102 protein-coding genes, 1 riboswitch and 1 other annotated feature (2 of these 104 running past the window's edge) are annotated in these 115,343 nt (G+C 47.9%); of the genes, 5 read left to right on the plus strand and 97 right to left on the minus strand.

Annotated elements, in window-relative coordinates; translation table 11 throughout:
• Together MRBLPE1_RS00600 and MRBLPE1_RS00605 are read right to left on the minus strand one after the other, a co-directional pair.
• Positions 1-344 carry the 5' end (the start) of a FecCD family ABC transporter permease gene (locus tag MRBLPE1_RS00600; protein WP_364140223.1) on the minus strand. It extends 658 nt beyond the left edge of the window, so the window shows 344 of its 1,002 coding nt (coding positions 1-344); its start codon is at positions 342-344; its stop codon lies beyond the left edge, outside the window.
• A gap of 40 nt (positions 345-384) precedes the next feature.
• Positions 385-1,383 (minus strand): ABC transporter substrate-binding protein, encoded by a 999-nt coding sequence (locus tag MRBLPE1_RS00605; RefSeq protein WP_364140226.1) that lies wholly within the window; start codon positions 1,381-1,383, stop codon positions 385-387.
• Positions 1,384-1,527: 144 nt separating this feature from the next.
• A riboswitch (cobalamin riboswitch) is annotated at positions 1,528-1,678 on the minus strand.
• A gap of 198 nt (positions 1,679-1,876) precedes the next feature.
• Between MRBLPE1_RS00605 and MRBLPE1_RS00610 the strand changes: the two genes are divergently transcribed.
• Positions 1,877-2,320: a FixH family protein gene (locus tag MRBLPE1_RS00610; RefSeq protein WP_364140229.1), complete on the plus strand. Its 444-nt coding sequence runs from the start codon at positions 1,877-1,879 to the stop codon at positions 2,318-2,320.
• Positions 2,321-2,323: 3 nt separating this feature from the next.
• Here MRBLPE1_RS00610 and MRBLPE1_RS00615 read toward each other — a convergent pair whose 3' ends face one another.
• The 24 genes from MRBLPE1_RS00615 to lepB form a co-directional block, all read right to left on the minus strand.
• Positions 2,324-3,010: a sulfite exporter TauE/SafE family protein gene (locus MRBLPE1_RS00615; protein ID WP_364140232.1), complete on the minus strand. Its 687-nt coding sequence runs from the start codon at positions 3,008-3,010 to the stop codon at positions 2,324-2,326.
• Positions 3,007-5,277, minus strand: coding sequence for a heavy metal translocating P-type ATPase (locus MRBLPE1_RS00620; protein ID WP_364140234.1), 2,271 nt, complete (start codon positions 5,275-5,277; stop codon positions 3,007-3,009). Before MRBLPE1_RS00620 ends, MRBLPE1_RS00615 begins: the two co-directional genes overlap by 4 nt.
• A 95-nt stretch (positions 5,278-5,372) precedes the next feature.
• Positions 5,373-7,244, minus strand: coding sequence for an arginine--tRNA ligase (locus tag MRBLPE1_RS00625; protein ID WP_364140236.1), 1,872 nt, complete (start codon positions 7,242-7,244; stop codon positions 5,373-5,375).
• Between the two features lie 69 nt (positions 7,245-7,313).
• Positions 7,314-7,549: a binding site (T-box leader), on the minus strand.
• A gap of 437 nt (positions 7,550-7,986) precedes the next feature.
• Complete coding sequence (locus MRBLPE1_RS00630) at positions 7,987-9,198, minus strand: Ger(x)C family spore germination protein (RefSeq protein WP_364140238.1); 1,212 nt, start codon at positions 9,196-9,198, stop codon at positions 7,987-7,989.
• Entirely contained in the window at positions 9,195-10,877 is a 1,683-nt protein-coding gene (locus MRBLPE1_RS00635) for a spore germination protein (protein WP_364140241.1), read from the minus strand. Before MRBLPE1_RS00635 ends, MRBLPE1_RS00630 begins: the two co-directional genes overlap by 4 nt.
• Complete coding sequence (locus MRBLPE1_RS00640) at positions 10,855-11,961, minus strand: GerAB/ArcD/ProY family transporter (RefSeq protein WP_364140243.1); 1,107 nt, start codon at positions 11,959-11,961, stop codon at positions 10,855-10,857. The genes MRBLPE1_RS00635 and MRBLPE1_RS00640 overlap by 23 nt, the downstream gene beginning before the upstream one ends.
• Before the next feature lie 210 nt (positions 11,962-12,171).
• Entirely contained in the window at positions 12,172-12,918 is a 747-nt protein-coding gene (map, locus tag MRBLPE1_RS00645) for a type I methionyl aminopeptidase (protein ID WP_364144400.1), read from the minus strand.
• A gap of 161 nt (positions 12,919-13,079) precedes the next feature.
• A complete protein-coding gene (locus tag MRBLPE1_RS00650) occupies positions 13,080-13,307 on the minus strand; it encodes a hypothetical protein (RefSeq protein ID WP_364140246.1) in 228 nt (75 codons plus the stop codon).
• Positions 13,308-13,464: 157 nt separating this feature from the next.
• Positions 13,465-13,776, minus strand: coding sequence for a rhodanese-like domain-containing protein (locus tag MRBLPE1_RS00655; RefSeq protein ID WP_364140248.1), 312 nt, complete (start codon positions 13,774-13,776; stop codon positions 13,465-13,467).
• An 86-nt stretch (positions 13,777-13,862) separates the two neighbouring features.
• Positions 13,863-16,748 carry a VWA domain-containing protein gene (locus tag MRBLPE1_RS00660; RefSeq protein WP_364140250.1) on the minus strand — a complete coding sequence of 962 codons (2,886 nt, stop codon included), beginning with the start codon at positions 16,746-16,748 and terminating at the stop codon, positions 13,863-13,865.
• Positions 16,732-18,729: a vWA domain-containing protein gene (locus tag MRBLPE1_RS00665; RefSeq protein ID WP_364140253.1), complete on the minus strand. Its 1,998-nt coding sequence runs from the start codon at positions 18,727-18,729 to the stop codon at positions 16,732-16,734. Before MRBLPE1_RS00665 ends, MRBLPE1_RS00660 begins: the two co-directional genes overlap by 17 nt.
• A gap of 43 nt (positions 18,730-18,772) precedes the next feature.
• Entirely contained in the window at positions 18,773-19,777 is a 1,005-nt protein-coding gene (locus MRBLPE1_RS00670; protein WP_364140256.1) for a DUF58 domain-containing protein, read from the minus strand.
• Positions 19,774-20,763, minus strand: a complete 990-nt coding sequence (locus MRBLPE1_RS00675) for an AAA family ATPase (RefSeq protein WP_364140258.1) — start codon at positions 20,761-20,763, stop codon at positions 19,774-19,776. The genes MRBLPE1_RS00670 and MRBLPE1_RS00675 overlap by 4 nt, the downstream gene beginning before the upstream one ends.
• Before the next feature lie 15 nt (positions 20,764-20,778).
• Positions 20,779-22,578 carry a hypothetical protein gene (locus tag MRBLPE1_RS00680; RefSeq protein ID WP_364140260.1) on the minus strand — a complete coding sequence of 600 codons (1,800 nt, stop codon included), beginning with the start codon at positions 22,576-22,578 and terminating at the stop codon, positions 20,779-20,781.
• A gap of 144 nt (positions 22,579-22,722) precedes the next feature.
• Positions 22,723-23,625, minus strand: a complete 903-nt coding sequence (locus tag MRBLPE1_RS00685) for an ABC transporter permease (RefSeq protein WP_364140263.1) — start codon at positions 23,623-23,625, stop codon at positions 22,723-22,725.
• Positions 23,622-24,554: an ABC transporter ATP-binding protein gene (locus MRBLPE1_RS00690; RefSeq protein WP_364144403.1), complete on the minus strand. Its 933-nt coding sequence runs from the start codon at positions 24,552-24,554 to the stop codon at positions 23,622-23,624. The genes MRBLPE1_RS00685 and MRBLPE1_RS00690 overlap by 4 nt, the downstream gene beginning before the upstream one ends.
• Before the next feature lie 94 nt (positions 24,555-24,648).
• Positions 24,649-27,018 (minus strand): DUF7408 domain-containing protein, encoded by a 2,370-nt coding sequence (locus MRBLPE1_RS00695; RefSeq protein WP_364140266.1) that lies wholly within the window; start codon positions 27,016-27,018, stop codon positions 24,649-24,651.
• Positions 27,019-27,197: 179 nt separating this feature from the next.
• The gene (locus tag MRBLPE1_RS00700; RefSeq protein WP_364140269.1) at positions 27,198-27,509 is read right to left on the minus strand and encodes a YbjQ family protein; all 312 of its coding nucleotides are present in this window, start codon (positions 27,507-27,509) and stop codon (positions 27,198-27,200) included.
• Between the two features lie 80 nt (positions 27,510-27,589).
• Positions 27,590-27,928 carry a DUF3889 domain-containing protein gene (locus MRBLPE1_RS00705; RefSeq protein ID WP_364140272.1) on the minus strand — a complete coding sequence of 113 codons (339 nt, stop codon included), beginning with the start codon at positions 27,926-27,928 and terminating at the stop codon, positions 27,590-27,592.
• A gap of 176 nt (positions 27,929-28,104) precedes the next feature.
• On the minus strand, positions 28,105-31,134 hold the full coding sequence (locus MRBLPE1_RS00710; protein WP_364140275.1) for an efflux RND transporter permease subunit: 3,030 nt from the start codon (positions 31,132-31,134) through the stop codon (positions 28,105-28,107).
• Positions 31,135-31,158: 24 nt separating this feature from the next.
• A complete protein-coding gene (locus tag MRBLPE1_RS00715; protein WP_364140277.1) occupies positions 31,159-31,848 on the minus strand; it encodes a response regulator transcription factor in 690 nt (229 codons plus the stop codon).
• Complete coding sequence (locus MRBLPE1_RS00720) at positions 31,826-33,304, minus strand: sensor histidine kinase (protein WP_364140279.1); 1,479 nt, start codon at positions 33,302-33,304, stop codon at positions 31,826-31,828. Before MRBLPE1_RS00720 ends, MRBLPE1_RS00715 begins: the two co-directional genes overlap by 23 nt.
• A 168-nt stretch (positions 33,305-33,472) precedes the next feature.
• Positions 33,473-34,393, minus strand: coding sequence for a DUF4184 family protein (locus MRBLPE1_RS00725; protein ID WP_364140281.1), 921 nt, complete (start codon positions 34,391-34,393; stop codon positions 33,473-33,475).
• 20 nt (positions 34,394-34,413) lie between these two features.
• Positions 34,414-34,956: a signal peptidase I gene (gene lepB, locus MRBLPE1_RS00730; RefSeq protein ID WP_364140283.1), complete on the minus strand. Its 543-nt coding sequence runs from the start codon at positions 34,954-34,956 to the stop codon at positions 34,414-34,416.
• Between the two features lie 165 nt (positions 34,957-35,121).
• Between lepB and MRBLPE1_RS00735 the strand changes: the two genes are divergently transcribed.
• Positions 35,122-36,333, plus strand: coding sequence for an MFS transporter (locus MRBLPE1_RS00735; protein ID WP_364140285.1), 1,212 nt, complete (start codon positions 35,122-35,124; stop codon positions 36,331-36,333).
• Positions 36,330-36,932, plus strand: a complete 603-nt coding sequence (locus MRBLPE1_RS00740; protein WP_364140288.1) for an HAD-IA family hydrolase — start codon at positions 36,330-36,332, stop codon at positions 36,930-36,932. Before MRBLPE1_RS00735 ends, MRBLPE1_RS00740 begins: the two co-directional genes overlap by 4 nt.
• Here MRBLPE1_RS00740 and MRBLPE1_RS00745 read toward each other — a convergent pair.
• Both MRBLPE1_RS00745 and MRBLPE1_RS00750 read right to left on the minus strand, forming a co-directional pair.
• Positions 36,903-38,717, minus strand: a complete 1,815-nt coding sequence (locus MRBLPE1_RS00745) for an ATP-binding cassette domain-containing protein (protein WP_364140290.1) — start codon at positions 38,715-38,717, stop codon at positions 36,903-36,905. The two genes, MRBLPE1_RS00740 and MRBLPE1_RS00745, sit on opposite strands and share 30 nt — an antisense overlap.
• Complete coding sequence (locus MRBLPE1_RS00750; protein ID WP_364140293.1) at positions 38,707-39,558, minus strand: ATP-binding cassette domain-containing protein; 852 nt, start codon at positions 39,556-39,558, stop codon at positions 38,707-38,709. Before MRBLPE1_RS00750 ends, MRBLPE1_RS00745 begins: the two co-directional genes overlap by 11 nt.
• Positions 39,559-39,679: 121 nt before the next feature.
• Between MRBLPE1_RS00750 and MRBLPE1_RS00755 the strand changes: the two genes are divergently transcribed.
• Complete coding sequence (locus MRBLPE1_RS00755) at positions 39,680-40,294, plus strand: biotin transporter BioY (protein ID WP_364140295.1); 615 nt, start codon at positions 39,680-39,682, stop codon at positions 40,292-40,294.
• Positions 40,295-40,523: 229 nt separating this feature from the next.
• On the opposite strand, the gene MRBLPE1_RS00760 is transcribed toward MRBLPE1_RS00755, so the two are convergent.
• The 3 genes from MRBLPE1_RS00760 to MRBLPE1_RS00770 all read right to left on the minus strand — a co-directional run bounded on the left by MRBLPE1_RS00760 (position 40,524) and on the right by MRBLPE1_RS00770 (position 43,310).
• Positions 40,524-41,018 (minus strand): RicAFT regulatory complex protein RicA family protein, encoded by a 495-nt coding sequence (locus MRBLPE1_RS00760; RefSeq protein ID WP_364140297.1) that lies wholly within the window; start codon positions 41,016-41,018, stop codon positions 40,524-40,526.
• A gap of 23 nt (positions 41,019-41,041) precedes the next feature.
• Entirely contained in the window at positions 41,042-42,634 is a 1,593-nt protein-coding gene (gene miaB, locus MRBLPE1_RS00765; protein ID WP_364140300.1) for a tRNA (N6-isopentenyl adenosine(37)-C2)-methylthiotransferase MiaB, read from the minus strand.
• Positions 42,635-42,707: 73 nt separating this feature from the next.
• Entirely contained in the window at positions 42,708-43,310 is a 603-nt protein-coding gene (locus MRBLPE1_RS00770; RefSeq protein ID WP_364140302.1) for a TetR/AcrR family transcriptional regulator, read from the minus strand.
• A 186-nt stretch (positions 43,311-43,496) separates the two neighbouring features.
• On the opposite strand from MRBLPE1_RS00770, the gene MRBLPE1_RS00775 reads away from it, so the two are divergent.
• Positions 43,497-44,990 carry an MDR family MFS transporter gene (locus MRBLPE1_RS00775; protein ID WP_364140305.1) on the plus strand — a complete coding sequence of 498 codons (1,494 nt, stop codon included), beginning with the start codon at positions 43,497-43,499 and terminating at the stop codon, positions 44,988-44,990.
• Between the two features lie 89 nt (positions 44,991-45,079).
• On the opposite strand, the gene pduL is transcribed toward MRBLPE1_RS00775, so the two are convergent.
• From pduL to flhA, 66 genes are all read right to left on the minus strand, one after another.
• Complete coding sequence (pduL, locus tag MRBLPE1_RS00780) at positions 45,080-45,652, minus strand: phosphate propanoyltransferase (RefSeq protein ID WP_364144405.1); 573 nt, start codon at positions 45,650-45,652, stop codon at positions 45,080-45,082.
• Positions 45,653-45,745: 93 nt separating this feature from the next.
• Positions 45,746-46,612, minus strand: coding sequence for a 2-oxoacid:ferredoxin oxidoreductase subunit beta (locus MRBLPE1_RS00785; protein WP_364140308.1), 867 nt, complete (start codon positions 46,610-46,612; stop codon positions 45,746-45,748).
• Positions 46,590-48,347, minus strand: coding sequence for a 2-oxoacid:acceptor oxidoreductase subunit alpha (locus MRBLPE1_RS00790; RefSeq protein WP_364140310.1), 1,758 nt, complete (start codon positions 48,345-48,347; stop codon positions 46,590-46,592). Before MRBLPE1_RS00790 ends, MRBLPE1_RS00785 begins: the two co-directional genes overlap by 23 nt.
• Positions 48,348-48,530: 183 nt before the next feature.
• Positions 48,531-49,472, minus strand: a complete 942-nt coding sequence (locus MRBLPE1_RS00795; RefSeq protein WP_364140313.1) for a dipeptidase — start codon at positions 49,470-49,472, stop codon at positions 48,531-48,533.
• Between the two features lie 113 nt (positions 49,473-49,585).
• Positions 49,586-49,846 (minus strand): stage V sporulation protein S, encoded by a 261-nt coding sequence (locus MRBLPE1_RS00800; RefSeq protein WP_006036664.1) that lies wholly within the window; start codon positions 49,844-49,846, stop codon positions 49,586-49,588.
• A gap of 137 nt (positions 49,847-49,983) precedes the next feature.
• A complete protein-coding gene (locus tag MRBLPE1_RS00805; RefSeq protein ID WP_364140316.1) occupies positions 49,984-50,778 on the minus strand; it encodes a TIGR00282 family metallophosphoesterase in 795 nt (264 codons plus the stop codon).
• 90 nt (positions 50,779-50,868) lie between these two features.
• Entirely contained in the window at positions 50,869-52,413 is a 1,545-nt protein-coding gene (rny, locus tag MRBLPE1_RS00810) for a ribonuclease Y (RefSeq protein ID WP_364140319.1), read from the minus strand.
• A 181-nt stretch (positions 52,414-52,594) separates the two neighbouring features.
• Positions 52,595-53,299, minus strand: a complete 705-nt coding sequence (locus tag MRBLPE1_RS00815; protein WP_364140321.1) for a regulatory protein RecX — start codon at positions 53,297-53,299, stop codon at positions 52,595-52,597.
• A gap of 79 nt (positions 53,300-53,378) precedes the next feature.
• The gene (gene recA / locus MRBLPE1_RS00820; RefSeq protein WP_364140323.1) at positions 53,379-54,428 is read right to left on the minus strand and encodes a recombinase RecA; all 1,050 of its coding nucleotides are present in this window, start codon (positions 54,426-54,428) and stop codon (positions 53,379-53,381) included.
• Positions 54,429-54,737: 309 nt separating this feature from the next.
• A complete protein-coding gene (locus MRBLPE1_RS00825) occupies positions 54,738-55,988 on the minus strand; it encodes a competence/damage-inducible protein A (protein ID WP_364140326.1) in 1,251 nt (416 codons plus the stop codon).
• Between the two features lie 90 nt (positions 55,989-56,078).
• The gene (gene pgsA, locus MRBLPE1_RS00830) at positions 56,079-56,654 is read right to left on the minus strand and encodes a CDP-diacylglycerol--glycerol-3-phosphate 3-phosphatidyltransferase (RefSeq protein WP_169083019.1); all 576 of its coding nucleotides are present in this window, start codon (positions 56,652-56,654) and stop codon (positions 56,079-56,081) included.
• A 295-nt stretch (positions 56,655-56,949) separates the two neighbouring features.
• A complete protein-coding gene (locus MRBLPE1_RS00835) occupies positions 56,950-57,444 on the minus strand; it encodes a YajQ family cyclic di-GMP-binding protein (RefSeq protein WP_308994498.1) in 495 nt (164 codons plus the stop codon).
• A 28-nt stretch (positions 57,445-57,472) separates the two neighbouring features.
• Complete coding sequence (locus MRBLPE1_RS00840; protein WP_364140328.1) at positions 57,473-58,393, minus strand: helix-turn-helix domain-containing protein; 921 nt, start codon at positions 58,391-58,393, stop codon at positions 57,473-57,475.
• Positions 58,394-58,411: 18 nt separating this feature from the next.
• Complete coding sequence (locus MRBLPE1_RS00845) at positions 58,412-59,179, minus strand: DUF3388 domain-containing protein (RefSeq protein ID WP_138751528.1); 768 nt, start codon at positions 59,177-59,179, stop codon at positions 58,412-58,414.
• A gap of 187 nt (positions 59,180-59,366) precedes the next feature.
• On the minus strand, positions 59,367-59,618 hold the full coding sequence (locus MRBLPE1_RS00850; protein WP_364140331.1) for a DUF3243 domain-containing protein: 252 nt from the start codon (positions 59,616-59,618) through the stop codon (positions 59,367-59,369).
• A 106-nt stretch (positions 59,619-59,724) separates the two neighbouring features.
• Entirely contained in the window at positions 59,725-60,471 is a 747-nt protein-coding gene (gene ymfI / locus MRBLPE1_RS00855) for an elongation factor P 5-aminopentanone reductase (protein WP_364140334.1), read from the minus strand.
• Entirely contained in the window at positions 60,468-61,754 is a 1,287-nt protein-coding gene (gene yfmH / locus MRBLPE1_RS00860; protein WP_364140336.1) for an EF-P 5-aminopentanol modification-associated protein YfmH, read from the minus strand. The genes ymfI and yfmH overlap by 4 nt, the downstream gene beginning before the upstream one ends.
• A 2-nt stretch (positions 61,755-61,756) precedes the next feature.
• Positions 61,757-63,031: an EF-P 5-aminopentanol modification-associated protein YfmF gene (yfmF, locus tag MRBLPE1_RS00865; protein ID WP_414698821.1), complete on the minus strand. Its 1,275-nt coding sequence runs from the start codon at positions 63,029-63,031 to the stop codon at positions 61,757-61,759.
• Between the two features lie 146 nt (positions 63,032-63,177).
• On the minus strand, positions 63,178-63,963 hold the full coding sequence (gene sleB, locus MRBLPE1_RS00870) for a spore cortex-lytic enzyme (protein ID WP_364140342.1): 786 nt from the start codon (positions 63,961-63,963) through the stop codon (positions 63,178-63,180).
• A 118-nt stretch (positions 63,964-64,081) separates the two neighbouring features.
• On the minus strand, positions 64,082-66,760 hold the full coding sequence (locus tag MRBLPE1_RS00875) for an FtsK/SpoIIIE family DNA translocase (protein ID WP_364140345.1): 2,679 nt from the start codon (positions 66,758-66,760) through the stop codon (positions 64,082-64,084).
• An 80-nt stretch (positions 66,761-66,840) separates the two neighbouring features.
• Entirely contained in the window at positions 66,841-67,053 is a 213-nt protein-coding gene (locus tag MRBLPE1_RS00880) for a YlzJ-like family protein (protein ID WP_364140347.1), read from the minus strand.
• Entirely contained in the window at positions 67,050-67,802 is a 753-nt protein-coding gene (locus tag MRBLPE1_RS00885; protein ID WP_364140349.1) for a ClpP family protease, read from the minus strand. Before MRBLPE1_RS00885 ends, MRBLPE1_RS00880 begins: the two co-directional genes overlap by 4 nt.
• Positions 67,803-67,971: 169 nt before the next feature.
• Positions 67,972-69,651, minus strand: coding sequence for a ribonuclease J (locus MRBLPE1_RS00890; protein WP_308994507.1), 1,680 nt, complete (start codon positions 69,649-69,651; stop codon positions 67,972-67,974).
• Positions 69,652-70,048: 397 nt separating this feature from the next.
• Complete coding sequence (gene dapA / locus MRBLPE1_RS00895) at positions 70,049-70,924, minus strand: 4-hydroxy-tetrahydrodipicolinate synthase (protein ID WP_364140351.1); 876 nt, start codon at positions 70,922-70,924, stop codon at positions 70,049-70,051.
• Between the two features lie 26 nt (positions 70,925-70,950).
• Entirely contained in the window at positions 70,951-72,165 is a 1,215-nt protein-coding gene (gene dapG / locus MRBLPE1_RS00900) for an aspartate kinase (protein ID WP_364140354.1), read from the minus strand.
• A gap of 59 nt (positions 72,166-72,224) precedes the next feature.
• Entirely contained in the window at positions 72,225-73,259 is a 1,035-nt protein-coding gene (locus MRBLPE1_RS00905) for an aspartate-semialdehyde dehydrogenase (protein ID WP_364140357.1), read from the minus strand.
• 31 nt (positions 73,260-73,290) lie between these two features.
• Positions 73,291-73,878 carry a dipicolinate synthase subunit B gene (locus MRBLPE1_RS00910; protein WP_364140360.1) on the minus strand — a complete coding sequence of 196 codons (588 nt, stop codon included), beginning with the start codon at positions 73,876-73,878 and terminating at the stop codon, positions 73,291-73,293.
• Positions 73,875-74,774, minus strand: a complete 900-nt coding sequence (gene dpsA, locus MRBLPE1_RS00915; RefSeq protein ID WP_364140363.1) for a dipicolinate synthase subunit DpsA — start codon at positions 74,772-74,774, stop codon at positions 73,875-73,877. The genes MRBLPE1_RS00910 and dpsA overlap by 4 nt, the downstream gene beginning before the upstream one ends.
• A gap of 131 nt (positions 74,775-74,905) precedes the next feature.
• Positions 74,906-75,349: a dUTP diphosphatase gene (dut, locus tag MRBLPE1_RS00920; RefSeq protein WP_364140366.1), complete on the minus strand. Its 444-nt coding sequence runs from the start codon at positions 75,347-75,349 to the stop codon at positions 74,906-74,908.
• Positions 75,330-76,598 carry a M16 family metallopeptidase gene (locus MRBLPE1_RS00925; RefSeq protein ID WP_364140368.1) on the minus strand — a complete coding sequence of 423 codons (1,269 nt, stop codon included), beginning with the start codon at positions 76,596-76,598 and terminating at the stop codon, positions 75,330-75,332. The genes dut and MRBLPE1_RS00925 overlap by 20 nt, the downstream gene beginning before the upstream one ends.
• A 123-nt stretch (positions 76,599-76,721) precedes the next feature.
• Positions 76,722-77,720, minus strand: a complete 999-nt coding sequence (locus MRBLPE1_RS00930) for a polysaccharide deacetylase family protein (protein WP_364140371.1) — start codon at positions 77,718-77,720, stop codon at positions 76,722-76,724.
• 204 nt (positions 77,721-77,924) lie between these two features.
• Positions 77,925-80,033, minus strand: coding sequence for a polyribonucleotide nucleotidyltransferase (gene pnp / locus MRBLPE1_RS00935; RefSeq protein WP_364140374.1), 2,109 nt, complete (start codon positions 80,031-80,033; stop codon positions 77,925-77,927).
• A gap of 149 nt (positions 80,034-80,182) precedes the next feature.
• The gene (gene rpsO / locus MRBLPE1_RS00940; RefSeq protein WP_053375765.1) at positions 80,183-80,452 is read right to left on the minus strand and encodes a 30S ribosomal protein S15; all 270 of its coding nucleotides are present in this window, start codon (positions 80,450-80,452) and stop codon (positions 80,183-80,185) included.
• Positions 80,453-80,661: 209 nt separating this feature from the next.
• Positions 80,662-81,609 carry a bifunctional riboflavin kinase/FAD synthetase gene (locus MRBLPE1_RS00945; RefSeq protein ID WP_364140378.1) on the minus strand — a complete coding sequence of 316 codons (948 nt, stop codon included), beginning with the start codon at positions 81,607-81,609 and terminating at the stop codon, positions 80,662-80,664.
• Positions 81,610-81,653: 44 nt separating this feature from the next.
• Positions 81,654-82,568, minus strand: coding sequence for a tRNA pseudouridine(55) synthase TruB (gene truB / locus MRBLPE1_RS00950; protein WP_364140381.1), 915 nt, complete (start codon positions 82,566-82,568; stop codon positions 81,654-81,656).
• A gap of 3 nt (positions 82,569-82,571) precedes the next feature.
• Positions 82,572-83,561 (minus strand): DHH family phosphoesterase, encoded by a 990-nt coding sequence (locus MRBLPE1_RS00955; RefSeq protein WP_364140383.1) that lies wholly within the window; start codon positions 83,559-83,561, stop codon positions 82,572-82,574.
• Entirely contained in the window at positions 83,558-83,914 is a 357-nt protein-coding gene (rbfA, locus tag MRBLPE1_RS00960; protein WP_364140386.1) for a 30S ribosome-binding factor RbfA, read from the minus strand. Before rbfA ends, MRBLPE1_RS00955 begins: the two co-directional genes overlap by 4 nt.
• 7 nt (positions 83,915-83,921) lie before the next feature.
• Positions 83,922-86,486, minus strand: coding sequence for a translation initiation factor IF-2 (gene infB, locus MRBLPE1_RS00965; RefSeq protein ID WP_414698840.1), 2,565 nt, complete (start codon positions 86,484-86,486; stop codon positions 83,922-83,924).
• Between the two features lie 61 nt (positions 86,487-86,547).
• Positions 86,548-86,880: a L7Ae/L30e/S12e/Gadd45 family ribosomal protein gene (locus tag MRBLPE1_RS00970; RefSeq protein ID WP_364140391.1), complete on the minus strand. Its 333-nt coding sequence runs from the start codon at positions 86,878-86,880 to the stop codon at positions 86,548-86,550.
• A complete protein-coding gene (gene rnpM / locus MRBLPE1_RS00975; RefSeq protein ID WP_364140393.1) occupies positions 86,867-87,181 on the minus strand; it encodes an RNase P modulator RnpM in 315 nt (104 codons plus the stop codon). Before rnpM ends, MRBLPE1_RS00970 begins: the two co-directional genes overlap by 14 nt.
• 42 nt (positions 87,182-87,223) lie before the next feature.
• Positions 87,224-88,321: a transcription termination factor NusA gene (gene nusA / locus MRBLPE1_RS00980; protein WP_141500740.1), complete on the minus strand. Its 1,098-nt coding sequence runs from the start codon at positions 88,319-88,321 to the stop codon at positions 87,224-87,226.
• 39 nt (positions 88,322-88,360) lie between these two features.
• Positions 88,361-88,822, minus strand: a complete 462-nt coding sequence (gene rimP / locus MRBLPE1_RS00985) for a ribosome maturation factor RimP (RefSeq protein WP_364140395.1) — start codon at positions 88,820-88,822, stop codon at positions 88,361-88,363.
• A gap of 169 nt (positions 88,823-88,991) precedes the next feature.
• Entirely contained in the window at positions 88,992-93,299 is a 4,308-nt protein-coding gene (locus tag MRBLPE1_RS00990) for a PolC-type DNA polymerase III (RefSeq protein WP_364140397.1), read from the minus strand.
• A 43-nt stretch (positions 93,300-93,342) separates the two neighbouring features.
• Positions 93,343-94,791, minus strand: a complete 1,449-nt coding sequence (proS, locus tag MRBLPE1_RS00995; protein WP_364140399.1) for a proline--tRNA ligase — start codon at positions 94,789-94,791, stop codon at positions 93,343-93,345.
• A gap of 10 nt (positions 94,792-94,801) precedes the next feature.
• Positions 94,802-96,076 (minus strand): RIP metalloprotease RseP, encoded by a 1,275-nt coding sequence (gene rseP / locus MRBLPE1_RS01000; RefSeq protein ID WP_364140401.1) that lies wholly within the window; start codon positions 96,074-96,076, stop codon positions 94,802-94,804.
• 88 nt (positions 96,077-96,164) lie between these two features.
• Positions 96,165-97,304, minus strand: coding sequence for a 1-deoxy-D-xylulose-5-phosphate reductoisomerase (locus MRBLPE1_RS01005; protein WP_364140403.1), 1,140 nt, complete (start codon positions 97,302-97,304; stop codon positions 96,165-96,167).
• 15 nt (positions 97,305-97,319) lie between these two features.
• Positions 97,320-98,114, minus strand: coding sequence for a phosphatidate cytidylyltransferase (locus MRBLPE1_RS01010; protein WP_364140406.1), 795 nt, complete (start codon positions 98,112-98,114; stop codon positions 97,320-97,322).
• Between the two features lie 27 nt (positions 98,115-98,141).
• Positions 98,142-98,906: an isoprenyl transferase gene (locus tag MRBLPE1_RS01015; RefSeq protein ID WP_364140409.1), complete on the minus strand. Its 765-nt coding sequence runs from the start codon at positions 98,904-98,906 to the stop codon at positions 98,142-98,144.
• A gap of 61 nt (positions 98,907-98,967) precedes the next feature.
• Positions 98,968-99,522 (minus strand): ribosome recycling factor, encoded by a 555-nt coding sequence (gene frr / locus MRBLPE1_RS01020; RefSeq protein WP_364140412.1) that lies wholly within the window; start codon positions 99,520-99,522, stop codon positions 98,968-98,970.
• Positions 99,522-100,250 (minus strand): UMP kinase, encoded by a 729-nt coding sequence (gene pyrH, locus MRBLPE1_RS01025; protein ID WP_364140415.1) that lies wholly within the window; start codon positions 100,248-100,250, stop codon positions 99,522-99,524. The genes frr and pyrH overlap by 1 nt, the downstream gene beginning before the upstream one ends.
• Before the next feature lie 102 nt (positions 100,251-100,352).
• Positions 100,353-101,003, minus strand: a complete 651-nt coding sequence (gene tsf / locus MRBLPE1_RS01030; RefSeq protein WP_364140418.1) for a translation elongation factor Ts — start codon at positions 101,001-101,003, stop codon at positions 100,353-100,355.
• 194 nt (positions 101,004-101,197) lie between these two features.
• Positions 101,198-101,896, minus strand: coding sequence for a 30S ribosomal protein S2 (gene rpsB / locus MRBLPE1_RS01035; protein ID WP_053375748.1), 699 nt, complete (start codon positions 101,894-101,896; stop codon positions 101,198-101,200).
• A gap of 189 nt (positions 101,897-102,085) precedes the next feature.
• Positions 102,086-102,655 carry a hypothetical protein gene (locus tag MRBLPE1_RS01040; protein WP_364140421.1) on the minus strand — a complete coding sequence of 190 codons (570 nt, stop codon included), beginning with the start codon at positions 102,653-102,655 and terminating at the stop codon, positions 102,086-102,088.
• The gene (locus tag MRBLPE1_RS01045; RefSeq protein WP_364140424.1) at positions 102,648-103,202 is read right to left on the minus strand and encodes a DUF6115 domain-containing protein; all 555 of its coding nucleotides are present in this window, start codon (positions 103,200-103,202) and stop codon (positions 102,648-102,650) included. Before MRBLPE1_RS01045 ends, MRBLPE1_RS01040 begins: the two co-directional genes overlap by 8 nt.
• A 46-nt stretch (positions 103,203-103,248) precedes the next feature.
• Positions 103,249-103,575: a hypothetical protein gene (locus MRBLPE1_RS01050; protein WP_364140426.1), complete on the minus strand. Its 327-nt coding sequence runs from the start codon at positions 103,573-103,575 to the stop codon at positions 103,249-103,251.
• Positions 103,576-103,599: 24 nt separating this feature from the next.
• Complete coding sequence (locus tag MRBLPE1_RS01055; protein WP_364140428.1) at positions 103,600-105,006, minus strand: DUF342 domain-containing protein; 1,407 nt, start codon at positions 105,004-105,006, stop codon at positions 103,600-103,602.
• A gap of 15 nt (positions 105,007-105,021) precedes the next feature.
• Positions 105,022-105,807, minus strand: a complete 786-nt coding sequence (locus tag MRBLPE1_RS01060; RefSeq protein ID WP_364140430.1) for a FliA/WhiG family RNA polymerase sigma factor — start codon at positions 105,805-105,807, stop codon at positions 105,022-105,024.
• Between the two features lie 4 nt (positions 105,808-105,811).
• Positions 105,812-106,249 (minus strand): hypothetical protein, encoded by a 438-nt coding sequence (locus MRBLPE1_RS01065; protein WP_364140433.1) that lies wholly within the window; start codon positions 106,247-106,249, stop codon positions 105,812-105,814.
• 1 nt (position 106,250) lies between these two features.
• The gene (locus tag MRBLPE1_RS01070) at positions 106,251-106,745 is read right to left on the minus strand and encodes a chemotaxis protein CheD (protein WP_364140435.1); all 495 of its coding nucleotides are present in this window, start codon (positions 106,743-106,745) and stop codon (positions 106,251-106,253) included.
• Positions 106,742-107,362: a chemotaxis protein CheC gene (locus MRBLPE1_RS01075; RefSeq protein WP_364140437.1), complete on the minus strand. Its 621-nt coding sequence runs from the start codon at positions 107,360-107,362 to the stop codon at positions 106,742-106,744. Before MRBLPE1_RS01075 ends, MRBLPE1_RS01070 begins: the two co-directional genes overlap by 4 nt.
• A 3-nt stretch (positions 107,363-107,365) precedes the next feature.
• The gene (locus tag MRBLPE1_RS01080) at positions 107,366-107,827 is read right to left on the minus strand and encodes a chemotaxis protein CheW (RefSeq protein WP_364140440.1); all 462 of its coding nucleotides are present in this window, start codon (positions 107,825-107,827) and stop codon (positions 107,366-107,368) included.
• A gap of 13 nt (positions 107,828-107,840) precedes the next feature.
• Positions 107,841-109,931: a chemotaxis protein CheA gene (locus MRBLPE1_RS01085; protein WP_364140443.1), complete on the minus strand. Its 2,091-nt coding sequence runs from the start codon at positions 109,929-109,931 to the stop codon at positions 107,841-107,843.
• Positions 109,932-109,975: 44 nt separating this feature from the next.
• Positions 109,976-111,337, minus strand: a complete 1,362-nt coding sequence (locus MRBLPE1_RS01090) for a protein-glutamate methylesterase/protein-glutamine glutaminase (RefSeq protein ID WP_364140445.1) — start codon at positions 111,335-111,337, stop codon at positions 109,976-109,978.
• Between the two features lie 26 nt (positions 111,338-111,363).
• Entirely contained in the window at positions 111,364-112,233 is an 870-nt protein-coding gene (locus MRBLPE1_RS01095; RefSeq protein ID WP_364140448.1) for a MinD/ParA family protein, read from the minus strand.
• The gene (flhF, locus tag MRBLPE1_RS01100) at positions 112,230-113,435 is read right to left on the minus strand and encodes a flagellar biosynthesis protein FlhF (RefSeq protein WP_364140451.1); all 1,206 of its coding nucleotides are present in this window, start codon (positions 113,433-113,435) and stop codon (positions 112,230-112,232) included. The genes MRBLPE1_RS01095 and flhF overlap by 4 nt, the downstream gene beginning before the upstream one ends.
• Positions 113,432-115,343: the 3' portion of a flagellar biosynthesis protein FlhA gene (gene flhA, locus MRBLPE1_RS01105; protein ID WP_364140454.1), read on the minus strand. Its footprint extends 119 nt past the window's final position; only the last 1,912 of its 2,031 coding nucleotides appear in the window; the start codon falls outside the window, past its right edge — the gene reads right to left on this strand; the stop codon is at positions 113,432-113,434. Before flhA ends, flhF begins: the two co-directional genes overlap by 4 nt.

Consider the following 115,343-nt stretch of genomic DNA (forward strand, 5'->3'; position numbering starts at 1 on the left):
GTCCACATCCCGAGCGCCGTTTGCAGCCCGAACAAGATGATAAATGCGGCGCCTACCGAGCTGCCCGAGGCTACGCCAAGCGTATAAGGATCGGCTAAAGGATTGCGAAGCACCCCTTGAAAGCCTGCTCCTGCAAGCGCAAGGCATGCGCCGACAAGAACCGCCAGCAGCACGCGGGACAGTCTGACCTGCGTGACAATCGCGATTTCTCCCGCCGTATAGGATGTGGGCTTATCCGAAAGCCAAGGCAGCTGATGCAGCATAATGCCCCACACATCCCGAACCGATATGCCGGATGAGCCAATGGTCAAACTAACAACGATAGAAACAGCAAGAAGGAGCATAGCTGCTCCTCCATACCAAACGAGTTTATAGGTCATTGGATTATTTTACGAGATCCGGGTGAATCACTTTAGCAAGCTCAAGCAAACCGTCCGCAAGCCGCGGGCCTACGCGAACGAGCGGGTTTTCGGTCACCGCGAACATTTGCTTGTTTTTCACCGCGTCGATGACATCCCAGCCTGGGCGGCTCTCGATGCCGGCAACGATCGGATTCGGGTCCTCCTTCAAATCAGGATAAATAATGAGCTCAGGGTTTTGGGTCACAACTTCTTCAGCGTTAACCTCGTACCAGCCTGGTGAGCCGGCAGAGATGTTGTTCCCGCCTGCCAAACCTAGCAGCTCATCAAGGAATGTGCCCGAGCCAACTGTCCAGCCTTGCGAAAATTCTAAAAATACCTTCTTTTTCTCTGCATCTTTTACGGCATCCGAAACCTGCTGCTTCACTTCACGCATATGGTCGGCTACGGCAGTTGCTTCGGACTGTTTATTCATAATATGACCTAAATTCTCGATTTTGGCAATAACGGCATCATAGGTCAGCGGATCTGTCGCATACACCGCAATATTCAGCTCGCGCAGCTTCGTAATCGCCTCCGTATTCAGCGACGAAGACGCAAGAACGAGATCGGGATTCAAAGCCACGACAGCTTCTATATTGGTCGTCATATCGCCGACCTTCGGCTTCGAGGCTGCCTCTTCCGGATAATCGCTCCATTGATCGACGCCCACCACTTGCTCTCCCGAACCAATGGCATAAATCGTTTCCGTTTCGCTCGGAACAAGCGTAACCACTTTGGCAGGCTGCTTTTCAAAAGTAATTTCCGTCCCGGTGTCATCCTTGATTGTCAATGGATATACCGTGGTTTGGGCTGACGCGTCCGGCGTCGGCTCAGCCGTTGCGGGTTGCTCCGCATTGCCTGCCTGATTGTTACTCAGATTGTCGGCATTCTTGTTTGCTCCGCACGCGCTCGTAACCACTAGCATCATGACAAGCAGCAAGCCTAGCAAAAACTTCATCGTATTGCGGTTCATTCGGTTCATCCTCTACTGCACCCCTATTATTTTATTACGTATAAATAAAAAAAAGCATCTCTGGCCAATGTGCCAGAAATGCTTTCATACGCTTTTACATAAACAGCTAAGCGGCAAGCTTCTCCAACACCGTACCTAAGTCCACGTAGGTTTGAGTGTATAACAAGACAGGCAGATTTTCTGACTCGGATAGCACAGTATGATTAAGATACTGCTGCGCGTCCTTACAGTGGCGGGTCCGTGCCGGATTTACACCGGGCTTCCCTATTAAGCCTCAAGGAGTACCGTAAGCTTTCGCTTCCTGGTCGGTTATGCTCCTATCCGCACCTGTCTATAAACTATGAAATGATCAGATGTTAATATACACCGTCTCTTGAAATTTGTCCAATGCCATTGATGCTTCCAACCATTTCTTAACACGTTCTGCACCACTCATTGCCTGCATAGGTAAATTAGATGAGCTGATTCCAAAACACCGGAACAAAGGAGATGATATGCTGTCATGCTGCCGAGTCGTAACGCCCGTTCGCCTTTGCTCAAGTTCGTTCTTGTTTTCATATTCACTGCGCTTCTGGCCGGCGGGGCATTGATTTGGCTGCACCCGAACGATGCCCCGCCTCCGCCCGTTACTGAGCATACATTCGAAAATGGCAATATCATTTGGACCATTGATGCCTATCCAGCCAAAGTGCTTCAACGCAACAGCTTTAAAATCGATGTGACCGATCGAAATGGCAGCCCCGTTAAGGACGCGTCCATTCATGTTAAGCTGGATATGCTCAATATGGTTTGCGGCGATTATCAATTCGAATTGGCAGAAGCTGCTCCAGGCAAATACGAAGGCGAAGGCATACCGTTAATGGCCGGCACTTGGAAGGCAACCTTAACGCTCGAAATGGATGACCATTCCTATACCGTCGTTAGGCTTCTGCGTGCAGTCCACTAGAGTCTACCACAGCCACGGATTAATCGACGGAATTACGCCATTAACGGCAAGCCCGCGCAAAATCGAAATGACGCCGACTGCTATTGCGGTCACTAGGCTTGCCTTGCGCATTAGCCTGCGCCATTTCTTATTAGCAAAAGCAGCGACTGACGCGGCAAGCGCTAATGCGGGGAAGGTCGATAAGCCGAACAATGCCATGACAGCTGCGCCTTCCAGGCCGGAGCCGGTCGAGGCGGCTGTCATCTGCATCGCATAAGTCAGTCCGCACGGGAGGAACCCGAACGCGATTCCCGTCGCAAGCAAATGCAAGGTTTCTTGCTGCTTGGAACGCCCAGCGCCACCAGCTAACCGTTTGTGAAGGAATGTCGATAACCGGTTCATCAGCGGCAGCTGAAATCTGCGCCACAGCCACAAAAGCAACATACAGCCTCCGATAATAGATGCTAAGCCTTGGACGCCGGCAAATTTGCCCGCCACATCAACAAAGGAGCCAACGGCGCCCATTACTGCGCCAAACAAGGTGTAGGAAACAATGCGTCCGGTATTATACAGCAGCATCGATTTTTTCACCGTCGCCGCGGAATTAAGAGACACGGCCGACACGATTCCCCCGCACATCCCAATACAGTGCGGAGCGCTGAACAATCCGGTCATGATGATAAAGCCCATTTGCTGCCACGTAAGCGTCATTGGATGGCCTCGGACTTTCTCTTAAGCTGGCCCGAAAGCCGCAGCGCGTTCCCGACAACGGACACCGAGCTTAGCGCCATCGCAGTGCCGGCCATCCATGGCTCCAGCAAGCCAAATGCCGCAAACGGGATGACGATTACATTGTATACAAAAGCAAATGATAAATTTTGCCTAACGTTGCGAATCGTCAGCCTGCTGATTCTAATCGCTTCAGGAATCGCCTGCAGCCTTGAAAATAACAAGGTCATATGGCCCGCGCTAAGCGCGGCGTCTGTCCCTTCTCCCATGGCAAGGCCGACATCTGCAGCAGCCAAGGCCGGTGCGTCATTCCAGCCGTCGCCTGCCATTGCCACGCGTTTCCCTTTTCTCTTTAGGCTCTCGACAAGCTCTAGCTTACTCTCGGGCAGCATGGAGGCATGCACCTGCGCGATGCCTGCCGCTTTAGCTGCAGCATGCGCCGGCGCCTCGTGATCTCCAGTTGCAAGAACAGCTGCAACACCCAGCTTCTTTAATTGTTTTACCGTTTCTTTGGCATTGGCTTTAACTCTGTCGTTGAATGCGACTGCGCCTGCGCAATGATCATCGATCGCCAGATAGAGGACCGTCTCCCCTAATTGTTCATGAAACTTTGCGAAGGCAATGACCTCGCTGCTTATCGGCCATTTTCGTTCGCCGGCAAATCCAGCGTTGCCAATCGCGAATTTCTGTTCATTGATTACGGCTTCTACACCGCCGCCAGGCGTAAATACGTGATTGCTGGAAGCCGGAATGACTAGTCCAAGCTTATTTGCTTCCTGCCGAATCGCAGCAGAGAGCGGATGCGCCGATTCCGCTTCAGCGGCAGCAGCCATCCGCAGCAGCGCTGCGCGGTTTCCTTTAACGGCCAAAAATGCGCTGACCTGAGGCTTGCCTTCGGTTAAAGTCCCCGTTTTATCGAAAATAATCGTTTGAATGCCCGCCAATCGTTCAAGCGCTCCCGCTTCCTTCGCGATTATTCCTTGCTTGGCCAGCCTTCCGGAAGCGATAACTAACGAGATAGGAGCAGCTAGGCCCAGCGCGCAAGGACAAGCAGCCAGCAGGACGGCTATTCCGCAAATGAACGCTTTGCTCCAGTCACCCGGATCGAGAAATAATCCCCACATCAAGACGGTTACAAGCGCAAAAACCAGCATAACCGGGACGAACCAGCCTGCTGCCGCATCGACATTGCGCTGGATCGCCGACTTCGAGCGCTGGGCCTGCCGGACCAGCTCCTGAATGCGGTTCAGCATCGTATCATGGCCGGCAGCCTGCGTCCGGATACGAAGCTGCGCCGTTTCATTTCGCGTTCCGGCCCATGCCTGATCCCCCTCGCGCTTGCTGACCGGCAAGCTCTCTCCGGTTAACAAAGACTCGTCGGCAGCAGAATGCCCGGAGGTAATCACACCGTCTACCGGTATGATTTCGCCTGCCGTTACGATGACGATGTCGCCGGCTCTGACGAATTCCGTCTGAATATGCACAATTTCGCCTGCCCTCTCAACGGCGGCCGTTTGACTTTGCAGCTTCCTATACCCATCAGATCCGCTCTGCGCTTTAAGTGAGGCCGAGGTTTCAATATATTTGCCGAGCAGCACGGCTGTCATAACGACCGCAGAGGTCTCAAAATACAATGGCGGCGCATGGGTGGCCGTCTCGGCAAGCGGGCGAAACAAGCCATTTTGAAACACCACGTAATGGCTGTACAAATAAGCTGCGGTCGTTCCGATAACGACAAGCACATCCATATTCGCGCTGCGCTCGCGCATCGCATGGTAAGCGCCAAAATAAAACGGCAAACCGATCACGAATTGAATGATCGTTGCAAGTGATAGCTGCAGCCAAGGCAGGCTCAGCCAGCCCGGCAAATATTGAAGCATGGGCTCAAGCAGCGGAATATGCTGCAGCATGCCGGTTAACAGCGGCAGCGTAAGAAGTGCGGATACGGCCAGCCTCAGCCTGAGAATCCCATGCTCCTTTCTCAAGCCTTTCTTTGCGGTTTCATTCAGCAAAGCCGAAAATCCCAATTGCTTTACCCTCTCGGCGATTTGATTCGCTTCCACTCGTTCAGGCTTAAACTGCACCCATGCGGTTCGCAGCGGAAAGCTGACGGCAGCCATTTGAACGCCTTCCATTTTGCTGACCGCCTTCTCTATCCTAGCCGCACAGGCAGAACAGCTCATGCCATGCACCGCAAAATCTATCGTTAGGTCTTTTTCCGACCCATTCTGATTGACTGCATGCTCCAATCTAAGCACCCGCCTTCCATTCATTGACCTTTATGCCTGTACCTCTGCGTTTAACTATATGACAGGCAATCGGTTTGCATGAATGGAACCTGCGGCTACATGCGGTTTGGCGTTGGAAGCCCTAATAAGTCAAGCGCGTCCTTCATCGTGTTCTTATAGCGCTCGGTGAGCCAAATGCGCAAGTTTTTGGTTTGGCCCTCCGCCTTCAGTACCGTGCATGCAGCATAAAAGTGGTTGAATATAGCTGACAGCTCATATACATACGTGCAAAGCTGGTTGGGAGAAAGCTCGATTACGGCCGACTGCAGCGTTTCGGGCCAATAGGCCAGCTGTCTTAGAAGCGATTGCTCCTGCGGGTGGAGCGCGCTTAGATCCTGCAAGCAATTACTATTAAATGAAAACTCGCCGGCATTCTTCAAAATTCGGCTCGAGCGCGCATAGGAATACATCAAATAAACACCCGTATTCCCGGATACCTCCATGGCTTGCTCCAAATCAAAGACGATCTCCGTCTGCAAATGGAAGCGGAGCAAGTAATAACGGACCGCGGCAGCAGCAATCGCATGACTGGATAAGCCGCTTTTTTTCGATCTGCTTGCGGCAATCATCTGCTCCATTTTTTCTAGAAACTCCGCGATTTTGATGCCGATGCCTTGTCTCCCGGACATCGCATAGGCATGCTTTCCGTCAGAAATATCGATACCGAGACCTTTTGCCGTTTCCGGGCTGAGCGATACGACTCCGTAGCTGACATGACGCAATTGCTCGGCTTGCTTTCGATAGCCAAGCGCAAGCAGAGCTTCCTTGACCATGGCTTGCGGATATTCTTGACGCTGGTCGATCACGTTAATAACGATGTCGGCATGGCCGATTTTTTTCTTCACTCCGCTGGAATGCGTCGTCCAAAGGCGGTCCTCGAATTTTTTGTAACGAAAATCCTGCTTCAGCAGTCCAAACTTCCAGAGATGGTACGCAATATCTTTTGCCGTATAAGTTAAGATGCCGTTTGAGCGAACGAGCACCTTATCCGCATGAAATTCAGATTGTTCTTCAGCTTCATCTTTACCTTCCGAATGCTTGAGCACCCAACAGCCCTGAAGCTTCCCTTCGGTCTCACGACGGAACAGCTGCGTCGCCTGCAGCAGATCGAATGCGCGGGTCCAAAAACCCTCGCGCACAATACGGCTTTCCCAAACAAGGACATCGTATGAAATGCCGAACTGCTTCATATCCTCGATATGCTCTCTTACAATACGCTCTGCGACGAGCAGGCCAAGCCAGGCTGTATTCGAATGCCCTTCTTCCAGCTCTGTCAGAACTTTTGTACGCTCGATCAGCAGCTCGGGCTTTTCCTTATAGGCCTTATTGATACTTGCATACGTGTCCCAGCAAAAATCCCCAAAACGTTCATGCGGCAGTGCTTGCTTGGTCTGAAGGATCCCGACCACCGTATCCGCCAGTTGATTTCCCAGATCATCGATATAGTTGTGCACCTCAACCTGGTACCCTGTTCTCCTTAGCATTCGCGCGATCGTATCGCCAACGCAGGAATTTCTTAAATGACCGATATGCGCTGATTTATTTGGATTAATCGACGTATGCTCGACAAGCACCTTCCGGTTGGCGGAAAGATTAATGACAGCCGGCTGGACCGATTGTTCCGCCCACCAAGACCACTTCACATAAAAGTTAAGAAACCCTGGGGGAGCAACCTCAATGCCTGCGAGCGCTGCGGTTAGGCTTGGATGGTTGAGCAGCCTTTGTTTAAATTCATTCGCGATATGCAGAGGCGACCGCTTCAATACCCTTGCCAATTGCATCGCAATGTTGCTGCTGTAATCTCCATGCGCGAGACTGACGGGATGCTCCACAGCGATTTTCAGCTGCTCCGGCCATGCTGTACTCGACTCCTGCAGCAGGCTTTGCGCCGTTTCTTCTATAGCGCCGATTATTTGTTCATGAACCATGCGGATGCCTCCCATCGATTTATCTAGCGTAAAATTAGGCTTAAAATAAAAAAAGCCCCCGTCTCTTAAATAAGAGACGAGAGCTGTAAAGATCCCGCGGTACCACTCTAAGTGCCATGCCCAAATTACGGGTTGACCCTCGTTTTCGTAACGGTCGATGACCGGATTTGCCTACTGCTGCAACACTTTCGGTTCGGCAAACCATTTCCTGGACCCGCTTCATCTAAGACATCCGTACCGGCTTCCACTTACCCGGCTCGCTGCGACTATCCGTCAAAGACTACTGTTCCATTCGTCAATGTTTTCATTTCCAATTGATTGCTTAAATGTATTTATACAGGATAATATTTGCAGTGTCAAGATTGATTAGCCTGAAAATAAACATTCGCAGTTAAGATCTCCATCGTTTATGAGTCCGAGACGGATTTTCATCAAGGCCATTGGAAAACATACCTATGACATTAATTCTGCTGACGGAGATGGTTATTTCATGAAAACATTGGCTGTTTTTATTATGCTCTTCCTTAGCTCCATCGCTTTTTTAATTGGAATGGACCTATTATCTGGAATCCCGTTCTCCGAAGCGATACGCATTATACTCCATTCCTTCACCGTAATCACCTTTCATGAAAAAATAATCGTTTTTGCTGCCTTCGTTTTTCCATTCGCAATGCCTCTCATCAGCAATATGAATAAAAAAAAGAAAACAAAAACGAATTAAATGCATTGCAGCATGCGCCGCTTACTCATTATCGGGTTTCATATAAGACTTGATTCTTAAACCTGTCCGCCTGACATAGGCTTCCACGCTTACTTTCACTTCGCTTTCAGAGAAGAGGTCTGGCCAGTTTTTCTTCAGCTTCTTCCATTCCTTGGGATGGGTACGCTCCATTTCGGTCGCGAAACCAAAAATATCGCTTTTCTTGTTTTGGGTTACTTTTAAAGCAGATTCGATTTCTTTCTTCGTTTCTTCCGTTAACTGCTTTTGCAGCTTTATCATTTCATCACGGTTGTCCGGATTGATCGAACATTTCGCTTCGCTTAAATTACTTTCTTCTTTAACCCGCAGTGATAATACGGGTTTACCATTTAACATATCCGCCCTCACTTTGGTCGTTGAGCGGATAATCTCAAGTGATATCGCTTCTTTCTTGTCCCCGCAATCAATGTTGATGACCGTGCTTTTCATTTTATTTAATCCCCATACAGCGCCTCGGGCTTCTTTGCCATCCAGCCAAGCTGCGAGCTTCCCCTTTGAAAATATAGCCATTCCTTTCGTTTCGATGTTGGTATACGGGGGAGACTTCTCCGTGTTCATCTTTTTATTTCCTTTTGTAGGGTCCCCGAAAATCCGCATCCCGCTTATGACAGGCTCTCCCGTTCCTCCCAGTCTTTTTATGATATCAGTGACATTAACATCCACGGTTTGTGCCCACAGTTCCGATGACACCTTTAGCTTGTCCTTAATCGAGGTAGCCGTTATGGTTTGCAAGGGGGTTAATACATTTAATAAGGACTGAGCGTCCCTCCCCCTTGCGATGACTACGGATGATGTGAGACGAAGCTCGTGTGATCTTTCAAAGAAATCAAAAAGATCTTGGAGTCCGTCCCTTGCAAGCGGTTCTCCTATAACAAGAAGCTGCGAATGGGCAAAAAACAACCCCCGTGACACTTTTTGCGACGTTTTGCGAAATGCACTTATAATCGTATGATCAACGGAAGAGTAGATAATGTTCGGCATCATGTTTTGTCCCGCACCGCTTGCTTTACCCACGGCAACCGTACTCGGATTTACGATTTGCAAAGACACGCGGTATTGATCCGAATCCGGAACCTTATCAATTCCCATGCCAATGACGATAGCCATGTCGCTAAGCTCCCTGCTGTTCCAGCAGCCTGTCAGAAAAAGAAGGCTGCTAAGCATCAGCATCATGTAGAAAGGATTTGGTTTCATTGGGGACCACTTCCATTGATCGATTTTGACGGTAAGACGGGGGAATCTGGATCATCTTCCCGATCGGCCTTGCTGCTGAGAGATTTCGCAGACAGCTCTGGTTTCAAAGCATTTGAAATTAAAGACAGTCCAAATAATGTCTTCCTCTGGTCCTCAGGTACATATCCTGACATAAAAGTCATATAAGGGATGCCTAACGAAGTGAGACCGCATAAATGACCCAAAATGATGATGCTCAAAATCGCAATGCCGTAAAAACCGAGCAGTGCCGCAGCTCCCATCATGGAAAATCGGATTAATCGAATGGAAAGCGCCATATTGTAAGACGGGATCGCAAAGCTGGAGATGCCCGTAAGGGCAACCACGATAACCATGGCAGAAGAAATAATTCCGGCTTCCACAGCCGCTTGTCCAAGAACAAGCGCACCTACGATGGATACAGCCTGACCGATTGCGCGCGGCATTCGTATACCTGCTTCACGTAAGATTTCGAACGTAAATTCCATAATGATCGCTTCAATAAACGCAGGTATCGGTACGCTTTCACGCTGCGCGGCCAAGCTGAGAAGCAATGGTGTCGGAATCATTTCCTGGTGAAACGTAATGGCAGCGATGTAAATCGAAGGACCGAATAACGAGATAATCAGCGCAGCGTAACGCAGAAATAGAATGGCTGACGCTGCCTCCGGACGCTGGTAATAATCCTCGACGGATTCGAAATTCATAAAAAATGTAACTGGGGCGATGAGATTAAACGGTGTCCCGTCTATAAAGATCGCGATCCGTCCTTCTAGAAGATGGCCGGTAACCGTGTCGGGCCTCTCCGTATTCAAAAGCGTCGAAAATGGCGTCATCCTCTGATCCTGAAGAAGCTCTTCAAGATGCTCGGAACCAGCCAGCGCCTCAATCTGGATATTCTGCAGCCTAGTCCGGAGTTCCCGTACAAGACTGTCATCCACGGTGCCTTGTATGTACATGATTGCTACGGTTGTTTGCGTATGCCTGCCGATTTTATAAGGCTCGAGCCTTATATAGGAGCTCTTGATTCTTCGGCGGACAAGCGAGACATTCGTCCCGATTGATTCCGTAAATCCCTCCTTCGGACCTCGAATTACCACCTGCGATGACGGTTCCGTAATGGCTCGCTGCTCCCCGCCTTTCGTGTTACCGCTTATCGCTTCTGATGAATTCTCGATAAAGATGACCGTATCGCCGGATAAAACGGATAAGATAATATGGTCCCAGTCCTTTAGTACGTACACTTCGCCTATGGTGAGCACGTTTGTTTGAATAAAGGTCAGTACGCTTTGATCCTGATCTAAACTGACGCCGGCTCCCGCATCAATCATGAGGGAATGGAGAATAAATTGATTAACCATCTCCTTATCGGTAATGCCGTCCAAATAAACCGCACCTGCTTGCGTCTGGTTCGCACCGATCTCGAAGAGCCTAATGATGATATCCGGACTGTTACCCAGTTCATTTTTGATGAAGTTAATATTATCTGCAAGACTCGGGTTAATGGAAGCGCTGGCTCCTGTGCGCGGTTCTGCCTCTGACTCGCCGCCTAACCTTCGAGTGGTCTTATTTTTATATCGAGCTGAATTTTTGAAAAACATCATTCGCACCTCATTCGTATCGTTATGGGTCGTAAGATCATCCTTGATGGGAATGGCCAAACCGTTTCCTCAACAAATGAATGAGAAGGAGAAGCACCGGAATTAGAACGACTAAAGTTGGGAGAATGACGTATATGACCATGATGCCTTCATGATTATGCTCCGGAAAGCTCCAAGCGGATTGCACCGAAATCAGAAAAATAATAATTCCGATCGGATAAGCAAGCTTGTTCGTCTCAGAAATGCGGAAAATATCCGCTGCTATGGCGGAAGCCGCATAGGCATAAACGGTCATTTTAAAAAACACCCCAATAATAAGGGCAAGAATGACTAATGCATCCAGCCTCTGTATAAATTCCGCCAGATCCACTGCTGTTATGACCGTGAATAACGGGAAGGTAGCCCGTGAATAAACATCCGCTCCAATGACGCCAACTTCCATGGCATGCGTCAGACTGAGAAAGAACGTACTGGCCAAGATAGCTAAAATACCTGTTTTTTTCGCCAATTTCTTTTGCTTCATATGCGGCAAAATCGTAGTGAAGCAGATCAACTCGCCAAACGGGAACATGAAAATATTCGGGTAAGCATTCCTAAACGTTGATAACCAACCCTCGCCTAGCGCGGGAAGCAGGTTCCTAAGCTCGACCGCGCCTGAAAGCAAGACGGCAATGCTGCTGAGAACGCCTAACGAAAGCATAATGATAATGTATATTTCGCCTAATCGGAACAGCACGTTAATTCCTTTGTAGAGGATATAAATAACCGCAGCGACCATTACTGCATGGACGACCGTAATCGGCGTCTGGTCATACGAAGCCGAGATGAGCAGATCCCCCGCCTCCCGCAAATTACGCGCCGAATTATACATAAAAAAAACAACATAAAACAGACTAATGGGCCAGCTGATATAAAGCCCGACGATTTTTTGCATATAGCCGCTGATAATTAGTGCTGGATATTGTTTCTCAAAATAAACATAAAGCAAATAAATCATAATGCCCCCGGGCATCGCCAGCAGTATCGATAACCATGCGTTAGTCCCCGTCCCCAGGCCAATCGGAAGCACCAATGCCGTACCGAATTCGAATAAAATGATGGTGGAGAACAGCTGAGTCGGACTGATCGCGGATGATTTGGCCATTTCAACCCTCCTTCCAATGCGTTAGCAAATGATCTGTATTATGTACGACATTAATACTTTCCAAAAAGAGGCTATTTTATGAATATTGCAGGAAATCGTCTGTAATCGGCTGCTCTTTCTCTAGCAACAAAAAAATACAGGCTTACGTCAGAGACGTCAGCCTGTATTTTTCAATAACTATTTATTCTCTGCCATGGATATAGGCGCGTACTATTGCTCAGTTAAGATGATCGGACCATTCTCGGTTATCGCAAGCGTATGCTCGTATTGGGCTGACAAACCGCCGTCAACCGTTCTGGCGGTCCATCCGTCTTGATCGATTTTGCTGTGGTATTTCCCCGTATTCAGCATCGGTTCAATCGTCAGCACCATGCCGGCCTTTAAACGGGTCCCCCGCTGCGGCGGGCCGTAATGCGGTACCTGTGGCTCCTCATGCATTTTCTGTCCGATACCGTGACCGATAAAATCCCTTACAACCGAAAAACCTTGCCCTTCCGCATAGGCTTGGATTGCATGTGAAATGTCACCGATTCGGTTACCGACTACCGCCTGTTCTATTCCTTTGTAAAGCGACTCCTTCGTCACATCCAGCAGCTTGCGAGAAGCATCAGATACGCTGCCGACTGCATATGACCAAGCTGAATCCGCGAGCCAGCCGTCCAAATTAACGACCATGTCGACGGTAATGATGTCGCCTTCAGCCAGCTCTGTTTTACTCGGGAAGCCATGGCAAATCACATCATTGACCGAGGTACAGGTAGCAAACGGATAGCCATGGTATCCTTTCTGCTCCGGTGTCGCTCCATTATTCCGGATAAAGTTCTCGGCAAACTGATCGATTTCGAGCGTGGTTATCCCGGGACGAATGAATGTGCGCAGCTCCCGATGGCAGGCAGCCAGGATTTCACCCGCTTTTTTCATTTTCATGATTTCTTCGTTTGTCTTGATGACGATCATTTCAATCACCCAATCCTTTACTTCTATGATGACATTAGTACCTAAAGTATTTTATTCTGTAACCGCATGTAGGATTAAGAATACCTCAAATAACCGTAAAAATATATCCAATAGGTTTCAACGCATCAGCGCCTGCTTGCCGGCGTTAAAAGGCCTCTCCGTTACTCTTTCGAATCTTTAATGAGCTCTTTCTTCCAAAAATTAATGACCGTATGCTCTGACAACTCCATAGATGCCCATAACCCTTTGGACTTAAAACCATGTTTTTCCATCATTTCGATGGTACTTTGTACTTCTGTGTTACTCACTCTCAGCTCCATGGACACTGCGCTTTTCACAATCGTATTCCAATCATGGATTTGTTCATCCGCATATTCGTTAATAGACATGCTATTTTCATCCTCTCAAGTTGTCGCTTCCAAAGTCCCATAAAAATAATCGGATATGATTTTACCCTGAGAATTGGCTTTGTATCCCTAAATAAAAATAAAAAGCCCTCAAGGGCTTTTTATTTAACCATGCAAACTTGCCTTCTAAAATGATTTCTTATTTGCCGTAAACGACTTCACCCGGCCATTGGAGCATTCCGCCGGTTACGTTGACGACTTTATAGCCCTGCGCATGCAGGAAATCGCATGCTTTCCCGCTGCGTCCGCCGCTGCGGCAGATCAACACGATGTCTTGATCGCCTTGCTTAAGCTCATTGATTCGCTCTTGAAGCTCAGACAACGGAATGCTCCGTGCTTCCTTAATATGGCCATCCTGCCACTCGTCCGGCTCGCGAACGTCGACAAGATTTAATGGTTTGCCTTCTTTCAGCTGGATTTCAAGCTCAGCTGCCGTCATTTCTGGATACATTTGACTCATCCCTTCAAGCGTTGCTTATGTTTAATCGTATACAAGCATTGTATCGCTTAGATATGCCTATGTCTATCTTGCTGCTTTTAACGCCTGTTTTTATTTTTCGCGGCCAATAGCCGGTTGATCGTGGCATCCTTTGCTGCTTCGTTTTTTTGCTCGGCCGGGCTGTTCTCCGGGCTCTCCCGAATGATCCTGCTCTCGGCTGAAGGGGCGGAGTCATATCTAGCCACAAGTCTCGTATCGGATGCATTCGTCGAGCTGGCGCCGTTCCCGTAGAAACGATTAGCTTCCGTTTTACGTTCCTTCAGTCTAGACAAAGCGCTAAACGAAGCCGATCTTTCGACAGTCGTATTTGTTTCCCCCGAAATAGAAAGCTTATTAGACTGAAAATGCCGTTTGAAGCGTGCCATCATTCGTTCCAAAGGAAAGGATAGTCTTCGAATCGCAATATCGAGCAGCCATAACATGAGTGCTGAAATAAGCAGCATGCGCGTCCAATCATAAACCTGCCTTGATGGCTGCGGATTAAATTGAAAGGCCATCCTCGGATCGGAAGGGTCGATGACCCTTCCCCCCGTCGTTGCCGCAATTTGCTCCAGCAGCGCAGGTCCATCCTCATTCGCAATACGATACTCCGGCGAGTAGGGAATCACAAAACCAGCCGTACTCCCGTTTTGGATAGAAGAATCATCGGACTTTTGTCCAATCTGCGCTAAATATACGCCTGGCTCTGATACGGTTAGCTTGGCTTCGTATTCGCCGGGTGCAACCGGCATCAGCCGTTTTATTTCTTGGTTGCCAGCTAGGTCTTGAATTCCCGCGGATAGCCTGCTGTCGGCAACCTCGCCATCGGCAAGCGACCGGACACTTAGCTTCGCTTCATTTCCGGTCATTTGGGCGGATATGGAATACGGCGCCTGCTCAAATTGCGGGAAAGTCCATTTTACCCAATCGACGAACACGCTCGGAAACTCCGGCCACTGTACCCACTGGCTTGACCATTTGCCCATGAAATCGCTTGTCCAAGCCACCGTTCTGCCTGAACCGTAAGGCCAGCGGGCGAGCAGCGGATCACCGCCTTGTGTCCAAAGCGCTATCTCTGCCGTTTGTTTGGGTGAAGTTGCGATATAGGCATCGATAGCAGGCAGTCCATTGCGCCAATTGATTGACCAATCGCCTGCTTGCCCGATACTTGGCGTAAAGGTCTGCTCTACGATATAGGTTCTTGACATCATAACGGTTTCACGGCTAAATATAGCAGGCAGCGTGCTTTGATCTTTTGTAAAATAATAACGGCCCTTGGCGTCATCCGCCAGCCGTTTAAGGAGCTGTTGATCCGCGCCTTCCCCTACCGCGACGGTAGACAGCGTCATATTCTCCTCATTCATCGCATCCGTAACCGCTTTGTAATTGGCGGATGTTGAGGATTGGCCGTCCGTAAGCAAGATCATGTGCTTACGCTGAGCATCCAGTTCTTTTAAACCTTCATAGCCCGTGCTCAGCGCGGTAAATATTTCAGTACCGCCCTCCGGCTGAATGCCCTTGATCTTTGTAAGGACTGCTTCACGATCCTTGAGCTGTGTCGGTTCCACTACCCACCAAGGCGCAGAGTCGAAGGCTACAACGCCTACCGTATCTGTGTCGCGCAGCAGTTCAACCGTCCGCATTGCCGCTTCCTTCGCCAGCTCCAGCTTCCCGCCGGACATGCTTCCCGAGCGGTCGATAACCAAAACGAGCCCTAAAGACGGAATTTGTTTCTTGCCTTGCAAATCCATATGAACCGGCAGCGCTCGCTCGATTGGCGTTTTGAAATAACCTCCGAGACCAAAGCTTTCATCTCCGCCGAGCATCATTAGCCCGACGCCGTAATCGCTGACCGCCTTCGCAATCCATTCCATCGGCTTCTCGGCAATGCGTGTCGCCGATACATTGTTCAATATTATGCTGTCATAAGCTGCGTATTCGGCAAGCTCCACCGACAATTGCTCAGGAATAATCGTCTCAAACCTTATTAACGACGACTGAAGCGCGGCTTCAATATTTGCAGATGAACCTCGAGCCCCTTCCACGATTAAGACGGCCGGCGGTCCGCCTACACGGCTAAAGGCATGTGCCGTATTGTTAGCCTGCTGTTCATCGCCGGGAACAAATATTTCAGCTCTGAAGCGGTGAAAGCCAGGGTCCGCCGCGATGCTTTGCAGCGCAAATCGGTTTTCGCCTTTTTCGAGTTGAATATCGGAAAGGGAAAGTTCAGCGTTATCTGCATAAAGACGAAGCTGCGCAGGTCCGGCAGCCGTACTGTTGATCATAATTTCAAAGCCGAACGTCTCACCTTGCTTTAACGAGGGAGGTACGTTCAGTTCCTCGATCGAAGCATCCTTCACCGATTCCGGCTTCAAGGGGACAACATCAACGGCAATGCCAACGTTTTTCAATAAACGGGCTTGCCTCCTGGCATCGCCGATATTTTCCGCCCCGTCAGAAAGCAATACGATTCGGCCTCCGCCCTCCTCTTGGAGCATCGCTGCAGCAAGCTGCAATCCTTGCGAAATATCCGTATAGCGCGGATTAAGGTTTGCCCGGAACGCAAAGCTTTGTTCATCCTCGAATAATTGCTTCGTTAACGTTCGTTCGACGGCGGCGTTTAGGCCTGAGGAAACAATGCCGCCAGAATCCTCGTTTTCTTTGGAAGACCAGGCTTCCTTTATCCATTCGCTCATACGCGTATCTGCCCGCATGCTGGCTGATCTGTCTGCCACGAATACAACCTTGCGCTGTTCTCTCTCGGTAAAAGGCTGAATATCCGAAATGATGGCGATTAAAAGCAGAAGAATAATGGCTCGCGTGATGATCGATACGAGCTTTCGCCCGCCGCGCAGCCGCAGGGTCATTCGTGACATCCACCACACATAAAGAAGCAGCGGCAGTATCAGTAGAAGCGCCCAAGGGTTGCTAGCTTGAAAGCCCACGGCGATATACCTCCCATTCCGCACCCAATACCAGAAGCATCAAAATTGCTGCATATAGCTGCAGCGATACTTGCTGCTTTTGTATAGGCGGTTGATCTGGACCTGCCTTCTCTGCCGCATCCGTTACCCCGACCGCCGGCCCGGACACTAAACGCAGCTTTTCTTCCGAAGCAGCGAGGTTCATGAGCTCCGTTTGATCGGCGCTTACCGCTAATAACCGATCACTGACAATCGCATTATCTCTGTTTTTTTCGATCAGTCGATATAATCCCGGCACGGAAGGGGCTTGGTACAAGTCCTGTGCATCTATTTCGAGCTCTGCGGATTTCTTTTGCCCGGCAGAAGCTCCTATGGCTGCATGCTGCACGGTTTCCCATTCCGCTTTAACGGTATCCGAATGAAATGAGAGCTCCAACTGCTGCTCCGCAGTGGAGGAACCAAGCTCAAGCTGCAGCCCGCCGCTCATCCATTCTGCCGCTTGAACGATAAGGACGGGAAATTCGGGACGCAGCGGAAGATCCGTATCTTGGAAATCAAAGGTGAAGCGTAGACGTGGCATGCCTTCATGCGTCCCTGCATAGATTGCTGGGATCCCGCCATAGCTGAGAACCGATTCGCCCCAGGTTATTTCGGACGGAGCGGGCTTTGAGAGCCTGCCGATATGCGTGTCAGCAAAAGTTAGATACGAAGTAACGGTATGCTCTTTCTTCACTACGCGATGACTTGCTGGCACTGCCGCATTCTGATCCGATTGTTCAGGATGGTCGATCATCCAGAGGGGCTTCGATTCAAGCAGCTTGGACCAATCTGGGTCTGCCGCCAATGTACCGTATAGGCCATCTGTAACGATCCAATCGATTTTGTTTGCCTGCTCATCTGCAGGCGCTGGGCTGTCCGGGCTGATCTTGACGGTTTGCACGCCGGCAAGCAACAGCGCTTTCTCAAGAAACAAGTTGCCTTCCGTTACAAGCAGCGCTTGTCTCTGCCGCGGAACAGCCGGGAATTGATATGCCGTATTATCCGCCAAAAAATCATCACGCTGCTTAAATTGAGCTTTATAGTATAATGCCTGCGGCAGCTCGCTCACTTCCGCGCTTTCCCATTCGCCTGCCGGAACGATAATAAGCGGTTCAGCAGTTAATATTTGCTCTCCGGCTGCGGTAACCGCATACACCTCAAGCTTTAGCGATTGATCCTGTTCGCCGTCATTCCTGAGAGTAATAACGCCCCTGCCCGCGCCGCTGCTGCTTGCCGCCGGCTTTATTCCGAAGTATGCAATGGAAACGTTCTGGATGGATTCCGAGCCGCCTACTGCGTGCAACACCGTAGGAGACCGAAGCTGCAGCTTATTCGCTTCTGAGGCATCGGACCAGTGCCCATCCGTATAAATAACGATTTCCCCGGATGGATCATCCTGCAGAAGGGAATCCGCAAGCGAAAGCGCTGCTGCTTGGTCAGATTTCCCGTAAAACGGCACGATGCTCTGCAGCGTCCGAGTAATCTCATCCTTGTTGCTTTGCCGATTGACCAACACTTCGGGCTGAGCCCCCGTCGTGATTACCGTGACCGGCCTGCTTTCCGCTTGCTGGTCAAGCCAATGCAAAGATTCTTTAATCGCTATTTCTAGCCGGGTCATCGATTCAGGGCTAGAGTTTTGATCGGTTGTGCTTAGGGTTGAAGCCATGCTTGCGGAACGGTCAATGAGCAGGATGGCATGTCCGGATGGCGCAGCTGATCTGGTTGCAACAGGCTCCATCAAAGTGAGTATTAATATAATCGCGATCAACAGCTGCAAGAGCAGCAGCCAGCGGCTGCGAAGCTTCTGCCACGGCCGATTCGCTTCTTGCTCCCGAAGCACTCTTTGCCAAAGCAGATGGCTTGAAATTATTCTATTTTCATAGGTTCGCTTTAATAGGTACATGGCTGCGATAGCCGGTAACGCAGCAGCAAACCAAGCAGACGCGATGGACAAAAACTGCATCCATCCTCCTCCTCTCTGGTCTATAGTTATAGTTCATCGTATCTCAGCTATTAAGCACCTGTGAGGAAAGCAGGGTATCCCTGATTGTTACCTCAAGCGGGACGCTTGTATCGACAAAAACATAAACAGCTCCGCGTTCGGCGCATATCCGCTTAAGCTCGTTTTGGAACGCGGCAACCGCTTCGCGATATTCCTTCAATAGCTTATGCCCGACGGCAACCTCTTTGGCCGTACCAAGCTCGCTGTCGATTAGTTTCAGTTCGCCGCTAAGATCGGGATCCAGCTCTTCCCGCGATAGCAAGTGCACAAACACGACTCGTTGACCTGTCGCAATCAACGACACGACGGTCTCTTCAATGCCTCTTTCAAACATTCCGTCAGTCAGCACCCATGCCGAGCCCGAACGTCTCGGAAGAGCGGATCTCGTGCTAAAAGGCATAGCCAGACTGGTGAAATCCTCATCAGCTGCATTCGTTTTATTTTCCGACTCTAATTGCTTCATGGCATCTGCAAGAAATTGAAACAGCTTTGGAGACGATACGCGGCCATGAAGGGGCTGCAGCTCCTTAATCATCCGTTCACGAAATAACCGAATGGATAGTCGGTCATCCCCGCTGAGCGCCACATAGCCCAGGCATGCTGCGAGTCTCAGAGCGTACTGCTGCTTATTCATGCTGCCTTCCCCAAATGCCATGGAGCGGGACGCATCAACATACAGGCTGACTTGAAGCTCCTGCTCATCCCAATACTGGCGCATAAATGCTTTACCCGTGCGGCCGTAAACATTCCAGTCGATTCGCCGGACATCATCGCCAGGCGAATAAGGACGATAATCAGCAAACTCCTGCGAGCCCCCGATCGTGCTTGAACGCCGCTTGCCGGCCAGCATCCCTTTTATCCGATTTCCTGCACGAATGCTCATGCGGTCGAGCTCCGAAAGCAAAGAAAGATTAGGGAATAAAAGATGGAGCGCTTCCTGCGGCGTTAAGGAGCCTATTGTCGAAGACGACTCATGCTTCCCATTCTCATTCGCCTTGCTTCCGCTCATCGTTCCGCCTCGATCGCTGATAAGATAACTTCCGTCATGCGATCGCTCGTTAATCCCATCGCCTGTGCCTCATAGCTAAGCACTATGCGGTGGCGAAGCACGGGCAACGCCGTGTGCCGGATATCATTCCATGACACATGCAGCCTGCCGGAGGCCAATGCCCTTACCTTACTAACTGCGATAATTGCTTGAAGCGCACGCGGTCCTGCGCCGAAACGAACATATTTTTTGACATCGCTCGGCGAATCCGTTTCCTGCGGATGCGTCATCATGACTGCCTTCACGGCCAAATCCAGCACATCCTCGGCAACTAGTATTTGTTTTGCCGCTTCTTGGAGGGCAGTTAACTCAGCTGCTGACATGACGACAGACGCCTGCGTTTGCGAGACGGAGGTCGTCCGCAGCACAATTTGCTTTAATTCGTCCCGAGTTGGAAACTCAACGCCGATTTTTAATAGAAATCGGTCAAGCTGCGCCTCTGGCAGCGGGTAAGTTCCTTCTTGCTCGATCGGGTTTTGGGTTGCCAATACGAAAAAAGGCTTCGGCAAGCGATGCGTTTCTCCCCCTGCCGTTACCGTGCCTTCCTGCATCGCTTCCAGCAAAGCGCTTTGGGTCTTTGGCGTCGCGCGATTGATTTCATCGGCAAGGACTAGATTTCCGAAGATGGGCCCCGCCTGGAAACGGTGAGCCGCACTTCCCTGTGCGCTGAAGTCAATCAACGTTGTACCCGTAATATCCGAAGGCATGAGATCAGGCGTAAATTGTATTCTTGAAAACTGCAAAGCAACGCAATCCGCGATTGTTCGTACGAGCATCGTTTTTCCTAACCCGGGGATCCCCTCCAGCAGCGCGTGTCCTCCTGCTAGCAGGCACCAAAGCAGCTGCTCCACCACCGTTTGCTGACCGACGATAACGCGTCCGATTTCTTCCTTGAGTACGGCGATCCGCGCCGCAGCTTCTTCCAATTGGGCTTTCGATTCAATCATTTCGGATCACCTCCATTAACGGTTTGGTTGGATTTGGTCAAAATACTCCTTCACTTTCTCCTGCATACTGTCTGGCAGCTGTGAACGGCCAAGCGATTCCTTAGCTTCCGTCGCATAATCGTTATAAACATCCTCATACGGCCTTGTCATGCCGTCAATCATCGGGGATTGACCGCCATTCTCTGTCTGTCCGCCCGTGGATGGTCCGCCATCCTGCTGCACATTGCCGGAGCCTTGCATATTCCGTGGGGTCGTAATCAGATTCCTTCCGCCCATTCCCGTCCCTGCGCCAGAGCCAGAACCGGAACCGGAACCGGAACCAGAACCAGAGCCAGTACCGGTGCCAGAGCCAGTGCCGGTGCCAGAGCCAGTGCCAGTGCCAGAGCCAGAGCCAGCGCCGGTGCCAGTTCCAGTGCCAGTGCTAGGGCTAGTGCCAGTGCCTGTGCCAGTGCCAGAGCTAGGGCTAGTGCCAGAGCCAGTGCCAGTGCCAGTGCCAGTGCCAGTGCCAGTGCCAGTGCCAGTGCCAGTGCCAGTGCCAGTGCCAGAACTAGGGCTAGTGCTAGAGCCGGAACTCGGACTGCTTCCAGCTCCCGAAGGAGATCCGGGATTGGAGCCTGCGGAAGCGCCAGCCGCGCCGCCCTGACCAGCTAGCTGCTCAGCCAGCTGCTGCGCGCTTTGGCCAAGCTGGCCCGACATCGACCGGGCCAATTGCTCCAGCTCGCCCTGCGACAATTCGCGGGCGAGCGCTTCCTCCAGAGCGGCGAGCGCATCGCTGCTCTCGCCTTTGGAGGCGGCTTCGCCGCCTGCGTCGCGTGCCTGCCGCGCCGCCTGTTCAAGCGCCGCGGCAAGCTCCGCGGCGCCCTGCTCCTGCGGCTGCTCCGCCGCCAGCCGCTCAAGTGCTTCCGCCAGCGCCTCACGCTGCTCTGGCGACAATCTTTGCAGCTGCGAGCGCATTTCGCCGATCGCTTGCTGCATGCCTGCGGCGTCCCGGTCCTGCAAAGCTTGACCGAGCTGCCGCAAGCTCGGCTCCCTGCTCATCGCATCCGCCGCAGCCTCCATCCGCTTAGCGGCTTGCTGCGCCGCTTCAGCGGTTTGCTCCAGCTTGCTTATCGCATCTTCCAGCTGCTCAAGCGCCTTAGCCCCGTCGCCGCTCAGCGAATCGAGCTTGCTTCGCAGCTCCTCCAGCGGCTGCAGCAGCTCCTGCTTCGCATCCTCCGGAAGCTCCGCTGCTTCTGCCAGCTCGGTCAGCTCATCCGCCTCGCGCTCCAGCGCAACCAGATGTTCCTTCGCCTGCGCGAGCGCTTCTGCCCGCTCATCGAGCGGATTAGGCATGAAGAGCAGCGCTGCCGTCACAACCCATACCGCTGCCGCGCCATAAACGAGTGACCGCCAGCTTCGCCAAGCCGGCCATGGCAAGCTGATTCGCAGCGCGTTTACAAACCGTTCGGCTGCCTGCGTCGCCTCTTCCCGCTGCAGCTTAACAATCGGCTGCTCTTGATTATCCTCACGCAGCAAACCATCCAGCGCGGTCGAGATGGCATCCTCGGTTTCCTGCCGATCCATCACGCGAGCGGCTTCCCTCAAAGATGCGCGCTTCCAAACACCTGCTCCTGCCCCTAATGCCAAGCCGGCGCAGACCAAACCGATAGCTAAAGGCCGTGCGAGCAATAGAGGCCATATTCTGCTCACTCCTAGCACCATCAGTCCCGCGGCGCTGCCGCAAAGCAGCCCTTTCAGCGAAGAACGGATCACGGCAAACAGGGTCAATCTCGTTCTAACAGGCCGCAGCAGCTCAATCAATGACTTTTTCTGCATTAGCGCATCCTCCTAAAGTTTTGCTGCTGATTAGGCTAAGCCTAATTAAACAACAAAACTTGACATCGTAAGCCTGATTTATCGCTCAATCAGGCTAGGCCTAATCATGGGATCTACAAGAAACTTTTCATAAAACTCCGTTGATTATTTTTTCAAACGAGGACGCAGGCCGCGAATGCCCAGCCACAGCGCCGCAACCGATAATACCGTATAGATAATCATGAATTCCTTCCACAGCGCTAAAGGCGCTTGCTGACCGGTCGGCGGGTTTCGAAATGCGGAATAGGCTTGCCCCGTAACCGATGGATCAAGAATGCTATACAGGGCAGCTACAGGATTCCATGCAAGGATATGGCCTATCCAAGTGTAATTGTTCAAATTCGATTGCGGCACCCTTTCCATCGTACCGACCAATACAAAAAACACGAGCGCCGTTCCGCCAAAAATAAATAAGGTAACGCCATAAGTAACAATGACGGAAATCATCGTCCGCTTAAACAGCGAAGAAAACAATATGCCAAAAGAACCGAGCACCAGCATAATGAACACATAAAATAAAAAAACGAGCACCAGCTGCTTAGGCGATATGCCGCCGTACAAAAAAACCATTCCATACACGGGAATCGTGCTCAAAACAATCAGCACCATGAAGCTCAAAGATGAAACAAGCTTGCTCAGAACGATCGTGGCTGAGCTCTGCTGCGTTGTCAAAAGCAAATTAAGCGTCTGCTTCTCCCGCTCCCCGCTTATGACCCCTGCGGTCAATCCCGGCGCCATAAAGGCGATTAATCCAAGCTGTGCCATGCTCAGAAAATAAAACAAAAGCTTGCTTTGCTCCGGATTAAAGGACTGACCGTTTCCCGTATTTACTTCCAATAAATAAATCGCGCTTAAGGCCATTAACCCAATAGCAAATAAATAGAAGAACAATGTCCACATGGCCCGCGGCGTTCGCATTCTTAATTTGAATTCTTTATTTAAAACCGGATTGATCAGCTTATTGCGCCAGCTTGCTCTTACAGTCCGTGCAGCGAATGGCTCCTTCATTCGAGTCCGTCGCCTCCCTTCGTTATTTCCAAGAATACATCCTCAAGATTCGTTTGCGCTTCGCTGAATGAGATAAGCCGATATCCCGCTGCAACAAGCTCGTGCAGGAGCTCCGATTGCTCGGCATCCTGACCGCCAAAATGGATTTGAATGCCTCTTTCATCGCGCAAAATCCGGTTTACGAAAGGCCGTTCCCGCAAAAATACTTCCGCTTCGGCTTCGCGTTCAAGCAGCCTGACATGAAGGAATCTTTTGACGCGCAGACGGTTTTGAATATCCGATACGTTTCCAATGGCTATCATTTGCCCATGCTCGATGACGCCGATTTCGTCGACCATTTCAGCAAGCTCAGGCAAAATATGCGATGAGATAATGATCGTTTTGCCCATCGATTTGAGCTCCCGGAGGATTTCCCGCATCTCGATGCGGGCACGCGGATCCAGTCCGGAGGCAGGCTCATCAAGGATGAGCAGCTCAGGATCATGGACGAGGCACCTAGCCAGGCATAGCCGCTGCTTCATTCCGCGCGAGAGCGTATCCACATAAGCGTCTCTTTTATCGCTCAAATTGACCAGCTCCAGAAGCTGCGGGATAAGCTGCTCCCGCTCCGCTTTCGGAATCCCGTAGCTCGCTCCATAGAAATGCAAATATTCTTCCGTTTTGAATTGATCATATACGCCAAAAAAATCCGGCATGTAGCCGATTCGCTTCCGCACCTCGTCCGGATACTTGGTTACGTCAAAGCCATCTACCTTTGCCGTGCCGGAAGTAGGGATCATCAGTGTGGCCAAAATGGACATTGTCGTGGATTTCCCGGCACCGTTCGGTCCGACAAATCCAAATACCGTTCCTTTCGGAATGGTTAAATCGATCGATTTCAGTGCTTGAAAGGTTCCAAACGTTTTGGTGAGCTGCCTAATCTCAATCATGGGTACATCGGATTGCGGATAGGAGCTATTTTCCTCCCCTGCAGGTTTTATCGTTTCGACATTAATAATTTCAACGTCATTGCTTCTGCTCATCCTAATGCACCTCTCCTTCCATCGCAATCAATGGCAGATTCATATCGATAGACCCTGCTGCCGTAATCTTCATGCGAAGCGTTTGGTTATTAATCAGATATTCGCCCGGTGCAGCGACAGCATCTTTTATTTCCATCCATTTTCCCGTTTTATCATTCCATGCCGTTATTGTCGCAATGGAATTAGGTGCCCCGTTGTTAAAAATAATATCCAGCTTGTCATACGTAACCTGTTCCGCTTGTGGAAGCTGATATTCAAATACAAGCTCGCCGTCACTCATAGAATAAGTGCCGTTTCCGTAATTTTCTAATCGCTGCATACGGTTTTCCTTAATCATTGGATTAACGAGCCCCGCCGGTATAATGACTCGGTTCCCGTCAATAAAGGATGTTTCAAGCTTCTGGGCCCAGAGCTTCAGATTATCAAACCTAATATTTTTTCCGTTCACTTTGTAACTCTCGTCATGGTCAATACTAAAGCCTATGATGACGGGACTCGGTGGTAAAATTCCGCCGTTGTTTCGATTGACGTAATTATCAACCAGCTGGCGTTGACGGTAGAAATCATCCTTCATACGGTTGGATGGGTAAGGGAAAATAATATCTCCATACGAATGATAGCCCGAAAAACTGCCGATGCCATTCTTTATCGTCGTTTTTCCGCTTTCGCCTTGCTTCAGATCGCCGAAAAGCAAGCTTTGTCCGTTAATAAGGAGTGACACATGCGTGAGATCGGTCGTTGTTTCGTTTTTTGCCGTAACCTCGATTTCATTTTTCAATTGCTTATATGCCAGCGTCAGCTGCCCGGGATCGCTGTCCATCATGCGCCTCTCCAACCATGCCTTACGAGTAGACCAATAGGGAACCGAACGCCAGATTATCGATGTTCCGCCGGTCTCCGTAACGACCTGCTGTTTTCCGTCCAGCGTAAGCGCGGAGCTCTGTGAGCTGCTTTGATATGTTTTAATGTTTACTTTTTCATTGAATTCCGCTTTTACCGTGCCTCCGGTCGGCATGAATACCGCTGTTGCGCCCGAACGGACGGCCTCGCCTCTCCCGGTGAGTTCGATAAGCTCAATGGTATGGCCGGATATGTTTCTTTTATCTTCTGCCCCGAAGAAAAATATGACCATCCCCATGACTACGGAAAGCGACGGAATCAGCCACCATGACCATTCTCTTCGATCAGCTTTTGCTAATATCAGATAGAGCACCGGAGCAACAATAATCATATAACCTACGAACATGAGCAGCAAAAACATAAAATCGGGAGGTTTAATCGATGGAAATTGATCAATCAAATGATTCATATTCCAGTACATTTCATTAGAGACATTCATCGAACCCGGCTGAATCGGCGTTAATGTTTTTTGAAACAAGCTTGCCCATAGCACAGCGCTTCCAGACCATGTAGACATCGGCGCAAGCGATGGATCAAAAGCGACATAAATGACGCTTCCGAAGCCGACCGGACGGGTAACGGCCAAGGGCAGACCGTTTTCTGCAAGCACTGTTTTTCCATCTGTTATTTTTCCGGACGATATGCTCATAGGCGTGTCCAGCTTTAACGCGGCCCCGCCTGCGCTGACAAGCGATGAAACGCTTGTTAGGTTTGTCGTTCCCGTTGCCTCGACCGGTGCGATTTGAGTGAAGGCTTCTGCCGTTTTGCTGTAGCCTGCGCCCCCGGACAGTACGAGCGTCCCGCCCTGCCGGACCCAATCTTGTATTGCTATTATCTTATTCTCGTCCCAGCTTGCCGTTGCCATGTCATTAATGACGAGCACATCGATCGAATCCCATAATACGGGATCCGTCGGCAATTCCTTTTCTTCTATTGGAAGTACTGCGATATCATAGCCCCTTTGATTTAATGAGGGCATGAAATTCAACGTATCCGGATCCCGGGATATGACACCGATCGTGTTCGTATTTGCCGTCCTCACGCTTATGTAATCATTCCCGATTATCGGAACGGTCTTGCCGGATTTGAATGAGTCCTTGAAAAATCTGATTCGGTTATTGTTTTGATTAAGCAATTCACCAGGAATGGAAGCCGTTAACTCAATGGCCGTTCCTTTGGGAAGCTCGGCTGGAATGACGATATCGCTTGATGTTTGCAAGTTCATCATAAGAAAAGAAATCACAAGCTCGCCTTTCAAATCCTCATCAGTCGTATTTGTTAATGTAAATCTTGCCGGATACCATTCATTTTGCTTCATATAACCTTGATAGCCTACGCTGGCTTTCAGCGAAATCCCGCTCTGATCAGGTGCGGCTTGTACGTGTCCGGCCACTCCCAGAAAAGCGATAATCATGCTGAACAAGAACGTAAATTTGACGGCCCGGTTACCATTTCCCAAAATTCGTTTCACCTTCCGACCCCTCTCTTTACTTGTCTCCAATTATGGACATCCTTATTTTAACGTTTTTTACAATCAAAAGGTTGCAATCATTCCCAATTTTGTATATAACGCAAAAAGAGGCAGAGCCCGATCGCATAAAATTTCTTATGCCGATCCAAGCTCTGCCGCTTCCGATACTCATAACTATTTTATAGACGTACCGCTGTACCGCTTACGGCTACCATCAACATTCCTTCACGTACAACCTCGTAGTCGATATCGATCGCAACGATCGCATTCGCTCCAAGCTTAGCAGCCTGATTTTTCATCTCATCAATCGCGACATCGCGCGCTTCCTTCAACTTGCTTTCATAGGCGCCCGAACGTCCACCGACGATATCCGTTATCGAAGCAAAAAAGTCGCGTACTACATTTGCGCCCATAATCGCTTCGCCTGTCACAACTCCTACATAATCCTGAATGGGACGGCCTTCAATGGTTGGCGTTGTCGTAATTAGCATTTATTATGCTCCTCTCGCTTCACCTGGAAGCGTTTTTTAGTATAGCTTTAATTACGATAAAGCCTGATAGAATGTTTCAATTAATTCGAAGGGACTTCTGTCATCTTGAGCTGCAAGAGTTCATCCGAGCTTATTTGGATCGTCATGCGGACTCGTACCCCAAATTCCCTGTCATTCTTTCGAAGCCAAAGAAGGAAGCTCTCCTCGGCTTTATCATCGGACAATGCTCTTCGGCCTTCATATTTATAATCAATAATTGAAGCGTCGCGGTAAGCTTTAGACGTTTCCTCTACTGCCAGCTTGCCCCATTTTGCATAAGCTGGTTCAGAGTAGATTGCCGTTTCACCTATTGGTGCCACTTCAGAATGCGCTAAACTGAGCAAAACAAAAACAGCCTTCATTACGATGTGACGCAGCATTTTACCACCACCTGTCTTTTAAAGAAAACTAGGATTAGGTTCACCAAGTTGGAAACGTCCTATTCGTCATTGTAATCGATGGCCGTGTTCAAGACGTAGGGCAAGCAAAAAAAGGCTGCCTCCGGGTTTTACCCCAAAGACAGCCAACTTTACTTCAATTGAAATTTTTTGTTTTTTTAAACCTCTTCAACCGCGCGGTGTTTCCGCTTGCGATTCAAGAATTCATATACGACAGGGACGATAATGAGCGTAAGCAAAGTAGAGCTTGTTAGTCCGCCAATGACGGTAACGGCCATTCCTTTGGATATCAAACCGCCGGACTCGAAACCGAATGCAAGCGGGAGCAAAGCGCCTACCGTAGCGATGGCCGTCATCAAAATCGGACGCAGGCGCGTGCCTGCCGCTTCAATAAGGGATTCGCGTATGGATAGTCCTTCTTTTTCTTTTTGGATCACGCGGTCAACGAGAACAATCGCGTTCGTTACGACAATACCGATCAACATAAGCGCTCCGATCATGGCCGTAACGCTAAGCGTTTCGCCGGCGATAAGAAGAGCCACCAATGCGCCGATAATGGTAAACGGCAAAGAGAACAAAATGGCAAACGGCGTTACTGCTCCCCCAAAAGTAATGACAAGAACAAGGTAAACCACTGCGATAGCTGCAAGCATCGCCAGCCCTAGCTGCGTGAATGATTCATTAATTTGTTCGGTTACGCCGCCCATATCAATATCAACGCCTGCCGGAAGATCCGTTTCATCAATCATTTTCTGAAGTTCAGTCGATACTTTACCAACATCAGATGCGGTTACGTCCGCAGATACTTCGGCATAAATACGATCATCTCGCCTAGTAATCGTATTTGGCGATTCGCCCTCTTCAATCGTTACCACATCTTTTAGCGCAACCTCAGTACCCATTTGCGATGTCAATTTCACATTTTCAAGATCCGCTTTATTGCTGTAGGTTTTTGCTTCAACCTTGACATAAACGTTAAATTGCTCGCCATCCTTTTCGATGGTTGTCAGTACCGGACGCTCGCGTACGGGACTTAAAGCCATCGCAATCTGGCCTGCAGTTAAGCCATTTTGGCTCAATTTTTCTTGATTTGCGACCAAACGGTACTGCTCATACGTTTCCGACAAGCTGGAATCGATGTTTTTCAAGTCTTTATTTTCACCAAGCTTCTTGGTCAGATCATCCACAACAGGCTGGAGGGCCTTCATATCCGGTCCATACACCAGCATCGATATCCCCGATCCGCCAAGGCCGCCGCCTGAGAAGTCCTGCTCTTTCCATTCCCCTTCTCCGCCAAGCTCTTGAAGGAGCGGTACGATTTTTGCTTTTTCAGCCGTGAAATCCGCAAAATCTTCTTCGTAGCTTAGGTTAAACAACGCTTGCTTTGAAGCTCCGGGACTAAACGGATTTTGTCCGCCTACTGCATATTGGACTACGGTAAGCCCTTCGCGGTCAAGAAGCTTCTTCTCCGCATCAAGCGCCATTTTTTCAACCTGCTCACGCGTTTCCCCAGGCGCAGGGTTATAAGACACGACCATCATTTTCTGTTCATCGCCAGCTAAGAAGCTGGTGCCGATCACAGGAACAAGAAACAAGCTGCCGACCAAAAGGAGAACGGCTAAACCAAAAGCAACCGCTTTGTGGTCCAGCGACCAACGCAGTACGCCTTTGTACCATTCAGCCAGACGGCCTGGCTTATCATGATTGACTTTGCCAGCCTTCATTCCTCTTCGGAACATCATGTGTGCCAGCATAGGCACAACGGTAATCGCTACGAGCAGCGATGCCAGCAAGGCAAATACGATGGTTAACGCGAATGGAAGGAATATTTCGCCGATCATGCCGGATACAAGCCCGAGCGGCAGGAATACCGCAATCGTTACGATGGTTGATGCCAGAATCGGCACGAACATTTCCTTTGTCGCATCAAGGATTAATTCCTTGCCTTTTAACTTCTCCGTAGTTAAAGCCATGCGGCGGTATACGTTCTCGATGACGACGATGGAATCATCGATCACGCGTCCAATTGCAACGGTCATCGCTCCGAGCGTCATAATGTTAAGCGTAATATCCATTTGGCTTAAGATCAGAAGCGCAATAAGGATCGACAACGGGATCGATACGACGGCAATAATCGTGGACCGGATATCGCGCAAGAATATCATAATGATAATGACAGCGAACAAAGCTCCAATAATGGCTTTGCTGAGCATGGTGTGAACGGAATCCTCGATCGGCTTGCCTTGATCAAGCGTCATAACAAACGATAGTCCTTCATTTTTGCTTTCTAGCTCTTTTATTTCTTCTTTTACGTTGTTAACGACATCAACCGTATTGGAGTCGGCGGATTTAACGATATTTAATCCGATGGCATCTTTGCCGTTCGTACGGGATATCGACTCGGCTTTGCCGATGATGCTGATATCGGCAATGTCGCTGAGCTTCACGCCCGGCATGATGACCATATTTTTCAAATCATCCTCAGTGGAAATATTGCCGTCAATGACCAGCGCTTTCTCGGAGTCGCCGAACTCATAAATACCGAGCGGCACGGATACAGCAGACGCCTGGATAATGCCCTTCACCATATCCTCTGTCAAATCGGTTTGCTTCAGCTTATCCTGTTTAAACGCAAGCTCGCCTTCCTTCACGTTTTGTCCGGAAATTTGTACGCTGGCTACACCTTCGATTCCTTGGAGGCGAGGCAGTACATTGTCCTGAACTTCCTTCGTAAGCTGCTCCAGATCCAATTGATCATTAGAAAGACTTAACGATAGAACCGGAAAAGCATTCAGGCTGATACGGGATACTGCTGGATCTTGCGCACCATCCGGCAGTGACAGCTCGGACAGCGCGTTTTTCACTTCCGTCGCCGCTTTATCCATATCCGTCTCGTACGTATACTCAATGACGACCGATGACGCATTCTCATAAGATGTAGAGCTTATCACTTCGACACCTTTCAGGTTTCGCGTACGCTGCTCAATCGGCTTCGTAATTTTGTCCATGATTTCTTCCGGCGCAGCACCGGGATAAACGGTAGTCACGCTCACGATCGGAACCGTAATGTCAGGCAAGGTTTCCATTTTCATATTCAATCCCGAATAAAGTCCTGCAAATAAAACGAGCAACGTTAAAATCCATAAAGCAAATTTGTTATTAAGCGAAAAACGGATGATGCTTTTCAATTTTCCCCACTCCTTATTTTCTGTCTATACTTTAAAACGGTAGCCAACTCCCCATATCGTCTCGATATATTGGGGTTTTGACGGGTCATGCTCGATTTTCTCGCGCAGCCTCCGAATATGAACCGTGACCGTAGCTGCGTCTCCATTTGATTCCAACCCCCATATCCGCTCGAAGAGCTCTTCCTTCTCAAACACGCGGTTAGGATGGGAAGCGAGCAGAAGAAGCAGCTCATATTCCTTGGATGTGAGCATCGCCTCCTGGTCATGGATCATGACTCTGCGGGAAGGCTTGTCAATAAACAATCCGCGGATGCGGATATGCTCGCCACGATCCGATTTGTCCGCCGTCAGCCTCTCGTAACGAGCCAGATGCGCTTTTACCCGGGCCACTAGCTCGCTTGGGCTGAAGGGCTTGGTCATATAGTCGTCAGCGCCTAATCCCAGTCCTCTGATCTTATCAATATCCTCTTTTTTCGCCGTCACCATGAGCACGGGAATGTTAATGGTTTGCCTGATCTGGCGGCAAATCTCGAACCCATCTACTTTAGGCAGCATGACATCCAGAATGATAAGGTCAAACTTACCCTCCAGCGCTTTCTGCAGCCCGATATCGCCTCTTCCTTCAATGTGTACGGAAAAGCCGTAGCTTTCCAAATAATCACGTTCCAGCTCGGCGATGGCTTTCTCGTCTTCAATGATTAGTATGCTCTTCATGATCACCCACCGTTTTGGCGGTTGTTGATTTAGGCAGCTCTAAACAGAACCGGGCTCCGCCTTGCTCTGCATTTTCCGCCCATACCTTACCGCCATGCCCTTCGATTATTTGTTTAACGATCGCAAGGCCAAGTCCGCTTCCTCCCGTTTCGAGATTGCGCGACTGCTCGGCGCGATAGAAACGATCGAAAATAAATGGTAAATCAACCTCCTCGATACCTGGACCCGAGTCTTCGATCACGATTAAAGCATGCTGTTGCAGCTCTTTTACATGAACCTTAATTTGCTTGTTAACAGTCTCGGCATGCTCACCCATATATTTCACGCAATTATTCAAAATATTGGTGAGCACCCTGCTCAGCTTATCCGGGTCAGCGGCAATCAAAAGCGGTTCCGCCTCTTGGTTCGAATAAATCAATGCCATGTCCGATTTCTCCAGATCAAACCGCTGCTCTTCCAAAAAATGCTCCATATAGCGGCGAATATCGATAACCTTAAAATCGAAGGCCACGGTTTGGAGGTCCAGCTTCGAGAAGAGGAACAGCTCGTCGATTAATTGGTCCATATCCGATGCTTTGCGATAAATCGTTTCCATATATCGGATTCGTTTCTCATCGGTATTTGCAATCCCGTCCATGATGCCTTCAACATAACCTTTAATCGCAGATATCGGCGTTTTCAAATCATGCGAAATATGCGAAAGCAGCATTTTTCGGTTCTCTTCGTATTGAAGGCTCTGATCGATCGATTGTTTCAGCCTAACCCTCATATCCTCAAATGCATTGCTGAGCTGGCCGATCTCACCCCTTGTCGTCACCTCGACCTTGCGGGACAGATCGCCGTCTTTAATTTGAAGCGCCGCTGCTTCAAGTTTCTTGATTGGACGTATAATGCTTCTCGATACGAAATAAGTAAGCAGCAAGCTCGTTAAACCGATGAACGCCAAGCTAAAAGCCGTACCGACCGGTCGCCAGTAAATAGGCACCGTATGATTTCTTCTGAACAGCAAGGCTCTTCCTTTTCCTCCATCCGGATAAGAAAAATCAACGGTGGATGTTTCGAATCGAAACGAATTAAATGTAACCATTGAAGGCGTTTCTTCCAGCAATTGCTGCCAATCCGCATGCGGTGCGGTTTCTTTCAAAAAAGGCGCAACGGATTTGATTTGTCCATCCCTTGAAAGCAGAAGACCCGCCCACTGCTCACCAAGCCTCTTTTGAATCTCTGCCACATACTCCTTTTTCTCGAGCTCTCCCGCGTCGTTGCGAAGAACATAGGATAATTCCCCGTAAACGAGCGCTTGCAAATAAGGCTCTTTGTCTTCTTTTTCAAAGTATTGCCGGACATCTTCAACGCCGCGTGCATAAAAAATGAAAAGCATGAAAGCACTCATAAGTATGAGCGGTACGAAGACCATCGCTAAATAAGACATGTACAGCTTTACTCGAATCGACAATTCCGATCACGCCTCGCTGATGCATTATGTTTGATTCTATGGTTTATCATAACGGCTATTTCTAAACGAACTTGAAACCAATTCTTACAAAATTATTACGTTTATTCGGGGTGACCCAATTAGTTAATGCCGTTATTAATTAACCGCATTAATTTTTATCCTCATTAATTAAATGTTTTTCCGAGTTGCTTTACAGCAGATGGCGCTTGTCAGCATAGCAGCCGAAAGCAGCCATGTATAAATGATCCAGACCATCACGGAAAACTCTTGATTGAAAGTAATCCATTTAAAGCTTCCGATAACGGTCAAAAATATAACAACAAAAAATATCCCCTTTCTTTTTTGCTTTGACTTGTAGGCCAAATGCAGCAAAGAAGTTAAGTAAAATGCCAATGCCGCAGAAGTAATCGGCGCTACGACCCAAATGCCTATCGAGAAAAAACTGCCGGATAGGAGAAGTTTGCCGGATAATAGGACAAAAGCTAACAATAGAAAAAGCCCCCATGGCTTAAGAGGGCTGGATGATATCGGATTAACCGGCTGCCGACTGTGTTTTTTTGCCCAAATCAAATATCTGCGCATGAAATAAAGTGCCGGGATAACAGCTCCAAGAACAGACAGCGAGAGCTGAAGAATATGATAGAGTTGATCGCCCATGATTTCGGATTGCAAAAAAGGCATCCGAAGAACAAACCAACCTCCGCTATGCGTAAAATGATCCAAAAGCACATAGGATAAAAAACCTATAAATAAAGAAAACGCGAACCCTGCCCAGGCCAAGCTGCCTCTCAATGTCCAAGCGCGGTTCAAATCGGCAGCAAAGCGATGAATACCGCCGATTTTTGGCAGCAGCTCGGGCAGTGAAGGCTTAATAATAAAGTGGAATCCACAAGCAAAAGCAATACAAACAGGGAGTATCAGCAGAAAAAAACCTTCTATGGAATGTCCAATGGATCGAAACGGGTGCATCGCGATAAAATACTCCAAATCCGGAGACATGCTGCCTAGGATTAATCCCGTAGTACTCAAAAAAGGGAGCATTTTTTTGAGCGGAGCCGCAAACAAAGGGTGCGATAACGTAAATGGCATTCGGTTTTAACGTCTCCTTCCTATTCCTTAAGCGCGCCGAACTTAGGCAGCGGCCAAATGCGCAATACCGCTTTTCCCTCGATGCTTGATCTAGAGATTGGCCCAAGGGCACGGCTATCCATGCTATGCTCACGGTTATCTCCCATTACAAACAGCTGGCCTTCTTCTACCGTAAAGGGAATGGGCACGCTACCAGCGAAAGTCCGGCCTTTGACGTATTGCTCATCTATTTTCACACCGTTCAAATAGACTTCTCCGCTTTGAATATCAATGACATCGCCTGGAATGCCTACAACCCGTTTTATTAATCTCAATTCGCTTTCCGGTCCATTAATAATAACAATGTCTCCGTGCTGCGGCTCATGGAAACGATAGGACCACTTGTCCTCGATTAACCGTTGGCCGGCAATAAGCGTGTTTTGCATGGAAACATTTTGAACCTCGGATTGCGCGTATACATAGTTCTGGAAAAGCAGGGCTGCGATAACGGCAATCCCCAGCGAGATCGTCCATTCTCTAATTTCTTTCAAGATTCCTTTTGATTTTCGTTTTTCTGTTTCCATTTGGATTCACCTCTTCGATTATTAACTGCCGCAAACCAATGATTAAAATGCCTTTGCTTAATACGCAAATGATTGGAGAAAGTTTCCATATGCATTTTGAAAATAGAAAGTGACAATAGAAGCAGCGATGCGCTAAAGTGGAAAAGAAAGGGGGCTTCCGCAAAAATGAATCAGATCCCGGCGGCGCAGCGATTGTTATTCACGGTTATCACCATTTTATATTGGACTTCCATGTACGTTTATGTCCCTACTTTATCGCCTTTTCTAAGTGAACGCGGCCTTTCCCTGCCTTTTATCGGCATCGTTCTTGGGAGCTACGGCTTCGTTCAAATGTTCGTGAGGTTTCCGCTCGGAATTATGTCAGACCGCTTCGGTAAACGCAAACCTTTTATCATTCTTGGCATGCTGACCGCTTGCTTAAGCTGCCTGCTGTTCCTTATCCCCGGTCCATGGCTGTGGCCGCTTTCCGGTAGGCTTATGGCAGGCGTTTGTGCTTCCACATGGGTAGCCTTTACCGTTTTGTACGCTAGTTTTTTTGGTGCTGGACAAACAGGCAAAGCAATGGGAAATATAAGCGTCATGACGGTATCCGGACAAATGATCGGTATGCTGCTTAGCGGCTGGCTTACAGACGGCTTTAACGCAAATGCGCCCTTTGTCGTAGGAGCAGTCATCGCGATACTGGGACTGGGGCTTGCTTTTATGCTTAAAGAGCCTCGTTCCGAGCAGAAGGATCAGCCAGGCATGTCATTTGCCATGATAAAAAACGTCGTGCGAACGAAAACGCTTTTGCAGGTATCCCTGCTCTCCATTCTCGCACACGGCGTCCTCTTTATTACGATGTTCGGCTTTACGCCGCTTAAGGCCGAGGAGCTGGGGGCAGACGGGCTTAAGCTGACGATGCTTGTGTTCGCTTTTATGCTCCCTCATGCTTTCGCTTCACTCGTGACAGCAAGGTGGTTCACTCCCCGATTCGGTAACTGGGGCACGATAGGCACCGGTTTTGCCTTGAGCACCATTTGCACGGCCGCAATGGTTTATGGAGATTCTTTCGGCATGTTGGTCGCCACCCAGGCTGTTAACGGCTTCGCGCAAGGCCTGCACATGCCTCTGCTGCTTGGTCTTGCGATTCGGGATGTTGCGTTACCGGGTCGAGCGACCGCCATGGGCTTATATCAAGCGTTATATGCTATCGGTATGTTCTCTGGTCCTTTTTTGGCAGGATGGCTGAACGATCGCTGGGGCTTAAACGGAGGATTCTTATTCGGTTCGCTGCTTGGGGCATTAGCATTTGTCCTTGTCGTGGCGTGGGCTAGATCGGAGAAAAGAGTCACATTGAACAAACAGATTCAGCGCAAGGAGGAGATTGCGGGATGATCAGACCTCAGTTGGTACTTGACATCGGCGGCGTGCTGGCTACCAATTTGTCTCCGCTTTTCTGGCAGTTGCTCGCGGCTGAGAGCCGTGTTTCCGAAGATGTTCTCTATGGCGAATATAAACAACAAGTAAGCGAGCAGCTATGGACAGGCGTTATTTCGGAGGAGCAGTTTTGGAATTGGGTCAAAGCCTATGCTCCGCTGCTTCATCTGGAGAAGTGTCGCGGCTTTATCGAAAGGAGTCTCCGGCCCCTGCCCGCTCTCGCAAAGGTTTCGGAATGGAGCGAAGCTGCGGATATCCATCTGCTCAGCAATCATTTAGCTGCTTGGGTTGATCCTATTGTGCTGTCGATCAAACCTTATTTAAAAAGTTTAACCATCTCTAATGAGGTCGGTTTAAAAAAGCCGCATCCGGATATTTTCGCTATGGTTATCAATAAAATGCAGGCAGGAAGCCCGGTATTATTTGTCGATGACCAACGCAAAAACACCAAACAAGCAGCTTCGCTTGGCTGGCGAACGCTGCTTGCTGATGAAGAAGGCGTTTGGATAAACGAGGTCATTCCGATTTTAAAGCATATAAGCGAGAAACAAGAGTAAAGATCCGCTTACGAATCCGATGCTGAGCATGGCGGCATCCGCCCGTCCGAAGCGAAGGCGAAAGGCGTAGGTCGGCTTTCGTTTTTTATAGCCGAAACCGCGTGCTTCGAGGGCATCTGCCATTTGCTCAGCCAGTCGGAGAACCGAACGTACATAAGGAATTAGTATGGGAACCAAATTTTTGAACGGCACCGTTTTTAAAGGCGTAACCGCTTTTCCTCTCGCATGGGCCAGCTTGGCAAACCTCTCCCATTCCCCTGTCAGCAAAGGTATAAAACGAAAAATAAGCGTAACGATGAGGGCAAAAGAATGAATGGGCACTCTTATTCTCTCAAGAAAGCCAAACGTTTGTTCAATGGCACGCTGCAGCCTAAACGGAGTCATCAGTTTTAACATAGGCATGCTTAAAACCATGACAAGCAGCAATTTCCCAAACCTCAGCGCAATGGGCCCCACCTTGTCCAAGTCAAAGGAAAGCGGCTGAAACCCTATCCCCCCGATAACGCAAAAAATGAGAATCATGACGGCATACGCCCGAATCACACGGATCCATGGCCATATGAGCGCCCGAAACGGCGCTAGCAGAAACAAAGAAACAAGTGCGGCAAGCGACAGCTCCACAGCTGTTTTTTGCGCCAATAGACAGGCTGCTAGAAATAAATATACGAGAATGATTGCACGCGGATCGAAGCGGTCAGACCGAAGCAGCTTCGGTCCTTTTAATGCTGGCGCTGCAACATGAGTCTTCTGGTCATTTGTCACCGTAGAAGCTGGCTTCGCAGACAGTCCCGAAAATCCAACATCATCTTGTCTTTTGTCTTGGCTGTATTCCGTATTGACTAAGGGAATGCTTTTATCGTTTCTTGATTCAGGCGCATTCGCCAAACGGCCGTTTATGCCCGTAACTACCGCGTCGCGTTCTTTTGCCCGACGCGCCAGCTCCGCGACAATCGCCGCTGCAGTCTCGCGCGGCCCCGGCCACGGCGCCCCGCTGCCCGGCGCCGGCTCCAGCGGCGGCAAAGCGGCCACCGCACGCAACTCCGCCAGCGTGCGAAGCGCCTGCGGCACAGCGGCGGCATGCGCGACCGCCGCCGCAGGCGCCGCTGCGCGGACCGTGCCGCCGCTAACCACGGCGACCGCGTCCGCCAGCGGCAGCAGCGCATCGAGGTCGTGCGTGGCTACGACCGCTCCGCGCCCCGCCGCCCTGTGCGCTTCAAGCACCGCGCACAGGCGGCGGATACCGACGGCGTCAAGCCCCGCCGTCGGCTCGTCGAGCAGCAGCCAATCCGTCTCACACGCCAGCAAGCAGGCGAGTGACAAACGTCGCTGCTGCCCGCCGCTGAGCGTCCAAGGATCACGCTCCATCGTTTCTTGCGGCAAACCAACCTCAGCTAATGCATATTCAATCCTCTTTGCGGCGCTTTCGTCATCCAACCCAAACGGTTTAAGCGAATACATAAACTCGTCTCGGACCGTTGCCGCAAACCACTGCGATTCCGAGCTTTGCATGGCTATGCCGTACCTTAGCGACGCATTTCGGTTTAACCGTCTCCTTCTTTTCTCTTTTACCCATAGGTCATCATCCCCAAGCTTGACGGTTCCCGTTTCAATCTCGCGAATCCCCGCCATCGTCTCAAGCAGCGTGGATTTACCGGCGCCATTGCGACCGATTAACAGCGTAATTTCACCTGCTTTGAAGACTGCGTGAATATCTTCAAGCAGCTTTTTTTTATCCGCTCCTTCGGCGATAACGGTTAATCCGCTAAGCTTCCAATCAGCCCCCATAACGCTTCACCGCCTCGGCCAGCATGTGGGCTGTGAAGGGAAACGGCCTCAATCGAGTCCCTTGCTGCTCCAGCTCCCAGGCTACCTGGGCCGCATACGGAGCCTCAAAGCCAAGCTTCTCGCACATGCTGCCATGAACACCCGCTTCAGGCCTCACGAACCAGCCTTCGGCTTCCCCGTCATACAATATCGATCCTTCATTCATGACGACTACACGATCACCCGGCATCAGCTCTTCCAGCTTTTGCGTAATCCAGATAACCGTCACCCCCGTTTGCTGCAAGCTTCTTACCTGCTCCAACACGAAGCTCGCAGACTCGGGGTCCAGCATCGCCGTCACTTCGTCAAGGACGAGTATTGGGGTTTTCGCAGCCAAACAGCCAGCAATCGCAACAAGCTGCTTCTGTCCCCCGGACAACGTTTCTATCGGCTGATGAATCCGATCGCCCATGCCCACTTTCCGCAGCGCAATTTCCGCTTCATAAGGAATGTCCAGCGTCTCGAGCTCATTCTGCTCAAGCATGAGGACAACATCCTCCCAAGGCGTTGCCCCGATCATCGATGCATCGGGCTGCTGCATGACAATCGGGATAGGCTTCCCTTGCGCTGCTGTTCCGATGCTTCGCGTCACGTGGCCGGCGACACCGGCTGTCCGAAAACCAGCTGCGACTTTTGCAAGCGTGCTCTTCCCGCTTCCGTTGCGCCCCAGCAGTGAAATCCATTCTCCTTGCCGGATGGAAAGCGATACGTCCTTAACGATGGGCTCCAGCTTTTGTCCATCCAGCAGTGATGGCGGCGTAACCGTTATTTGCTTTAACTCGATCTGATATAAAGGATTCAACTTTATTCACCTAACCTCTTCCCCAAAACGATTGACTATGCTACAATTCGATTTGTTAACTTCAATTAAATATAAATGGTTAACAATAAAATCGCAACTACATAAAGGAGTCGTTTTCACCATGCAGAGCAATAATATCCGATCACTTGTATTTATCGCCCTATTCGCGGCACTATTTATCATCATGAGCTCTCTTACCATTAAGTTCGGAGGCTCGTTTGTTCCGTTTACGCTTCAAACCTTAGGCGTTATTTTAGCCGGCCTGTTCCTAAATCCGCGCAATGCATTTTTGAGTATTTTCGTTGTCATTGTACTTGCCGCTTTTGGCTTGCCTTTGTTCAGCGGCGCAGGCGGAATTACGCATCTCATCGGGCATACCGGCGGCTTTATCTTCGCTTTTCCATTTTGTGCGCTTTTGGTCAGCCTGGCGGTTGGAGCATTTCTTCACCGCTTTAACGCAAAGGGAAATAAATTGATCGCAATAATCGTTTTTTTCGTTATTTTCGAGTTGTTCAGCTCATTATGCGCTTATGTTACGGGGATTCCGTGGCTCATGCATGTTCTCGGTTTTTCCTTCCAGAAAGCAATGGCTGTCGGTTTTTATCCATTCATAATCGTCGATGCGCTTAAATCGCTCGTTGGTGCGATTCTTGCCATCTCTTTAACACCTTACATCGTATACATTCGCTCGTCAACATCCAGCATCAGCACGCAGGAAACATCCTATAAAGCGTAAAGTCCACCTTAAGTGAACTGAAAAACCGCTCATTCCCGTATGATAATCATCATAGGAATAAGCGGTTTTTTACTGTTCATTCCGGTTCCACGCACGAACCTCTCCGAGCCGGAACTGCTTTACGAACTTTGCCGTATGAACACGTCAAAAAGCGCCTGACCTCTTTTGGGGCAAGCGCTTATGAATTCTGCACTATTTTGTTGAAGTTCCTCGCTTGGTAAAAGCCAGCTTAGTCGCTGCATTCCTCCGGAGCCGGCTCCGATGCATCCTCGACGCTGATCTTCTCCGATACGGTGTCGCGGACGATGGAAATGACAAGCTGAAGCAAGTAGTTAATATCCGTTTGGCTTTGCTGGAATTCAGAGACAATAGGAATGCCGTCAAGCTCGTCCTGCAGCGTTTCCATTTCGCCTTCTATCTTTTTAACCATGTCTGCGTTTTTGAAAGTCGTTTCGAATGCGACAACTTCCTTTTGTTTTTTCTTAATCTTCGTAATAAGCTGCTGTACGCGCTCATTGCCATTGATTTGCTGCTCGGCGCGGCGATAGTGCTGGACTTCCTCCGACGTAAAAATCAGTTCGGCGAGCTCCTTCGCTTTTTTCGAAATATCCTCGCGAACGATTAAATCGCGCGTATGGAAACTAGGAATACCGCAGCCTTCCCCGTGTTCGTGATCATGATCGCAATGCGCTGCTTGATTTTCTGCTGTATGCTGCTCTGCCATTTGTCATCTCTCCTGTTTTACCGTTAGCTAACGGCTTCTTGTGCGCTCTGTTCAATGGATTCGGCTTTAATATACCAGGTTTGAGCTTCTGTTACCTTAGCCAAGACGAACTTTCCGATCCATTCCTTCGGGCCTTCCAAATGTACTAATTTATTCGTGCGCGTACGTCCTGATAGGATGTTCGCGTTGTTCTTGCTCTCGCCTTCAATGAGCACCTCAACAATTTGACCTATCAACTGCTCATTCTTTTCTCTCGCATTAGCCGCAAGCTGGGCATTAAGACGTTGAAGACGCGCCTTTTTCACCTCTAAAGGAACATTGTCCTCCATGCTGGCCGCAGGTGTTCCTTCACGCGGAGAATATAAGAAGGTGTACGCTGAATCAAATCCGACTTCCTTGACAAGCGTCATCGTATCTTCAAATTGCTCGTCTGTTTCTCCAGGAAAACCAACGATGATATCTGACGTCAGCATTGCGTTTGGTATCGCTATTTTTATTTTCTCGACAAGCTCCAAATACATTTCACGCGTATATTTGCGGCTCATTCGTTTCAATATTTCAGTGCTGCCGGATTGAACAGGCAGATGGATATGCTCCACCAGGTTACCGCCGGTGCCTAGCACTTCAATTAAATGATCGTCGAAATCACGCGGATGGCTCGTCATGAAACGAATACGCGGAATATCGATTTTGGACATGTCGGACATCAGATCGCCGAAGCGGTAGTTAATGTCTTCGAAATCCTTGCCGTAGGCATTAACGTTTTGTCCAAGCAGCGTAATTTCTTTAAAGCCTTGTCTGGCCAACTCGCGCACTTCGGCAATTACGTCTTCAGGCCGCCTGCTGCGCTCCTTGCCTCGCGTGTAAGGAACGATACAGTACGTACAAAACTTATCGCAGCCATACATAATATTAACCCAAGCACGCATACCTTCGCGTTTCTTAGGCATATTTTCAATAATGTCGCCTTCCTTGGACCATACTTCAACGACAAGCTCTTTGCTGAAATAAGCATTTTGCAGCAAATAGGGCAGCCTATGAATATTATGTGTGCCAAAGATCATATCGACAAAAGCATGCTTTTGCAAAATACGTCCGACAACGGATTCTTCCTGGGACATGCAGCCGCAGACTCCAAGCAGCAAATCAGGTTTTTCGGTTTTCAGCGTTTTAAGATGGCCAAGCTCGCCGAACACTTTGTCCTCTGCGTTTTCGCGGATTGCGCATGTGTTTAGCAAAATCACATCCGCAAGTTTGCGGTCCTCCGTAGCTGTATAACCCATCTCTTCGAACATGCCCTTCATAACCTCGGTATCATGCTCATTCATCTGGCAGCCGTACGTTTGGATCAAATAATGCTTGCCAACGCCCATCGTTCTAAGCTCGTCAGGAATCGCAAAGTCATAATGCACCTCGATATCCTCTTTGCCGCGCTTTTTCTCATCCTTATGGCTGGGTGCAGCATTTATATTGACGATCCTTCCTTTAATGCGGTAGGTCGTTGAATTCTCGTCTTGGTCTATCACTTTCGCATCGCTAAAATCAAAATATTTGGAGTAATCCTTAAGCTGGCCTTGCTTCTTGTCCGTAGCGAGCTGGTTACTGTCCTTCGTCAATGCCGATTCACTTCCTTATGGGTACTAATAGATGCTTCGTACGCTTGTATAGCCCAATTCAGTATTATACCAGTTAACGGAATAGAGGGTCAATAAAGGTCAAACAAAATCGGTCCTGAATTTCTTCGCATGTATACCCCATGGCAAATTTAAGATGTTTGATCGTATGCGGTGATAGTATAGAAATAAAGGAATGAGCCGCATAGGCGGGATCGACGGAACGAATTTGCCCCGTTTCGATAGCTTCTCTAAAAAGCTCGCTAATCGCATTGTGCAAATATACATAGGGAGGCGACTGAAAAAAATCAGGCTTATCATCCTCCACTTTTTTGAAGGTTTGCACAACGCCCAGCCATTCGGATTTATGATCAATAAAGGCTATAATCTTGCGCATTACGATGCTTAATCGCTCTTGCACAGAAAGATTTGTTCCTTCTTTCAATATATTATCGATCTCCATAATGAAATTCTCGAAGTTTTCTTTCATCATGTCCATACACAATTCGCCTTTGTTCGAATACCGGCGATAAAGGGTGCCTTGCCCAATGCCTACTGATTTGGCGATTTGATGCATGCTGACCGATTCTACCCCATGCTCCGTAAACAAATGATTGGCAGTATGCAGGATTGCTTTGCTCAATGCTTGTTTCGTTCTGCCGTTTTCTGGTGCAGTCATCGTTCCTATCTCCTTTTCCCGCTTTTACAAATGAAACGATTGACAATTACCCAAATCGTCTTTATTATTCAGTAGTGCGGACAATTGTCCGCACATAGATGCGGTCATCTTTTATTGTAGCCTGATTCGTTACGGCAGGTCAACAAAAGGAAGAATAGGCCCCTATATCGGATAGGAGGAAAAGAAATGGCTTCAGCTTCACAAAAAGCAGCACCCACTGGCGATCCCATGTCGATTCGCAATATTCTCGCACCGCTAATCGCCATCATTGTCGGTATGTTTATGGTTATCTTGGACGGTACGGCAATGAATGTTGCCATGCCTGGCTTAATGGATGATTTCAAAAGCTCGATGTCTCTCGTGCAATGGACGATTACGGGCTATGCGCTTGCGCAAGCCGCTGTTATTCCGCTCGCGGGATGGATGTCCGATCGTTTCGGGGCCAAACAAATTTACTTGTTCTCCATCATCATGTTTACGATCGGCTCCGCGCTTTGCGCACTCGCAACAACTGCCGAGCAGCTTATTGTATTCCGAATCATTCAAGGCCTTGGCGGCGGTATGGTCGCTCCAATTGCAATGGCCTTCACTTTTAGACTAAGCCCTCCAGGCAAGCAAGGGGCCGTTATGGGCATGATCGGTATTCCGATGCTTCTAGCTCCTGCATTAGGTCCTGTCGTGGCAGGCTGGCTGGTTGATTTTGTATCCTGGCACTGGATTTTTATTATCAATCTTCCGATTGGCGTTATTGCCGTTATCGTAGGCATTCGCACGCTTCCTAAGGTTGATCGCAAACGAGTGCCTTCCCTTGATTTCTTAGGCATGATTTTCGCTCCTCTGGCCTTCGCTATGCTCGCTTTCGGCGTAAGCTCTGCTGGCGGCGGAGAAGGTGGCGCAGGCAGCGGCTGGACCTCTCCTGAAGCTCTAACCGGGATGATTGTCGGCGGTATCGCGCTTATCATCTTTATCATCGTTGAGCTTAGCCGCAAAGAACCATTGCTTGAACTTCGCGTTTTCAAATCTAGCAATTTCACGCGCGGCATCATTTTGCAATGGATCGTGCAAATCGCTTTGTTCGGAACGTTATTCCTTGTTCCAATCTTTTTGCAAATCGCCAAAGGCTATTCCGCGTTTGACACCGGTCTAATTCTGCTTCCGCAAGCTCTGGCAGCCGGCATTTTCATGCCGATCGGCGGCAAGCTGTTTGACCGGTTCGGAGCGCGTCCTGTTGTCATTACGGGGTTAGCCTTCGTTACTGTCGCAGGATTCATATTAAGCCAAATTTCAGCAGATACAACGCTGCTCATGCTAATGATTCCGCTTGCTATGCTTGGCGCCGGCATGGGCTTATCGATGATGCCTCTTAACACGCACATCATGCAGTCTGCTCCGAGAGAGCTTGTCAGCCGCGTAACTTCGCTTACCGCAGCCGCACAGCAGGTCATGTCCTCTTTTGCGATCGCAGGATTGTCAACCATACTCGCAAGCAGAATGGAACACTACGGCACGGCTAATCCAGGCCCGAATGTCGTCTATTCTTCTTACGGAGATACGTTCTTCATTCTTGCTTCCATTTCTATCATTGGCGCCATCGTTGCCTTATTGCTGCGCAGGCCGAAGCAAGAGCTTGGCACAAGCCACGACGAGAAACCTGAAGTTTCCATGATGATGGGACATTAAATTCAAATATACGTAGTTTGAAATAAAAAAAGAGACAGCTTCCAGATCGTTATTGACGAACTGGGAGCTGTCTCTTTTGATTTGATTGCCTAACCTATAATTTCAGCTTTATCTCCGTTTTTCACGCCAGCGGCATTTGCTTCGTCCGTATCGATATGCATATCAAGCGCAAATTGATCTGACACCCGCGCAACTACATTTTCGAAAATGACGCCGCGCTCGCCAGCAAAACGAACGCGGAGCGACTGCTTGTCCGCTATTTCAAACCGCTCTGCATCGCTTGTGTGGAAATGAATATGACGGGCGGCGACAATAACGCCTTCTTCGATGATCACTTCTCCGGCAGGTCCTTGAAGCTTGATACCCGCTGAACCCTTAATGTCGCCTGATTCTCTTACAGGAGGATTTACGCCTAGCGCGAATGCATCTGTGCGAGACACCTCAAGCTGGGTTTGTTTCCGTGTCGGGCCTAAAATTCTAACCTTCGCAAAATTGCCTTTCGGTCCAACGACAGCTACCGTTTCATTGGCTGCGTATTGGCCTGGCTGCGACAAAGGTTTCATTTCCGTTAACTCGTAGCCGGCACCGAATAGCAGCTCTACATGCTCCTGCGATAAGTGAATATGTCTGGCAGATACTCCTATTGGAACTTCTTTATGTATCATGTTGTCACTCTCCTACACTATATTAAGGTTTTTTCTCGGCTTTCGAAAGAAAAAGCATACAGCTGTTTGGCCGCATGCTTATCATACCACTTATTTAAATTCGGCAACAAGCTTCTCGAATTCCTCTGGGGATATCTTGATATTCTGCTTGGACAAGCCTTCCGGCTTGAAGCCTGTAATGAGATCCTCGTATGATTTGCGTGTTTTGTTCTGATAGATAAGACCAGTCAGCATCCCGTTTGTTTCCATGATTTTGTTCATGGCCAGCACGCGATTCGAAGGATCGTAATCAGGGAATTGCTCCAGATTCACGATATTTTCTTTAAACCAATCGTAAGTGTTGATTTTGTTAAAGGTAACGCATGGGCTGAATACGTTGATCAACGAGAAGCCTTCATGGTTAATCCCTTCTTCGATCAGTCTTGTCAATTGCTTTAAATCACTGGAGAATGACTGGGCTACGAATGTCGCGCCTGCAGACAATGCGATCTCAAGCGGAGATAGCGTCGTTTCGATCGAGCCTTCCGGCGTCGATTTAGTTTTGAAGCCCTCTGCGCTGCGCGGTGAGGTTTGACCTTTTGTTAATCCATAAATTTGGTTATCCATGACGATATACGTTACGTTCAGGTTACGGCGAATCGCGTGAACCGTATGGCCCATCCCGATTGCGAAGCCGTCTCCGTCGCCGCCTGAAGCGATGACCGTAAGCTCGCGGTTAGCAAGCTTAACGCCCTGCGCGATTGGCAGCACGCGCCCGTGAATGCCGTGGAAGCCGTACGCGTTTATATAACCGGAAATCCTTCCTGAACAACCGATGCCGGAAATAACCGCCAAGTTCTCGGGTTCAAGACCGACATTCGCTGCAGCGCGCTGGATGGCTGCTTGAATGGAGAAATCTCCGCAGCCTGGGCACCAGTTAGGCTTTACATTATTTCTAAACTCTTTGAACGTTGCCATCTAGACTCAACTCCTTACAAGCTTTGTGAATGTCTGAAGGCAAGAACGGATTGCCGTCATATTTCAGCAAGCTCTCGATTTTTTCTGCGAATCCGGCATTCATTTTTATTTGAGCTGCAAGCTGTCCGGTAGCATTGTTTTCGATGACAATTACTTTTTTCGCCTTTTGCAAGTAAGGAAGCAAAGGTTTCGTTGGAAACGGGTGTATTTGACGAATCGTTATATGGTTTGTTGGGATACTATCTTCTATCAGCATGCTTCTCGCCTCGTCAATCGTGCCGCCCGTTGAGCCCATACCGATAATAAGCAGGTCAGGCGTTTCATGAGGAGCATCTACGCGGATCGCATCGCGAATGTACATATCATTCAGCTTGTTCAAACGTTTATCCATCATGTTTTGACGGTTCAAAGCATTCTCGGAAGGACGTCCCGTTTCATCATGCTCAACGCCTGTTACGTGATGGAGACCGCCCTTCTCGCCCGGCAATACCCGCGGGGATACGCCGTCATCCGTCAACTCATAGCGTTTAAATAGATCATGGCCTTCTAGCGCAGGTACATTTTCGACCAGCTTGCCGCGTTTGATTTCAATTTTCTCGTAATCGAGCGGTTCGCAGGATTGTTTGCCTAGAGACAGCTGAAGATCCGTCATCAGAATAACCGGAACTTGGTATTCCTCGGCCAGGTTAAAAGATTCAAGCGTGTCGTAGAAGCAATCCTCGATAGAGGCCGGCGCAATAACGATCTTCGGAATTTCGCCGTGCGTACCGTAAACCATTGCGTTCAGGTCGGATTGCTCTTGCTTTGTAGGAAGACCCGTTGACGGACCGCCACGCTGCGTATTCACAATGACAAGCGGTGTTTCTGTCATGCCCGCTAATCCGATTGCTTCCATCATCAGGGATAAACCAGGGCCTGCTGAAGCTGTCATCGTACGGACTCCAGCATAGTTGGCTCCGATCGCCATCGTTACTGCCGCGATCTCATCCTCTGTTTGCACTACCGTACCGCCGAATTTAGGCAGCTTTTTTATCAGATATTCCATAATCTCGGAAGCAGGCGTTATCGGGTAAGCAGCCATCAAACGGCAGCCTGCCGCTATAGAGCCTAGGCCAATGGCTTCGTTTCCGATCATGAACAGTTTCTGTTTACCGTCAGCCTCGTCAAGCTTAAACTCGTCAAGCGGTCCGCCAGCTTGCTCGAGAACGAACTCGGCGCCGCGTTTTACCGCTTCTATATTTTTCTCGACAACCGCCGCGCCTTTACGTCCAAACTCTTCTTCGACCGCTTTATTGAACACTTCGATCGGGAGTCCAAGCAATGCCCATGATGCTCCGGAAGCAACCATGTTTTTCATCAGGGATGTGCCGAGTTCCTCAGCCATAGCGGTAATCGGAACGGCAAATAATCTAGCATTTATGCCTTCAGGTATGGTCGGATTGAACTTCGCATCCGCGACAATTACGCCGCCGAGGCGCAGCTCCTTCGCGTTCAAATCGATGCTTTCCTGGTCAAATGCTACTAGAATATCCAAATCATCGGAAATGGCACGAATCGGCTTCGTGCTTATGCGAATTTTATTGTTGGTATGCCCGCCTTTGATTCTCGAAGAAAAATGTCGGTATCCATATAAATAATAGCCCAAGCGATTAAGCGCCGTGGAAAAGATTCGGTCCGTACTTTCAACGCCCTCTCCTTGCTGGCCCCCGATCTTCCAAGACAATTGACTAATCAAAATGCCCAACTCCTCTTTTTCTAGAACGTACGAATATTCAATATCAATAAGTAATTATATCGTAAAAGTCATAACAGTCACAACAATTTTAAAGCGCAGCATTGCAAAAATCAAGATGTAAACGCTTAACGCAAACATAGTTTGTTTCGATCAATTCCATACCGTAACGAGATTGAACGCTTTTTAAGAAAAAGGAAGGTTTTTTCGTAGAAAACGAAGCGCATTGCCCGACATAAATTGTTCAGTTTGCTGCTCGGTATACCTTTTCAGAAGCGCTTCTTGAAGGGCGGCCAGCTCACCAGGATGCGATAAGTTCTGCATGTGCCGGTCAATGCCGTCAAAATCGGAGCCGAGCATGATATGCTCTTCGCCTCCAATTTCACAGATATGCTCAATATGGCGCAGCAAATCATCGATGGGCACCTCGTCCGCATGCGATACGAACCAAGGCACGAACGTTATGCCGATCAAGCCCTGCTTTGCAATGAGCTTCTCAATCTGCGCATCGCTCAGGTTACGGGGATGATCGCAGATTGCTCTTGCGTTAGAATGCGAAGCAAGGATAGGTTTTTGCGAATGCTCGGCGACATCCCAGAACGCGCGTTCCGATAAATGGGATACATCTAATAGTATATCCAATTTATTGCATTCTTCTACTAATAATCTGCCTGCCGACGTCAAACCGCCTCCGCGCGGCTCCATGGCGCCATCCGCTGCCCAGTTGGCGTGATTCCAAGTCAATCCCGCAGCGCGGATTCCCAATTGATGCAATATGCGAAGCAGAGGCATTTGTCCTTGAAGACCATCTACGCCTTCGAGTGACAGCAGCGCTCCAATTTTTCCGTTTGATATACAAAATTCCAAATCTTGAGCCGTTCGCACCCACTCCATGTCCTCGCAAGCTAGTACCAATTGATGAAATCGATCTACGCTTTCCAAAATAGGTTCTAAACGCCCGTTCATCGATTGAGGAATATAGATCGCAAAAGTTTGCAGAACCGTCCCTGCCGCCTTCAAACGCTCGTATGTAACATCTAAACTGCCAGGCTTGCTGGATTGAAAAGTGAGATCCTCGTCAATCAGCAGCTTGCAGAGTACATCGCAATGAAAATCAACTACTTTCATAGACGCACCTCTCCATTCGTATGACCCGCAGCAAAAAAACCTGTCTACGACGTAAACAGGCGAATCATTTTAATTTATCCAATTGGCCTATTCATTTCCGCCTCTTGGACTTGCTACCGAGGTTCAACAATCAATTTGATTGCTGTTCGGTCCTCCCCGTCAATAACAATGTCGGTAAAAGCCGGAATACAAATTAAATCCACCCCGCTGGGAGCGACAAATCCTCTAGCAATCGCGACTGCTTTGATCGCTTGGTTTAACGCGCCAGCTCCAATGGCTTGCAGTTCCGCACCACCACGTTCACGAAGAACGCCAGCTAGCGCACCTGCAACGGAATTTGGATTGGATTTTGCTGAAACTTTTAATACATCCATAAAAAGAACCTCCCCTTGGACTGTTGGATGGATTCCACTTTTAAATAGTATTCGAGGGAGATTAAAAAATTCCTGCTTTTATTCCGCCAATTCAGAAACAGTTCTGAATTGTCGGAACTTTTCAAAGATTCATTGCATTACATCAAAAGCCATTCGTCTTCCGTAAGACGTATTTTTTCGATTTTCCGCGCTTGGCCTGTTGCATCGTCAATTTGAACGGAAATGGCATGCAAATGCCACTTTCCTTCGTCCACTACGAATCGGACAGGCAGCTGCGTAATGAATTTATGTAAAACCGCATTTCGCTCCATGCCGAGCACGCCTTCCTTCGGACCAACCATACCCACATCCGTGATGTAAGCTGTCCCGCCCGGCAAAATCGTATCGTCATTCGTTTGAACATGCGTATGCGTTCCAAGCACGATCGATGCTCTGCCATCCAGATGCCAGCCCATGGCTATTTTCTCCGAGGTTGCCTCTGCATGAAAATCGACAAGGATATTGTTGGTTTGCTCTTTTGCTTCTTCGATTAGCTCGTCCGCCTTACGGAACGGGCAATCAATTGGCGGCAGGAATGTACGTCCCTGCAAATTGATGATAGCCAGCTGCTTTCCGGCCGCTTTGATAAAAGCCATGCCTTGCCCTGGCGCGCCTGCTGCATAATTCGCCGGCCTTACCAGACGCGGCTCGTCGTCAATCCATTCAAATATATCTTTATTATCCCACGTATGGTTACCCATGGTGATGCCATGGATACCCCATTCGAAAAATTCCTTGGCAATTGTTGCTGTTATTCCGCGGCCGGCAGCCGCATTCTCGCCATTCGCAATAATAATATGCGGATTATACTTACTTTTCAGAGCTGGGAGCACGCGTTTTAATGCGCTTCTCCCTACATTGCCTACAATATCCCCGATAAACAATACGTTCATTTGAATACACTTCCTTTTTTTGTACGCCTGCAAACAGAAAAGTGGCTAACAAGCAGCCACTTTTCCGAAAAGCCGATATTTTTTTGTCGTTTATTTCGCATATTCAACCGCGCGTGTTTCTCGTATAACCGTAACCTTAATATGTCCCGGATAATCAAGTTCGCTTTCGATTTTCTTCGTAATATCACGTGCAAGGCGGAACGCTTCCGTATCGTCGATTTTTTCTGGCTGCACCATGACGCGCACTTCGCGGCCAGCTTGGATCGCGTACGATTTTTCCACTCCTTCAAACGATTCAGAGATATCTTCAAGCTTCTCCAGTCGTTTGATGTACGTTTCAAGCGTTTCACGGCGGGCTCCAGGACGCGCAGCGGACAATGCGTCAGCCGCTCCTACGAGCATCGCGATTACGGAAGTAGCTTCCGTATCCCCGTGATGGGAAGCAATACTGTTTATAACGACAGGATGCTCCTTGTATTTCTTAGCAAGTTCAACACCGATTTCTACATGCGAGCCTTCCACTTCATGATCCAATGCTTTACCGATATCATGCAGCAAACCTGCACGCTTTGCCAAAGTAACATCCTGGCCAAGCTCTGCTGCCATCAATCCAGTCAAGTAAGCTACTTCCATGGAGTGCTTCAGCACGTTCTGACCGTAACTTGTCCGATACTTCAATCGTCCTAAAATCTTGATTAAATCCGGATGCAAGCTGTGAACGCCAACCTCGAAAGTCGCTTGCTCACCGTATTCACGGATGCGCTCGTCCACTTCTTTACGAGATTTTTCAACCATTTCTTCAATACGGGCAGGATGGATACGACCGTCAGCCACAAGCTTTTCTAAAGAAGTGCGGGCAATTTCGCGTCTTATCGGGTCGAAACCAGATAAAATGACCGCTTCCGGTGTATCGTCGATGATTAGATCGATACCAGTCAATGTTTCCAAAGCACGGATATTACGGCCTTCACGCCCAATAATGCGGCCTTTCATTTCTTCATTAGGCAATGTTACGACGGATACCGTCGTCTCAGCCACATGATCTGCCGCACAGCGCTGAATAGCTAGTGAAATAATATCACGGGCTTTCTTATCGGCCTCTTCTTTCGCTTGCTGCTCGATCTCTTTAATCATTTGTGCTGTTTCATGTCGTACTTCCTGTTCAACATTGGATAAAATGATCGATTTGGCATCTTCCGTTGTCAGACTCGAAATACGTTCCAATTCACTCAGCTGCTGCTTGTAAATGGAATCGATCTGCTCTTGCGTTTCTTCGATCCGTTTTTCTTTGTTGGCTACAGTTTCTTCTTTGCGTTCTAGCGCTTCTAACTTTTTATCCAGCGACTCCTCTTTTTGGAGTAAACGTCTTTCCTGACGTTGAGCCTCGTTGCGACGTTCACGAATGTCTCTCTCGGCTTCGGAACGAAGTTTGTGGACTTCATCTTTTGCTTCTAGCACGGTTTCTTTTTTCTGAGCTTCCGCTTCTTTTTTCGCATTTTCTACGATTACAATGGCAGCTTGCTCAGCGCTTGAAATTTTGGCCTCGGCAATCGACTTTCGAATAAAATAACCAATCCCAAAGAAAATTGCGCCAACAAAGAGACAGATCAAGATCCAAATGACCTCATTAGGCATCTTGTTCACCTCCTTGTTGCATACACCAAGGCACTGCTTGGGATGATATTAGGTTTTCAACCGGCTTCAAACCGTTTCAACAATTACTAATTTGACGAAAATAATCGTATTGAATCAACTTTTGGAAGGAAAATTGATTCAATATTGAAGGAATACAACCTCATTTTATCTTTTCGTAAAATCAATTGTCAAGCAAAAGCCCATCATCTTCCTCGAATGCATCATCTTCACCAATCAGATCTATCGACTTTATGGCTTCCTTTACGATATCACCCGGAAAACCGCTGCGCATTAAATACCCCATAAGCTTGCGTTTTTTCTCAAACGTATCCCCTTTTAAGGAGCGCCATTTCTTCTCGGCGGCCTTTTTCGCCGACGCTAATTCAACTTTATGGTCCAATGCACCGATTGCCTCTGCAGCGGCTTCTTTCGACACGCCTCGCTGCGCCAGCTCTTGCTGAATAAAGCGTCGTCCCTTCAGGCTGTTCTTCAGTCTTCCCGCTGCAAATTGACGCGCATATTGTTCATCATCCACAATATGTTCCTTTTCTAAACGGTCAAGAGCATATTGAATATTGTCTGATTCAAACAGCTTGCGGTTTAAATATTGCTCGATTTGTTTTCTTGTTCTCGGTCTAGCTCCTAAATAGGCGATTGCCAGCACGTAGGCACGGTAACGTTCGTCTTCCATTCGTATTTCTTCGATTTGAACCTCCGTTAATAGTTGCCCCTTCGTCAATCGAAACCGAATTAATATATCTTCATGTACGGATAATAACGGTTCCTCTGACTCGGCAAAGAGATGATATAATTTTCTTTCCTTTTTATCTAGACGAACCGATAAGATCATCCATTCTTCTTCAATTTCCGGGTCGCTATAGCTCACACCGTACATCCTCTCTAAACACAGCTTCGCCGCCCCTAACAGGGCGGCGAAGCATGGATACGTATGCTATAAGGTCTTTTTATTCCAGATCTTCGAACTCTTCGTCGTCTTCATCAGGTTTGAAATTTGCCTGAGTCGCAGCTGCCGACAAGTTACTCGCATCGCGAATTTGCTTCTCGATAACCTCTGCAACATCCTTGTGATCCTTCAAGTACTGCTTCGCATTCTCGCGGCCTTGGCCTAGACGCTCGCCATTGTATGAGAACCATGCTCCGCTCTTCTGAACGATATCCATCTCTACGCCGATATCCACAAGAGTACCTTCTCTGGAAATACCCTCGCCGTACATGATGTCAACCTCAGCTTGCTTAAACGGAGGGGCTACCTTATTTTTCACGACTTTAATACGAGTACGGTTACCAATCATGTCATTACCTTGCTTCAGCGTCTCGATACGACGCACGTCAAGACGTACGCTCGAGTAGAACTTCAAAGCGCGTCCGCCTGGCGTTGTCTCGGGGTTACCAAACATAACGCCAACCTTCTCACGCAATTGGTTGATGAAAATAGCAATCGTCTTCGATTTGCTGATGGCACCCGAAAGCTTTCGCAAAGCCTGCGACATCAAACGAGCTTGAAGACCAACGTGTGAATCACCCATGTCGCCTTCGATCTCCGCTTTTGGTACAAGTGCAGCAACGGAGTCAATAACGACAATGTCAACCGCGCCGCTGCGTACAAGCGCTTCAGCGATTTCCAATGCTTGCTCGCCTGTATCCGGCTGAGAAAGCAACAGCTCATCAATATTTACGCCAAGCTTGCTAGCATAAAGCGGATCCAGCGCATGCTCCGCATCGATAAAGGCAGCTTGTCCGCCAATTCGTTGAACCTCTGCAATCGCATGAAGCGCAACAGTCGTTTTACCGGATGATTCCGGTCCATATATTTCAATAACACGTCCACGCGGCAAGCCGCCTATTCCTAATGCAATATCTAGAGCAAGTGAACCGCTAGGCACGGTTTCTACCTGCATGTGTGTGGATTCTCCCAATTTCATGATGGAGCCTTTACCAAATTGCTTCTCAATTTGACGCAAAGCCATTTCTAGTGCAGCGCGACGATCCGACAAGAAACTCACATCCTTCTTCATTTATAATGTTATGATACCTTTTTTCTGACGGGTTGACAAGCATTTTTTCGAACATACATTCGCCTTTTCGCTTCGCCCCCTCAAATGGACATAAAAAAACCGCAGCAAAGTATTCTTCGCCACGGTTCTTCCGATAACTATCCCTAATTATAACGGGCTGGCCCGCAATTGACAAACATTATTTATTTCGTCGAAATTTCGCGATGCCGATAGAAACCATTGATAGCCGATTCGTTTCCGTGCCTTGGCTGCATTTTTGCTATCATGCAAAAACAGCTCGCCACATGTCTAATTCGCCTGAAGCGCCTGCCATAATCGGTACAAAGCAGCTTTCACGGCGCGCAGCCTTATCATGCTTCTTCCGCCGCTAAGGTTCAAAGTAAAAACGTCGGTTGCTTTTCCCCGCTCCGAAATGCCAATGTAAACCAACCCAACGGGTTTGCCCTCGGATTCAGCCGGTCCGGCGACGCCTGTCAAGGATACCCCGAAATCGGCATCCGAGAGCTCCCTTACCCTCTCCGCCATTAAAGCGGCAGTCGAGTCACTGATTGCACCGGGTGCGCCCTCTCCTTCGAGCTGCGTGAGCGGTATGCTTAATAAATGATGCTTCATTATATTGGTGTAGGTGACAACCCCTCCTACATACTCTCCGCTGCTCCCAGGAACGTTTGTAATAAGCTCGGCCAATAAACCCCCGCTGCAGCTTTCCGCGCTCGCCAGCTTGCGTCTTGAGGCTCTCAGGAGGTGTACAACCTCAACCTCCAGCGGAATGTCCTCCTGCGCATACAAATATTCGCCTACCCGTTCTTTTATTTTATCGACGCTTTCATCTATTTTCAGATCGGCATCGATAGCCGAGCCAGCTTTGGTCGAAACTCTTATGGAAACTTCGCCTTCCTTCGCGTAAGGCGCGATAGTTGGATCGACCTGTCCGTCAATTAAATCAATCAGCTTGGCCTCGAGATTTGATTCTCCAATGCCTGCGAATTTTAAAATACGCGAATACAGCGGCTCTGCATCTCCCAGCTTGGAACGCAGCCACAGCTCCCCTGCCGCATCCATCATGGGCTTCATCTCACGCGGCGGGCCGGGAAGCAGCAAATAAAGCGTCCCATCCACGGACAAGCCGTTTCCAACCGCTAAGCCCGTCGTATTTTCCAGCGGGTCGCCGCCCTCGATCATCAAGGCCTGACGGCGGTTGCTCTCCACCATATGGATGCCGCGAGAGCTGAACATCTGCTCGATCTGAACCATAGACGGCTCATGGATAACGAGCTTGCGATTTAAATATTCCGCTAAAACATCCTTCGTAAGATCATCCTGGGTTGGTCCGAGCCCGCCCGTAAAAACAAGTAAATCCGCTCGGCTTCGCCCAATTTCAATCGCTTCCCGCAGCCTCCCCGCATTGTCGCCGACAACCGTTTGAAAATAAACGTCTACGCCTAGACCCGCAAGCTTCTGAGATAAAAACTGCGCATTCGTATTTACGATTTGGCCGAGCAGCAGCTCCGTACCGACCGCTATGATTTCTGCTTTCATTATTCGAGATCTCCTCTGCTTCGTTTGTTGATTGGCCCCCAGCCATATAAGTAAAAGCATCCCCCCATTGAAAGGAAAGATGCTTTAACGTTATTCTACCGGAATAAGATGCTTATTTTTCAAGAAATAATCAATGCCCGAGTATACCGTAATAGCGGCTGCTACCCAGCTTGCGATAACATCGAATGGAAAATCAATGAAATTAAACGGGAAATTGTTGATCAACAGCGCAATGATCATAGTAATTTGAATCGCCGTCTTCCATTTGCCCCATGTGCTGGCAGCCATGACCGAGCCCTCCAGGAGCGCGATTTGACGAAGACCCGTAACAGCGAATTCTCGGCTGATGATAACAATCGCAATCAATGCATTCAGCTTGTCCATTTCAACGAGTGAAATAAGAACGGCTGCAACAAGCAGCTTATCTGCCAATGGATCGAGAAGCTTGCCTAGGTTCGTTACGATTTTGTTTTTGCGGGCGATGTAGCCGTCTAACCCGTCTGTACTTGCTGCCACAATAAAAATAAGTGCCGCTGCGATTTGATTGTATGTAATGGAGAAGTCAGAAATGCTAAACGACCCCAAATCCACTTTGATAAGCAGAAAAAACATAATAACCGGCACTAAAAATATTCTGGCTAAGGTAATGCGGTTCGCCAGATTCACGCAATTCCCTCCTTAGATCGGTCTAACTCAAAGGTGTGCGTTACGCGAACCCTTTGTTCGTGAATAATACCGGATTTTCTTTCCAGCTGCGGACCCTTTGCTAAGCAACCTTGAGTGACTGCATGTGTGCTTACTTTCATCTATGTATCCCCCAGATCCTACTGTAAAGCTATCTAAACAAGTATAATACATGCCCATACACGTGTCAAAAGCGGCTAAAGCCTCATATTGCCTCTTTGCGCTAATGAAACGAAAAGCCCCGTTTCTCGAGTTCCGATGAAACGAAGCTTCGCTATTACGAGCGGTAATTGGTAAATTGAAGTTCTACGGGCAGGTCTGCTTCTCTAAGCAGCTTCATAACGGCCTGCAAATCATCAAGGCTTTTGCCCGATACTCTAATCTGATCCCCTTGGATCAAGCTTTTCACCTTTAGCTTTGAATCCCGAATGAGTATATTGATCTTTTTGGAAACATCCTGCTCGATGCCTTGTCTAAGCTTGATCCGTTGACGTACCGTATTGCCGGAAGCGCCTTCGATTTTACCGTAATCCAGGTTTTTAATGGGAACGCCGCGTTTCACCATTTTGGACAATAGAATATCAAGCACATTCTTCAGCTTGTAATCATCTTCGGATGCAACGACGAGCTCTTCCTTTTCGAGTGCGATGGAGCTTTTGCTGCCTTTGAAATCAAAGCGGGTTTCAATCTCCCGTTCCGCTTGCTTAATCGCGTTAGCCAATTCTGCCATATCCACTTTGGATACAATATCAAATGCATTTTCTGAAGCCATTAAAACCTCTCCTTTGGTACATTAATCATTATTCCGCTTGATCGCTTTCGTTATTTGGCGTAGGTGTAACCTGGTCCGTTGTTGGAGTTGCTCCATCCGCTAGCGGCTGAAGAAGCAGCTTCTTGGATCCCGCACGGTCCCCGTCTGGTACTAGAACGCCATCTACTGTGATTTCGGTTAGATCGGATCTTCCTACATTGATATAGATCGGGCCAACGAGGTCGTAAGACTCTATCGTTCCGTCCTCCGCATTCGCAGAATACAGCTTTTCGCCTTGGTTGCTGTTCGAGCGAACCTCAAGCCAGCTTCTTCCGCCTACGATTTTCACTTCAATTTTATGCGTTTTTCCTGCAGGGCCGATATCGTATTGATCAGCCTTCCCTACTTTGCTGCCGAATGTAACGGTAGTTGGCGCTTCAGTCGGAGTAGGCGCAACCGGTTCGGTTGTTGGCGTAACTTCGCCCTCGGCCGTATCTGTGTCGTCAGTCTGAACCGGCGGTTCGGAAGCTTCCGTAATATCGGTGCTATTATCGACCTGCTCTGGATTATCCGCATCTTTATTGATGACGTACACCCAAATGACGACAACGATTAAGATAAGAAAGGACCACATCATGACGTTGAAGCCGATTTTGCCAAGTCTCTCGGACGATTGCGATTTAACCCGACGCGGTGCTCTTACGACGATTGGTTCGGCAATTTGCTCAATCGGCGCTGCCGGCACCTCATGCTGATACAAACGAAGTACTTCGTCCGGATCAAGTCCAACAGCCTCTGAGTAATTTTTCACAAATGCGCGTACATAAAATGGTCCAGGCAAAACCGTGTGGTCTCCGCTTTCGATCGCTTCCAGGTACCGTTTTCTAATTTTTGTTGTTTCTTGAATATCATCTAGCGTTAATCCGCGCTGGTCTCTCGCCTTGCGAAGCAATTCTCCTAAATCAGACATGAGACGGCCTCCTTCCGATTAGAAATCGTCTGTGTAGTTAGCTGTAAATGATTCGTACGATATTTCTTCATCCGGCGTATTGCGTAACTCAACGATAATGTCAAAATGGCTGTAATCGAAATTAGATTCCTTAATGAAAATATCTGGATGCTCAATGACTTTTGTTGAAGGCATCGCCATAATTTCTTGAAGCAGGCCATAATGCTTCTCGTTTGAGCGGATCGTGCTTACAATCCCGTCAATTATGAATATATTGTTGGGCTGCATTTCATCCTCTGACAGCTGGCTTCTAACCGTTTGCCGCAGCAGGGTGGATGATACGAACGTCCAACGCTTATTCGAGCAAACGCTGCCGGCAATAATCGATTCCGTTTTGCCGACACGGGGCATCCCACGTAAACCTATAACCTGATTGCCGTCGCGTTTAAACACTTCACCCAAGAAATCAACCAAAATACCGAGCTCGTCGCGCGTAAATCTGAACGTCTTGCGATCGTCTGAATCACGCTCAATGTACCGGCCATGGCGAACCGCCAAAATATCAACAATTGTAGGCGTTCTCAGTTTGTTTACCGTTATATTATCAACCTTTTGCAGCATTTTGCCAAGCAGCTCGATCTTCTCGTCATCATCGGTCTGAAGAAGCATTCCTCTCGTTCTATCTTCCACACCGTTGATGGTCATGATATTAACTTCTAGCATACCTAACAAAGAAGCGATATCTCCGAGTAAGCCCGGCCTGTTTTTATGTATTTTGTATTCCATATACCATTGTTTCGACTCCAAAGCTGTCACCGTCCTAAGCCTGTTCTTATAGAAGTATGTAAATGATGGATACTCCGTCATGAAACATAATTCTACAATTTTCGTCACAATCCTGCAAGCCAAAAAGAAACATTGCAGAAAAGCCTCCTGTAAGGAGGCTCTCCTGCTTCTGCTTCTGCTTGAGGAAAATGTCGAATTAATAAAACGACTACGATTGTTGGACGAGCTTGACCATGAGGCCAGCAAGAACTTTACGTTCTGCCTCGTCACCTGCATCCCATAGCTGTTTTAATACGCGCTCTTCCTCATTTTTCGGATCTACCTTCTCATCGAGAAAGGTACCGATTTCATAAGCAAGGCTTGAAATCGTTTCTTCCGTCATCCCGATCTTCTTTGCTTGAGATACACGGTCTGCCAAGAAATGCTTCCATGTGGCAAAATTAGAAAGGACAGTTGACATGTTTCTTCGCCTCCTAAAGGTATAGAAAAGAATCATCAACAGTCATATCATGCGTAGATGCTTCCCTAATTATGCACATGGCCTGTCCGATAAAGCTTTTTTTTGATTAAGTGTGCCAACCGCCATTCGGACTGATGACTTGGCCCGTAATATACGATGATTCAGGCAAAGCCAAAAAATAAACAAGCGATGCGATTTCTTCCGTCGAGCCAAATCGTCCCACAGGAATTTCCTGCTGCATGGCAGCTTTTTCTTCCGCGTTAAAGCCGTCCATCATTTCGGTTTCAACAGCACCTGGCGCTACTGCATTTACCGTAACCCCGGTTGGCGCCAGCTCCTTCGCCAGCGCCTTCGTAAAGGCATTCATGCCGCCCTTTGTCGTTGAATAAAGCACTTCGCAAGACGCGCCGGACATTCCCCATATGGAGGAAACGTTAATGATACGGCCATAGCGCTGCGCGATCATATTCGGCATGAACAGCTGCGAGCAAAGGAACATGCCTTTGAGGTTAACGGACATCACATCATCCCATTCTTCCTCCGAGACATCCATCAGCATGCCATAATGAGATATGCCGCCGTTATTCACAAGGATATCAGGCAGCATGTTATGGCTCTCCAGCTTCTCCCGCATCCGCTCGAGCTGCTCCTTGGAGCGCAAATCTGCTGAGATCGTCAATACATTCGCGCCTAATGCCATACAAGTTCTTGCCGTTTCGTTAGCTGTCTCATGAGATTGCAAATAATGAATGACGATGTTAACTCCCTCAGCCGCAAATCGTCTGGCAATGGCTGCCCCGATTCCTCGGCCTCCCCCTGTAATTAACACCGTCATTTGCTGGAGCGTCTTCATTTTGACGGCTGTTCCACAATCGATACCGCAAGCTGTTCGAAATCAAAATGCTCGCGCAGCCGCGCATTGACATCGTCAAGCGTACATTTTTCGTAAAAATCGAGGACATCGAACATATCGCTGTCGCGAAAACGGTATCTTGTAAATTCACCGGCTATCGCTTCTGGGGAATTGAGCATCCGCAAATATCCGCCGATTTTTTTTCGTTTGGATCTCTCAAAAGCCGCAGCTTCAATTCCGCTTGCCAAAGTACCTTCTACGGCAGTACGGATTTGCTTGATGAGTTCATCCGGATTCGGCGTATCGCCGCCGATTACGGAGAAAGCATAACCCATACTTGAATTGTACTCATGTCCGAAGGAGTCGGAAATCAAATCATTCTCGTAGAGCTGCTGATAAAGCTTTGAGCTGGGCCCAATAAGTGCTTCCAGCATCAGCTTGGTCGTAACCTCTTGACGAAGAAGCGCTTCGCCCGTTAGACCCGTCTGTTTTTCTTTGAATCCGAGCATGCATTTAGGCAAGGAAACGGGCAGTTCCGTAACTTTTCGGCTAACCTTCACGGCTTCCGGTTCTTTTTCAAAATACCGCTCAATCTCGCCTTGAGGTTCAAATGTTTTGGTGCTTTGATTATCGCGAACAAGCTGAAACACTTCCTCAGCCTTCACGCCGCCAACGACGAATAGCAGCATGTTCGATGGGTGATAAAAGGTTTTGTAGCAGCGATATAACGTTTCTTTATCGATCTGCCTGATGGATTCTACCGTACCGGCAATATCGATATGGACGGGATGCTCATGATACAGCGCATCGATGAGACCGAAATAAACTCTCCAGTCCGGATTGTCGCGATACATATTGATCTCTTGCTCGATAATGCCCTTTTCCTTTTCTACGTTCGTATCCGTAAAATAAGGATTTTGAACAAAATTGATCAACGTTTCTAGATTCGCATTTATTTGCTCCGTCGCAGAAAATAAATATACCGTACGGTCAAAGCTCGTAAAAGCGTTGGCAGAGGCGCCCTGGGAAGCAAACACTGCAAAAATATCGCCGGTCGGCTCCTCGAACATTTTATGCTCCAAAAAATGAGCGATGCCGTCAGGCACCTTTACCGGTTGCTGATTGCCGACTGAAAAACGGTTGTCGACCGAGCCGTATTTTGTGGAAAATGTCGCATAGGTTTTGTTGAAGCCTTCCTTTGGAAGCACGATAACCTCTAGTCCGTTATCAAGCACCTCGCGGTACAGCGTTTCCTGCACATTTGGATAACTAAGGGTTTCCATCGTTATGCCTCCTTCCGGTCACGCAAAAAGTAAATCGTATCGAGCTGCACGCGCTCGGCAACCTTCACGATATCCTCGGCGGTAACGGCTTGAACCTGCTTCAGAAGCTCTTCCGCACTTCTTTGCTTGCCCGTGAGCACGCCGTTAAAATCGTATGCGATCATCTCGTAGGCTGAGTCTTGAAGCTCACGGAGGTGATTGGATATCATGGCTTTCGTCTGATTCATCTCAAGCTCGGAAAGCTGTCCCTGGCGCATGCTTTCAAGCTGTTCTTTAATAATAACGACCGCTCTGTCATAGTTAGCAAATTCAATTCCGGATTGGATGGTGCAAAGTCCTTTATGGCCATCAAGACGGGATGCTGCATAATAAGCCAAGCTTTCCTTCTCCCGCACGTTAAGAAATAACTTCGAGTGAGGATAGCCCCCTAAAATACCGTTGTACATTAAGGCGGCCGGATATTCATCGTCGATATAGCCTACGCCGGTACGCAAGCCCAAATTGAGCTTGCCTTGGCTGACTTCCATCCGTTCCGTTACATTTTTCACTTCTTTGACCGTATGCTGAACGTTTGGCGCTGCATAAGCGGACGGTGAGCCGTTTTTAAGCTTAAAGGCTTTGGATACGAGCTCCGTCACTTCGGCTAACGTTGTATCGCCAACGACATACAAATCAAGTGCGGCTTGATCCAGCCATTGCTCGTATTGCTCATATAGCGATGCAGGCGAAATCGCATCAATCTCTGCAAGCTTCCCAAGAGGGTGCAGTCGGTAAGGCTCATCGGCGCACATCTCTTCCAAGCAGCGCTCCGCGGCGTATCGAATCTTATCATTAACGATAGCTTCTAAGCGTTTCTTAAGCGTTGTCTTCTCGGCATCGACATATTTTTGATGAAAGCCGTCATTCTCTAATAAGGGATCCGTAATGACATCCCCCAAAAACTGAAGCGATTCCGCAAGGAGCGGCGTGTTCGATGACACAAACTCATCGTTGATGACATCCATACGAAATTGGACGATTTGGGAATCGCCCCTTTTATATACATCAAACCCAAAGCCTGCTCCATATAAATCGTCAAGCTTTTCTCGGAAAGTAATGGTTTCAGGCAGATTGGCAGTACCTCTTCTCAGTACAAACGGAATAAGAGCAACCGGCGTAACCGTTGCTTCATCGAGCGTGAGTCCCGCAAATAAGGAAATGGCAAACGTTTTGAATCGTTTTGTAGGCATCACATGCAGACGGATGTGCTGCAGCTGCCCTCTTTCGAATATGGACACTCGGTTTGCTCCTTTCATCGGCCATTATAGAGTAAATCTATTCCATTAGACAAATCACTATACCATTCTAACCTATAGGAAATGGAAGAAGCAACCACTCCTGCACTTGGCAGTAACGGCTGCTTCCTTTCGTGAAAATCTTATTGTTACATACAGAAAATATGCTTCCCGATCGTTTTAATCTGCGTTCTCGTCCATATCCATTTCGAAGTGGCTGTGTCGGGATTAAAGTAATAGATGCAGCCGCCGGTTGGATCCCAGCCATTGATAGCATCTTCGACCGCCTCTCTTGCTTTCGCATTCGGAGTAAGCCAGATTTGACCGTCCGCCACTGCCGTAAAAGCACCAGGCTGAAAAATAACGCCGTAGATCGTATTCGGAAAGCTTTGCGATTTCAAACGGTTAATGATGACAGCCGCAACCGCAACTTGCCCTTCGTAAGGCTCGCCACGTGATTCTCCATATACGGCATTTGCCATCATTTGAAGATCATTTTCGGTTAAGCCTAACCGGTTAGATTTAGCAATCGTTGTTTTGTTGCCTGTAGAGCTTGCTGTTTCTTTGCCGCTTGATCCCGCGTTAGAAGCTGGCGGAGCCGCAGCCGTTGGTTTCCATGCTTTTGTAGCTTCCCAAAGCTTCAGCTTTGTTTTCGCACCGACGACTCCGTCCGATTTAAGCCCGAACTTCCACTGAAACCAAGTAACTGCATTTTTAGTGCTCGTACCGAATTTCCCGTCTATTTCGCCTTTGAAATAGCCGAGATGCTTGAGTCGTCCTTGCAGTTCATTCACGTCCTGACCGGAAGAACCCACCGTTAAGGTAGCGTTGCTGAACGTTTCCGTAGCTTTTTCACGCTCACTGTGCAGGAATGAAAACGAACCGAACAACAACAGTACGATAATCGAAGTCACTAAAATCAAACGATTTCTCATGATAGGATCTGCCTTTCTCTTGCAAGTTAGTTCGCTTAAGGTAGCGTTACCTAACTTTAGTATGAGAAATTCATCCCGCTTCTATGCACAATATTCCGCTATCAGCAAACACCTTCATCTAGGAGCTAACTTTGCCAGCTTGGAATTGATCTATCGTAATCAGCACTTCCCTTGGTTTGCTTCCTTCATAAGGCCCTACGACCGAGCGTGCTTCCATCTGGTCAATTAATCTTGCAGCTCTTGTATAGCCGATCCGCATTCTTCGCTGCAGCAAGGAAACCGAGGCTTGCTTCGCCTCTATAATAATTTGAACGGCTTGATCATAAAGCTCGTCCAGCATCTCGTTTCCTTCGGCCGTTTCCTCTTCTACCTCCGGAACAAGATCTTCTTTGTATTCCGCTTCAGCTTGGCCCCGCGCATAATTGACCAGCGTCTCAACTTCCTGATCCGACAAAAAGGCGCCTTGGACCCGGATCGGCTTGGACATTCCGACAGGCAAGAACAGCATATCACCCCGGCCAAGCAGCTTCTCAGCCCCTACCATATCCAAAATCGTACGCGAATCCACTTGCGACGAAACCCCAAACGCAATCCGAGACGGAATGTTCGCCTTGATCACACCTGTGATGACATCGACGGATGGCCGCTGCGTGGCAATGATGAGATGAATGCCGGCGGCACGTGCCATTTGCGCAAGCCTCGCGATCGAGTCCTCCACATCATTTGCGGCCACCATCATTAGATCTGCAAGCTCATCCACAATAACAACGATATAAGGTAATACGGCTGCGGGATTATCCGCCATTAACGTATTGTATCCTTCTATGTTGCGCGTCGCGGATTTGGAAAACAGCTCGTAGCGGCTTTCCATTTCAACAACGATTTTCTTGAGCGCGAGCGAAGCTCTCTTCGGATTCGTCACAACGGGAGCCAGCAAATGCGGAATTCCATTGTAAACATTCAGTTCGACCATTTTTGGGTCGATCATTAGAAACTTCACTTCATCAGGCGCTGCCTTGTACAAAATACTCGTAATAATACCGTTAATACAAACCGATTTACCCGAACCCGTCGCGCCTGCTACAAGCAAATGGGGCATTTTGGCCAAGTTGCCCACAATCGTTTGCCCCGAGATATCCCGTCCGAATGCGATGGACAGCTTGGAAGCGGCATTTTGGAACGTAGCTGTTTCCATAACCTCCCGCATCGTAACGACGGATACTTCCATATTCGGCACTTCGATTCCGATGGCTGACTTGCCAGGAATCGGCGCCTCCATCCGTATGTCTTTGGCTGCTAACGCAAGTGCGATATCATCCGTTAAGCCAACGATCCGGCTAACCTTGACCCCTGTTGCCGGCTGAACCTCATATCGCGTTACTGCCGGGCCACGCACGACATCAAGCACTTTGGCTCGCACGCCGAAGCTCTCCAGCGTAGCTTCCAGCTTTCTGCGGGAATCGTACATATCCGTCGCGTCAGCGCTTTTGCCCATAAGATTCGGTTTCGTTAACAGCGAGAATGGAGGCAGCAAATACGGCTTAACCGTGCTTTGCTCAATCTCGGTAACTGGACGCTTAGGAACCGTTTGCGCTTGATTCTCATCGGTAACAAGTGCTTCAGAAGCATCAAGTGCCTCGGATGATCTTGCATCAGAGGATTCATCTTCCAATTCTCCTTCAGCATCCGGTTCATCCGCATTCATGGCATCCAGCAGCGGATCATTAGACTCTGGGATAGGATAAGAATCATTCCATGGCTCTTGTTGATTTAGTGAATCCGCATCATGATCGATAATTAATCCGACACTAGATTTTTTCCAAGGCGCAGCGCTGCTCTGCAATAGTTCTTCTTGAACGGCTTCAGTATGTAAATCGGCGCCAGATTTCTCCCAAGGCGGCTCGATATCATTTTGCCAAGCTGGTTTACTGCTGTTTGACGCCTCAGTTCCATCCGGCTCGAATACCCAATCGTCTTGCGCTTCGGTCTGCGTGTTCGTTTCTTCGTCATTGTTATTTTGCCGCCAAGAGAAAAATAAAGATTTTCTTTTCTTTGGAGGAGATATGACATAATCTTCATGGTCATCGTCAATCGTATCGTCATCATCCAAATCCAATGCATCGGGTCTGGTGCTAGCCGCTGCCGATGATGCACGTAAAGAGGCTCTCTTCGCCCACTTAGCCGTAAGCAGTTTAAACATCCGCGTTGCTCTGCCGCTTAGGACTCTTCCTAATTCCACATATGATTTGCCCGTCATCAGCATGATCGAAATGGCGAACATGACAAACATGATCAGCTTTGCTCCGTAATAGCCAAATAATGAGAAAAACAAAGAGTATTGAATAGCGCCGACATAGCCGCCGCTAATTTCTTTGTCTCGAATCGGCAAATCGTTTTCGACAGGTACGCTGATCAACAACATTTGCAAATCACTGCTTAGCTGCCTAAATATCATCGTTCCGGTAAGCCCGACAGTAGGGCTTAATTTTTGATCAATTTCGGATATTGAGCTCATAAGCGTAAAAGCAAGCACCAAAATAAATAAGCCTGTCCGCCTATTTGTCCATCCCTTAGGCCAAGCCCTTTTGATCATGACTGCCAAACCGATAACGATGCCAATTATTGCTAGGACGAAATAAAATTTGCCGAGCACAAGTCCAAATAACTTGGATAACGAGCGCCCGACAGCCGCTTCGCCGGATAATGCTATAATGGAAATCGTAATTAGCAAAATACCGTATACTTCGTATTTTAAGTTTGAGCCTAAAGTTTTTTTTCTTCTCTTTTTCTTCGCCAAATCGGTCACCTCTGGTAAAAGATTATACCATAGGTGGGCAAATGTTCCTATGAGACATTCGTACGAACATCCGTTTGGCGTTATTGGTAATGAATGATGTTACCCGGCATGAACTTGGGATTCAAATAATCATCCAGCTGGCATTCTAATAAACGAACAATTTTCCCCATTCCAGGCGCCACTGGCATGACCTGCATTTTTACTCCGTTAGACCAAATCTCTTGCATGTTTTCCATTTCGTCGTTAAAGCCCTCAAGCACCAGCTCAAGAGGCATATTCGTATAAAGCGTCATTGAAGGGTCACCTCGACTTTGGCGCTTTTAGAAGCTTCAATACGCCGGTTTAATTCCTTAAGCGCCTCGCCTAATCCTCCCACCGCATCGATAAGTCCATGCTTGACCGCATCCGAGCCGATAACCGTCGTCCCGATATCGCGAGTCAGCTCACCGGTCTTAAACATTAGCTCTTTAAAAATATGTTCTGTGACGTTGGAATGCGAAGTCACGAAACGGACGACTCGCTCCTGCATTTTATCTAAATATTCAAAGGTTTGCGGTACCCCGATTACTAAACCGTTTAAACGAATCGGATGGATCGTCATCGTCGCCGTTTCGGCGATAAATGACATGTCTCCGGCAACTGCAATTGGAACGCCGATCGAATGGCCACCGCCAAGCACGAGTGTTACGGTTGGCTTGGTTAAGGATGAAATCATTTCGGCGATGGCAAGTCCCGCTTCCACATCTCCGCCAACGGTATTCAGCACAATAAATATGCCTTCAATTTTATGATTTTGTTCTGCTGCGACTAATTGCGGAATAAGATGCTCGTACTTGGTCGTTTTATTTTGCGGAGGCAGGACGAGATGACCCTCCACTTGCCCAATGATGGTCATACAAAATATATTCGACTCAGTCAGTGAAGGAGCCGAAGTCTGGCCAAGCTGCTGAATCGTATCAACGACAGTATTCGCCCTTTTTTTCTCATCCGAATTTGGATCGGGTTGCTCCGATGTAATGTCATTCTGTGTCTGCCAGTTCATGTACAATCCCCCTTTTGTGATATTGCTCATCATAGTATGGGGTCTGGCGTCGAATTTATACCGAATAAAGTCATGAACCGGCATCTATGCAAAAAAAAGAGAATCGCTTGTGTCCGCCGCGGCAATTGCGGATTGGACAAGCGATTCTCTTCATCAACTATTTGTCGAATTATACTTCCATAATGATTGGTAAAATCATAGGGCGACGGCGGGTTTGCTCGTACAAAAAGCGTCCAAGCGCGTCTTTCACGTTCGTTTTGAGCGATGCCCATTCATTTACTTTATCATTCATTAATCGTGTTAATGTCGATGTAACAATACGGTTTGCTTCATCCAGCAGTCCCTCGGATTCACGAACATAGACGAAACCGCGAGAAATAATATCCGGACCAGACAAGATTGCTCCATCTTGCTTGCTTAAAGTTACCACAACGACCAAAATGCCATCCTGCGATAACAGCTTACGATCACGCAAAACGATGTTACCAACATCGCCAACGCCCAAACCATCGATAAGCACGTTACCCGCTTGCACTTTAGAGCCTTTGCGACCGTTTCCGTTTTGGAATTCGACTGTATCTCCGTTATCGATTACGAAAATGTTTTCGCGTTCGATTCCGATTGCTTCGCCCAATTTCGCATGCTGACGTAACATACGGTATTCACCGTGGATAGGAATGAAGTATTTAGGCTTAATCAGGTTAAGCATAAGCTTCAATTCCTCTTGGCTGCCGTGACCAGAAACGTGCACGCCTGAAACCGATCCATTGCCGTAAATAACGTTTGCGCCCAATCGGAATAATTCATCGACCGTACGTCCAACATAACGTTCGTTGCCTGGAATAGGCGTTGCAGCAATGATAACGGTATCACCAGGCAGGATATCTACCTTGCGATGCGTTGAACGTGCCATACGAGTAAGTGCCGACATCGGCTCTCCTTGACTGCCTGTACACAAAATGACAACACGGTCAGCAGCTAATTTGTTAACTTCTTCCGGTTCAATAATCATGCCTTCCGGAATATTCAAATAGCCAAGGTCTGAAGCAATTCCGACAACATTTACCATACTGCGTCCAACAACGGCTATTTTACGGCGTGTAGCAATTGCTGCATTAATAATTTGTTGGATCCGGTGAACATTGGACGCGAACGTCGCAACGACAACGCGCTGTGATGATTTACGGAAAATATCTTCTAGATTGTCGCCAACTTGAGCTTCCGAAGGCGTATATCCTGGACGTTCCGCATTCGTACTGTCTGAAAGCAATGCCAATACGCCGCGTTTGCCAATTTCAGCGATACGCTGCAAATCGGCGAATTGCTCATTAACCGGGGTATGGTCAAATTTAAAGTCACCTGTATGGACAACAGTACCTTCTGGGGTATCCAAGCTAACGCCAACGGAATCCGGAATACTGTGGTTTGTTCTAAAGAAAGAAGCACGGATCGTTCCTAATTGAATTTCGCTGTCTGCGTTTATGAGAATGCGTTTTGTTTCTCCAAGCAAACCTGCTTCCTTCAATTTACCTTCAATAAGTCCAAGTGTAAGTTTTGTCGCATATAACGGCACATTTAGGCTTTTCAGTACATACGGCAATCCGCCAATGTGGTCCTCGTGACCGTGAGTAATGATGATACCGCGAACTTTGTCGCGATTTTCAGTTAGATAAGAAATATCTGGGATTACGATATCAATGCCAAGCATGTCCTCTTCTGGAAACTTCAAGCCCGAATCGACAACGACGATATCGTTGTTATACTGGATGACGTACATATTTTTACCAATCTCGCCTACTCCGCCTAGTGCAAAAATGAGCAGTTTATCCTGGTTGTTCTTCTTAGACAAGTGTATCTTTCCTCCTTAAAATTTTGCGAAGCAGCTATTGCTTCGTAATCATTCTGTTAAATTTTGCGAAGCATAATGGCTTCTAAAGCATCTAATTATTTTTGCGAAGCTAGAATGGCCTCGTAAGTATTGTCTTCATATGGAAAAGCAAATTTGTTTTGTACTGATACAAAGGCATTATGCTCTTTTGAAGATACCTATGCATCTGTTACGCCAGATGCCGCTCTGACGTTTAGTTCATTTCCAAATATTTGCCGCACCCAATCACTTGAAATCATTATACATGAAGAAAAAGCTGGAATACAAGTGAAACACGATAAAGCTATTATCCAATATGCTTCCCAAAAAAATAAAACCGATGCTGGACGCACCGGCTGCAACAAACGAAATCGTTTATTTATACCAATAAATTGCGTAGGAATGCGGCTTCCGCTTCGTTAACAGTAACCAGCGGCAGTCTTACGCCGCCTACTGAAAAACCTTTTAAGCCCAATGCATATTTTACTGCAACGGGGTTCGGTACAGGATGCGGGCAATAAAACAGACCTTTGAAAATAGGATGTAAACGACCATTAATACGGGCAGCTTCCTGCACGTTGCCGCCTAGATATGCATCGATCAGCTCTTTCATCTGTGCGCCGACTATATGGCTGGCCACACTGATAATGCCGTAACCGCCGACAGCTAATGCTGGCAATGTCGCGCCATCATCACCGCTATATAGTTTGAAGCCATCCGGAGCACCGCTTATGATTTGGGTTAACTGATCCGTATTGGCACAATCTTTAGTAGCAACGATATTGCCGATTTGCGCTAAGCGCAGTGTCGTTTCTGCGGATAAGTTCACGCCCGTACGGCCTTCTACATTATACAAGATGATAGGCAGAGCCGTAGCTTCCGCAATCGCTTTAAAATGCTGATAAAGTCCTTCTTGGCTAGGACGGTTGTAATAAGGAGCGACAAGCAAAATACCGTCTACCCCGGCTTCTTCCGCATCTTTGGTCAGATGGATGGAATGGGCCGTATTGTTGCTTCCCGTTCCGGCAATTATTTTGCACCGGCCATTTGCATGTTTGACGGCAAATCGGAACAATTCAAGTTTCTCTTCATCCGACAGCGTCGGCGATTCGCCTGTCGTGCCTGAAACGACAAGACTATCGCTTTGCTGCTCTTCAATTAAATAATCAATTAATCGGCCGGTCGTTTCCCAATCAATATGACCGTCCGCATCGAATGGGGTAACCATTGCGGTAATTAATCTTCCAAATTCCATCATAATTCCTCCCAGAAAGTGTTGCTCTATCGATGAAGCTCGAACTTCGCGTGGAGAGAACGAAGAGCCTCAGCCATATCCGCTTCACGTACGAGCACCCAAATCGTTGTATTAGAATCAGCAGACTGCATGATCGATATGCCTTGTTCCGTCAGCGCTTCCACGATACGCGCCATTACGCCGATCTCACCGTTCATGCCTCCGCCAATTACGGAAACCTTGGCACAGCCATTAATTGCCGATGGCTTAAAACCAGCCTCCTGCAATACTTCAACTGCCCGTTTCGCATCATTGTCAAATACCGTATAAATAGCGCCGCTAGGCGTTACATTAATAAAATCGACACTTATATGATGTTTTGCCATCGATTGAAAAACCTGCAGCTGCACATCGTTGCGGCCTTCGATCGCTTTAACTGATATCTGAGTAATACCGGAAACATGTGCTATTCCCGTGACATGCCTATCCTTTACCGAGAGCTCTGCTTTCAGCTCCGCGGAATCGGTTACCAATGTGCCTGTTTCACTTGAAAAAGTAGAACGGACTCGCAAAGGTATGCGTGCCTGCTGAGCAATCTCAACGGCGCGAGGATGAATAACCTTTGCTCCCTGCCTAGCCATATTGCATATTTCCAAATAACTGACGACAGGCAGCGGCTTGGCTTCCTCGACAATGCGAGGGTCCGCCGTTAGTATACCATTTACGTCCGTATAAATATCGACCATTTCCGCGCGCAGCGCAGCACCGAGTGCTGTAGCTGATGTATCGCTTCCGCCGCGCCCGAGCGTAGTGGTATCGCCATTTACTGAGCTTCCCTGAAAGCCGGTTACAATGACGACCGTACCAGCGCGTAAGTGGGTAAGCACCTTGTCTGGGCGAATTTCTTTGATTCGGGCATGCCCGTATTGTTCGTCAGTAATCATGCCCGCCTGTCCGCCGGTTAAGACAACGGAAGAAATACCGTTCGCAATGAGTAAGCTGCATAAAGCGGCTGCGGAAATGATTTCTCCGCAGCCTAGCAGCATATCTCGCTCACGAGCTGGCAGACTGTCGCCGTTGTTCTTAATGACCTGCAGCAACGTATCTGTTGCGTAAGGATCGCCCTTACGCCCCATAGCAGATACCACAACGACAACAGCAAAGCCATTACTGCGTTCTCTGGCAATGTGATGGATAACATGTTCCCTGGCATGATCAGTAGATAGAGAGGTGCCCCCGAATTTTTGAATCAGGATGCGCATATTATTATCCTCCGTGATCGATCCCGGGAAGAAGCAATGGCTACCCTTTCCTTAATACATTAACCTTTTGCGATATGTTCGGCGATTTGTACGGCATTCCATGCGGCGCCTTTGAGCAGGTTATCGGATACGATCCACATATTAAGTCCGCGGTCAGACCCTAGATCGCGTCTCAAGCGGCCAACGAAAACATCCGGCTTGCCGGCAGCGTCGGTCGCGAGCGGGTATTGCTGGTTAGCAGGATCATCTACGAGCGTAATCCCCGGTGCATCTGCTAGCAGCTGCCTAACCTCTTCCAAATCGTAGTCGTTTTTGAGCTCAACATATAGCGATTCCGAGTGACCGTATACGACAGGAATGCGCACGCAAGTGGCAGTAACCTGGATAGACTCGTCACCCATGATTTTTTTCGTTTCGCGTACCATTTTCATTTCTTCGAGCGTGTATCCGTTATCTTGGAACTTATCGATTTGAGGAATGGCATTAAAAGCAATTTGATGCTTTATTGGTAACGCGCCTACCGGCAAAATAGCCGGGTTTACCTCTTCGCCATGAAGTGCCGCTTGGGTTTGACGCAGCATTTCATCGATTGCGCGGCTGCCGGCACCGGAGACCGCTTGATAGGTAGATACGATAATCCGAGCAATGCCGTAACGGTCTTGAAGCGGTTTAAGTGCTGCGACCATTTGGATTGTCGAACAATTCGGGTTAGCGATTATGCCCTTATGCTCGCTAACCTTATCGATATTCACTTCAGGAACTACAAGCGGGGTGTTCTCGTCCATACGGTACGCATTTGTATTGTCAATACATACTGCGCCGTGCTCGACCGCATGCGGAGCAAGAGCCTTTGTTACGTCGCCGCCCGCACTGAACAAAGCAATTTCAATTCCCTTAAAGCTATTCGGCGTGGCTTCTTCAACCGTAAGCTCCTGGTCTTTAAATGAAATTTTAGTGCCTGCCGAACGAGCAGACGATAATAGCTTAAGCTCTTTAATAGGGAAGTTTCTGGATTCAAGTAATTTCAGTATTTGTTCCCCTACTGCGCCTGTTGCGCCCACTACCGCAACATTAAACGATTTCTGATTCGACATTTGCTGTCGTCTCCCCTCTTTCCCTGTGTCCTTAATGCCGTTCGACAAGCAGAGGCTGCAGCTGTTTGCCTTGTAGGGCTGCTTCGCATGCTTCCAAGACCAAATCCATTCTGGCAACTAGCGAGTTAGGCTTCTGCACTGGGTTATCTTGGCCGAACGGAACAAAATAAATATGTTTAGCCACTAGTAGCTTCGCTATATTAGCGGCATTTAAACCAAGTCCGTCATTAGTGGAAATCGCTAGCACTAAAGGTCGGCCGTTGCGCATTTGCGCTTTGGCAGCCATAAGCACCGCACTATCCGTTATTGCATTTGCTAATCTGCTTGTTGTGTTGCCTGTGCAAGGTGCAATGACAAGAACGTCAAGCAGCTTAGAAGGCCCTAGCGGCTCCGCCTGCACGATTGTTGATATAAGATCATTCCCAGTAATCGCTTTAAGCTGTGATTGCCAATCCTCGGACTTTCCGAATCTCGTGTCCGTTGTCATAATTGTATTCGAAACGATCGGCACGACATTCGCACCCGCATCGACGAACCGTTTAATTTCAGGCATAACCTCAGCAAATGTACAATGTGAGCCCGACAAAGCATAACCCACCGTGATACCAGACCAATTCATATCCCATTCCCCCGCTTAATCGTATCGTCCAAAATCAACTGTGATAAGCAATCCGCCATGATACGTCCAGCTGTTTTCGGTGCGACGATACCGGGAAGTCCGGGTGCGAGCAGCGCCTTGATTCCGCGCTTCTCCGCGAAGCGGAAATCTGTTCCGCCAGGCTTCGATGCGAGGTCAATTATAACGGCCCGCGAAGGTAAATTTGCGATAATTTGTGCTGTGACTATCATAGTCGGAATTGTATTAAAAAGCAAGTCAATATTGCTTACATGCTGCAATAAATTGCTGATGTAGAAAGGCTCAAACCCCATTTCTGAAGCTCTCGCAAATTGCTCGGAACGGCGTACGCCAACCTTAACTTTGGACCCTAAACCTTTCAAAGTCCGGGCCATCGTGAAGCCGGTCCTGCCGAAGCCTAGCACCATGGAAGAGGAGCCGTGAATCGTGATATCCGTATTCTGGATCGCCATCATCAATGCGCCTTCCGCTGTAGGTATGGAGTTGTATATCGCTACATCATCACGGTCAAACAGTTCGACTAACGATAGGGTATACTGCTCGCACAGCTGGCGCAAATAAGGCTTTGCCATACCTGTATAAACCGTGCAATGCTTTGGCAACTTTGAAAAATGACTGTCCGTCACTTGCATCTGGCGGTCACTAAAAACAGCGTGAATAATACCTTGATCATCGGTGCCTACAGCTGGCAGAAGCAGCGCGTCGACCGATTCGAACAATTGCTCCTCGAACTCCGCTTGCACGGCTCCGTCAAGCGATGAATGCAACCCATCAAAGCCTGACACGGTAACCGAAGCATCAAGCTCTGTCAACTTGCGTATAACCTCAAGCTGCCTTGCGTCACCGCCCAGCAAAAGCACTTGGACGCCTGTTAGCATTAAGCTTCACTCCTTTCTTGCTAATAGCTTTAGACCATCTTATGCTTGCGCCCAGAGCGGGGTGAAAAATAAAAAAAAGATCAGGCCAATGACCCGATCTTTTTGAGCTTATTTCATATGATGGTTACCGGTTATACACCTGTATGGCCGAAGCCGCCCGTGCCCCGCACCGTTTCCGGCAATTCCGCTGCTTCTGTTATCGTAACTGCAGGCACTTGCTGGAACACCATTTGAGCGATTCGCTCTCCCCGCGTGATCGTAAATGGCTGCTGTCCTAAATTAATAAGAAGGACCTTTACCTCTCCGCGGTAATCCGCATCGATGGTTCCAGGTGAATTCAAGCATGTAATTCCATGCTTATAAGCAAGTCCGCTCCGCGGTCTAATTTGCGCTTCAAGCTCTCCAGGCATAGCCATGGCAAAGCCTGTAGGAATAAGCTGCCGTTCGCCCGGCTGCAGGATTACAGCCTCTGCGACGGCTGCTTGCAAATCAAAGCCTGCCGCCCATTCAGACATTTTTTTGGGTACCGCTATATCTTCATTCCCTTCAAGTCTCTTAAACTGTACTTGGTACAAATTGATTCCTCCCCAGCTGTGCTGCCGCTTTATCGTTAGAGCCAACCATGGCAACCGAGAAAGGCACGGACAACATACGTTTTGTTACCTCGATAACATCTGCCATATCCACCGAGTCGATTCGCTTTAAGAGCTCGTCGAGGGTGTAATGCTGACCTAACATAAGTTCATTTTTTCCTAAACGGTTCATTCTGCTGCTCGTGCTCTCTAAACTTAAAATCAAGCTGCCCTTCAGCTGTTCCTTGCCTCGGTGCAATTCATCTTCTCCCAAACCTTTGACAGATAGCTCGTTCAACTGTTCCATCGTCAAATCCAGCACCTCTTTGGTTTGCTTCGGAGCCGTCCCGGCATAGAGTGTGAATAAGCCGGTATCCGCATAGGATGTATGGTAAGAATAGACAGAATAAGCGAGGCCGCGTTTCTCCCTAATTTCTTGGAAGAGCCTGGAGCTCATCCCTCCTCCCAAAGCATTGTTGAGAAGAATCATCGCATACAAATGAGAATCCGTTATGGAGCAGCCGGGGAATGAGATACACAAATGATTTTGTTCTGTTTTTTTCTTGTAGAACAAGTAATCGCCATGGAATGTTGGAGCCGTAACGATCGTAGACGCCGGCTTGCTATTTTTGAAGCTGCCAAAGTGCTTCTCCATCAATGCAAGCAAATTCTGCTCTTCCACGTTGCCTGCTACGCTAATGACTACATTTTCAATCGTATACGTATCATTCATATATCCTCGGAGCGTCTCGGAAGTCATCGCGGTTAAACGTTCCTCAAGCCCCAAGATCGAATACGCCAGCGGGTGATCGCCAAAAGCAGCACGCGAAGCTTCGTCATGCACCTTGTCATCGGGTGTATCCTCGTACATCGAAATCTCTTCGAGAATCACATTTTTTTCCTTGGCCAGTTCCTCTGGATCCAACTGGGAATTAAAAAACATATCCGAAAGCGCATCGACTGCAAGCGGCAAATGCTCATCCAGCACTTTGGCAAAATAACACGTATACTCTTTAGAAGTAAAAGCATTGACGTTCCCGCCAATGCCGTCAAATAAATCAGCAATATCCTTTGACGTACGGTTTTCTGTACCTTTAAACAACATATGCTCAATAAAATGGGAGATCCCGTTGTTTTCAGGCGTCTCATTCCGGGAGCCCGTTTTGACCCAAATGCCAAAGGAAACTGATCTTACAGTCGGTATGTATTCGACGACAACGCGCAATCCGTTACTAAGTGTGTACTTGTTCATCATTAGTCCTCCTTATGTTTTGTCCGGCAAATGGATCTTACGGTTTTTTCGCTTCAATTCGCCTTACAAAACTAACTTCTTATGCATGTATCTTTAAACATGAATGTTTTTACTATAGCAGAATCAGTGTGCTGCCTCAACAGCAGCCTCAAGCCGCTTAGAAGAAAGCGTCTCGCTTACCGTGCCGATCGCATATCCCTTCTCTTTTGCTGTGGCGATAATGCCAGCAAGCGCATCTCGTGTAGAGGATGTGGGATGCATTAAAATTAGGGCGCCCGGCTCAATCTTCTGTGCTATTTTCCGAATGATGGTGTCCGCCGGCGGTTTTTGCCAATCGATCGTATCTATTGTCCAAAGGACCGTCTTTAACCCCATCTCCTCGGCGATTTGAACGGTTGCTTGATTAAATGCGCCTGACGGAGGAGCGAACCATTTGTTATTCACGTTAAGGGTGGATCTCAGCAGCGCTTCTGTTTTTGCGATTTGGCTGTGCTGCGCCTGTCTGTTTAATGCGCTCATATCAGGATGCGTATAAGCATGATTGGACATTTCATGTCCTTCGGCCTGTATGCGTTTTGCGAGCTCCGCATTTTTGTTGAGCCAGCTGCCGTCAAGGAAAAAAGTCGCCTTCACCTTATCCTTTTTAAGCGTGTTTAAGATCGAATCGATGTATTCATTGCCCCAGGCTACGTTAATCATCAGTGAGATCATTTTTTTATTCGGATTACCGCGATAAATCGGATGCGGTCCTAAGTCATTTAGCTTTATTTCCGGTTCCACCTCTTTATAAATGTATGGAATCGAATCTGCAGGAGGAGCCAGCAATGCGGCTTCCAATGTTTTCTCCACATCAACTTCCAAGCCATTATATCCGGGGATGGCCCTCCAGACACGATCTATCCTCGCGTTAACAGGCGGGATATTGCGTTTCTCTGCTTCAGCGTTGATAAGCGAAAGCAATCTTTCACGCTCTGACTGTGAATACGAAACTTGCGCAGAAGCCTCTTTTACTTCTTTATATTTCAATGAAGCAAGAAAATGTGATACGTCATCATTCATGCTTACGAACGCAAGCACCATAAGCATGCTTGCTGCAACTATGGCCGCTTTTCTCACCATCATCATTTCCACTCCCATAATCGTCCTGTATGCCTACTAAGCTTGACCTTATTCCAGCATGTTAATTCATGTGTATGAAATGTTGGACGAGATTATGCAAATGGATAAGCATGCCGCGTGGGAGTATGAAGAGGACAAAGCAAAAAAAGAGCCAGATCGAATCTGTCTCTTTTCTTCTCATAAAGCTATGTCGTATCTCGAAAATGCTTATTGCGTTTGTTGCGTGGAAACCTCAGGCGTCATTAGTACTTTAGCAGACAAATTGATTCGGCCTTGTTGATCAATTTCAGTAACTTTAACCTTGATTTGATCTCCGATGTTCACGACATCTTCCGTCTTGGCAACACGTTCAGTCGAAAGCTGCGAAATATGGACAAGTCCATCTTTATTCGGCAGAATCTCAACGAAAGCACCGAATTTCTCCACGCGTTTAACCGTACCAACGTAAATTTCACCAACAACGACTTCTTTGACAATGCCTTCGATAATCGATTTAGCCTTCTGGTTCATCTCTTCATTAGAAGAAGCAATGAATACCATTCCATCCTGCTCAATATCGATTTTAACGCCCGTTTCTTCAATAATTTTATTGATGATTTTTCCGCCTGCGCCAATAACATCACGGATTTTGTCCGGATTAATGCGAAGCGTCAAAATCTTAGGCGCATATTTGGATAAGCTTGTCCGAGTAGTCGGAAGGCTTTCAAGCATTTTGCCAAGTATGAAAATACGTCCTTGACGGGCTTGTTCAAGTGATTGCTCCAAAATCTCACGGTTAATACCGGCAATTTTGATATCCATTTGAATAGCCGTTACGCCTTCAGCCGTACCCGCAACCTTGAAGTCCATATCGCCAAGATGGTCTTCCATACCTTGGATATCCGAAAGAATTGCGAAATGCTCGCCGTCTTTGATAAGACCCATTGCGATCCCTGCTACCGGAGCTTTGATCGGTACGCCAGCATCCATCATCGCCAGCGTGCTTGCGCAAATACTTGCTTGTGAAGACGAACCGTTCGATTCCAATACTTCGGAAACTAAACGAATCGTGTAAGGGAACTCGGCTTCAGAAGGAATAACTTTCGAAAGCGCGCGTTCTCCAAGCGCACCATGACCAATTTCGCGGCGACCCGGCGGACGAAGCGGACGAGCCTCACCCACGCTAAATGGCGGGAAATTATAATGATGCATAAACCGTTTTGTTTCTTCAGGTGAAATGCCGTCTAAGATTTGAACGTCGCCCATTGCTCCGAGCGTACAAATGCTAAGCGCCTGTGTTTGTCCGCGTGTAAACAATCCCGTTCCGTGCGTACGCGGCAAAATGGCAACATCGCAGTCAATTGGACGGATTTCATCAAGTGAACGGCCATCAGGACGAACCTTATCATGAGAAATAAGGCGACGCACTTCTTCCTTCACGATGTCGTAAAGAACTTCCTTAACATCGGACAAAAGCTCAGGCGTTTCGATATATTGCTCTTCAAAATGCGCAACTGCCGCGCTGTTAACCGCATCAATCGCATCTTGGCGTGCATGCTTTTCTTCAACTTTAATGGCTTCAACAAGACCAGCCGAAGCATAAGCACGTACATCTGCATTCACTTGAGCATTTACGGTATGTAGCTTAACTTCCATTTTCGGCTTGCCGGCAACGGCCTGCAGTTCTTCAATCTTCGCAACGATTTTTTTGATTTCATCGTGACCGAACATAATAGCTTCAAGCATTACTGCTTCAGAAACTTCGTTCGCCTCGGCTTCCACCATCATGATTGCATCTTTGGTACCTGCAACTACAACAAAAATATCCGTTTCTTGGCTTTGCTCCACAGTTGGGTTAATAACGAATTGACCATTCACGCGACCAACGTTAACGCCGCCGATCGGCCCGTCAAATGGCACATCAGAAATGGACAATGCAGCAGATGTACCGATCATTGCAGCGATTTCTGGAGAACAATCCTGATCCACGCTCATTACAATGTTCATAACCTGTACATCGTTCCGGAAACCTTCCGGGAACAACGGACGAATAGGCCGATCCGTAAGTCGGCTGGACAAAATCGCCTTCTCGCTTGGACGGCCTTCACGTTTGATAAATCCGCCAGGAATTTTACCGACAGCATACAAACGCTCTTCATAGTTAACGGTCAGCGGAAAGAAATCCAAATCTTTCGGACCTGCAGATGCCGTAACCGTACACAATACGACAGTATCGCCATATTGCACGGTTACTGCAGCATTCGCTTGCTTAGCAAGACGGCCAGTTTCGATGGATAGCGGTCTTCCGCCTACTTCCATCTCGATTCGTTGTACCATTATATCCCTCCTATAGGTATGTATTTTAGTATATTTCACTGCAAGGGCACTTTTTCCCAGGGTTTCCCTATTACAAAAAGCAACCCGAATCCACTCATCCGTTATTCCCGGACGGCTGGACAACCAGGTTGCTTTTCATTACGCATGTTTTAGCGGCGTAGGCCGAGTTTTTCGATCAATGCGCTGTAACGTCTAACATCATTGTTTTTAAGGTATGCAAGCAGCTTACGGCGCTGACCTACCATCTTGAGCAAACCACGACGGGAATGATGATCTTTCTTGTGCTCCCGCAAATGTTGAGTCAAGTTAACGATGTTTTCAGTCAGGATAGCCACTTGAACCTCCGGAGAACCGGTATCAGTTGCATGTGTCTTATGCGTCTCAATCAGTTCGTTTTTACGTACTTGTGTAATTGCCATCCTAATTCACCTCCTTCTTGATAATCGCCATTAGCCACGAAGCCGTCGGTGAGAACGGACATCCAAGCTAAGGTTAAGTTAGTGTTCGTGCATGCAAGATGCATGACTACTCACAACGTTGTATAGTATAACACATATGATGGACAAATGTCGAGAAGCATATCTTTGGACTCTCGAACAACCTGCTAATCAACCATCCGAATGGAAACTTAGTTGTAGCCGAGTATTTCCTTCGCCTGTCTTGAATCAGAGCCGATTTGCTCGATGAGCTCCGTAATAGAGTCGAACTTCTTCTCTGAACGGATAAACGAAAGAAATTGCAAACGCAATTGCTCACCATAGATATCGGAGTCAAAATCAAACAAGTGAGCCTCCATTACCGGCTGCAGCTCCTGTTTGTTAAACGTTGGCTTCAAGCCGAAATTCATGACTCCGGGATATGCTTTGTCTCCGATCCAAGCTGTTATCGCGTAAACACCTAATCTTGGCGTGATATAGGGACCGTTTATTTGAAGGTTAGCTGTCGGAAAACCGATTGTCCGGCCTCTTTTATCTCCATGTACGACGCTTCCCGTCACTTCGTACGGACGTCCGAGCAGACGCTCTGCCAATTTGATGTCGCCTTGTTCAAGCGCTTCCCGAATATAAGTACTGCTGACTTTAATGCCATTCTCGAACAGAGGCTCTATGACATGAACGGAAATGTCAGGATGGCCTAACTGCTTTAGCGCATCCGAGTTGCCTAAGCCTTTATGGCCAAAATTAAAGTCAAAGCCGACAACTACGTTTTTAGCTCGAAGCGTGCGCAGTACCTCATCGACAAAACGCTCAGGCGATACCGAAGCAAACTCGGGATCAAATCTCATAATAAACACAAGATCGACACCGAGCTCTGCGAATAGTGCCGTCTTAACGTCCAGAGGCGTGAGACAACGATAGTATTGCTCTCCTTGTCCCAGCACTTCCTTCGGATGCGGATCAAAAGTCAAAACCGCCGATAGCATATCGGAGCCTTTTGCCTCATTAACGGCACGGCGAATGACGTTTTGGTGACCGCGATGGACACCATCGAAATGACCGATTGCTATGGAAAGCGGTTTGTCCAGCGATAACGTGGACAAACCGTTTAAAGGAAAACTTAATGGAATAATTTCCAACGCTGAAACACCTGCATTTCCTCTTAACTTTCTATATCAAAAAGCTATGCCGAAAAGACTTTAACCGGCTTGAGAACGGCAGCTCTCAAGTCTATCTGAAAAATACCCAAAAATGAGCTATGTTCATTATAAAGACGTACTAGCTGCTCATCAAGGATTAAGGACTTATCTAGATCTGAATGAGCAAGATTAACCTTCTGCCCCATTAAAGCAAGCTTACCGATAGATTCAGGTACGATTGCACGGTTCAGATGGGTAATCGCTTCATCGGCGGCAATGAGATGACTGCTTAATTCACCCGTTTGCTGCAGCTTCTCGATTTCCTCGAGTGTCAAGCAGCTCTCCTTCGTTATGCCTCCCGACATGGTTCTTGTCAGTTTAGCCATTGCTGCAGGGACTCCAAGCGTTTTACCGATGTCCACACATAACGTTCGGATATATGTACCTTTTGAGCATACGACGGAAAATGTAATTTTCGGCTGTTCGAGTTCTAGCTGCATGTCCAACAGTTCAATTTGATGAATCGTTACTTTACGCGATTTTCGCTCGACCGTTTTACCTTCTCTTGCAAGTTCATATAACCGTTTGCCGTCAATCTTGACTGCGGAATACATTGGAGGAACTTGTTCAATCTCCCCTGTAAAACGAGCCAAAGCACGTCGAACCTCGTCCTCCGAGACCGTTATTACATCTTGGCGTTCAATCACGGTTCCGGTTAGATCTTCCGTATCCGTGGCTATGCCTAGCTGTAATACCGCTTCATACGACTTAGGTCTCTCTTGCACATATTCAACAACTCTCGTTGCTCGCCCGAGACATAGAGGAAGTACGCCAGTCACCATAGGATCAAGCGTTCCTGCATGTCCAATCCGCTTCATTTTTAACAATCGGCGAACTTTAGCAACCACATCGTGAGAAGTCCAGCCTTCAGGCTTCCAAACTGCCAAAATGCCGTCCATCGATTAAACCAACGCCTTTCTAACTGCTTCCACTAACTCAGGTATCGAATTCGTTAAAGGACCATCAAGCTTACAGCCCGCTGCTCGTACATGACCGCCGCCGCCGAATGCTTGCGCAATTGCAGCAACGTTTGCTTTGCCTGCGGAGCGCAAGCTTGCTTTAACTGCGCCGTCCTCAGTTTCTTTAAACAAAATGCCGACTTCAACCCCGTCAACATTAAGTGCATAATTCACGATGCCTTCGAGATCTTCAGGCACGGCACCCGTATTGCGCAAATCATCCTTGCCAATATGGACCCACCCAATTTCCAGGTTATCCGTGAAGGTTAGGCGGTTCAACGCAATTTGGAGAAGCTTAAGCTTTGCCATGGTCATTTTCTCAAGCAGATGATCGGCCAGCTCATTTCCTGATACTCCTAGCGCAAGCAGCTGCGAAGCAATTTGCATGACGCGAGGACTTGTGTTGGAATAACGGAAACCGCCAGTATCGGTTAACAAACCGGTATAAATGGCCGTTGCGCATGGCAAATCGCATGAAATGCCTGCTCGCTCTATTAAGTCAAACAAGATCTCAACGGTTGCTGCCGCTTCTGCCCGAATGACGTTCACAGTACCAAACCCGTTATTCGTTGGATGATGATCGATATTAAGCAGCTTTGCATCGGGTGCAAAACTGCTTGATACCTCTCCAATTCGTTTAAAATCCGCGCAGTCAATCGATATTACCGCATCGAATTTTCGTTCGGGTACTGCATTCTTATAGCTGATAATCGAATCGAATTGATCCAAAAAATTAAGTCTAGTCGGCAGCTCGCTTTCATTGATCAGTACAAAGGTTTTACCCAGCTTCTGAAGCAGCCAGCCTACGACGACAGTAGAGCTTATAGCGTCACCGTCAGGCTGCACATGGGATACGACCAAAAACTCATCGTATGACCGCATGAATGCCAAAGCATCATCCAACTGCTTCAAATAGCTGCTCTGTTCCATCATCGAGCCGAGTTCCCGTTATTAATGTTTTCAAGCAAAGCCTCGATTCGGCTTCCATACTCAATGCTGCTGTCGAACTTGAACAGCAATACCGGAGTGTGACGCAGTCGCATACGCTTGCCAAGCTCCGTGCGGATAAATCCGGTTCCGCTGGCGAGTGCTTTTAGCGTAGCTTCCTTCTGTTCTTCGCTGCCCAGTACGCTTAGAAATACTTTAGCTTGCGAAAGATCACTCGACGTTTCGACACCTGTAACAGTGATAAAACCGATTCTCGGATCTTTAAGCTCTGTCTGTATAATTTGGCTCAGCTCTTTTTTAATTTGCTCGCCGACCCGTCCTACCCGGATTTTTGCCATACTATACTCACCTCTCTACTGTCTCCATGACAAACGCTTCGATCGTATCGCCTTCGCGAACATCGTTGTAACGATCAAGCGTTATACCGCACTCGTAGCCTTGTGCAACCTCTTTGGCATCATCTTTGAAACGCTTAAGGGAATCAATTTTACCCGTGAAGACCACGATGCCGCCACGAATCAGGCGCGCTTCTGCAGAACGGGTAATTTTACCGGAAGTAATCATACAACCCGCAATTGCTCCGACTTTCGTAACTTTAAATACGTTACGAACCTCTGCGTGACCGATAACAACTTCTTTGTAGATCGGATCAAGCATACCTTTCATGGCTTGCTCGATTTCATCGATTACATTGTAAATGACGCGGTGCATACGCACATCGACTTTTTCTTGTGCAATCGTTGCTTCCGCTTGCGGATCAGGTCTAACGTTAAATCCGATGACGATTGCGTTAGAAGCTGATGCCAAAATGATATCCGATTCCGTAATCGCGCCAACACCGCTGTGGATGATTTTTACGCGTACGCCTTCGATGTCAATTTTGGCAAGCGAGCCTTTCAGAGCTTCGGAAGAGCCTTGAACGTCTGATTTAATAATAACGTTCAGGTCTTTAATTTCACCATCTTTGATATGGTTATACAGATCATCAAGCGTTACGCGTGTATTGGCACCCATATCCGATTGACGCTGTTTAATGGAACGGCGGTCAGCAATGTCACGGGCTTTACGCTCATCTTCAAACACCATGAACGGATCTCCGGCTTGCGGAACTTCGGTTAAGCCTGTAATTTCTACAGGAGTCGAAGGACCGACTTCTTTTAAGCGACGGCCTTTATCATTAACCATAGCTCTGATACGTCCGAAGCAGTTACCCGCGACAAAAGCATCACCGATTTTCAAAGTACCGTGCTGCACGAGAATACGGGCAACCGGGCCTTTACCTTTATCAAGCTCAGCTTCGATAACCGTTGCGCGTGCGCGTTTGTTCGGATTGGCTTTGTAATCATTAACTTCTGCAACCAGCAAAATCATTTCAAGAAGTCCTTCAAGACCAATTCTTTGTTTAGCGGAAACCTCGACGAAAATAGTATCGCCGCCCCACTCTTCCGGAACGAGTTCATATTCAGTCATTTCTTGTTTGATTTTCTCCGTGTTAGCTTCCGGTTTATCGATTTTGTTGACCGCTACGATAATCGGAACGCCGGCTGCTTTAGCATGGTTGATCGCTTCAACGGTTTGAGGCATGATGCCGTCATCGGCTGCAACGACGATAATTGTAATATCCGTAACCTGTGCACCGCGGGCACGCATAAGCGTAAACGCTTCGTGACCAGGCGTATCAAGGAATGTGATTTTTTTATGGTTGATTTCGACTTGGTATGCACCGATATGCTGCGTGATTCCGCCAGCTTCTCCGCCGGTTACGTTTGTTTTGCGGATCGCATCGAGCAAGGTTGTTTTACCATGGTCAACGTGACCCATGATGGTAACAACAGGAGGACGAGAAACCAGATCCTCATCTTCGTCCGTCTCTTCAACCGTTTCGAAGGAATCTTCCTCAACAGGAATCTTTACTTCAACCTCAACGCCATAATCGGTTGCGATCAAATGAATCGCATCCATGTCGATTTCTTGGTTGATTGTAGCCATTACGCCAAGGAAAATCAGTTTTTTGATAACTTCTGATGCATCCTTATGAAGTAATTTTGCCAATTCGCCAACCGTCATAGTACCGCGAACGATAATTTTCTTAGGCGTATTGTCAATTTTCTCGCGTGGAGGCTGTTGTTGGAACTTGCCGCCACGACCTTTTTGGCCGCCCCGGTTGTTGTTGTTGCCTCTGAAACCGCCTGGTTTGCCGTCTTCAAATCTTTTTTGTCCAGGTCTTGCATTTCTGTTGTCGTTGCCGCGTGCTTGGCCTTGCGCCGGTTTGGAATCAAAACGGCTTTGACCCGATGGAGCAGGACGGCTTGTTGCGTCTTGACGCGGAGCGCTAGGACGGCTTGCCGTGTTTCCTTGCCCGCCTTGCGATGGACGGTTTTGCCCAGATGAAGCTGGACGATTCCCTTGTCCGCCTTGGCCTTGTCCTGGACGGCTGGAACCGCCGCCAGATTGTGCCGGACGGCTGCCTTGTCCGCCTTGTCCTTGGCTTGGACGGCTGGAATTACTGTTTCCTTGCGATGGACGGTTGTTGCTGGATGATTGCGCTGGACGATTGGTTTGCTGTCCTGCTGGTCGCTGTTCGGACTGCTGTTGGTTGTTTTGTGGTTTCGTATTAATAGAATTCATAGGCCCCTGTCTGTCTTGATTAGTATTTTTTGTTTCTTGTACTAGCTGCGGCTTCCGTTCCTGCTGCTGCGGCTGCTGCGATTGCGGCTTGTTAGCGGCAGGCTGTGCGGAGGAAACAGACACGCTTGTCGTTTCCTGTGCCCGTTTAACGGCTGCGTTTTGTTTAATATTGCGAAAAAAACCTTCGACCTTGTTTACCATCTCATTTTCCATAACACTCATATGGTTATTCACCGGCAAATCAAGTCGTTTTAGTATCGTAATAATTTCTTTGCTGCTCATATTAAGTGACTTGGCATACTCGTAAACGCGCAGCTTATCTTTATTGTCCTTGCTGTCTTGTTTATTGTCCAATATGATCCACCTCCGTATTATGGCTCAGATGACTCGCAATCATTTTTCCGAACTGCATATCGGTTACCGCAAGCACAACCCGTTCCGGCTTACCTATCGCCTTTCCTAGTTGCTCACGGTCGAATGCTTCGGCGAGTTGTATTCCGTAGGTGTTGCATTTGTCACGAAATTTTTTCTTAGTATTTTCGGAAGCATCTCCAGCTATTATAACGAGATGCGCCTGTTTATTTCTTACAGCTTTGAGTACGATTTCATCGCCAGTTATCAGCTTTCCCGCACGCATAGCCATGCCAAGCTGTGATAAGCTTTTATTCTGCTTCATCGCTTATCAGCTCCTTATTCGCGATAAACTGCTCCTCTACCGCTACAAAATCCTGTTCGAGCTGATCGTAAATATGCTCGCCAACATGCTGCTTCAGCGCACGATCTAACGCTTTGGATTTTTTCGCTAGTTTAAAGCAGCTCACTTTTCCGCACAAATACGCACCGCGGCCTGCTTTTTTGCCTGTCAGGTCAATCTGCACCTCTTCGGCCGGTGTCCGCACAATCCGAATGAGTTCCTTCTTCGGCTTCATGTCCTGACAAGCGACGCATTTGCGAAGCGGTACTTTTCTCGGTCTCATTGTACACCCCTCCTCTGCCAGTTGAATTGACGCTTTTAACGATTAATCGATGGAGACCGAATCCTGATGCATAACCGTAGTCAAGGATTTCGGACGGCCATACTCCTGCTCCGCCTGCGTTTCGCTTTTTATATCAATTTTCCAGCCGGTAAGCTTGGCAGCAAGCCTTGCATTCTGGCCTTTAATACCGATAGCTAGCGATAACTGGTAGTCAGGCACGATAACGCGAGCCATTTTCTCCTGTTCGAATACAATAACCTCAAGCACCTTTGAAGGGCTGAGTGCATTCGCAACATATTCGTCCACGCTTTCAGACCAACGAACGATATCGATTTTCTCGCCTTTAAGCTCGTTTACGATCGTCTGAACGCGCAGTCCTTTTTGACCGACGCAAGAACCCACCGGATCAACCTCGGTGTTACGGGAATGTACCGCAATTTTAGAACGGAAACCAGCTTCGCGGGCTACCGAACGAATTTCAACGACGCCGTCATAAATTTCGGGCACTTCAAGCTCGAATAGACGCTTAAGCAAACCAGGGTGCGTACGGGATAAAATGATTTGAGGACCCTTAGTCGTGTTTTCCACTTTTGTGATGTATGACTTTACACGGTCGCCGTGCTTGAACTTATCCGTAGGCATAAGTTCCGTCAATGGCAATACAGCCTCGACTTTCCCAAGATCCACAAATAGGTTGCGAACATCCTGTCGCTGCACGATACCGTTGACGATATCTTCCTCTTTATCGATAAAAGCGTTATAGATCAGTCCGCGCTCAGCCTCACGAATGCGCTGCGTAACCACTTGCTTCGCCGTTTGAGCGGCTATGCGACCAAAATCGCGAGGTGTAACTTCGATATCAGCGATGTCGTCGAGTTGATAATGCGGGTTGATTTCACGGGATGCCTCAACCGTAATTTCAAGACGAGGGTCAAGCACCTCGTCAACAACCGTTTTGCGGGCATATACTTTTATGACGCCAGTGTGGCGGTTGATATCAACGCGCACGTTCTGAGCCGTATTAAAATTTCTTTTGTAGCTAGAGATCAGCGCCGCTTCAATGGCTTCGAGGAGTACGTCCTTCGTAATCCCTTTGTCTCTTTCTATTTCCTGTAGTGCTTCAATAAAATCCATGCTCATTGGACTGGATTTCCCCCTTTCAATATAAAAAGCGAATATTTAGAATACGATAGCCAGTCTTGCTCCGGCTACCTTATCGTAAGGAATCGTATACTCCTTCTTGCCCGTACGCACAACGGCACTTTCCCCGTCAAATGAAAGCAGCAGCCCCTCAAATTCTTTAGCGCCGCTGATCGGTTCATATGTCGTTATGTAAACGTGTTTACCGATAGCTTTACGTACGTCTTCTTCTTTCCTAAGCGGTCTTTCAGCTCCAGGTGAAGAAACCTCAAGGAAATATGCGTCGGTAACGGGATCGTTTTTATCCAATTGCTCGCTCATGAATTCGCTGATGCGACCGCAATCATCAATATCGATTCCGCCCTCTTTATCCACGAATATGCGAAGGAAATAGTTGCTGCCTTCTTTGACATACTCAATATCAACCAGTTCAAATCCATTGCTGCTGAGGTATGGCAGAACCATTTCCTGTACAGCGGCTTTGATTTTGGATGTACTCAAATTCAGTTGACCTCCTGTTTATACGCACTATGCCATTTTGCCGTTTACAAAACGTAAAGAGTGGGTTTCCCCACTCTTCTGCATCAAAGTCTTTATCATCATCATTGCCAGAAAAATTATAACATAACCGCACTATAGTGACAAGAAATCTTTTCTAACTCACCCTTGTCTAGAACAGAGAAAGCTGGTTAGATTCAGGCAATCCTCGGAAGCAGCCCATGTTCCCAAGCACCTCGATTATCGTCTTTGTCGCCTTGGATTTCATTTGGAAATCTTCGATGGAAAGGTATTCCCCATCATTTCTGGATGCCGCGATATTGCGTGCCGCGTTATCCCCGATACCGGCTATTGCAGCAAATGGCGGAATAAGCGAATCGCCGTCTACTAGGAACTTCGTAGCATCGGAGCGGTAAAGGTCAATGGGCTTGAAGGAGAACCCGCGAGCTGTCATCTCAAGAGACATTTCCAGCTGTGACACCATGTTTTTCTCTTTAGGGAGCGCATTAAACCCTTTGGCTTCGATTTCGATCAGCTTCCGCAAAATCGCTTCATACCCTTGGCATAGCAGCTCTAAATCAAAATCATCCGCTCTTACCGTGAAATAAGTAGCGTAATACTCAATCGGATAATAAAGCTTAAAGTAGGCGGTTCGAACCGCCGATATGACATAGGCGGCAGCATGGGCTTTCGGGAACATGTACTCGATGCGGAGGCAGGAATCAATATACCACTGAGGTACTTTGCACCGCTTCATTTCATCGATCCATTCAGGCGTCAGACCTTTACCTTTACGCACGCTTTCCGTAATCTTAAAAGCCAGACCGGCATCCATCCCGGCCTTATAAATCAAGAATAGCATAATATCATCCCGGCACCCGATTACGGTTTTGATGTTGCAGGTCCCGTTTTTGATGAGTTCCTGCGCATTTCCGAGCCATACGCCCGTTCCGTGCGACAGACCGGAAATTTGCAGCAAATCGGCGAAGGAAGACGGTTGCGTTTCCTGAAGCATTTGGCGTACGAACTTTGTGCCCATCTCGGGGACTCCGTACGTAGCAACGGAAGACCGTATCTTCTCGCCCGGGATATTGAGCGCATTCGTAGAGTTAAACATACTCATGACCTTAGGATCATTCATCGGAATCGATGTGGGGTCGACGCCCGTTAAATCCTGCAGCATCCGCATCATGGTTGGATCATCATGACCGAGGATATCCAGTTTAAGCAAATTCTCATCGAACGCATGGTAATCAAAATGCGTCGTTTTCCATTCGGCATTCACGTCATCCGCCGGGAATTGCACAGGTGTGATGTCTTCAACCTCAATATAGTCGGGAACAACGACGATACCGCCTGGATGCTGTCCCGTGCTTCGTTTTACGCCCGTACAGCCGTTTGCAAGTCTGGCAAGCTCAGCGCCGCGCCATTTTTTGCTATGCTCTTCCTCGTACTTCTTCGCGAAGCCGTAAGCCGTTTTCTCGGCAACCGTACCGATCGTGCCTGCCCGGAATACCGCTTTATCCCCAAATAATACTTTCGTATAGTTATGGGCAACCGGCTGGTAGTCCCCGGAGAAGTTAAGATCGATATCGGGAACCTTATCGCCCTTAAATCCAAGAAAGGTTTCGAACGGAATATCCTGGCCTTCGCCCTTCATCGGCTTCTCGCATTTCGGACATAATTTATCCGGGAGGTCAAAGCCGCTCGGAATGCTGCCGTCCAGAAACCATTCGCTGTGGCGGCAATCCGAGTTTTTGCACAAATAGTGCGCGGGCAGCGGGTTAACCTCCGAAATACCAAGGAAGGTTGCAACGACCGAAGAACCTACGGAACCCCTGGAACCAACCAGATAACCGTCCGCATTGGATTTCTTCACGAGCTTCTCGGAAATCAAATAGTTCGCGGAAAATTTAAATTTAATGATCGGAATAAGTTCTTTTTCCAGCCGATCGATGACAACCTGCGGCAAATCTTCGCCATACATTGATTTTGCCGTATCATAGCACGTGTTGCGGATTTCCTCGTCGGCGCCTTCGATGTTAGGAGCAAACAGTCCTGTAGGAAACATGTCGTACGGCTCGAAACGATCGGCAAGCTCCACGGTATTCGTAATAACAACTTCACGGGCACGCGCTTCACCTAGAAAAGCAAATTCCTCCAGCATCTCTTCCGTTGTACGGAAATGCGCATCGGGCTTTCGTATGCTTTTCAATGGGCTAAAGCCCGTAATCCCGTGGATCGTAATGTCACGGTACATTTTATCCCGCGGATTCAGGTAATGTACGTTGCCGGTTGCGATAACCGGTTTCCCCAGCTCATCGCCGATTTGGCAAATTCGTCGGTGGGCCTGCTCGATCTCGGCTCTGCTTCCGACAAGACCCTTCTCTACTAGATGCATGTAAAAATCAATCGGTTGAATTTCTAGAACATCGTAGAAGCGAGCTACCTCAAGAGCTTCTTCATACGATTTGTTCAATACCGTTTCAAAAAACTCGCCCTTCTCGCAGCCCGAAATGACAAGCAAGCCTTCGCGGTGCGCCGTAAGCTTCGTTTTCGGAATTGTCGCAACGCGTTTGAAATGTTCCGTGTGCGACAGAGAAATAAGCTTGAATAAGTTTTTCTTGCCGACTGCGTTTAACGCATAGATATTGCTATGGAAAGGACGTGAATTGGATAAGTCAATGCCCACGTAATCATTAAGCTGATGAAGATTCGTAATATTGCGTTCAGCAGCATCCGCAATAAGACCGTACAGCACGCCGCCTAGAGCGAGCGAGTCATCCACGGCGCGGTGATGGTTTTCAAGACTAATTTTGTATTTATCCGCTAATGTGTTCAAGCGATGGTTTTTGAGCGTCGGAAAAATAAATCTAGCCAGTTCAAGCGTATCCAGCACGGGGTTTTTGACCTCCGGCAAGCCAATCGCTTTGCAATTCGCTTGAATGAAACCGATATCGAATCGCGCATTATGCGCTACGAGCACATCATCGCCAATAAATTCAATGAATTCACGAAGTTTCGGTTCAATTTCAGGCTGTCCTTTAACCATATCGTCATTAATATTAGTCAGCTGCTGAATATGGTAAGGAATTTTTTCATGCGGGTCGATCAGGGTAGAGAAACGATCTATTTCCTTGCCTTCTCGCATCTTTACGCCGGCAAGCTCAATGATTTTGTTATTAATAACGGATAAACCGGTCGTCTCTATATCGAAAACGATATAGGTAGCTGTAGCTAGCGGCTCTGGCCTGGATTCCAATACCATCGGCACCGCGTCGTTAACGATATTAGCTTCAACGCCGAACAGCACTTTGATGCCATGCTTTTTGGCCGACTTATTCGCATCCGGATAACATTGCACATTGCTGTGATCCGTAACCGCAATCGCCTTATGTCCCCATTTGGCAGCAGTCTTAATATATACATCAACTGGCGTAACCGCGTCCATCGCGCTCATTGTCGTATGAAGATGAAACTCGACGCGCTTTTCTTCGGCCTTGTCCATTCGGTCGGGAGGCGATTTGACCTCATGCAAATCATTCGGCATCATGACGAGCTCCGGTTCCTGCATAAAGCGGTCATATTCGACTCTGCCGCGTGCCTTGATCCATTTCCCGTTGGCGAGCTGGCTCAATATTTTTACGTCATCTTTCGTTTTGGCAAACATTTTCATGGCAATAGAATCCGAGAAGTCGGTTACGTTAAACGTAAATAACGTGCTGCCGTTACGCAGCTCTTTTACATCTAACCCAAATACAGCGCCCTGCACGGTAATTTTCTTCTCTTCTTCTATAATATTCATTAGAGGTACAGGCTCTTCGCGAATATCGTACCCGACCGCAAGCTTGATCTCCGCATCATCCACAAGGTCGGACTCTGATTGGGAACTAGCCATAAGCTCTTGTACATACTCACGTTCTTCCTGCACGATTTTAAGCGCGTATTCATCCAAAATTTCTTGCCTGGACTCACTGACAATCATTTTAACCTTGCAGGCACGCTGAAAATGGTCATTATAAAATCGGATAATTTCCTCATCAAGACGTTTTTTGCGGGCAAGCTCTAAACCCGTATTATCGAGTAAAGATAATATTAATGTTTCGTCTTCCACCGCTATCGTTGCTTTTTGGAGCCAGCCGTTAACCGAAGCGATCTCACGCTGTGCCCACTCCATAAATAAACCCCAATATTGCAAAACGATAGACTCGGTCTCTACGACAGAATCATAGATAAATAGAAACTTGACTGCGGCAATATGTTCAAACTTGACACGCGTCGCTTGACAAAGACCGTTATAGGCCTGTAAAGGCACCATGGACGTTTTGCGGATGCAAAACGTCCATTCACGGTTACTATTGCTTACTATGACTTGCTCAATATATCCATCTTGGAAATAAGATTGTATAAGTTCTTGCGGCAGCCCCGATTGCTGTAATAGCATTTCGAAGCGCTGCCGATTGTCCGCGGTTTGGCCCAAAAAAATCAACTCCTTAAGATCCGAACCGAACTAGCTTCAGTCCTTAATAAGCTCTTGCAAATACAACGGTATGTTTAGCTGAATCTCCGCACACGAGACATGTTTCTTTTTGAACGGTCGGTTCAAACGGAATATTGCGGCTCGTTGCTCCCGTTTCTTCCTTGACCTGCTTCTCACAAGCGGCAGATCCGCACCAGCCGGCTTCTACGAAACCACGCTGTTCTTCCAAGAAGCTCTTCATTTCATCAAGCGTATCCAGCGTACGTGAGTTGTCGATGCGGAACTGCTTCGCCCGGTTAAACATTTCTTGATGCGTTTCTTCCAGCATCGCTTCTACCTCAGCGATCAGGTTGGCCTGCTGTACTACGCGTTTTTCACCGGTAATACGCGATACTAGCACGACTTGTCCATTTTCCATATCGCGCGGCCCCAGCTCTAAGCGAAGCGGAACGCCGCGCATTTCGTATTCATTGAATTTCCAGCCTGGGCTAACATCGGCACGGTCGTCCACGCGGACGCGAACGCCGGCTTTTTTGAGCTCGGCATAAAGCTCGTCCACGCGTCCTACAACCTGCTCCCGCATTTTCGCTGGACCAATCGGAATCATAATCACTTGTGTCGGCGCAACCTTCGGAGGCAGCGCAAGACCGCGATCATCGCCGTGAACCATGATCAGCGCACCGATCAGTCTCGTGCTTACGCCCCAGGAAGTCGTGTGCGCAAACTGCAATGTATTTTCGCGATCGAGATATTTAATGTCAAAAGCAACCGCAAATTTCGAACCGAGATAATGGGAGGTTCCAGCTTGTACAGCCTTTCCGTCCTTCATCATTGCTTCAATCGAATAAGTATCAACAGCGCCTGCGAACCGCTCGGATGGTGTTTTTTCGCCTTTGATCACGGGGATCGCTAGAAACTCCTCAACAAACTGAGTGTAAACATCCAGCATCTGCATCGTTTCTTGACGTGCTTCCTCTTCGTTTTCATGCGCCGTATGGCCTTCCTGCCACAAAAACTCGCTTGTGCGCAGGAATGGCATCGTACGTTTTTCCCAGCGGACGACGTTAGCCCACTGGTTGATTAACAGAGGAAGATCGCGATAGGATTGAATCCATTTCGAATACATATGGCCAAACATCGTTTCCGATGTCGGCCGTATCGCAAGACGTTCTTCAAGCTTCTCGCCGGCTGCTTCCGTTACCCATGGCAGCTCAGGATTGAAGCCTTCGACATGCTCTTTTTCCTTTTGAAAAAAGCTCTCTGGAATGAATAAAGGGAAATAAGCGTTGCGGTGACCCGTTTCTTTGAAGCGCCGGTCAAGATCCCGTTGAATATTTTCCCAAAGCTCATAGCCCTCGGGGCGGAAAATGATACAGCCTCTAACTGGTGAGTAATCCATTAGCTCGGCTTTTTTTATTACATCAAGATACCATCTGGAGAAATCCTCGCTTTGCGGCGTGATTTCCGTTACGAACTGTTTATCTTTAGACATGAGCGACCAATTACTCCCCTCTTACCAATCGTAAAATATCGTTATATGTTACTACAAGCATGAGCAGCATGAGCAGAGCAAACCCTACAAAATGCACCATGCTCTCGCGGTTCGGATCGATTGGACGGCGGCGGACCGCCTCGATTCCAAGAAAAATCAATCGGCTTCCATCCAATGCCGGAATTGGCAACAGATTGAAGATACCTAAATACAAGCTGAGCAGCGCCGTCCAGGACGTCAATTGAACGATCCCTTGTTGGGCAATTTGGCTTGTATATTCCATTGTTCGGACAGGTCCGCCAAGATCATCCAGCTTGAACTCTCCGAATATAATCTTTTTGAAGCCGTCAAAAATACTAATCGTCATATTTTTCATCAGCTTGCCCGCGCCGGAAAAGGTTTCCCCGAACGTTGCTGGGCGAGTAGGTATTGCCGCGCTGATGCCGACCTTTCCTACGCCCTCTTCGTTCGGTACAGGCGTAATAACGACCTGTTGGGTTTTGCCGTCACGAATAATATCCATACGGATCGGAACATTCGGAGATTTTCCGATAATCGCAATCATTTTGTCAAAATCGGCGCCGATTTTTTCTCCGTTAACGGCATCAATCACGTCGCCCTCTTTCAGGTCTACCTTAGCAGCAGGCATTCCCTCTGAAATCTGGCCTACGAGCAGCTTATCCGGTGACTCGACTGGAATACCGGCCATTTGGATATAGGCAGCAAATAATACGAAAGCAAGCACGAAGTTCATCAGCGGCCCTGCAAAAATCGCAAGCGCGCGCTGCGAGACCGTTTTGCTTCCGAATTGTCTATCGATCGGAGCAATTTGCGTTTCTTTCCCTTTGGTTATCATTAAAGCGGCCGGGTGGACTGAGAACGTCTCATTCTCGCCTTCGACATCTAATGTTACTGAAAGTTTATGCTCCAAATCAATGGTAACTATTTCACCGCGAATAACACCGCTCCGCTCATCAAGGCGGTCCAAATAAAGCCGGGTTACCTTATCGTCTTTCAGACGGACCGCTATCGTTTGTCCTGGCTGGACATCTACAATTTCCGGATCCTCTCCCGCCATGCGGACAAATCCGCCGGCAGGTATTAACCGCAGCGTATATCTCGTTTCGCCGCGTTTTACCGAGAATAGCTTCGGTCCGAAGCCGATTGCAAATTCGCGTACCAAAATGCCCGCTCGCTTTGCGAAATAGTAATGACCCCATTCATGAATCGTCACGATCACAAAAAAGACGAGTATCGTCAAAAAGACAACCTGAATCATATGCATTAAGCTAAAGCCCCCTGTTCGTTACGGCCTGTACATAGATTATCATTATTCTCCCGTCCGATACAAGAGAACCGGGTTTCAACCGATTTTATGCGGATTCAGCGACTCGGCGCGCCCAAGCATCCACTTCTGCGATCATCTGCAAATCATTAATATCAGATGCGTCGTGCTGACCGACTACCGATTCTAATATCCGTTCAATGTCAAGAAACGAAATTTCGCCTTTTAGAAAGCGAGCTACGGCAACCTCGTTTGCCGCGTTGAACACAGCCGGCGCAGATTGACCCAGTCTGCCGCATTCAAAAGCCAATCGCAAGCAAGGATATCTTTCGAAATCCATTTCGCGAAAATGCAGTTTGCCGATTTGGGCAAGATTGAGCCTGTCCGTAGGCGTTGCATTACGGTGCGGATAGGATAACGCATATTGAATCGGTACTCGCATATCAGGCATCCCAAGCTGTGCAATGACGCTGTTATCGGAAAACTCCACATAAGAATGAATGATGCTTTCCGGATGAATAATGACATCTATTTGATCGTATGTAACATCGAACAGCCATTTAGCTTCGATGACTTCAAGGCCCTTATTGACCATCGTCGCCGAATCAATCGTAATTTTTGCCCCCATTGACCAGTTGGGGTGATTAAGTGCTTCAGCAACCGTTACGCCTTCAAGCTGCGCTCTCGTCCGGTCCCGAAAGGATCCGCCGGAGGCCGTTAACGTAATTTGATTGATGGACCTGCGGTCTTCCCCATTCAAGCATTGGAAAATAGCCGAGTGCTCACTGTCTATCGGCAAAATCGATACGCCGCGCTCCTTCGCGCGTTCCATCACAATGTGGCCCGCAGTAACGAGCGTCTCTTTATTGGCAAGACCGATCGTTTTACCTGCATCAATCGCTGCAAGTGTTGCTGGCAGGCCTCTGCTGCCCATGATTGCCGTGACAGCGATATCAGCGTCCGTACCTGCTGCAACCTCAATGAGTCCCTCTTCGCCATATACGATTCGCGTACCCGCAGGAATCTGCGAGCGCACGGACTCCGCATCTGCTTTGGATGCCAAACTGACGATTGCAGGCTTAAATTGATTTGCTTGTTCAATCAATAAATCGACATTTGCACCCGCAGATAATCCAACAACCTTGTAGCGTTCTGGATCATGAGCGATGATATCCAACGTCTGTGTTCCGATCGAACCTGTTGAACCTAAAATGCTTATTTTCTTCATGCACATCCTCCTGACTTATACGGGCAGCAGCTCTGTAAGCACTAACAGCGGAAATACGATAAGCCAGCTGTCGCATCGGTCAAGCACACCGCCATGTCCCGGTAACAACGTCCCTGTATCCTTAATATCTCTGACCCGCTTATACGCGGATTGAATTAAATCACCAAATTGGCCGGCTACGGCTGCAATCAACCCGATAAGCAAAGCTTTTGGCAATGTAACAAAATCAGGCATAATGACTGCAAATGCAGCGGATACAATTAAGGAAAGCAATACGCCCCCCAAGGCACCTTCAATCGTTTTGTTGGGACTGATCGACGGCCAAAGCTTGGTCTTGCCGATGGCCCGTCCCGTAAAATAAGCACCGATATCCGATGCCCAGATACATCCAAAGGACAAAAAAGTCCATAACAAGCCATACAGCTCAATTTGACGAACTTCGCCCATTGCCGCAAAGCCATAACCTACATATAAAGCGCCAAGCAACATAAGTGCGGCGCCATCGATTGTCGTTCTATTTTTAGTAATCACGGTGATTGCCAGCAATAAGAAGGCAAGTATCCACAGAATAGTCAATGCTGACGGAACGGTAATTCCCCAATCCGACCACGGAAGCACAAACAGTAGCACGCCCGCATATCCGAGCAATGAAGACGGATGCGACCATGCTACACCATTCATGCGCGCATATTCAGTAAAGCCGATAATTGCAAGTAATACAAGAAGACTGCTGTATAACCATCCGCCTACTACCGTTAAGCCAATGAAGCCTACTCCTGCCACTACACCCGTAATAATTCGTTGTCTCAATGAAAAGTCACACTCCGTTGCTTGAAGCTACAATCCACCGTATCGACGCGCACGGCGCTGATATTCCAAAATCGCTTCTTGAAAATGTGCTTCCGTAAACTCCGGCCAATACACATCCGTAAACCATAATTCACTGTACGCAAGCTGCCACATCATAAAATTACTTAACCGCAATTCCCCGCTTGTTCGAATAAGTAAATCCGGGTCCGGCAATCCGCTTGTTAGCAATCGGTCAGACATGACTTTGTCATCAATCTCATCGATTGATAATTGTCCTTGCTGCACCTCTGTTGCGATATTTTTCACAGCTTCAAGCATTTCCTTACGGCTTCCGTAATTTAATGCAAAATTGAGAACAAGACCGGTATTATTGGCAGTCTTAACAATGGCTTCCTCTACGGCGCTTATCGTAAATGACGGCAAATCTTCTTTGTGTCCCATCATTCGAACCTGCACGTTATTTGCGATTAGATCTTCTAATTCAATCTCAAGAAATTGCTGAGGAAGTTTCATGAGAAAATCCACTTCAGCCTTAGGTCTCTTCCAGTTTTCCGTAGAAAATGCGTATAACGTCAAATATTTGACGCCAAGCCGATCTGCTGCAATGGTTATGCGTTTGACCGCTTTCATCCCAGAATGATGACCTGCCATTCGTGGCAATCCACGATCTTTAGCCCAGCGACCGTTTCCATCCATAATAATCGCAACATGCTCAGGCACGTTTTCTGAGGCCACAGAATCAGTCGGCTGTAAGGACGATTTGCCTAATTTGGCCCAAAGTCGCTCGATCATCTTACTTCCTCCCAACTGAAATCAAAACCAAACCCCACCTATCGGAGGGGCCCAGAAATCTTTATACTTCCATAATTTCCTTTTCTTTAGCAACAAGGACTTTATCTACTTCAGCAATAAATTTATCGGTAGCCTTTTGAATATCTTCTTGGTGACCGCGTGATTCATCTTCAGAAATTGTTGTTTTCTCAAGTTTTTTCACTCCGTCATTCGCGTCGCGGCGAATATTGCGGATAGCTACCTTCGCTTCTTCACCAAGCTTTTTCGATGTTTTTACGAGCTCAGCACGCCGCTCTTCTGTAAGCGGCGGGATAGAAAGACGAATCGAGGTGCCGTCATTCGAAGGCGTAAGGCCAAGATCCGATTTCATGATCGCTTTCTCGATCGCCGACATAGACGATTTGTCCCACGGTTGAATGAACAACGTACGGGAATCTGGTGTACTGATGTTAGCAAGTTGATTGACAGGCGTCATTGACCCGTAATATTCGACTTGGATGCGATCAAGCAAAGCAGCACTTGCTTTACCCGCGCGCAAAGAAGACAAATCACGTTTTAGTGCCGAAATCGCTTTATCCATACGTTCTTCTGCGTTTTTTTTCAGCTCTTGTGGCATTATTTCGCACTTCCTCTCACTATCGTTCCGATTTTCTCACCCAGCACGACGCGTTTAATATTCCCTTTCTCCGTAATTGCAAATACGATTAGAGGAATATTATTATCCATGCAAAGTGATGCAGCAGTTGAATCCATTACGCCTAAATTACGATTTAACATATCGAGGTATGTAAGCTCCTCAAATTTTTCAGCCGCGCTATCCTTAAACGGATCAGCAGAGTATACGCCGTCCACTTTATTTTTCGCCATCAAAATAACTTCTGCCTCGATTTCAGCTGCACGGAGTGCTGCTGTCGTATCCGTAGAGAAGAACGGATTACCGGTACCTGCTGCGAAAATAACTACACGGCCTTTCTCTAAGTGACGAATGGCACGACGTCTAATGTAAGGCTCAGCGATTTGTTGCATCGCGATTGATGTTTGTACGCGGGTCGGAACATCGATTTGTTCCAGCGCATCTTGAAGTGCGAGTGAATTCATAAGAGTAGCCAGCATACCCATATAATCGGCTGTTGCACGGTCGATTCCTTTTGCCGAACCGGCAATACCGCGCCATATGTTACCGCCGCCGACGACAATGGCCACTTCTATGCCTAGCGCTACGACTTCTTTCACCTGATCAGCAATCGATGAGATAACTGTTGCTTCTATACCATAGCCTTCTTGCCCTGACAATGATTCACCGCTGACTTTCAACACGATACGTTTATACACAGGCTGCTCCAACGTTAATACCTCCATCATGCACCTCAGTAGATGAGGTCCTCAAATATGTTCTATTCATACAAGCAGGCGGGGCGGACGCCCCGCCCCGCCTGTGCGTTCGGATTAATGTTTTACTTGAGCCATAACTTCTTCTACGAAGTTGTCTACTTTTTTCTCTAGGCCTTCACCAAGCTCATAACGAACGAAGCGACGGATGGAAATGTTCTCGCCAATTTTGTTGATTTTTTCATTAAGTAAAGTTGCGATCGTTTTGTCTGGGTCTTTGATGAACGATTGTTCCATCAGACAGAACTCCTCGTAGTATTTCGAAATACGGCCTTCAACCATTTTTTCAACGATTTTTTCCGGTTTGCCTTCGTTAAGCGCTTGAGCTTTCAGAATCTCGCGCTCTTTTTCAAGCTCTTCCGATGAAACTTCTTCGCGACGAACAAATTTAGGGTTAGCTGCTGCAATTTGCATAGCTACGTCTCTTGCGAATTCACGGAATTGATCTGTTTTAGCAACAAAATCAGTTTCGCAGTTTACTTCAACGATAACGCCGATACGGCCGCCAGCGTGAATATACGATTCAACTACGCCTTCAGTTGCGATACGGCCCGCTTTATTTGCTGCAGCTGCCAAACCTTTTTCACGTAGGAAAGCAATGGCTTTCTCGATATCGTTGTTTGTTTCGTCAAGAGCTTTCTTGCAATCAAGCATCCCTGCTCCAGTTCTTTCCCGTAGTTCTTTTACCGCGCTAGCACTAACTGCCATTGTAAGCCCTCCTATAAGTTTTACAAAGCCTTATTGGCTTAGTAATTGATTGATTGGTTTGTTTAATGAAATATAAACCCCTTACTCCTAAACTATACAAGCTGTTTATTTTTAGTGATTTACATTCAAAAAAAGGGCAGTGAGAGGTTTATCACCATCTGACCACCCTTTGTTGACTAACTAAAGTCTTTAAATTAAGCCGTTGTTTGCTCGCCTTGGTTAGCTTCAACGATTGCATCAGCCATTTTCGACGTCAACAACTTAACGGCACGGATTGCATCATCGTTACCTGGAATTACGTAGTCGATTTCGTCCGGATCACAGTTCGTATCAACGATACCAACGATAGGGATTCCAAGTTTGCGAGCTTCTGCAACAGCAATGCGCTCTTTGCGTGGGTCAATGATGAACAACGCGCTAGGCAAACCTTTCATTCCTTTGATACCGCCAAGGAATTTTTCCAAACGGTCTTTTTCTTTGCGAAGAATGATAACTTCTTTCTTCGGAAGAACTTCGAAAGTGCCGTCCTCTTCCCACTTCTCAAGTTGCTTCAAACGGTCGATACGTTTTTGAATCGTTTGGAAGTTAGTAAGAGTACCGCCGAGCCAACGTTGGTTGATGTAGAAGTTGCCGCAACGTTCTGCTTCTTCTTTCACGGAATCTTGAGCTTGTTTTTTTGTACCTACGAACAGCATAGTGCCGCCGTCTGCAGCAATCGATTTAACAAAGTTGTACGCTTCGTCAACTTTCTTAACCGTTTTTTGCAAATCGATAATGTAAATCCCGTTTCTTTCTGTGAAGATATAACGATCCATCTTCGGGTTCCAACGACGAGTCTGATGACCGAAGTGTACCCCAGCTTCTAGTAGCTGTTTCATGGAAATAACCGCCATTTCTTCAACACCTCCTGTAATGGTTTTTTTAGTGCTCCTCCGCTAGTCGCATCTTTCGTCAAAACTTCCGCCGGGCGGAAGCACCGTTTGACAAAATTGACCTGCGTGCGTTTTTAACACCGTGAATTAATATACCATAAATACCTATTGGGTGCAACATTCGTTTGAGAAAAAGAAAAGATAGGATAACTATTTTTTACTAGACGTTAAAGCATCCGCTTGTTCTTTCGTAAGCGGCTCACCCGTAACGATAGCAATGGCAGCATCAACCGTTATACGTTCTTGAAACAAAAAATAACCGGCGCGAACCAGCTGCTTGGACTTCTTCATTTTTTGAACGAAAGCGGCTTGGTCATCGATAATACCTTGGGATGCAAGCAGCTCTGCAGTTTTTGATAAACCTGTTCCTGCTTCGATTCTGATTACATGCTTTACTGCTGCTTTCCTAACAGGCGTGGCAGTAGCTTTCGGCTCATTAGAGATTGTATGGGTTGGCAGCTCCTTGACAGGTGAAGGCGTCGCTGCCGTCTTCGTTTCCTCCGCTCCCGCATTGATTTCCTGATCGAGCTGCATGGAATCCCGCTCAGCTTTCAATAACGCGTCAACTTCGACTTGCGTATAGCTTTTCTCCTCTGCGGAGCTGTCTCTTTCATTCAACTTTAGCCGGCTTTGCTCGCCTGATAACATAAGCTGAAACAATAAGGCCCCAATAATAATGCCGGTTCCTAAACCGATTAGGAAAGTGCGATTTTTAAGCATGGGCGGCCCCCTCCTGCTTGGCCAGCTGAATAATAAGCTGTACTTCGCCTTTATTCATGCCTAGCTTTTTGGAAATGGTTTCGATAGATTTCCCCTGCTCATATAACTCAAATAAATCCTTATATCTGGATTGGATCGTTTTTGCTTCAATCCCTGCTGCTTTCTCAGGCACAGGCTGTACGACCTCAGGATGTTCTTGAGTAATCCTATCTTCGGATGACGGATTGGCAGGTCTTTCCGCCAGTTGCCCTGCTGAAACGCGATTAGAGTGCATAATCTGAAGTTGATCGGTTAATTGTTCGCACTTTTGCTCCAGCTGGGCAATTCTTTGATCTTTGCGAGTCGCATCCGCCTTTGATTCGAGCTGCGCGTTTCTGACTAATTGGACAAGTTCTTCATTGTCCTTCTCCATGTTTTCCATAAATTGCTCTAATGCGTTTTCCATGTTTTGCATGGTTTGCGGCGGTAATGCAGAATCGTGCTTCTTGCGAGGCATTATAAAGGCACCAACAATAACAACCGCTCCGAGTAATACAATATATTGCAAGTATGGCTGCATCGTTCATAGCCTGCCTTTCTAAAAAAGCCTTGTTTTATAGCTTGATATCAAACCTATGTCCCTTAAATGGATGAGCAGGGGGTTGCTCTTCCCCATGATTCTCAATTGCTGATTCTGGACGTTTTCGATTAGCCTTTTGGTGTGCATCCCCCTGCTGGCCTTCTTGGTCATTACGGATATGCGCTCCGTTTGATTGTTCGACAGCCGAATTTTTCCCGCGTAAAATTTCGGTTTGTTTCGTCGTTTGAGCAGCCAGCATATTTTGATCCGCAACAGGCTTATGAATGGCTTGGCCGTGCTTACCACTAAACTCTTGTGTCCGTGGAACTGACATTTGCAAATCGATGGATTTAAATGTCATACAGGTTTCCCCCTTTGGACGACATTATGTGGTATAAGGAACCAGAACGATGTCGCCTTCGGAATACCGGAAGGATACTCGTTGCGACGAATCCTTCACGAATTTCGTATATCTGCCAATGACAATCTTCGTACCGCCGTAAACAATGTTGCTAACATCGATTTTTGAGCGATCCGTATTCTCAAGCGTTCTTTCGATCTCCAGAATTCGAGTTTTGGTTTGGTCATTTTCAAGCAGCATTTGCCGTTTGGATGTCTTTAGCTTGATTCTCAAAGCGAGCTTATCCGGCGTAAGTTGACCTGCCGCAGCCAATTGGTCGAGAATAGTCAGCGCTTTATCCGTTTTGTCCAAACTTTCCATATACAGCTTCATCTTAGTTCGAAGTTCGAGCAGCTCCGCTCGGTACTCCGGATTAACGCCGACCTCAATCGTCGTGGCTGTCGACATGGTGTTTCCGATTGTCCGCGCGATGACCAAATCGCCTGCCTGAACAAGCCCGCCTACGATTAATCCCTTTGCGCCAGAGCATATAACATTTTTGCCCGCTCTTACATGGGAATGCATAATACTTTGGGAAACAAGCACTTCTTCGCCTGCAATGACATTGCCTTCTTGGATGAAGCTGCTTCGAACGTTGCGTCCTGCTTTTACAAAGCCCTTATTGCCTCCCAGGATGCCTCCCGTTATTTCTACCGAGCCTTCTGATTCTATTTCTGCTCCTTCAACTCCGCCAATCACCCGGATATCTCCGGATGCCTTGACTCGGAATCCGCTAAGGACATTTCCGCGGATAACTACCGTACCGACAAAATCTATATTTCCCACGCTGTAATCGACATCGCCATTCACTTCATAGACGGGAAATACGTTGATTTTCTCTTTATCCGTCAAGGCAATAAGACCGTCTATGGCAGAATACATAGCGGTCTGATCATCATTCAAAACGACGTTCTTGCCTACTTTAAAGCGTACCTGCTTGCCTAGCTTAGGGGGAATATCTTCGCCTGTCACGGTTTTGCCGAAAGGTCCCGGAGCTGGGTCATAGCGTTCCGCAATCAATTGTCCCCGTTTTACGTTTTTCAGTTGTACGACTTCTTTGAAATCCACCTTGCCGTCTTCAAGCTCGGCTGGAACCTGGTTGTTTTTATTCATATCGTACGCCAGCTTAACAAACCCATCCTTACCGGGTACGGGAGCCTCCCCTTGCGCGACAAGCGTCTGTTCTTTGCAGAACGCGAGAGGATTAGTGCCAATCTGATTCAGAACCTCTTTTCGAAGACCGTAAACAATTCCTTTGCTGCGTAAGAAACCCTCCAGCTCATCGCCGTCACATTCGAATTCATCCGTAATCCTGCTAAATGATATGAAGGCAGACAGCTTATCGGCTGATGTCTGGATGCGTAGGTATGATTCTAACTGTAGATTATCCACCTGACTCCTCCTCTCTTAATGCTGCATGAGTTGATCTTTATGCTTAGCCAAAGCTCCCCGAAGCCGTAAAATGGCTTTCGAATGGAGCTGGGAAATTCGCGACGGTGAAAGTGACATTACTTCCGCAATTTCACTCAATGATAATTCTTCATAGTAGAACAGAGACACGACGGTGCGTTCCTTATCCGTAAGCCGATCAATGCCTTTTACTAGGGATTCCTTTATATAAAACTCATGTACCTTATGATCCGGATTTTTTGCTTTGTCATCTACGAGCAGAGACATTCTTGTCTCTGATTCTTCTTCTCGAATCGGGTCTTCCAGAGAGCAAACGGTCGTAACGGCGATATCTTGGAGCATGTTCGTAAATTCTTTCTCCGACAATTCGAGATAACGACTGATCTCGGCATCCGTCACGGAGCGCAAATATTGCTGCTCTAAATGCTGATATGCCTCCTCGACTCTTTTCGCTTTCTCACGCACGGAGCGCGGGACCCAATCTCCTTGCCGCAAGCCGTCGATGATCGAGCCGCGGATGCGCCAAGAGGCATAGGTCTCGAATTGCAATCCGCGGCCGTAATCGAATTTCTCAATCGCATCGATTAATCCCATGACGCCGTTGCTCGCAAGATCGTCCTTAATGACATTTTTGGGAAGGCCGATAGCCATTCGATTCGTTACATAATCAACAAGCGGCAAATACTGTTCGATAAGACTTTTCTTTGCTTCCAAATCGCCCTGTTCTCTCCAGGCTTGCCACATCTGCAAGTTTGTCAAATGAGGGGGTTTCTGCTCAGTCATCGACTCACTCTCCTGTCAGGTGACGAATGGCTTTTACCAATTCTTCAGGCTGTGTATTTTTTGTAGATAACAATTGTGGCGGACTCAGCGGTTTAAAGCCGGCAGCATCTTTATTTTGAGCATCGGCGTTCGGGGCAGCTCCCCCAGCCTGCAGCTGCGACTTTAACATTTCATTAAGATCCGCTGACTCGTCTGGCGTTTGCAAATCAAGCTGCCCGCCTTTGCCCTCTTCCTCTTCCGTTAATTCGCCTACGATGGCAGGAGGTTGAAGGATGTATGCCAATATTGCTCGCACTCCATACGCAAGAACAAAAAAAGCGATGAAAGCATACATACTTCTAAGCAGCATTACCGTAATCGGATTGTTTCCGATGGAAAAAGCTACCGTCAGCACTGTACCGAAAATTCCAAATACGACATTCCATCGCCATGTTCCCAGCATATCAAATCTCCTTTGTTCCAAACTGCACACTTCTAATCGATAGCATTCCGCTTACGCTGTTAAATTCAATCGTACGCCCAAAACTCCCGCCCGTATCTTGAGAAATAATGGGAATCTTGAATCTGCGCAGCATTTCCGTACAGGATTCCACATTGCGGGGACCGATCCTAAGAGAATCCGATTGCCCGGACATGGCGAACATTTGAGCGCCGCCGGCCATTTTTGCTTTCATGCTCACAACATGCGCACCGGCTGCCAACATTCGGTCAAGCAGCTCAGGGATGGCAGTATCTGCGTACTTGGCCAAATTTATTTTGGTCTCGCGGGCAATTTCTGAAGACGGAAGCATGACATGAGCCATTCCGGCTACTTTCCTTATGGGATCAAACAAGGTCAGCCCGACGCAAGATCCTAAGCCGGTCGTTTTGAGTATCGCTCCATCTGTTGCAATATTTAAATCTGCCATGCCGACTTTGACCAAATTTTGTTGTATCATTCGCTAACGACTCCCAAAGCCCTAAATATTTTCTCAAACGACTCCGGGTCTGGAATGAGGAAAAAATGTCCCTCAAGCGACTGACGATCCTCCAAAAACGTCGTTTCGATCAAAAGGGCCGAGTCACCCATTTCACCGTACTGCATTAATCCGTAGCTCAGTACGGCTCCTGCCATATCAACCGCAATAGCAGGAACGGATGGTGCCATCGTTAATTGCGTGAAGTCAGCCAAGGAGGAAAGGTAGGAGCCTGCCAATATATTGCCGATTTCGCAAAGCGCGGACAGCTCCATTTCCGAATATCCCTCTTGCTCTTCGATATTCATCGAAAGCAGCTGACGTAAAATGCGTCTCGCGGATTCTTCCTCTATGATGAAGAACATATTACCTGGTGCTTCCCCTTCCACTCGGAGAAAAACAGCGATGACGATTTGTTCGGATCCGCCGACACGCTCAGCGACTTCTTCGAATGGAAGCAAGCTTACCTTAGGAACGGCCATATCCACGGGTTTGTCCAATAAACGTGATAAAGCGGTAGCAGCGTTACCTGCCCCAATATTGCCGACTTCTTTCAATACATCAAGCTCGAATGCTTCAAACCGGCTAAATAGGCTCACTTGCTAGACCTCAAGCTGTTCGATCTGAATGATTTCGCTCTTGTTCAATACCTCGGACAGGTTCAGCATGATGAGAAGTCGACCTTCACCAAGCTTGGCAATGCCCCTTAAGTATTTAGCTTTAATGCCTCCGACAATCTCCGGCGGCAAGTCGATTGAATCCGTATCGATGTCGATAACATCATTTGCGGAGTCAACAATGAAACCTACCTCAATGTCTGCAACGGCAACAACGATGATTCTTGAATTTTCGGTCGGCGTCGTTTCCGAAAGGTTGAACCGGCCGCGAAGATCAATGACAGGAACGACCACGCCGCGGAGGTTGATGACCCCTTTAATAAATGAAGCCGTTTTCGGAACGCGTGTAATTGGAGACAATCTTTCAATCGTGCGGACCTTATCTACTTCAATTCCATACTCTTCGCTGCCGAGTGCAAACACGATAACCTTTAATTCTTCTCCCATCGTAAAAACCTCCTTATTTGATAAGCGCGTTCGGATCAATTATTAGTGCGACATAACCATCGCCAAGAATGGTCGCGCCGGAAATCGCTTCGATGTTTGTTAAATATTTACCCAATGTTTTAAGAACGATCTCACTTTGACCGATAAATTCATCAACCATCACCGCAGCCCATTTCTCGCCTTTTCGAACCACGACAATTTCAGTCTCCGCTTCATCGTTTTCATTGAAATCAGGAGAATCAAGTACTTTACTCAAAGATACTAAAGGAATGATTGCATTTCTAAATTCAATCATCTTATTCCCGTGTACATTTAAAATTTGTTCCCTGCGGATAATGCCGGTTTCAACGATTGAAGATAAAGGGATCGCGTATTTCTCTGAGCCTAGTTTGATCAGCATCGCCGATATGATCGAAAGCGTAAGCGGCAGCTGTACGGAAAACTTAGTGCCTCTGCCAAACGCGGAATCTATCGTTACGTTACCGCCTAACGAGGTGATTTTGGAGCGTACGACGTCAAGACCTACGCCGCGACCGGAAATATCCGAAATCTTGTCCGCCGTGCTAAACCCTGCTGCAAAAATCAGCATATTAATTTCATCCGGCGTCAATAGCTTCGCTTGCTCTTCGGTGACAACACCATTTTTAATCGCGGTTTTAAGCACGCGCTCGTGATGAATGCCGCGTCCATCCTCTTCTACTTCAATGAAGACATGGTTGCCGCTGTGATAAGCCCGCAAGTTGATGGTACCTGTCTCCGGCTTTCCTGCTGCAATGCGCTCTTCTACGGTTTCGATGCCATGGTCGACCGAATTTCTCAACAAATGGACAAGCGGGTCGCCGATTTCATCGATGACGGTACGATCCAGCTCCGTATCCGCTCCGGTAATAACAAGATCGATTTTCTTATCCAGCGATTTCGCCAAATCTCTAATCATGCGCGGGAAACGGTTGAATACGGAATCAACGGGAACCATGCGCAGCTTGAGCACGATGCTTTGCAAATCCGAGCTGACACGCGTCATGTGCTCTACCGTTTCCGTTAGATCATTACGCTTGATTTCACTCGAAAGCTGCTCGAGCCTAACCCGGTCGATCAGCAGTTCGCTAAACAAGTTCATAAGCGTATCGAGTCTCTCGATATCAACGCGTATCGTTCTTGAAACGTTGGCAGGAGCTGCTTGCGCTGCCGGCGCTTGTCCTTTGCCGGCGGCTTCGCGAGGCGCCTCAGCCTTAACGGATGCCGATACGGCTGGCGTAATGTCTTTAACTTCCTCGACAACCTCAACTGCCGCTGCGGCATTGGATTGGCTGAGTACGGCCAATGACTCAGCGTCAAGCAGCGTCACGACAGCGGATTCGATTTCCGAGATATTAAGCAGCTGCGCTTGAAGATCTTCTTGGGTCAAACGCGAAATCGTGAATACAGCGAAGGTAAAATCAAACTTTTCCTGTTCGATATCTTGTACCGACGGATCAGATTTGATAACCTCCCCGTTACGTTCGAGTAGATCAAACACCATGTAAGCACGTACCGCTTTCAGCATGCAATTATCACGAATCGCTATCTGAATGTGAAAAACATGATGGCCTGATTCTATCGATTGCAGCAAAATAGAAGATTGGAATTCATCCAGCAGCATCGCCCCTGATACGCTTGATGTTGCAGCATTTCCTGCATTTGCGGCTACAGTTGGCGCTGTAATTGATTGGTTAGCGCTATAGTCGCTTTTTAAAATAATTTGCAGTGATGCCACAATTGCCGTGACGTCAGCTTTGCCAGTCCCGCCGCCTACGATATCCTGAACCATCGCCTCAAGAGCATCAAGCCCTTTAAACAACGTGTCAAAAATAAAGCTGTCCATTTTGAGCTTGCTATTGCGAATGAGATCCAGCACGTTTTCCATTTCATGCGTCAGCGCGGCCAAATCTTCAAATCCCATAGTAGCTGACATCCCTTTCAGCGTATGCGCTGACCGGAAGATGTTTTGAACGATACTAAGCTCCTCAGGCTCGCTTTCCAGCCGAAGCAAATTTTCGTTCAAGGATTGCAGGTGATCATTAGATTCATCGATAAACATCGATAAATAGGCATTCATATCCATTTCCTAGCACCTCCTGTTGGTATGTTTAAGCGATTGGAGCCTATTTATTTCAGCATTGCCTGCACGAGTTGTGAAGCAATGTGTTGAAGCGGTAATATTTTGTTGACACATCCTGCCTCAACGGCCGATCTTGGCATGCCGTAAACGACACAGGTTTCTTCGGCTTCTGCAATGGTGGTTTCTATGCCGCATTCGGCCAGAAGCTTCATCCCTTTAGCCCCATCGCTGCCCATACCCGTCATTATGACCGCATGGCGCTTGAGTTCGCGATATGGCGTAAGCGACTCAAACAATACATCGACTGAAGGTCGATGACCGTTACGCAGAGGCTGCTCCGTCAGTAAGATCGTATAACCGCCTGTTTCTTTACAAAGCTCCATATGGTATCCCCCTGGGGCAATATAAACCACTCCGGCTTTTACTCTTTCGCCTTGTTCTGCCTCGACGACTTGAAGTTCGCTAAAACTATCAAGACGTTGAGCCAGCGATTTCGTAAATCTTGGAGGCATATGCTGCACGATTAGAACAGGAGCAGGAAAGTCAGCAGGCAACGAAGTAATGACCTCATGCAGCGCCCTTGGACCTCCTGTAGATGTGCCAATGGCTACGATATGTTTAAACGATGTCACCGAACCGCTAGCCGCTCCTCTTCTAACGATTGGCGGTTCCGCAGACTGAGGCTTAAGTTCAGGCTGCACGGGTTTGCCGACTAATTTGGAAGATGACGCCGCCTGCTTTGCTTTATCAGGTGCAGCGTCCCCAGGATTAGCGCCACTTTGTTTTGTATGTAAAGGGGGTGCCGATCGCTGCAGCCCCAGCTTGCCATCCTCTTTCGGAAACAACGGCTTGTCCCGGTCTTTAACAGGGGTAGGCAGCGGTGCGGGCGTTGGCTCCACATGTTGTTTAGGCTTTTCCGAGGCAGCAGCGTTTTGCTGCTTCGCTTGATTTATTTCATCGATTACCGGCGCTTGCTTCTCATGGATTGTTATAGCAGGCTGGTGCCGCTTCGTTAACACGGCAGTTCGCAATTTTTCAAGTAAAAAATCGCCAACCTGGTGAATATCGTTCGAAATAGCGTTGGAGGGTTTTCGAATAAAATCGAATGCCCCGAATTGCAATGCTTTTATCGTTTCTCTCGTATTGTCTTCGCTGATCCCCGAAAGCATAATAACAGGGGTCGGATTTTCCTTCATAATGGCTTGCAGTGCTTCTATCCCGTTCATTAGAGGCATTTCCAAATCCAAGGTAACGGCATCCGGCTTCCACTCGAGGACCGCTTCTATCGCCTCTTGGCCGTTGGCAGCGGTCGCAACAATCGTAAACTGAGGATCCTGAATAATTAGATCGCTAATAATCTTCCGCATAAATCCGGAATCATCAACTACAAGCACGCGATAAGGAACCATATCATTTCCTCCTCACTTTCAAAGGATTATCTTGAGAGTCTGAACATTTTATGCAAAAATCCTTTGACTCCGCCGCTAGGCGCCGAGCTCTGCGGTATTTCTAGAAATTGCTTCGCGATCCGTTCAATGGCAACGGAAGCTTCGCTCCCCGGATATGCCACCGTAAAAGGGATCTGTCGCTTAACGGCTTTTGAAACGTTCGGATCATCCGGCAAAATACCTAAATGAGGCAATTCCGATTGCAAAAATCGCTGGGAAACCATACTGATTTTGTCCGCGGTTTGTTTCCCCTCCCGCGCATCGGACGCACGGTTGACGATTAATTTGAATTGAACGTCCACTTCCATGGTTTTGACCATCTTAATTAAGGCATAAGCATCCGTTATTGACGTCGGCTCGGGCGTAGTTACCACAATCGTTTCCTGTGCGGCGGTAATGAACTTAACGGTCTCCTTCGAGAGGCCGGCCCCGGTGTCAAACAAGATTAGATCATATTTGCCATGCAGCTTGCTAATTTCATCCGCGAACCGGTCGAGCTGCTCCGCTGACAAATCCATGAGATCCCGAAAACCGGAGCCTCCGGCGATAAAATGGAGACCCTCAGGGCCTTCCTGTACGATTTCCCATATCGTTTTTTCTTGCTTAAGCAAGTGGTACAAATTATAAGTGGACGATACTCCCATAAGCACGTCAATATTTGCCATGCCGATGTCAGCATCAAAAACAAGCACTTTTTTCCCTAAACGTTGAAGCGACAAGGCAAAATTCAAACTGAAATTTGATTTCCCTACTCCGCCCTTCCCGCTAGTGACCGTTACGACCCGAGTCGTTCGTCCATCTTCTTGAAGCTCCTGCTGTTTGACTAAGTTGCGTAACGCTTCAGCTTGATCCATCATGGGGCATTACTCCTCAGAAGCTGGCGGATGTACGAATCGACCTGGAACTTCTCAATATCATCCGGAACGGTTTGACCGCTTGCCATATAAGTAGGAAGCAATTCAAAATTCATTATCAGATTGAATATGGCGCCATAAACCGATGTTTCATCCAGCTTGGTGAATAGCACTTTTTGAACGCCGTATTTGCAAAAATGATCCGCGACCGCGGCCATGTCCCTTGTTTTCCCAGTCATGCTCAGCACTAGAATGGTTTCACTTGGCTCGGTGGTTTGAAGCAAGCTGTTCACTTCGGATACATGCAGCTCGCTGCGGAAATTCCGTCCTGCCGTATCCATGTAAATCAGCTCACGCTCTTCGAGCTGTTTGAAGGCGCGAGGCAAATCCATTTGGGAAAATACGACCTCAAGCGGGACGTTCAAAATGTTCGCATAGGTTCTGAGCTGGTCCACGGCCGCAATCCGGTATGTATCGGAAGTAATAAAACCGACCTTTTTCCCGTGCTTGATGGTTTGCTCTGCCGCCAGCTTAGCGATCGTTGTGGTCTTGCCGACGCCGGTTGGCCCGACGAAATGTACGACTCTGGCCTGACTGCTAATCCCGCTGCCGCCGTAAGGCTGCAGCCATTCTTCCAGCTGCTTTGCGGCATGCTCCCATACCTGCTCCCTGCCGAATTCGCTGCCTTCCTCTGTTTGCTTGTCCATGATGGCTTGAAGCAATCGTTCAATCCACTGCGTTTCCATTTCTTGTTCAATCAAATGCTCATTAAGCTTTATCAGATGCTCGGACATTGCTGCCGTTTGCGTGTTCTGCTTTGAGAGCTTGACCATATACTCTCTTAGATCCCTGATCTCATCAATGATATGTTGTTCCCGCTCGCTGCTATGGTTCTGCTTTTCGACAGGAGAGGTGGTCGGCGGTTCCATAACGGCTGTTGGTGCCGAGCGCTGCGCCGTTTTCAAAATTTGTTCAACCGCTGCCTCCACTTGAGGATTCGATAAGCGCTGTGGCGACGCCGGTGGGTTCGCTTGATTAGATTCGATAGCGGCGATAACCTCCATCTTTTTCTTGCGAAACATCCCCATAAAACCGCCAACCTTAATTTCTTTCGTATTTAAAATCACCGCGTCTTTTCCAAGCTCGCTTCTAATCATAGTCACAGCCTCTGGCAGTGCATTTACAACATAACGTTTTACTCTCATAAATTCACCACCCCGACGCTTTGGACTTCGATGTTGGGTTCAAGCTCACTGTAAGAAAGCACAGGCACATCTTGCATCGTTCTCTCTACAATTTGTCTCAAATACATACGAATAGTAGGTGATGCGAGAACGACAGGCTGTTGACCGGATTGTATTTGACGATTTACATGCTCGGTCAGCTTCTGGTAGATCTGCTGGGTAGAAACAGGGTCTAGGGCGATATAGCTGCCTTGATCAGACTGCTGAACCGATTCCGCGATTTTTTTCTCAAGCTGCGGGCCAACCGTGATCACGCGCAGCGTATCGCTGCCCGATGAAAACTGCTGCGTTATTTGTCTGGATAACGATTGCCTTACATACTCGGTTAAAATATCCGGATCCTTCGTGTAATTCCCATGGTCTGCCAAAGCTTCGAATATCGTGACCAAATCCCTGATGGATACCTTCTCACGTAGCAGCTTGGCCAATACCTTCTGCACGTCGCCGACGGCAAGAATCGATGGAATGAGCTCTTCGATAAGCGCTGGATACGATTCTTTGACATTTTCGACAAGCTGCTTCGTTTCTTGGCGTCCAATCAATTCATGTGCATGGCGTTTAATGATTTCCGTTAAATGCGTTGCCACAACGGATGGAGGATCAACGACGGTATAGCCCGAGAGCTCCGCCCTCTCCTTCATTTGTTCATCTATCCAAATGGCTGGCAATCCGAAGGCAGGCTCCGTTGTTTCAATACCTACAACCGAATCGTCCTCGAAGCCCGGGCTCATGGCCAAATAATGATTGAGCAGCAGGTCGCCGCGCGCAACGGTGTTTCCTTTGATCTTGATGACATATTCATTTGGTTTCAACTGAATGTTATCGCGAATTCGTATCACTGGAACGATAAGTCCCAGCTCGAGCGCACATTGCCTGCGAATCATGATGATCCGGTCGAGCAGGTCGCCTCCCTGCTGCGTATCAGCAAGCGGGATCAGCCCATAACCAAACTCGAATTCGATGGGATCGACTTGCAAGAGACTTATGACGCTCTCGGGGCTTCTAACCTCTTCAATTTGTTGTTCTTCGACCAGCATCTCCTCTTGCTCCTGCTGCTTGTGGATAGCCTTCTGCATATACCAGCCGCCAAAAGCAAGCATGGCCGCAAACGGCCAAGTTCTAATCGGACCAATCGGTGTCAGACCTAATAAAGCGATGGTCCCTGCCGCAATAAACAACAGCTTTGGATATTTGAACAGCTGCGCGGTGACATCCTCTGCCAGATTGCCTTCGGAAGCAGCTCTCGTTACGATAAGACCGGCTGCCGTTGAGATAAGCAAAGCAGGGATCTGACTGACGAGACCGTCACCGATGGTCAAGATCGAGAAGGTGGAAAGCGACTCGCCAAAACTTAGTCCGTGTATCGCCATACCTATGATAAATCCGCCGACTAAGTTAATGACTAGAATGATGATGGAGGCAATCGCATCGCCTTTTACGAATTTGCTGGCACCGTCCATGGCACCGTAAAAATCAGCTTCACGTTCAATTTTGGAGCGCCGGGCTTTTGCTTGATGTTCGTTTATCAGGCCTGCGTTCAAATCGGCATCGATACTCATTTGCTTACCCGGCATCGCGTCCAAAGTAAACCTTGCTGCGACCTCCGCCACACGCTCAGAGCCTTTGGTAATCACGATAAACTGAACGACCACGAGAATGAGGAACACAATGAAGCCGATTGCAATTTCTCCCCCGCCAACCCAGCTGCCAAAGGTAGCAACAACTTCTCCGGCTTCTGCATGTGACAAAATGTTTCTGGTTGTTGATACGTTTAGCGCTAGTCGGAACAGGGTGGTAATTAATAAAATTGCCGGAAATATGGAGAAATCGAGCGCTTCTTTTGTATTCATGGCGATAAGCAAGATCATC

Origin of the sequence: Paenibacillus sp. LPE1-1-1.1 (genome assembly GCF_040676435.1) — a bacterium.
Classification (GTDB): Bacteria; Bacillota; Bacilli; order Paenibacillales; family Paenibacillaceae; genus Pristimantibacillus.

Bases quoted from the DNA above. Each gene is read 5' to 3' on its own strand.
- dapG (WP_364140354.1), bottom strand. From the start codon at position 72,165: ATGCGCATCCTGATTCAAAAATTCGGGGGCACCTCTCTATCTACTGAT.
- MRBLPE1_RS00675 (WP_364140258.1), bottom strand. From the start codon at position 20,763: ATGATTGAATCGAAAGCCCAATTGGAAGAAGCTGCGGCGCGGATCGCC.
- MRBLPE1_RS00840 (WP_364140328.1), bottom strand. From the start codon at position 58,393: ATGTCTGATTTAGGAGAATTGCTTCGCAAGGCGAGAGACCAGCGCGGA.
- lepB (WP_364140283.1), bottom strand. From the start codon at position 34,956: ATGGAAACAGAAAAACGAAAATCAAAAGGAATCTTGAAAGAAATTAGA.
- MRBLPE1_RS00685 (WP_364140263.1), bottom strand. From the start codon at position 23,625: ATGAAGGAGCCATTCGCTGCACGGACTGTAAGAGCAAGCTGGCGCAAT.
- MRBLPE1_RS00775 (WP_364140305.1), top strand. From the start codon at position 43,497: ATGGCTTCAGCTTCACAAAAAGCAGCACCCACTGGCGATCCCATGTCG.
- MRBLPE1_RS01065 (WP_364140433.1), bottom strand. From the start codon at position 106,249: ATGCTGGGAACATGGCGATGGAATGTCGTATTTGGAATTTTCGGTACA.
- MRBLPE1_RS00825 (WP_364140326.1), bottom strand. From the start codon at position 55,988: ATGAAAGCAGAAATCATAGCGGTCGGTACGGAGCTGCTGCTCGGCCAA.
- MRBLPE1_RS00670 (WP_364140256.1), bottom strand. From the start codon at position 19,777: ATGAGCGGAAGCAAGGCGAATGAGAATGGGAAGCATGAGTCGTCTTCG.
- MRBLPE1_RS00705 (WP_364140272.1), bottom strand. From the start codon at position 27,928: ATGCTGCGTCACATCGTAATGAAGGCTGTTTTTGTTTTGCTCAGTTTA.
- MRBLPE1_RS01070 (WP_364140435.1), bottom strand. From the start codon at position 106,745: ATGATACAACAAAATTTGGTCAAAGTCGGCATGGCAGATTTAAATATT.
- MRBLPE1_RS00760 (WP_364140297.1), bottom strand. From the start codon at position 41,018: ATGGCAGAGCAGCATACAGCAGAAAATCAAGCAGCGCATTGCGATCAT.
- truB (WP_364140381.1), bottom strand. From the start codon at position 82,568: ATGGACGGCATTTTGGCAGTTTGGAAGCCTGAAGGCTGGACTTCTCAC.
- proS (WP_364140399.1), bottom strand. From the start codon at position 94,791: ATGTCTAAAGATAAACAGTTCGTAACGGAAATCACGCCGCAAAGCGAG.
- MRBLPE1_RS01085 (WP_364140443.1), bottom strand. From the start codon at position 109,931: ATGGATATGAATGCCTATTTATCGATGTTTATCGATGAATCTAATGAT.
- MRBLPE1_RS01095 (WP_364140448.1), bottom strand. From the start codon at position 112,233: ATGATGGATCAAGCTGAAGCGTTACGCAACTTAGTCAAACAGCAGGAG.
- rseP (WP_364140401.1), bottom strand. From the start codon at position 96,076: ATGCATATGATTCAGGTTGTCTTTTTGACGATACTCGTCTTTTTTGTG.
- MRBLPE1_RS01005 (WP_364140403.1), bottom strand. From the start codon at position 97,304: ATGAAGAAAATAAGCATTTTAGGTTCAACAGGTTCGATCGGAACACAG.
- MRBLPE1_RS00800 (WP_006036664.1), bottom strand. From the start codon at position 49,846: ATGGATGTATTAAAAGTTTCAGCAAAATCCAATCCAAATTCCGTTGCA.
- MRBLPE1_RS00795 (WP_364140313.1), bottom strand. From the start codon at position 49,472: ATGAAAGTAGTTGATTTTCATTGCGATGTACTCTGCAAGCTGCTGATT.
- MRBLPE1_RS01050 (WP_364140426.1), bottom strand. From the start codon at position 103,575: ATGACATTTAAATCCATCGATTTGCAAATGTCAGTTCCACGGACACAA.
- MRBLPE1_RS01080 (WP_364140440.1), bottom strand. From the start codon at position 107,827: ATGGGAGAAGAATTAAAGGTTATCGTGTTTGCACTCGGCAGCGAAGAG.
- MRBLPE1_RS00630 (WP_364140238.1), bottom strand. From the start codon at position 9,198: ATGAAACCAAATCCTTTCTACATGATGCTGATGCTTAGCAGCCTTCTT.
- rpsO (WP_053375765.1), bottom strand. From the start codon at position 80,452: ATGGCAATTACACAAGTACGTAAAAACGAACTGATTGAGACGCATAAG.
- MRBLPE1_RS01090 (WP_364140445.1), bottom strand. From the start codon at position 111,337: ATGGTTCCTTATCGCGTGCTTGTAGTTGATGATTCCGGATTTATGCGG.
- yfmH (WP_364140336.1), bottom strand. From the start codon at position 61,754: ATGGAAACCCTTAGTTATCCAAATGTGCAGGAAACGCTGTACCGCGAG.
- MRBLPE1_RS00885 (WP_364140349.1), bottom strand. From the start codon at position 67,802: ATGAACTGGCAGACACAGAATGACATTACATCGGAGCAACCCGATCCA.
- MRBLPE1_RS00770 (WP_364140302.1), bottom strand. From the start codon at position 43,310: ATGACTGCACCAGAAAACGGCAGAACGAAACAAGCATTGAGCAAAGCA.
- sleB (WP_364140342.1), bottom strand. From the start codon at position 63,963: ATGAGAAATCGTTTGATTTTAGTGACTTCGATTATCGTACTGTTGTTG.
- MRBLPE1_RS00745 (WP_364140290.1), bottom strand. From the start codon at position 38,717: ATGGGGGCTGATTGGAAGCTTAGCGGATTAACCGTTATCGCCGAAGGA.
- MRBLPE1_RS00955 (WP_364140383.1), bottom strand. From the start codon at position 83,561: ATGATGGAACAGAGCAGCTATTTGAAGCAGTTGGATGATGCTTTGGCA.
- MRBLPE1_RS01040 (WP_364140421.1), bottom strand. From the start codon at position 102,655: ATGCTTAAAAATCGCACTTTCCTAATCGGTTTAGGAACCGGCATTATT.
- flhF (WP_364140451.1), bottom strand. From the start codon at position 113,435: ATGAGAGTAAAACGTTATGTTGTAAATGCACTGCCAGAGGCTGTGACT.
- ymfI (WP_364140334.1), bottom strand. From the start codon at position 60,471: ATGAAGACGCTCCAGCAAATGACGGTGTTAATTACAGGGGGAGGCCGA.
- frr (WP_364140412.1), bottom strand. From the start codon at position 99,522: ATGCCACAAGAGCTGAAAAAAAACGCAGAAGAACGTATGGATAAAGCG.
- MRBLPE1_RS00715 (WP_364140277.1), bottom strand. From the start codon at position 31,848: ATGAAGAGCATACTAATCATTGAAGACGAGAAAGCCATCGCCGAGCTG.
- MRBLPE1_RS00785 (WP_364140308.1), bottom strand. From the start codon at position 46,612: ATGGCAACGTTCAAAGAGTTTAGAAATAATGTAAAGCCTAACTGGTGC.
- MRBLPE1_RS00640 (WP_364140243.1), bottom strand. From the start codon at position 11,961: ATGGCCAAATCATCCGCGATCAGTCCGACTCAGCTGTTCTCCACCATC.
- pnp (WP_364140374.1), bottom strand. From the start codon at position 80,033: ATGGTACAACGAATCGAGATGGAAGTAGGCGGAAGACCGCTATCCATC.
- MRBLPE1_RS00725 (WP_364140281.1), bottom strand. From the start codon at position 34,393: ATGCCATTTACGTTATCGCACCCTTTGTTTGCGGCTCCGCTCAAAAAA.
- MRBLPE1_RS00690 (WP_364144403.1), bottom strand. From the start codon at position 24,554: ATGATTGAGATTAGGCAGCTCACCAAAACGTTTGGAACCTTTCAAGCA.
- MRBLPE1_RS00905 (WP_364140357.1), bottom strand. From the start codon at position 73,259: ATGTCGAATCAGAAATCGTTTAATGTTGCGGTAGTGGGCGCAACAGGC.
- MRBLPE1_RS00970 (WP_364140391.1), bottom strand. From the start codon at position 86,880: ATGAAGCAGAATAAAAGCTTATCACAGCTTGGCATGGCTATGCGTGCG.
- MRBLPE1_RS00910 (WP_364140360.1), bottom strand. From the start codon at position 73,878: ATGAATTGGTCTGGTATCACGGTGGGTTATGCTTTGTCGGGCTCACAT.
- MRBLPE1_RS00850 (WP_364140331.1), bottom strand. From the start codon at position 59,618: ATGTCAACTGTCCTTTCTAATTTTGCCACATGGAAGCATTTCTTGGCA.
- MRBLPE1_RS00605 (WP_364140226.1), bottom strand. From the start codon at position 1,383: ATGAACCGAATGAACCGCAATACGATGAAGTTTTTGCTAGGCTTGCTG.
- tsf (WP_364140418.1), bottom strand. From the start codon at position 101,003: ATGGCAGTTAGTGCTAGCGCGGTAAAAGAACTACGGGAAAGAACTGGA.
- dpsA (WP_364140363.1), bottom strand. From the start codon at position 74,774: ATGCTAACAGGCGTCCAAGTGCTTTTGCTGGGCGGTGACGCAAGGCAG.
- MRBLPE1_RS00650 (WP_364140246.1), bottom strand. From the start codon at position 13,307: ATGTCTATTAACGAATATGCGGATGAACAAATCCATGATTGGAATACG.
- nusA (WP_141500740.1), bottom strand. From the start codon at position 88,321: ATGAGCATGGATTTTATTGAAGCACTACAGGAAATAGAAAGAGACAAA.
- MRBLPE1_RS00665 (WP_364140253.1), bottom strand. From the start codon at position 18,729: ATGCAGTTTTTGTCCATCGCGTCTGCTTGGTTTGCTGCTGCGTTACCG.
- MRBLPE1_RS00740 (WP_364140288.1), top strand. From the start codon at position 36,330: ATGATCAGACCTCAGTTGGTACTTGACATCGGCGGCGTGCTGGCTACC.
- infB (WP_414698840.1), bottom strand. From the start codon at position 86,486: ATGAGCAGCAAAGAAATTATTACGATACTAAAACGACTTGATTTGCCG.
- MRBLPE1_RS00735 (WP_364140285.1), top strand. From the start codon at position 35,122: ATGAATCAGATCCCGGCGGCGCAGCGATTGTTATTCACGGTTATCACC.
- rbfA (WP_364140386.1), bottom strand. From the start codon at position 83,914: ATGGCAAAAATCCGGGTAGGACGGGTCGGCGAGCAAATTAAAAAAGAG.
- MRBLPE1_RS01015 (WP_364140409.1), bottom strand. From the start codon at position 98,906: ATGATCGAGCGACTTTGGGCCAAATTAGGCAAATCGTCCTTACAGCCG.
- dapA (WP_364140351.1), bottom strand. From the start codon at position 70,924: ATGGAATTTGGAAGATTAATTACCGCAATGGTTACCCCATTCGATGCG.
- MRBLPE1_RS00680 (WP_364140260.1), bottom strand. From the start codon at position 22,578: ATGCAGAAAAAGTCATTGATTGAGCTGCTGCGGCCTGTTAGAACGAGA.
- map (WP_364144400.1), bottom strand. From the start codon at position 12,918: ATGATCGTCATCAAGACAAACGAAGAAATCATGAAAATGAAAAAAGCG.
- MRBLPE1_RS00655 (WP_364140248.1), bottom strand. From the start codon at position 13,776: ATGTATCCAGAAATGACGGCAGCTGAGCTTGAAATCCAGCTGAAAGAA.
- MRBLPE1_RS01060 (WP_364140430.1), bottom strand. From the start codon at position 105,807: ATGACTGAGCAGAAACCCCCTCATTTGACAAACTTGCAGATGTGGCAA.
- MRBLPE1_RS00805 (WP_364140316.1), bottom strand. From the start codon at position 50,778: ATGAACGTATTGTTTATCGGGGATATTGTAGGCAATGTAGGGAGAAGC.
- rny (WP_364140319.1), bottom strand. From the start codon at position 52,413: ATGCCTAATGAGGTCATTTGGATCTTGATCTGTCTCTTTGTTGGCGCA.
- MRBLPE1_RS00625 (WP_364140236.1), bottom strand. From the start codon at position 7,244: ATGGTTCATGAACAAATAATCGGCGCTATAGAAGAAACGGCGCAAAGC.
- MRBLPE1_RS00925 (WP_364140368.1), bottom strand. From the start codon at position 76,598: ATGAACAAGTACACACTTAGTAACGGATTGCGCGTTGTCGTCGAATAC.
- rnpM (WP_364140393.1), bottom strand. From the start codon at position 87,181: ATGAGACCGAGAAAAGTACCGCTTCGCAAATGCGTCGCTTGTCAGGAC.
- MRBLPE1_RS00835 (WP_308994498.1), bottom strand. From the start codon at position 57,444: ATGGCTTCAGAAAATGCATTTGATATTGTATCCAAAGTGGATATGGCA.
- MRBLPE1_RS00615 (WP_364140232.1), bottom strand. From the start codon at position 3,010: ATGACGCTTACGTGGCAGCAAATGGGCTTTATCATCATGACCGGATTG.
- MRBLPE1_RS00755 (WP_364140295.1), top strand. From the start codon at position 39,680: ATGCAGAGCAATAATATCCGATCACTTGTATTTATCGCCCTATTCGCG.
- MRBLPE1_RS00930 (WP_364140371.1), bottom strand. From the start codon at position 77,720: ATGATGGTGAGAAAAGCGGCCATAGTTGCAGCAAGCATGCTTATGGTG.
- rpsB (WP_053375748.1), bottom strand. From the start codon at position 101,896: ATGGCGGTTATTTCCATGAAACAGCTACTAGAAGCTGGGGTACACTTC.
- MRBLPE1_RS00610 (WP_364140229.1), top strand. From the start codon at position 1,877: ATGCTGCCGAGTCGTAACGCCCGTTCGCCTTTGCTCAAGTTCGTTCTT.
- MRBLPE1_RS00880 (WP_364140347.1), bottom strand. From the start codon at position 67,053: ATGACGCTTTATACGAATATGCCTCTTGAGCTGGTGCTTGAGGGCTTT.
- MRBLPE1_RS00700 (WP_364140269.1), bottom strand. From the start codon at position 27,509: ATGCTAATTACGACAACGCCAACCATTGAAGGCCGTCCCATTCAGGAT.